Here is a 113,025-nt window from a genome sequence, read left to right on the forward strand (position 1 = left end):
ACACTCGACTCCATCGATCCGGCACAGCGCGATCATGAGCTGCTCGACCAGCGACTCGGCGAACGGATAGCGGTCGCGCGCCTGCGTCAACCGGTCCACCACCGCCTCGGCCCGCCCCAGGTCGATCGCGGTGCGCGCCCATTCCGCCAGCACCCCGACATGTTTCAGGTCCAGGCCGTCCCGCGCGCGCCGCGCCCACGGGCCGGGCACTCCTGACAGCGGCTCGCCCCGCCACAACGCCAGCGCTTGATCGAACGCCGCCAGCCGGTCCCGCGCCGAGGCCGCGGTGCGCGCGATGCGTACCAAGCGCTGGTAACGGGCCAGATCCACGCGATCGGGATCCACTTCCAGCCGGTATCCCTGGGAGTTTCGCGTCAGCGACCCGCCCGGTGTCGTGCCGTTCATCAGGGAGCGAAGCCGGGCTATGTAGGAGTACAGGGAATTGTGGGCCTGCGCCGGCGGCTCGTCACCCCACACCCGATCGATCAGCGTCTCGACGGGCACCGGCGCCCCGGGCGTCCACAGCAACGCCGCCAGCACGCACCGCTGCTTGGCCGACCCCGCATCGACCACCTCCCGGCCCACCACGAAATCGACCGGCCCCAGCAGCCGGAACCGCGCACCGCCCGCTCTCGACACCGGTCGCGCCGCGAACGTGTCCGACCGGGCACTGGTGGCACCGGCGTCCGGCCGCCATTGGATCAGGTCAGGTGGGCTGTCGATGTCGGTCACGGCAGACCTCTCTCCGTCTCGATGCTTCATGGCCGCGGGAGGCTGGGGCCTAAGGGCGTCAGAAGGGGACGAAGGTGTCCAGGAGTCCCTCGGCGCGGGCGGTGTCGCGGCCGCACAGGACACGGCAGAACTCGATGGCGTCCATCTCGATGGCAGGACCCCCGTGGCCACTCTCAAATGTTCCGCCCGCGGGACCGGTCAGGCGCAGCGTGTAGGGCTGTCCGTGCCGGTCCGCCCATTCGGCGACGACGTCGGCGACGAGCACGCCGTCGTGGTCGGCCGTGAGCACGTGCTCCGCGCCGGTGGCGCGGACGACGTCGACACGATGCATCCAGGGGTCGCGGGTCAGGATCACGTCGAACAGGTAGCCGATCGTCCACGGCTCGTCGCGGTCACCGACCCGCTGGGGCGGGTCCAGCCGGCGTCCGCGCACGAACCCGGGCGTCAGGCGCCGCCGGCGCGCGGCCTTGGGGGCGCGGGCGGCCAATCCCTCGACGATCTGCCCCGGCGCCATGCCGGCGCGCTCCTCGACCTGAAGCGCGGTGAGCTCGTCGATGAACACCCCGCCGCGTCCCCGCGCCAGCTTGATCTGCCGTCGCTGCTCCCGGTACGAGGCAGCGATGTCGACCATGCCCAGCACGTGCGAGGCCACCGCGCGCACATCCCAGCCGGGGCATTCGGTCGGTCTCGTCCAGTCCTCGGCGCGCAGCGACCGGAGCAGATCCACCCATCGCCGGTACTCCGTCGCGGCCATCCGCATCGCCGTGCCGTGCGGCAGTGCCGCCGCACGCGGTGCCTCCCGTGTGCTCGTGGTCATCGGTCGCTCCTCAGGGGCGGGCCGGGCACGCCGACCTCATCGCAGTACATCTCCACCACGCGGAGTAGCTGGCGGCGCCACCGCGTGCCACCGGGATCGTTGGCGAGTTGCTGATCGACGAACCCGCTGAGGATCCCCGTCCAAAGGTCGAGGTCGTCCTGGCCGCCCACGCCCGCCGCGCGCATCACCGCGGCCATCTCCTCGAAGCCGTCCCGTGAGATGGCGAAGGACTCCTCCGCAGGTGTGAAGCCGGGAATCGTCCGCTGGTTCATCAGCTGGTAGCGGGGCAGATCGGCCACCGCGAAGTCGAAGAACAGCTCGGCCACCATCAGCAGGGACCGGCGGCCGGGCTCGGCCGGCAGCTCCAATGCGTTGAACGCCCTGCGCAGGTCGCTGTAGGCCTGCGCGAACATCGCGTCGTAGATGGCGTTCTTGGAATCGAAGTGCGAATACAAGGACGGCGAACGCATCCCTACCCGGCGCGCGATCTCACGCAGAGTGATCTGGGACAGCCCGCTCTCGCGAGCGACCTCCCAGGCCGCATCGACGATCTCACGGCGAGTCGCCTCACGACGTTCGGCACGCCTATCGCGATTAGGAATAGCGCTCACGGTTAGGCAGACTGCTGACGGATGAGCACCAGGTCAAGGCGAATGGCCGGATGCGGCCACAGAAAGCTGGGCTCGACGTTCGTGGACAGCGAAACGCAGCCGGTCCAGGACGTGACCGACCTGCGATCCAGCCACCGAAAGCCGGCATCGCGGGCTGGACTGCCGCCGCCGCGGGCCGCTGGTCTTGCTCAGCGGGTTCCAGGCTCCCTCCGCGTTGCGGAGGATCGGCTCCGGCCGGCTGGCCTCCTGGCTGGCCGAGCGTCACGTCTACAAGGCTGCGGCCCTGGCCGACAAAGCGGTCACCGCCGCCCGCTCTGCCCGGTGAGCAACGCGCCGCCGCCCTGGTCGGGCAGACCGCCACTCAACCGCTGGAACTCAACGAGCGCATCAAAGAACTCGATCGGCAGATCAGCGAGTTGTTCCGTGCCGACCACCGGGCGGCCGTCATCGAGTCCCTGCCCGGCATGGGGCCGCTGCTGGGCGCCGAGCTGCTGGCGGTGGTCGGCGACCTGCAGGTGCGTCTCGTCCTCGGCCCACACCACCGCGCGGCGCGGCTACGCCAGCAGCCTCGCCACGATCTGAGCGACCGCCTGGTCGCGGCCAGGGTCTCCGCGGGCAGCCAGCTTGGGCCGCCGCCACACCGCCACCTGCCACACCCGCCGGTACAGCGTGCGCCGGGTTTTAGAACCCAACAGGTGACGGCCTGAACGTGTTCGTGGAACCGGGTGGGCACGCCCGGACTCAGGAAGCACTGGGGGTCGCGTGACCTTCGGCGAAGGCCGAGGTGAAGGCATCGTCGCCGAGGGCGGATCGCACCGTGGCCGTGATGCGGTCAACGTCCCCGTGCTCCTCGGGTGGCAGCGGCGCGCCTGCGGACTCGCGTAGGGCGGCGGCTTCGCCGAGGAGTCGTGCCGCTTCCGCGGGGGTGCCCGTCAGGGCCGCCGCGCCGGCCCGCCCTTCGAGGGCGAGCGCGATCGCTCTGGGGTCGCCGGTGCCCTGTGCGACGGCGAGGGCCTCCCGATGGAGTTCTCCGGCCGCCGCGGTGTCCCCTCGCTGCTCGGCGGTGAAGCCGAGTTCGGCCAGGGCGAGGGTGATGCCCGGCGCGTACCGCACCTCGCGTTCCCAGGTGAGAGCGGTGCGCATGTGGGCCTCGGCGTCGTCGAGGCGGCCCGCGCGGCGGGCGGTGAGGGCCAGGCCGGTGAGGGCGAAGGCCTCGCCGGGGCGGTAGCCGTGCTCGGCGGCGAGGCTCCTGCCCCGCTCGTGGCGCCGGTCCGACTCGGCGTGATCGCCCGTCAGCAGGGCGATCCGGCCGAGCCTGGACTGGAGCAGCGAGACCTGCAGCCACAGCTCGAGCTCCTCGGCCAGCCGGAGTCCCTCGTGGCCGAGATCGGCGGACCTGCGATGGTCGCCCTTGATCTCGGCGAGCCGGCCTAGCAGGTCGTTGGCCCGGACCTGCCCCCACCGGTCTCCCAGCTCCTCGAATATCGCCAGGCTCTCCTCCCCGGCCCGTTCGAGCGTGCCGAGGTCGCCGAGGAGGAGTGCGTGGTCGGCCGCGGTGGCCAGTGCCGCGGCGGTGCCCCAGCGGTCGCCGAGCCGCTGGAGCACCGGGAGCGCCCGGCTCAGCAGGTCCCGGCTGAGGGCCAGATCGCCGGAACCGAGCAGCATGTCGCTGAGGAACCACTCCGCCCTGGCGCGTTCGCTCGGGTCGGCGATGGTCTCCGCGGGCGTGCGGAAGTCCGCCGCATGCTCGCCCAGCAGTTCCAGTCCGGCCTGCCAGGCCTCGGCCCGTGCCCTCGTCGCGCCGGGGGCCTCGGCCTGGATGTCCAGCGCCATCGTGAACGTGCGCCGTCCCTCGCCGATCCTGCCGCGCAGGTACCAGTACCAAGCCAGCGCGTTGACCAGACGCAGCGCGAGGCCGGCGTCGCGCCGTCGCACGGCCTCCTCGAAGGCGCCGCGCAGGTTGCCGTGCTCGGCGTCCAGGCGCCGAAGCCAGCGCCGCTGGTCAGGGCCGTGTAGCCGCGGCTCCGCGCGTTCGGCCAGCTCGGTGTGGAAGGTCAGGTGCCGGAGGCGGACCCGCTCGGTCTCGCCGGCCTCTTCCAGGCGGTCCAGGGCGTAGGCCGTGACCGATTCCAGCAGCCGGTAGCGGGTCCCGCCCGGACCGCCGATCCTGACCACCATCGAACGGTCGACGAGGCGGGCCAGCAGGTCGAGGACGTCCTCGGGCGCCACGTCGCGGCCGTCCGCGCATACCTCTTCGGCCGCTTCCAGCGCGCAGCCCTCCGTGTGCACCGCGAGCCGCCGCAGGACGAGGCGTTCGGGCTCGGACAGCAGCTCCCAGCTCCAGTCGATCATCGCGCGAAGGGTCCGTTGCCGTGCCGGGGCGCCGCGGTGTCCCGAGGAGAGCAGCCGGAACCGGTCGTCGAGCCGTTCGGCAAGGTCGTGGACGTCCAGTGCGCGCAGGCGGGTGGCCGCCAGCTCCAGGGCCAGCGGGACGCCGTCCAGCCGGCGGCAGATCGCCGCGACCGCGCGGGCGTTGGCGGTGTCGATCGCGAACCCCGGGACGGCGGCTGCCGCGCGTGCCTCGAACAGCCGGACGGCGCTGAACCTGTGGAGGGTCGCGGGCCCGGTGTCGGCCGGGGAGTGGGGCGACTGCAACGGCGGGACCGGCCAGAGCGACTCCCCGGCGAGCCGCAGGGGCTCCTGGCTGGTGGCGAGGATCCGCACCTCCGGCGCCGCGCGCAGCAGCCGCTCGCTCAACGCGGCGACCGCGTCGATCACGTGCTCGCAGTTGTCCAGGACGAGCAGCGCCCGGCGAGTCCGCAGCGCCCCGGCGAGCCGTTCGGCCGGATCGGCGGGTACGCCGGAACGCCGCATGCCCGGGGCGGTGTCGTCGCGGATGTCGAGCACGGCGATGACGGTCTCCGCGAGCCGTTCGACCCCCGGCGCCCTGGCCGCCGGGACGAGGCCGGCCAGCTCGACGAGCCACACGCCGTCCGGATGGTCCGCGGCGGCCCGCCCGGCGGTCTCCAGGGCCAGCCGCGTCTTGCCGACACCGCCGGGGCCGGTGAGGGTGACCAGCCGGGCCGACTTCAGCAGCGTCTGAACGGCGGCCATCGCCTCGTCGCGCCCGACCAGCTCGCTGATCTGCGCGGGCAGGTTCGTCCGCGGAGGCGTCCCGGGCGCGGTGGCCAGGGCGGAGTTCTGCTCGAGGATCCGCCGGTGGAGCTCGGCGATCTCCGGGCCGGGGTCCAGCCCCAGCTCTTCGCGCAGGCGATCCCGCAGGTCGGCGTAGGTCTCCAGCGCCTCGCTCTGCCGTCCGGTGCCGTACAGGGCGCGCATGTACGCCGCACGGAGCCGTTCGCGCAGCGGATGGCGTTCCACCAGGTCGCCCAGCTCGCCCGTCGGCGCGCCCAGCTCGCCGAACTCCAGGCGCGCCTCCGCCCGCTCCTCGACGGCGGTGAGCCGCTGCTCCTCCAGGAGTGCTGTCGCCGGCCGCGCGAACTCCGCGTCGGCGAAGTCGGCGAAGGCCGGCCCGCGCCACAGCTCCAGCGCCTCGGTCAGCAGGCCCGCCCGCGACCGCGGCGTGCCGGCCCCGCGCGCCCGCGCCAGCAGGCCGGTGAACCGCATCGCGTCCACGGCCTCGGCCTCCACCCGGAGCCGGTACCCGAGGACCTCCTCGAAGGACACCAGGTCCCGGGCGCCCGGCTCGGCCTCGTCCAGGGCCCGACGCAGCTGCGAGACCTTGACCTGCAGCGCCCCGGCCGGATTGCGCGGCGGCGCGCCGCCCCACAGATCGTCGATCAGCCGGTCCACCGGCACCGGCCGCCCCTCATGCCCGATCAGGACGGCCAGCAGCGCGCGGACCTTCGCCCCGCGCACCACCACCGGGACGCCGTCCGCCGTCCAAGCCCCCAGCGGACCGAGCACCCCGAATCGCATGTCCCCACGCTATCGGGCGGTTTCTCCCAAGATCAGGCTGGCTTACCCCCACCCGTCGCCGGCGGAAAGTGCGGGGTAAGCGCCGGATAAGCGCCCGTCGGCATGCTCGAACCACCGAGCCGCACAGAGACCTTCGACAGGAGAGCGCGATGACCGTGACCGGACCGCTGAACTTCGCCATCATCGTCGGCAGCACCCGGGACCGCCGGTTCGGCCCCACGGTGGCCGAATGGTTCGCCGGGGAGGCCGGCCGGCGCACCGACATCGACCTCGACGTCGTCGACCTCGCCGAGATCGCCCTGCCCGGCGTACTCGCCGCAGACGACGCGGGGTCTTCCGAGGTGCCCGAACCGGTACGGGCGCTGGGAGAACGGCTGGCCAGGGCCGACGCGTTCGTGATCGTGACACCCGAGTACAACCGCAGTTTCCCCGCCTCGCTCAAGACGGCCATCGACTGGTACGTCGACGAATGGCAGGCCAAACCGGTCGGCTTCGTCTCCTACGGCGGAGTCTCCGGTGGCCTGCGCGCCGTCGAGCAGCTGCGGCAGGTCTTCGCCGAACTCCACGTCGTCGCCGTTCGCAACACGGTCAGCTTCCACTCCTGCCGGGACAGGTTCGACGACCGCGGCCGACCGATCGACGAGGCAGGCTGCCGCGCGGCGGCCGAGAGCCTGCTCGACCAGCTGACCTGGTGGGCCCGCACCCTGCGGGACGCCCGCACCGAACTCCCCTACGCGGCATGACCGAAGCCTTGCCCGAACCTTCTGACCTTCTGAGGAGACCGCGATGAAATCCCCCGAAAAAGCGACCACCGGCGCCAGGTCACGCTGGATCCTCGCCCTGCTGGCCTTCTCCAGCCTGATCACTTCGCTCGACTTCACCATCGTGTACGTGGCGCTGCCCGACATCGCCCGCGATGTGGGACTGTCCGGTCACGCCACCCAGTGGGTGGTCAGTGCCTACGCCATCTTCTTCGGCGGCTTCCTGCTGCTGGGCGGCCGCTCGGCCGACCTGCTGGGCCGCCGCCGCATGTTCGTCCTGGGGATGCTGCTGTTCGGCGGCGCGTCCCTGCTGGGCGGCCTGGCGACCTCGCCCGAGACCCTGATCACCGCGCGGGCCCTCCAGGGAATCGGCGCCGCCATCTTGTTCCCCACCACGCTGTCCCTGGTCACCACCAGATTCACCGAAGGCCCCGCACGCGTCCGGGCCTTGGCCGTGTGGGCCGGGGCCGGCGCGGCCGGGCTGAGCCTGGGCGCGCTGCTCGGCGGGCTCCTGACCCACGCGTTCGGCTGGGAGGCGGTGTTCCTGGTGAACGTGCCGCTGGTCGTGGCGGGCGCCGTGGGCGCGTTCGTCCTGCTCGCCTCTGACGGCCCGCGCGAACGGGGACGCGGCTTCGACATCCCTGGTGCCCTGACCGGCACGGCCGGGATGACCCTCCTCGTGTTCGTCATCGCCCAGGGCCCCGAGGCCGGCTGGACCGCGCCCTCCGTCGTCGCCTCCGCCGTCCTCGCGGTGGCGCTGCTGACCGCGTTCCTCATCATCGAGGCGCGCACCGCCAACCCGCTGATGCCGCTGCGGCTGTTCGCCAACCCCAACCTCCGCGTCGGCCTGCTGGTGATCCTCACCTTCGGCGCCACCATGCAGAACCTGATCTACTTCCTCACCCTCTACTTCCAGGACGTGCTCGGCTACTCGGCGCTGCGGGGCGGGCTGGCCTTCCTGAGCCTCTCGGTGATCATCAGCATCGCCAACCTCGTCGCCGAGCGCCTGATCAACCGCATCGGCACCCGCACCACCCTGATCATCGCCTTGCTGCTCGGCTCCGGAGGCGGCGCGCTGATGGCGCTTGGCATGCGCACCGACGGCTCGTACTGGACGATCCTCGGCGGCCTGGTCGTCTACGGGTTCGGCATGGGGATGATCTACCCGACCATGTTCGGCGCCTCCGGCACCGGCGTGGCCGACGAGGACCAGGGCGCCGCCGGCGGCATGGCCAACGCCGCCCTCCAGATCGGGGCCAGCGTGGGCCTGGCCATCCTGGTCAGCGTCTCCGCCTCCGGGCACGCCGACCTGACCGGCGAGGCCCTGCGCGCCGCCACCTCCGACGGCCTGCGCAACGCGGTCTACGTCGCGGCCGCCCTCACCCTGGCAGGCATCCTCGCCGCCCTGACCCTGCCCCGCCGCACCACGCCGACCCCCACCCTCACCACCCCCAGCACCGAGGAGCCCGTTCGCCCCCTGCACTGAACCACCGAACCAACGACCACTCCCCATCATTTCGGCTCGAAAGGCATCATCATGGCGACAACCAGGAACCCGATCGCCGCGACCAGCCAGGTCACCGTGCTGGGGCTCGGTGAGATGGGATCGGCGATCGCCAAGACGTTCGTCGACCGCGGCTACCGCACGACGGTCTGGAACCGGACCGCGAGCAAGACCGCGCCGTTGGTGAAGGCCGGTGCCACGGCGGCCTCCACGGCCGCCGAGGCGGTGGCGGCGAGCCCGCTGGTGGTGCTCTGCCTGCTCGACAACGCGGCCGTCGAGGAGGTGCTGGCGTCCGTCGAATCCGCGGTGGCGGGCCATGTGCTGGTGAACGTCACCAGTGGCTCCGCCGGCCAGGCACGGGCCAACGAGCGCTGGGCGAGCGAACACGGCGCCGGGTACATCGACGGCAAGGCCATGGGGGATCCGCCGTACGTGGGAACGCCCGACATCATGTTCCCCTTCAGCGGTTCCCGCAGCGCCTTCGACACTCACGAGCCGACGCTGCGGGAACTGGGCGGCATCGCCTACCACGGTGAGGATGCCGGCTTGGCCGCCGTGGAGTTCATGGCCCAGGTCGCGGTGGCCTACGAGTTGCTCATCGGCTACCTGCACGTGCTCCGGCTGGTCCGGGCGGAAGGGGTCGGCGTGGTGGAGTTCGCCGAGCGCGTCGCCGGTTCGGTGGCCATGTACCCGTCGTTGCTGACCTCGATGGGCAAGGCCGTCCAGAGCGGCGAGTACGCACCGGACCTCGGTTCGCTCAACGTCCAGGCCGCGCTGATGGACGGCATGATCGATCACCGCGAATCCCTCGGTGTGGAAGCCGTCCGGATGAGGGAGGTCAAGGAACTGATGGACCGCCGGATCGCCGACGGCCACGGCGACCAAGGCTTCTCAAGCCTGTTCGAGCTGCTGGCGGGGTCCAGCCGAACCTAGACCCGTACACATCCGACTTGGGCGTAGCTCGGACCCGGTGACTGTGACGGTCCACAGACACACCGCGCCAGAGCTACGCCCAAGCGGGATGCGATCGGCAGCCGGCAGCGAATGGCGGAGATGCTGCGGACGCCGCCACGGACTACCAGACCCACTTGCTCCAGGCCCTCGACCGGGACCAGGCGAATCGGCTGGCCGACACGCTGCGCACCTCTTGCAGTCACTTGGCGTCCCTCACCTGCCGTCAGCGGGCGGGTGTGTCGCCGTGGGCTTCCAGCACTGTGGCGAGTGTGGTGGCGAGGTGGTGGCGTTCGTCGGTGTCGATGCCCTCCAGCAGGCGGGCTTCGTTGGCCAGGTGGAGGGGAAGGACCCGGTCGATCACCTCAAGGCCTTGCGGGGTGAGCCGGATCTTGACGGAGCGGCGGTCGGTGGCATCGGGTACGCGGGTGACCAGGTTCTTGCCGGCCATGCGGTCGACCCGCAGGGTGATCGCCCCGGTGGTGACGAGCGATGCCTTGAGGAAGGTTCCCGCGGTCAGCTCGTAGGGCTCTCCGGAGCGCCGCAGCGTGGACAGGATGTCGAATTCCCCCGGCTCGAGGCCGTGGTCGGCGAGGAAGTCCTTGATCTGCTTGTCCCATAGCCGAGACAGCCGCATGATCCGGCCGACGACGCCGATCGGCGAGAAGTCGAGGTCGGGACACTCCCGGCGCCACTGCTCCAGCACCGCCTGCACTGCATCCGCCAAGATTCCTCCGGAACTAGATAGATGAGCACTCATTTAGTTGACACTCATGCAAACGCTCGCTAGTTTAGCACTCACTTAATCACCCTCATCCAAGGAGGGCGCCATGCCGCTCGCCACTGCCCGCGGCACCCGCGTCCACGACGAGATCGACGGCCAGGGGCCCGGCCTGACCCTGGTCCACAGCGTCGGCGGCGACGCCGAGAAGGTCTTCGGCAACGTCGTGGACCACTTCGCCGGCACCCGCACCGTCATCCGGCCCAACTTCAGCGGCAGCGGCCAAACCGAGGACGACGGCGCGGACCTGAGCGTCGACCTGATCGCCGACCAGATCACCGCGGCGATCCGCGACGGCCCGGTGGACCTGCTCGGATTCTCGCTCGGCGCGGTCGCCGCGGCCGCGGTCGCCGCCGCCCACCCCGAACTGGTGCGCCGGCTGGTCCTTGTCGGCGGCTGGGCGCACTCCATCAGCCCGCGCGACCGCTACTACTTCCAGACCTGGCGCAAGCTGCTGGTCACCGACCGCGAACTGCTCAAGCGGTTCGCCGCGCTGACCGGCTTCAGCGCCGGTGCCCTGGACCGTTTCGGCCACGACGGCCTGGCCCAGTCACTGGCCGACGCCTGGCCACCGGCCGGGATCGGCCGCCAGATCGACCTGTGCGGGCGGGCGGACATCAGGCCCCTGCTCCCCGCGATCACCGCGCCCACGCTGGTGGTCGGCTTCGCCGCCGACGCCATGAGCCCCATCGAAGGCTCCCGGCAACTGCACCGCGCGAACCACGGCAGCCGCCTGGTGGAGGTCCCAGGCGAAGGCCATATGGACTGGTTCGCCGGCCCCTCCGGACTGGTGAAACTCACCCACGATTTCCTCGATTCCTGAACTCCGCCCCCGTACGCCAAGGAGAGACCATGTCCTACCCCGACCCCCGCTACTTCGGTGAGCACGGCGAGATCAACGCCGCATTCCGGCCCGCGACCGCCGCACCCGACTTCGTCTCCACACCCGTCGCCACCGACCGAACCAACGTCTCGCAGGGCACCGCCTACCACTACCTGTCCACCACCGTCTCCACCGGCGGTGAGTACGGCCTGTACCGGGTGGACATGGGACCGGAGGTCGGCGGGCCCGGCACGCACTTCCACAAGGCCATGTCGGAGTCGTTCTTCATCCTGTCCGGCACGATGCGGCTGTTCGACGGCCGGCGCTGGATCGACGCCACCTCTGGCGACTACCTGTACGTACCGGTGGGCGGGCTGCACGCCTTCCGCAACGAATCCGGCGAACCCGCCTCCATGCTCATGCTCTTCGCACCCGGAGCGCCGCGCGAGGAGTACTTCGAAGGCGTCACCCGGCTGGGCGGCCTCTCCGAGGAAGAACGCGCGGACTTCTTCCGCCGCCACGACAGCTTCTTCGTCTGAACCCGGGTGTCTCTGCATCGCCGTCCCCTTAAGGCGATGCCTCCACACTACGAGGGGAAGCGCAGCACACGACTCGTCCGCCGATCGTGGATATCACCGAGGACATTCCCGGGTGGGCCGCTTACGCCCGCACTGCCGTCCGCCTGCATCTCCGGCAAGGCAACCCGGGGCGGGAAGACAGCAGCATCGGCGGGCCGCTGCTGTCGCCCGCCGATGAGCCCTGGCCCTTGTGCGGCAAGCCGCACGACGAGAGCAGGCGCCCTGACGGGCCGGTCGCGATGGTGCCGATCGCGCAGGTGTACGCAGCCGACGTCTCCGCGTACCCGTTCCCGCAAGACAGCGACCTGCTCCAGATCCTGTGGTGCCCCAACCACGACGGATACTGGCCGGACGGGAAGATCAGCGTGCGGTGGCGCCGCGTAGCCGACGTCACCGCCGCCCTCGCCGACCCGCCGCGCCGCACACGGTCGAAGAAGAGTGGCTGGTACCGACCCCCTGCGTGCTCGACCCCGAACCGATCACCGAAGACCTCTACGGCGAAGAACTCCCCCGCAGATCCAGCACGCGATCGGCGACTGGGAGGCCGGCTATCCCGCCTACCAGTACGGCCTGTCGATCGCGTCCGGCTGCAAGATGGGCGGCGGCATCTCCTTCAACGTCACCGACATGGGAGACCCACCCGTCTGCCGGCAATGCAGCGCCCCCGCCCATCTGATCCTGCAACTGGACAGCCGCGAACGGGGCGGTGAGTCCGACCACGACGGCGGCCCTCCCCGTTGGGTGCCCGTGGAAGACGCCGCCCTGGACGCCTCCGGTGACGCCTACCGGGCCGCCAGGGAACCGACCGCGGCCTGCGGATCGGCCGCTACAGCCACGGCGGCTTCTTCGGCTGCTCCGCCGATCACCGGCACCCGGTCACGTTCTACAGCCAATGACCGGACACTCATCGACAGCGGGTCTTCGAGACGGTTTCGGCCATCTGAAGATCAGACGGTCAGATGCCGGCCCCGGCTTCGCTCAGAACTCCTCAGGTCGCCTACCGCAGCGAGTGATCGACGCTTACGAAGCGGCGAATCGACCGACCGACCGACCTGGACGGCCGCCCCGAGGCGTGACCGGCTTCTGGTCGTCTCGGAACCGAGGTTCAAGCAGCAGCGACAGCGCGCGTGCGGTAGAAGGCTGCGGACTCGCAGCAGGGCCCAGAGGACGTTGACGCGCCGACGCGGCAAGGCAGGTACCGCATGCGCATGCGTTTTGCCTTCCGCACGTTTGCGGTCGTAGAAGCGGCGCGACTCCGGTGACAGCCGCAGGCTGACGAACGCCGAGAAGTAGAAGACGCGTTGCAGCCAGCGGTGGAGACGCTGCGGTTGGCGCAGATTGCCGCTGACGCGTCCTGAATCGCGTGGGACGGGCGCGAACCTGGCCAACCTGGCCAGCCGATCGGCGGAGCCGAACGCCGCCAGGTCACGCCTCGTGCTGAGATGCCGGGAGGCCTTGGCAGCGCCGCCGAGATCGGACGTACGTCTCACACCTAGTGCGCTGTGGGGGGTCGCTTGGGTGCATGGGTCGACATCGGCGTCCGTGAGTAGGCCCTGTCGATCGCCCTTCGGCGGCTCCACACGGCTGACCGCGCACCCCCGCTGCTGTCCAGCGTGGAGACGTTGGCGTTTTGTGGACGTGGACTCGATGCAGCTGAATCACGGCGGTTACAGCGGCGGCGCGGGAACAGTGACAGCGGCTCGACTGCTGCGCCGATCCTTGACGACCCGATCCGGAACCGGCGCCGCCGGGCCAGAGTCGAACGATCATGCTGAGAGCTGAGGACTTCATGGCGTCGGCCGAGGTGGGCACCGACGTGGCGGCCAACGTGCTCGCCTATGTGGCCGAGCTGGAGCGGCGTGGTGTCGTCGTCTCCGACGTGGAACACGAGCCGGACGCCGATGGCGCGGAGGAGTGGTCTTTCCATCTCAAGATCGGGGATCGCCGGCTGGTGCGCGTCATGATGCCGGTCTGGCCACTGGAATGGATACAGCGCCCCGGGGAGTTCGAGGATCAGATCGCAGACACCGAGTGGCACGGCGACATCTACGTCGACGGCAGCCTGGACGGCCCGACCGACTTCGACGGCGAGTACCCGACCTGGGAGGAGGCCGTCGAAGCGGGTGTCCGCATCACCCAAGGCGCTGAGCGGCCCGGGTGAACGTCTGATGGTGTTCCGTTCATTGTCTCCGTGACGCGCGGCGACGGCTCGGGAGGGAAACGCATGGACGAGAGGCTCCGCTCGGGGCTGGCAGAGATCGAGGCCAAGCTCGACCTGGTTCGGCGGGCGGAAGCCGAGCACGGCTTCGGGATCGTCCTTGAGGAACCCGATGAGCTGGAGGACATCCCGGACCTGCCGGAAGGGGTGGTCGAGGTGTTCCGGCTGTTCTCGTGTCTGGGCGGCGACTACTTCCGCTTCAGGCGGCCCGGCAAGATCCGGAGCCGCCGCGCGTGGGAGGAGCGGGAAGAGGACGGCAACTGCCCGCTCGGCCATCCCCTTGAGATCGGCTACGAGTGCTACGGCATCCCGCCCGACATCCTCAGGGACATCGACGGCGGTGCTCCCATCCGCCTGGACGTCAACGACGGGAGCATCTACTACGTCGACCCGGACGACTACATCTTCATGTACAAGAACGTCGAGGTCGAGCAGATCGACGGTGAGGAGTTCGGGAACGACATCGTCACGTTCTTCAATCACCACGTCCTCGGCGAGGGTTACCCCCAGCTCGTCAGGAGGGTGCTGGGCGACCGTGCCGTCAATGAACGCGACAGGAAGGGGCGCCACAAGGACAGCTGGACGCGGCTCCTCTTCCAAACCGGCCTCCTCCAAGACCAAGCACTGAGGTGACTCGGGGAAATCCGGTCAGCCTTCGGGACATCTCGAACGGCTCCCTGCTGTTGTTGGCCGAGAAGTCACCTCGCGGATCGGTGCCACACGAACACCGCGGCGCGACAGAGCCTGTAGCGCAGCGCGGCCTCGGTCACCACGATGTGGAACCGCTTGGTGGTGTACAGCGGTTCGCCGGAGCCGTCGAACTCCAACTCGCGGTACCGCACGATGTCCGGAAGTGCTGGTGTCTGTCTGTTTGGAGGTCCAGCCCAGGGCCGGGCTTCGTCCGGCCTTGGGCGGAACCCGGGGCGTCCCGTACCGGGGGGTGCCCCGGGTGTTACCGGACAGGTGCTGGAGTCCGACCGGGGCGCTCATCCATCGGCTTGGCGGTCGGAATCTTGTAGGTCAGCGACGCACGCCCGCGACGGCCAGCACGGTGGTCGGCACGTTGGTCGGCCGCTCGGGCCTCCCCTTACGCCGTCGGCGGTTTCCCAACGGTGGCTTGGCCAGCTGAGCAACAGGACGAGCCGCCCCCATCTGCGACTTACACTGCATGTATCTGCGCCTTGCAGTGCTCGACGATGGCGTGGATCTCCTTCTCGCGCACGTAGGCGTTCTGGATCCGCATCGGCTTGCTGGCGCCCATCGGCAGGAACAGCGCGTCGCCCTGCCCGACCAGCTTCTCCGCGCCGGGCTGGTCGAGGATGACCCGGCTGTCGGACAGCGAGGACGTCGCGAACGCCAGCCGGGACGGCACGTTCGCCTTGATCAGCCCGGTCACCACGTCCACGCTGGGCCGCTGGGTGGCCAACACCAGATGGATGCCGGCCGCACGGGCCAGCTGCGTGATCCGCACGACCGAGTCCTCCACGTCGCGCGGCGCCACCATCATCAGGTCGGCCAGCTCGTCCACGATCACCAGCAGGTACGGGTACGGCTGGTACACCCGCTCACTGCCCGGCGGCGGCGTCAGCTTGCCCGCCCGCACCGCCTTGTTGAAGTCGTCGATGTGCCGGAACCCCGACGCCGCCAGATCGTCGTAGCGCCGGTCCATCTCCCCCACCACCCACTCCAGCGCCTCGGCGGCCTTCTTGGGGTTGGTGATGATCGGCGTGATCAGGTGCGGGATCCCCTGGTACATGGTCAGCTCGACCCGCTTGGGGTCGACCAGGATCATCCGGACCTCGTCCGGCGTGGACCGCATCAGCACCGAGGTGATCAGCCCGTTGATGCAGGTCGACTTGCCCGCGCCGGTCGCGCCCGCGATCAGGATGTGCGGCATCTTGGCCAGGTTGGCCACCACCGTGCGGCCCTCGACGTCCTTGCCCAGCCCCACGATCATCGGATGGTGCTCGTTGGTCGCGGCCGGCGACCGCAGCACGTCCCCGAGGCTGACGATGTCCTTGTCGACGTTCGGGATCTCCACGCCGATCGCGGACTTGCCCGGGATCGGCGAGAGGATCCGCACGTCGGCGCTCTTCACCGCGTAGGCGATGTTCTTGGTCAGCGCGGTGACCTGCTCCACCTTCACCGCCGGCCCCAGCTCGATCTCGTACCGCGAGACCGTCGGCCCCCGGGTGAACCCGGTGACCCGCGCGTCGATATCGAACTGCTCCAGCACCCCGCTGAGCGCCTTGACCACCGAATAGTTGTGCTTAGTGCTCGGCTCAACGGGTGCACCACGACGCAGCAACGCGAGCTTGGGCAGCGCATATTCAACGCGGCTAGGCAACAACCGGTCAGCGATACGGCGGAGTTCACCAGCCACAGCCGTGGCATCGGCAGGCCGATCCTCAGGATCCTTGGCGAGCAGGGCCAAGACAAGCGCATCAAGGTGGGCGGGGGTGTCAGCGCGCAGCGTACGCGGAGACGGAGCAGGTCTGGCTAGGTGCTGGGCAACCACGGCCTGGAGATCGTCACCGGGAAAGACGTACCGGCCGGTGAGCATGTGAAACAGGGTGCACCCGAGGGCGTACAGATCGGCTCGCCCGTCCAAGGGCTTACCGCCGACCTGTTCGGGCGGCATGTAAGCGATGGTTCCGATCCGCACGCCCACCGCCGACAGTCCCGCAGTGGCGCCCTGCAGCCTTGCAATGCCGAAGTCGCAGATCTTCACCTGCCCAGTGGGCAGCAGCATCAGGTTGGCCGGTTTGATGTCGCGATGCACCACCCCGGCCGCGTGCGCGGCGCTGAGCCCTTCGGCCACCTGGGCGCCGTAATCCAGCACCTGCTCTATGGGCAGACCACCGGGATGCAGGGAGAGGACCTTACGCAGGTCCTGCCCATTCAGCAGTTCCAGCACCAAGAACGCGTGCCCATCGTCCTCACCGACATCGAAAACCGTCGCGATGGCCGGATGCAAGAGCCGAGCTGCTGCGCGGCCCTCGCGGCGGAACCGTGCCATGGCCTGCTCCATCCCGGTCACATCAGGCCAGTTGGTGAGCAGCACCTTCAACGCAACGGGACGTTCCAGGTGCAGATCGAACCCCCGCCACACCTCTCCCATACCGCCGCGGCCCAGCAATTCCTCCATGCGATATCGGCCCGCCAGCTCCAGTCCCCGCTGCACACCGCCCCCTCACACCCCTCGCCGACCACCGGCCCGACTCCCGCTCTCTAGGACATTTCAACAGACCGGCCCGCCCAAGACCCAATAATCCAGCACACACTGACGGAGTCGGCGCGAAAGGGTTCCGCTTTCAATCCGTAGGTTGTGGGTTCGAGTCCCACGCGACCCATCACGTCCGACCAGGGCAAACACGCTCATGTCGAGCGCTCGGCAAGCATGCCTGGGCCCGACCTGAGGCCACCCTGGGCCAGCGACATCGCGCAATGCGAACCCAACACCCGACCTCTGCCCGGCCCCCACGTGGGCAAGGCCGAACTTCTGCGCCAGCTTCCACGCAGCCGCCGCGGCTCCGGTATTCGGTTAGTCCTTTCGCAGATCGATGGGCAAGGGCAGGGATGGAGTCCACCGGGTTCGGTGAAGTCCTGGAAGCCAGCGTGATCTTGGCTGGCAGGAGGGAGAATCACCGCGATGGCAGCATCACGCAAATACCCCCAGGAACTCCGGGACCGGGCCGTGCGGCTGGCGCTGGAGTCCGATCGTCCGATCGCTCAGATCGCGGCCGATCTGGGCATCCACCGCGAGGCACTGCGTACCTGGGTCCGGCAGGCCCAGGCCGACGCCGGCCGGCGGCCCGAGCAGCTGGCCTCCGCCGAGCGCGAGGAGCTCAAGCGGCTGCGCAAGGAGAACAGCGAGCTGAAGCGGGCCAACGAGATCTTGAAGGCCGCCAGCGCGCTTTTCGCCGCCGAGCTCGGCCAGCCCCGGACGAGGTAGTCATGCTGGTCGACCACCTGCGTGACCGCTTCGGGTCGAGCCGGTGTGCCGGGTCCTGAACCTGTGCCCGGGCACCTACTACGGCCGTGAACGCCGCCCGCCCCCGGCCCGCGCGCAGCGGGATGCGGTGCTGCTCGAGCAGATCACAGACGTCCATCAGGCCAGCTACGACACCTACGGCGCCTACCGCGTACACAAACAACATCGCCGCCAGGGCGTGCAGGTCGCCCGCTGCACGGTGGAACGGCTGATGCGCTCTCATGGCCTGCACGCCCTGGCGGCGCCGGGACCGGCAGCGCACCACCACACCGGACCAGACGGCGCCGCGGCCGCCGGACCCGGTCAACCGGAAGTTCACTCGGCCGGGTCCGGTTCAAGACCGAGCTGATCCACCGCCGCACCCGGCGCACCCGTGACCAGGCCGAATACGCCATCGTCGAGTGGGTCGGCTGGTACAACCACCGCCGGCTGCACACCGCGATCGGCGACGTCCCACCGGTCGAGTACGAGACCACCTACTACCGTTCACTCAACACACCAGCGCCAACCGGCGCCAGGTAGAACAGACTTCACCAAACCCGGTGGACTCCATGGCGTTGGTGGAGCACACGACCTTGCGGACCTCGGGGTCGAACTGCAGGAACGGGACGAACTCGGCCCAGGCCCCTGCGGAGCGGGTATCCGCCGAGGTGATCGAGGTGGATCTGCGGGAGGAGCGGGTTTGGCTCTCCCGGTCCGCGACGGAGCACTCGCGACTGTGGGCCTATCTCAAGGCGCTGCACCCAGGACAGCGGCTGTCCGGCACTGTGGTAGCCATCGAACGCTTCGGCGTCTTCGTGGGGCTGGACGACGGCCCCGACCACCCTGTCTTGCCCGGCGTCGGTTTCGTCACCATGCCCGAACTGTCCTGGCGCGGGTTCGAGGACCCTTCCGAGATCGTCTCGGTGGGGCAGCACGTCACCTGCGAAGTCCTTGCCTTCGACACGACGAACGGTGAAGCGCGGTTGTCGTTGCGCGCGCCCCAGCCCGACCCGTTCCAGCAGTTCGCGCACCATGCGCAGGTGGGGCAGATTTTTGCGCGGCTCAGTCATCAAGCTGGTGCCGTTCGGCGCTTTTGTCCGTGTCGCAGAGGGCGTCGTAGGCCTGGTCCACCTCAGCGACCTCGCAAGCCCGCCTGTCACGGCACCGGACGAGGCGGTCCAGACCGGCCAGGAAGTCCCGGTCATCATCACCGGCATCGACCCGCTGCGGCGTCGGCTGACTCTGTCGCCGTCTCCAAGCCGCGTAGGCGAATCTCGGCCATGGCTCCGCCAGGGAAGAGGCTCCCGTCCCGACGCCGAAAACGACATCGTCCAGCAGCGCGAACGCAGCGGTGTCACGATGCCGTCATGGCCGGTCCGAGCAGGAAGCGGTCGGCCTCGTCGAGCGTTCGCGGCTGCTCGGGTGTGACCTTCAGGACGTCGCGCCGGTAGTTGCGGATCTCCAGCACGCTGCCGGGGTCGGCCTCGGTTATGAGCCGCAGCCCCCGTTCCGCCATGGCCCGCGGATAGACCTTGAACTTCTTCTCCCGCTCCGATGTGCGGCCGCCCAGTTCCTCAAAACCCTCTGCCCGCCGCAGGTCGAACCTCAGGTCGATGACGGGGAACGGCTCACGATCCCAGGTGGTGGAAGGCATCGAGTTCCGCCCCTGGATCCGTGCCTCGACGAACGTCTCGGTGTCCTCGTCGCCGATCTCGCAATCGCGGATCGGGAAGACCTTGCCGAGCCTGCCCCCATAATTCGCGCCCGTCAGCGACGGCCCGCAGAACAGCACGTGGTCGAACGGGCCGATCGGCGCGGGCAACGGCACCTTGTAGTGAGAGCGGTCCTCGAAGGCCAGCCCGACGCGCGGCCGGACGAAGTCCAGGAAGGCCGACACCATCGCCTCATCGTGACCAGGCTTCTTCACCACCAGGGACAGCCCCCGGCCCGCATCCTCGCCCACGATGTAGTACTCGTAGAACGGCCCAGGCCCGGCCTTGAAGTCGTGGAACGTCACGACCACGCCCGCGTGCCCGGCGACCGGCTCGTACTCGTCGCCGTGTCTGACCACATCGAGCAACCGAACGTCCGCCTCGGTATCGGGCTCCGCCTTCGCCCGCAGCGCCTGCGTTTCGGGCCCGGGTGCGACCTCGACGTACCCGGCCCGCTCCTTCTCGCCGATCTTCTTGGTGAAGTGGCGGAGCGCATGCGCCTCATCGTCGAGCGTCATGCTCAGCCCGCGCATGACACCGCCGGCCACGCCCCAGGCCATCCGGCATCGGATACCGTCCAGGGTGATATCCCAGCGTCGGACGACGCCCTTGTCGGTCTTCTCGAAATACCGTTTCTCCGCCATGCCCCGCACCCTCTCTGCCATCCGGAAGCCGCATGATCCCACGCACATCCGACACCAGGGGCAGATACGGAACCGACCAAGCCCCGACCGCACCACCAGAAACTCCACGCGGACGCGAGGTCCCGCCGTCTTTCTGCCAGGGTGAGCCGGAGCCTATGGAAGCAGAAAGGCCATCATCGCGAGCGTGGCCGGCGACGGTTTCGCATCCGGGTTGCTCAGCCACTCAACCTGCTGCCTTGGCGTTGGCGTGGCCCTGCCGAGATGCAGTCTGGCCGTACGGGCCGCGGCCTCCTGTGCGTGTCTCCCCTGGACGCGGTGCAGTTGGACAATGCACTCCACAAGCAGGACGAGGTTGGTCACCAGGAAGAGCACGGCCGAACTCGAGGCGCCGATCGGGTGGGTCAGCGCGAGCAGGCGCGCTGCCGTGCGCAGGCTGTTGCCGGCCGCAGTGGGGCTGGGAATCCTGCCGTATGGAGGGCGGGCCGCGCGATCGTAGGCGTCGGCGGCTCGGCGAAGGTGCTTGTTGCCGGTGGCCTTGGCGGCCACGTGCAAAGCGTCGGAGGCCGCCCAGCCAGCGTCCCGTGCAGAATGAGGGTTCGTGGCGAAATGACGGCGGATCTGGGCGGTCGCGGAGGCGGCGGCCTTGGCTGCGTCCTCGTAGATCGCCTGGCGCTCTTCTTCCGTGAGGTCCGGAGCCTGTGCCTCGGATTCTTGCGATGCCTTGCGGGGTCTCCACCTTTGCTTGAGGCGAGGCAAGGTGAGGTCCTCAGCAAGACGGCCTCCGCTGTACCAAGTCGGGCCGTCATCGTCCGCCTGGTCAGGAAGGGCGACAGCGTAGCCGGTCATCTCATCCCGGTCGGTACGACTGAATCGCCGCTTGACCAGGAGGCCTGCTAACTCCAGGAGGTCCAGGAACTCGTCGGCGTGCCGAGCTTGGTCCGCGGCTCGACGGGTTGCCTTTACCCAGTAAGGTGAGCGGTTGCCGCATCACCCCGTCCAACCGGCGGAAGTCTCGCCCGCCATCCGCTCGGAGGGACGGTTCCAGAGCGCTGGCTTCATCGAAGCCTGCGACGAGGTGAGAGTCGTGGTGCTCATTGAACCTGCCCGGCCCATAAAGGCTCGCCTCTTCGCCGAGCGCGCCGATGCCCCTGACTCGTTCCCGCCCCGCGCCGCCCCCAACGCTGCACTGACCTCCCTATCGATGACGCCCGTCCCCCTGGATGACCGTCATCGATCGGATAGCAGCTCTGGAACGGGCCCGGTCCAGAGGCTGTAAGTGTCATTTACACCACTTCTTGTTCCGCGCCAGCTGGCGTGGTCGTGCCCGCACCAGGCCACCGCCTCCGCAGCGGCTCCGCCGTCTTGCCCGCGATCGCTACAGACCCGGCTGTTCGATTCCCTGGAGCATGTCAATCAGGCCGTTGTGATGGACGACGATGACGCGCCCAGGCACCGGGGACACCACGATGGTGTCGCCGTTCACGAGTGAGGAGCCGATCGTCTCCGTGTACGTCGCAGCAAACTCGGCGAGGTCCTCACCAGCCACAAAGAAGGGCCCCGTTCCAGCAGCGTAGCTCTCGTCATTGACGATGACCAAAGGGCCGGCTACACGGGGAAGGCAATACTCCAGAAAGGCAATCGTCACGTCCCCGGGATGACGATCATCGATCTCAAAGCTCTCCCAACGACCGACTCCCAAGCCTGGAATCTTGTCGGGGTCAAAGCCGGTCGCCCCGGGAATGACACGTGATAGCACTGCCTCCGCGTAGGCCCAGTTTGGATGACGTCGCACTGACCGATCATCGTGGGCCCGCTCAAAAATCTCCAGCCGGACCGCTCCCCGCGCACGCGGGGATGGCCCCCTCCTGGCCGCCGGGAGTCGGCGTGAACGGTCTGCTCCCCGCGCACGCGGGGATGGCCCTTTGCTCGGCGCGCTGGCCCCGGCCTCCGTGCCCTGCTGGCCCTGTCATTGAAAACCGGCACCACATGTCGATGGGTTCGGACACCACTTGGTGACCAACAGGGCGGAAATGTCGATGAGATCTGGCACCAGTTCGGCCCCGGGGCTGCTCGTCCGTGGGCAGGGTGGCCGCAGGAAGGACAGAGGTTCGTCCCTGCCCCTCCCCCCTGCTCACCACACCACCGTTAGTCCCCCGTCCCTCCGATGCGGGGCAGCGCCAGGTCGCCGCGCACCTTGCCCCGCGAGTCGGCGGTGAGGCCCGAGGTGATAAGCAAGGGGCGCTCGCGGTCGCGCCGTTGCGGCGAGGGAGCCGGGAAGCACCTGTTTCCAGCGGGGCGCAGCGCCTGGCAGAAGGCGGCTCAAGGCCTCCCGGCAGCTCGGTATCCACGCTCGTGAGATCGGCAGCCTGCTCCTCAGCGAGACCACAGCCCGGTGCTGTGGGGGTAGACGTTGCCTTCATCGGTCATCACCAGGGTGAGGGCGGCCGCCATCGCCTCGGCTTGAAGTACCTTCGACCGGTACTCCTCGGCGTTCAGTGGTCGCAGGCCCAGCGCCTCCGCGGCTTCGATGTCCTCCTCTTCGGGCTCGCCCCCGTCCGGATCGGCGCTGACCATGAATCTCAGAGCTTCGGCGAGGTCGCGGCCCAGCACCTGGTAGCGGCCTTCGGAGTCGGCGTACAGCATGGGGCGCCGGGGGCCGTCACCGCAGAGGAAGTAGGTTCCGCCGGTGCTGTGCCCGCCTATCGAGTACAGCGGTGCGCCGCTGGCGAGGTGGACGCTTTCGACATGCTCGAAGTGGGAGATGTGAGTCATGTGCCAGTCGAGCCCGGCCACCACGTCCTGCAGGTGCTCGCTCTGGAGGATGCGTGTCAGCAATTCCGGTTCAGAGGCCGGCTCGCTGACACCGTCGCCGAGCCAGTCCGCGGCTGCCACCGGATCGGTGGCATCGGCCGGCACCAGCACCTCGGTCCCGTGGCGCGCATCGCCGGACCGCAGCACCACACGGGCTGTCCGGCCGAACACCGTGGCGGGAACCTCGTAGAGCGTCAGCTCGCTCCCGGGGTCGTCGGGGTCGGCCTCTGGTCCGGCGACCCGTTCCAGCGGTGTCTCGGCGGCGAAGCGATGCCAGCCCAGGCGTTCCAGTGCGCAGCGGCGCAGGTTCGAAACGACCCGCTCGGCCGGAAGAGTGGCCGCGTATGAGGCGGAGCCGAGCTGCCGTGCCGCGCGTGCCTGCAACTCATCGTCGGACGCATCGGCGATGTCGGCGGCACTCCATCCGGGTTCGATGAGGTCGGGCGGCACCAAGTGGCCATGCCAGCAATGGTGAGCGAAACCGTCTTGGAACCGTACGGCCGGGCCGTCCTCCCGGTGCAACCGGCCCCAGGAGTTGGTGTGGACCTCGGCAGGGGGAGGGGTCACCAGCGCGATGTCGTTCAGCGCCCACCACCATCCGATGGCCGGGGCCATACGCATCCGGGCTTGCAACTCGCCCGTCTCCGGGAGGCCGCCGGCACGCAGCGCCGCCAGGATCAGGACCGCGTGGTTGTCCGGAGCGCGTACCGCCGCCCACACGTCTCGCCACTGCTTCCAGTGGTCGGGCCGCGGAGCCTCGGCACACGATCGCAGTGCCGCGCGCGCCGCCTCCCAGTGCGCAGCGGGGAAGACCGCTCGTAGCCCTTGTGTCAGCCGCTCGTGCGCCTGGACGGCGGCATCGGCGAAGGACGCGGGATCGGCCGGCGACAATGCCTCCTGCTGGAACCGGGCGTTGACAGCGGTGTTGAGCGCCCAGACGGGCTCGCCGGCGCGCTGCAGAACCGCCAGCACGTCCGGGTCGTCCATGTCGTAGGAGAGCTTGTAGAGCGACAGCACCTGCGGCAGCCGCCACCTCGGAGCGAAGGGCTCATCTTCCTCGAACGAGGAGTGCTCGTGCCGGTCGAAGGTCCCGAACGTCCCTTCCAGGCGCGCTCTGGCGGCACCGATCCAAAGCTCGTGCGCTTCGGGACGCCGCGTGCGGTCGAGATGCTCATGGCCGTACAGAAGGGTTCGCGCCGCTATCGCTCCCGCAAGTGGGGAGTCCAACCACACCACGGCCTTGGGCCGTTCCCATCCCCGGGACTCGTACAACTCCACGAGCGCCCGCTCGGCCTTCTCGCGGTCCGGCTCGGCCGCCCACGCCCTCCACCGATCACACAGTTCATCGATGAGATGGTCGGCACCGGATTCCTCTGCGGTCATGGATGCCTCTCGTAGTAGGTCGTTGAGGGGCATTCTTAGAGTCCGGCCACGCCGACCGGGTTCCCTATGAGATGGGAATTTGCTCATGCCTGGTGAGCGCCCGACACTGAGTCTTTTTCAGTGTGATGGGGTCTCGCGGAGTTGAAGGACATGGGTGGCCTTGGCGATCCGTCCGGCCCGGAACGGGCAGCATCTGAGCTTGCGCAGGATCCGCCATGCCTTGAGCTGCGCGTTCGCGCGTTCACCTGGCCCGCGCAGGCGGGCGTGGGCCCGGTTGGCCTCCTTCTGCGACTCGGGCTTTTCGCGTCCCTTGTAAGGCGTCAGGACATGCTCGCCGGCTCCTTGGTAGGCCTTATAGGCCCGCGAGGGTAAGTGTCAGGGTGATGCACGACAAAGTGAGCACGCCGGTAATCGTCTGCTCCCGCTCAACCCCGGCGTCGTAGGCCGGGTGACGCAGGTAGTGGGCGGCTGGCCCGGGCTTTTCGGGCGTCGCCTGCGGAAGCGAAGGCGTCCGCGAGTTCCTGGTCGCGTGCCCGCAGGGTGAGGTCCCGACGGGGTGGCGTCGTGCTCGGGACGTTGTGGACCTCGCCGCAGACGAAGGAGCCGCGCAGCACCGGCGCGTGGAATCGGCCACGCGAGAATTCAGGCGCAAGTAAGATCTTCCCGAAGTTTCCGACGATGGTGAGGGCGCTCGCGTATGCCGACGGACGAGTTGCCTCCCGAGTGGGTCATCGATCCGCACCGGCCGAGCGTCGCCCGGATGTACGACTATTACCTGGGCGGGAAGGACAACTTCGAGGCCGACCGCGCCGCCGCGGAACGCGCGATCGCGGCGGTGCCGAGCACGCTGGCCTTCACCCGCGCCAACCGGTGCTTCCTGGCCAAGGCGGTCACGATGCTGGCCGAACGGGGGGTACGGCAGTTCCTCGACATCGGTTCGGGGCTGCCGACCCAGGAGAACGTCCATCAGGTCGCTCAGCGAGCGGCCCCGGACGCGAAGGTCGCCTACGTCGACAACGACCCGATCGTGCTGGTGCACGCGCGTGCCCTGCTCGCCGACTCGGAGCGGACGAAGGTCATCGAGGCGGACCTGCGCGAACCGGAGAGCATCCTGCACGACGAGACCGTCCAGAGTCACTTCGACTTCGACGAGCCGATCGCCCTGCTGATGCTGGCCGTCCTGCATTTCGTCCCGGAGGAGGCCGACCCCTACGGCATCGTGGAGAAGCTGAAGGCGCCGCTGGCCGCGGGCAGCCACGTGGTGATCTCCCATGGCCACGCCGGGGAGATACCGGAGGCTCTGGAGGAGCAGGTCCGCGGCGCGTACGGCAGGACCGAGGCCGGTGACATCGTTCCGCGCGGCCCCGAACGGGTGATGCGCTTCTTCGACGGATGCGACCTGCTTCCGCCCGGCCTGGTCCCGGTGGAGGACTGGCAGCCGGGCGTCGACTTCTTCGAACCCGACCTGTCCAGGGCCGGCTTCATCGGCGGTGTCGGCGCACTCCGCCGACGACCCGCCGCACCACCGTGACCGACCCACGCAGAACCAGCGGAAGAGGAACGCCGGATGGCCGATGAGCGAGTGCTGCCCCTGTCGTTACTGTTCGATGACGACTTCTCCGAAAACCCCTATGCGACCTACGCGGAACTGCGGGCCGAGGGTCCGGTGCACCGCATCGACTTCCCGCCCGGCGCCGAGGCGTTCCTGGTCGTCGACTACGAGCACGCCCGTACCGCGATGAATGATCCGCGGCTGTCGAAGGACCCCGTCCACAGTTCGATCCCGGTCGACGCCGCGCAGTACTTCGCCGGGACGATGCTGAGCATGGACCCGCCCGACCACACGCGGCTACGCGGCCTGGTCGTCAAGGCGTTCACGTCCCGCCGGATGGAGGCGCTGCGCCCGCACATCCAGCAGATCACCGACCGGTTGCTGGACGAGATGGCCGACCGCGCCAAGGCCGAGGGCTCGGTGGACCTGATGGAGGCACTGGCGGTGCCGCTGCCCATCCAGGTGATCTGCGAGCTGCTGGGCGTCCCGCCGGGTGATCGCAAGAGGTTCCGCGAGTGGACGGCCGTCCTCACCGTCCCGGCCCTGACCCCCGAGGCCCAGGAGCGGCGCCGCGAAACGGCCCGCGCGTTCGGCGGCTACCTGCTGGGCATCGTGGCCGAACGCCGCGCCGAACCGCGCGACGACCTGGTCACCGCCCTCGTGCAGGCCCGCGACGGAGACGCCGCCCTGGACGACACCGAGATGCTCAACACCATCCGGCTGCTGCTGATCGCCGGGCACGAGACCACGGTCAACCTGATCGGCAACGGTACCCTGGCCCTGCTGACCGACCCGGCCCAGGCCGCGCTCCTGCGCGAACGTCCCGACCTGCTGCCGTCGGCGATCGAGGAACTGCTCCGCTACGACCCGCCGATCGAGCGCGCGACCCAGCGGATCGCCATCCAGGACATGGAGATCGCGGGGACGCGCATCCCGCGCGGCGCCTGGGTGCACATCGTCCTGGCCTCGGCCGGCCGCGACTCCACCGCCTTCGACGACTCCGGCACGCTCGACATCACCCGCGACTCCAACCGCCACCTCGCCTTCGGTCACGGCATGCATTTCTGCCTGGGAGCGCCACTGGCCCGCCTCGAAGGCCAGATAGCGATCGGCTCTCTGCTGAACCGCTTCCCCGGCCTGACCCTGGCGGTCCCTCCCGAAGAGCTCCGCCACCACAACAACGGCTCGATCCTCCGCGGCCTGACGTCCCTCCCGGTCATGCCGTAGCGGAGACCGTACGAACCGTTCTGGCCGGCCTCCCGCGGGACGGGTGTCGGTGCCGAGATCTCTGTCACTGACCCCGGCCTGCGGGTGCGTCACGAGACGCTTGTTCTTCGAGTGGGCAGACCGGGCGCCATTAGTTGCCCAGGCCCGCCTCGCGGGCGCGGAGGATGGCCTGGGAGCGGTCGGCGACCTGGAGTTTGCCGAAGATGTTGGAGACGTTGTTGCGGACGGTCTTGGGTGAGAGGACGAGCCGTTCGGCGATCTGGCGGTCGGCGAGGCCGGTGGCGATGAGGTCCAGGACCTGAAATCCGGTCTGACACTCCGATCGCTCACAAGGCCACTTGTGCTGCACCGCGGGTGGAGGCGAATCGTACGGTGATGGACAGGCCGCCTTCGGGGCGCGCGCTGGTGGTGAGGGTGGCGTGGTGCGCTTGGGTGACGGCGTTGACGATGGCGAGGCCGAGACCGTAGCCGTCGTGGCGGCTGTGACGGTCGGTCGCGAGTCTCTGGAAGGGGTGGAAGAGGCGCTGGATCTGGTCGTCGGGGATGACCGGCCCGCTGTTGGTGATCGTCAGGGTCGCCCGCGTGCCTGTGGTCTGCGTGGTGATCCGCACGTGCCCGTTCGGGTGGTTGTGGCGGATGGCGTTGTCGATGAGGTTGGCGACGAGGCTTTCGATCAGTCTCGGATCTCCGGCCGTCACCGCGGGCGCTAGATGCTCGGCGAGGTCGATGCCTTGTTCTGCTGCCCGGTCGCGGCGGGAGACGAGCGCTCCCTGGACGACTGGGGCGAGGTCGAGGGCCTCCCTGCGGGTGACGCCGCGCTCGCTGGTGGCCAGGGCGAGCAGTGCTTGGACGAGCCGTTCCTGGTGTTCGCCGAGGGCGAGGGCCTCCTGGCAGGCCGAGCGCAGAGTGTCGGGGTCGGCGTCGGGGTCGGTGAGGGTGACCTCGAGGAGGGTTCGCAGGCCGGCGAGGGGGGTGCGCAGCTCGTGGGAGGCATTGGCGACGAAGTTCCGCTGGGCGTCGAAGGAGGCGTGGAGGCGGGCGAACAGGTCGTCGAGAATGGAGCCCAGTTCGGTCAGCTCGTCGGTGGGTTCGCCGAGGTCGAGGCGCTGGTGGAGGTTTCCGGCGGAGATGGCGGTGGCGGTGGCGGTGATGGCCCGCAGGGGCCGCAGGAAACGGCCGGCGACGAACCAGCCGGCGGCCAGGGCGATGGGGACCAGGAGGGCGAGCGCGGCGGCGGAGCCGGCGAGGAGCCGGTGCGGGCCGATCCCCTCCCCGGTGCCGGTGAGCGTGCCTGGCGCTGAACTGTGGGCGGGAGCGGTCGACTGGATGCCGACGAGGGGGACGGTGGCGACGGCGAGGACCACGATCCCGGCGACGTAGATACCCGCGGCGTAGAAGAACGCGAGCCGGGCCTGCAGGGACCGTCTGGGGAGCGGCCGGTTGCCGGTCATGGCGGCCCGATCCGGTAGCCGCCTTCGCGGATGGTCTCGATCACCGGCGGGTCGCCGAGTTTGGCGCGCAGCCGGTGCATGGTGTGCTTGACCGCGGACGTGAAGGGGTCGGCCGCTTCGTCCCAGACTCGTTCGAGCAGTTCCTCGGCGGGCAGGACCAGGCCCGCCGAGGCGAGCAGGCATTCAAGGAGCGCGAACTCCTTCGGGCTGAGGTCAAGGCGCCGGCCGGCGCGGAACGCCACCCGGCGAGCCGGATCCAGGGTGATGTCGCCGCAGGAGAGCGTGGGCGGTAGCGGCGGGGTGGCCCGGCGGGCCAGAGCCCGGACTCGGGCGACCAGTTCGGCGAAGGCGAACGGCTTGGGCAGGTAGTCGTCCGCGCCGAGACCGAGCCCGTCGACACGGTCCTCGATCGTGCCGGCCGCGGTCAGCATCAGAACGCGGGTGGTGGAACGGTCGTCGGCGAGTCGCCGGCAGATGTCGTCCCCGTGGACGCCGGGCAGGTCGCGGTCCAGGACCACCACCTCGTAGCGGGTGACGGCCAGGCGTTCGAGGGCGTCGGTCCCGTCCAGCACGACGTCGACGGCCATGCCCTCGCGGCGCAGCCCGGTGCCGATCGAGCGGGCCAGTACCTCGAAGTCCTCGACCACCAGAACCCTCACCACGGATCACCCCCGGTCGCAGGGGAGGAACGGAGGAACGTGCCGCCGGTTCGAGGTGCCATGTGCCCAACGATGCCAGGTCGCGGGTTCCAGCCAGGTCGCAGCGGCTGCGACCGGGCTGGAACCGGGTGCCGCGTACAACCGTCGGCATGAGTCCATTTCGAACCGTGAGCCTGCCGCGGTGAGCGCCGCAGAGATCGTCGTCACCGGGCTGCGCAAGCGCTACGGGGCGACCCGGGCCCTCGACGGCATGTCCTTCACCGTCCGTCCGGGGCTGGTGACCGGCTTCGTGGGGCCGAACGGAGCCGGGAAGTCCACCACGATGCGGGTGATCCTCGGCCTGGACGCGGTCGATGCGGGCACCGCGCTCATCGAAGGGAAGCCGTACCGCAGCCTCCGGCATCCGCTGAGCCATGTCGGTGCACTGCTGGACGCGGCGGCTCTGCACCCCGGCCGGAGCGCTCGTCACCACCTGCTGTGGCTGGCGCATTCGCAAGGCCTGGGCGTACGGCGGGTGGACGAGGTGATCGAGCAGGTCGGCCTGACCCCGGCGGCCCGGCGCAAGGCCGGCGGCTACTCGCTCGGCATGCGGCAGCGGCTCGGGATCGCCGCGGCCCTGCTGGGCGACCCGCCGATCATCATGCTCGATGAGCCGTTCAACGGCATGGACCCCGAAGGCATCATCTGGATGCGCGGCTTCCTGCGGTCCCTTGCCGCTGAGGGCCGCGCCGTCCTGGTGTCCAGCCACCTGATGAGCGAAATGCAGGACATCACCGACCACCTCGTCGTGGTCGGGCGCGGCAGGGCCATCGCCGATGCCGGCGTGGTCGACCTGATCGCGGCCGCGTCCGGGAATCGGGTGGCTCTGCGGACCACGGCCGGCACGCACGCGATGACGGTGCTCGGGCGTGCGGGCGGCGCCGTGGCGGCCGGCGGCCGGGACGCCATCACCGTCTCCGGCCTGCCTGCGGAACGCATCGTGGCGTTGCTCAACCAGAGCGCGGTCCCGTTCTCGGAGGTATCGGCGCATCGCGCCACGCTGGAGGAGGTCTACCTGGAGCTCACCCGCGACGCGGTCGAGTTCCACGCCGTGACACCCACGGAGGTATCACGGTGAACGCCCCTACCGTTACGCCGTACCGGCCCGCCGAACGGGTCGGGCGGTACAGCTTCCTGCAGTTGCTGCACGCGGAGTGGACCAAGTTCCGGACGGTCCGGGGCTGGGTGACCGGCATGGTCGCGGCGGCACTGATGGTGGTGCTGGTCGCCCTGCTCGCCGGAGCCGGTAGTGATCAGAAGGGCTCGCCGCCCGTTCCGATCGGACCGGGCGGCGAGCCGGTCACCGACAGCTTCTATTTCGTGCACCGGCCGCTGGCCGGAAACGGCAGCATCACCGTCTCCGTCTCCGCGCTCGAGAGCAGCATCCCCAAGGGCCCCGGGGACCTGCGGCCGGGGGCCGTGCCGTGGGCGAAGGCCGGGCTCGTCATCAAGGAGAGCACCCGCCAAGGATCGCCCTACGCGGCGATCATGGTCACCGGCGGCCACGGCGTGCGGATGCAGGACGGCTACGTCAACGACACGGCCGGCCTCCCCGGTCCCGCCTCCGCCGAGTCCCCCCGCCGGCTGCGGCTGGACCGCTCGGGCGACACGATCACCGGCTATGCCTCCACCGACGGCACGACATGGTCCGAGGTGGGCACCACGCAGGTGAGCGGGCTCGGATCGACCGCGCAGGCCGGGCTGTTCGTCGCGTCTCCGCCTGCCGTGGGCGGCGGAGGCACGGCGGGCAGCGTGTCCACGGCCACCTTCGGAGATCTTCGCACCCAGGGCGGCTGGGCCGGTGGCGACTGGACAGGCGGCCAGGTCGGAGCCGGATCCCCCACCTTCGCCGGCTACCCGGAGAACGGGTCGGGTTCGTTCACCCGGTCCGGCGGCCGGTTCACGGTGACCGGCGCCGGCGACATAGCACCCGCCGTCCGCGACAGCCTGCCGACCGGCGGCCACCTCCGGGACATCCTCACCGGCACGTTCGCCGCGCTGATCGCGGTGATCGTCGTGGGCACGCTGTTCATCACCACGGAGTACCGGAACAAGATGGTCCACCTCACCTTGGCCGCGAGTCCGAGGCGGAGCCGTGTGCTGGCGGCGAAGGCGATCGTGGTGTGGGCCGTCACGTTCGTCGCCGGGGCGGTGGGGACGGTCTTCGCGACCTCGCTCGGTGAGCGGCTCGCCCGGGGCAACGGCGTCTTCATCTTCCCGGTGTCGTCCTCGACCGAACTGCGGGTGGCGCTCGGGACCGCGGCGCTGCTCGCGACCGCCTCGGTCCTGGCTCTGTCCGTCGGCGCCATCTTCCGGCACAGCGCGGGCGCGGTCACCACCGCCGGCATGGCCATCGTGCTGCCCTACGTCCTGACCGCCATCCCGTTCATGCCCGCGAGCCTGGCGGACTGGCTGACCCGGGTGACGCCGGGGGCGGCCTTCGCCGTCCAGCAGACGCTTGTGGAGTACGACCAGGTCGCGAGCAATTACACGCCGTACTACGGCTACTACCCGCTGCCGCCATGGGTGGGACTCGCCGTCCTGGCCGGCTACACGGTGGCAAGTCTGGTCGTGGCCGCCGTCCTGCTCGACAGGAGGGACGCATGAGACCGGCATTGCACGCGGAATGGACGAAGATGCGGACCGTCGCCGGCCCGCTGTGGCTGCTGCTCGGCACCGTCGCGGCGACAGTGGCCCTGAGCACCGTGGCGACCTCGGTGGTGAACTGCACGGCCGGTGTCTGCGGCGGCGACACGACCAGGCTCAGCCTCACGGGCGTCTACATCGGACAGGCGCTGGTCGCCATCCTGGCCGTGCTGATCATCAGCGGGGAGTACGGCTCCGGCATGATCCGCACCACCCTGACGGCGGTGCCGCGGCGAGCCACCGCCTTCGCGGCCAAGGCCATCACCCTCACCGGCGCCGTGGCCCTCGGCGGAACGCTCGCCGTCCTCGGGTCGGTGCTCGCCGGGCGGCTCGTCCTTCCCGACCTCGGCGACCAGGCCCTGTCCCTGGCCGACGGGGCGACGCTGCGCGCGGTCTTCGGAACGGTCCTCTACCTGATTCTGATCGGCCTTCTGAGCCTCGGTATCGCGACCGCCGTGCGGGACTCCGCCACCAGCATCGGGATCGTCCTCGGCCTGCTCTACATCGTCCCCATCCTCGCCCGGACCATCAGCGATCCGGACTGGCAGCGCCTGCTCGAGAGGATCGCGCCGATGAGCGCCGGGCTCGCCGTCCAAGCCACCACCGATCTCGGCGGCCTGCCCATCAGCCCCTGGGCAGGCCTCGCCGTGACCGCCGGGTGGGCCGCCGCCGCGCTCATGGCCGGAGGCCTCCTCCTCCACATACGCGACGTCTAGAACACCGCCGGCTGCAGCGGCTGGCGCAGAGGGTGGCGTGCCATGGCACTCACGGTCGACGACGTCGCCCGCTTCCAGCGGACCCTGTTCACCGGCCGGCTGCTCCCCGCGGCTGGCCTATGCGCTGGCCACCGCAGGGAACTTATCGCGGCGCAACCGGCCCGCTGGATGGACGCCGATCCGGACCATCGAAGCGACGCCTTCAGCGCCCACGGGGAGTGGATCCGGCGGGAGCCCAGCCGAGCCGGCCGCCTCGCTCGCCGCGACCGGCTTCCAGCGATATCTTTCGCCAAAACCTACGCGTTGTGCGACGGGGTCCTGATAGCTGCCGCCATGGATCTCACGCCCGGTCAGGCCGCATCGGCGCTAGAGCGTCACGACTGCCCGAACTGTGATGCGCCTGCCGGCAGTGCCTGCCGTACCCGGGGTGGGAAGACCGCCGCGAAGTACCACACCCCGCGCTTCGTTCTCGTCCCCGCGCTCCGCGAGAAATTGGAGATCCCCGTCCCCGCCGACCGCGGCCCCGGTCGGGCGTGGAAGCAGGACCCCGCGCTCGCTGTCGTGCCCACGCCCGTAGGGGGCGGCCGATCCGGATCGGGTACGCCCGCACATCGACCGCCCGGCAGGAGCCGGCGAGCCAGCTCGAAGCCCTCCACCGAGCGAAGTGTCACAAGGTCTTCTCCGAACAGATCAGCACCCGGGTCACGGTGCGGCCCGAGTTGGAGAAGGCGCTCGCCTTGGCCGGCCTGCACGGGAACGGGCTGCGGCGCGCCGAGGAGATCCCTAGCCGCAGCGCCGGGGCCAGATCACCGGCGGTCCGTGTCGTCGGGTGCGGCCAGCTCGCCCAGCCGCCGTTCTACGGCGGCGAGCCGGTCGGCGATCGGCTGGTCGTGCAGGAGCTGGGAGAGCTGGTCGGCCTCCTCATGGTCCAGTTCGATGCTGCGGGCGGGGCTGTCGGGATCGGCGCGGTGGTGCTGGACGGGTCGCGGATCGGAGTCGTAGACCAACAGCGTGCGGGTGCCGCGGTGATGGGCCAGGACGCCGATACTGTCGCCGCGGCGGGTCCGGGCGTGGTGCAGGGTGCCGATGCCCGGGACGGTGACCGGGGTGATCTGCATGCTGGGTGTCCTCTCGTGCAGGCGGTCAGGGAGGGGTGGTGTGGTCGGTGTCGGGGTCGCCGCGCTCGCCGTGCCAGTAGGCCAGGCGGCCGCGGCGGCCCACGGCGCGCAGCCGGCGCTCGGTGGCGCCACGGACGGCGCCGGTGGTGACGATGAGGACCTCGTCGTCCTCTGCCAGGGTGGTGGTGGGGGCAGGGACCAGGGTGGTGCCCGCGCGGATGATCAGAGTGATCACGGCCGGAGCGGGCAGCCGCAGATCGGAGATCTCCACGCCGTGCAGCCGAGAGCCCGGCGGGACGGTGAGGGTGAGCAGCTCGGCACCGAGGACCTCCAAGGGGGCGGCCTCGACCTGCAGTTCGCGGGCCTGGCCGGGCCGGGACAGGCCCAGCAGCCGCGCCGCCCGCGGCAGGCTCGGCCCCTGCACCAGGGTGAACACCACCACCAGCACGAACACGATGTTCAGCAGGTCCCAGGCCCCCTCGACTCCGGCGACGATGGGGAAGGTGGCCAGCACGATCGGCACCGCGCCGCGCAACCCGGCCCAGGACAGGAAGGCCTGCTCGCGCCAGGGGACCCGGAATGCAAGCAGGCACACCAGCACCGAGATCGGCCGCGCGACCAACAGCAGCACCAGCCCCACCACCAGCGCCGCCCCGACCGCGGCCGGCAACCGGCTGGGATCGACCAGCAGGCCCAGCATCACGAACAGGCCGATCTGGGCCAGCCAGCCGACGCCTTCGGCGAACGACAGGGTCGCGGCGCGGTGCGGCAGCCGGGAATTGCCCATCACGAGCCCGGACAGGTAGGCGGCGATGATGCCGCTGGCGCCCACGGCCCCGGCCGCGGCGAACGCCACGACGCCGAACCCCACCGCGGCCAGCGGATACAGACCGGTCGCCGGTAGCGCGATCCGCCGCAACGCGGCCACACCGAAACGCCCGGTGATCAGGCCTAGGGCGGCGCCGGCGGCCAGTTGGTAGAGCAGGTTGCCCGCGACGTATCCGGGACCGGGCAGGTCGACGGCGGTGCTGCTGAACACCAGCACCAGAATGATGGTGGGTGCGTCGTTGAGCCCGGACTCGGCCTCCAGCAGCCCGCTGAGCTTGGACGGCAGCGGCAGCGCCCGCAGCACGGCGAACACCGCGGCGGCGTCGGTGGAGGACACGATCGCGCCCAGCAGCAGCGCCAGGCGCCACTCCATCCCCAGCAGCAGATGCGCCCCGGCGGCGGTGATGATCACCGATACGGCCACTCCGGCGGTGGCCAGCACCCCGGCCGGCAGCAGCAGCCGCCGCACACTGGCCCAGGTCGTGGTCAGACCGCCTTCGATGAGGATCAGGGCCAGCGCGGCAGTGCCCAGGGCCTGGGCCAGCTGGGCGTCGTCGAAGTGCAGCCCCAGCCCGTCCTCACCCATGATCACGCCGACGGCCAAGAAGAACAGCAGGCTGGGCAACCCCACCCTGTACGCCGCCCGCGCCGCGGTGATGCTGGCCAGCAGCACCGAACCACCGACCAGCAGCGCCAGGTACAACTGCTGCAGGGTCATCGCCTCAACCCCCCGCCGTCCCAGCACCCCGCACGCGCGCCCGCCCCCGCCAGATCAACAGCCATCGGTACCCGGGGCCGGGGCGCCCGAGGCCGGCCCAGGCCCGTTCTGGACGGCCCACCGATGCAGGCTGTGCAGGGCGACCTCGGCCCGGGAGATCTCCAGCACCGACACCGCCAGCCCCCACTCCCCGACGGCCTCACCGACCTGGGCGGCCAACGCCGCCGCGCCGCAGGCCGGCCCGGCCAGCTGGATCAGGTCCCGCTCGGCGATGTAGCGGCGCACCTGGCTCTCCACGATGACGCTGACCGCCGCCGACGGCGGCGGAACCGTCCGCTGCGCGTACCGGACCGGGTCCGACACCGACACCAACGCGACGGCCTTCAACCGCAGCACCACCCCGTCCCGGGTCGGCGCCTCCAGCCACACATCCAGCGGATCCCACCGCAACGGAATCCGGAACCACCGGTCCACACCCGGCACCACCAGCACCCGGCCGGGACCCCGCACCCGAGGGGCACCGCCCAGCCGACACACCACCAGCCGCTCGCCCTCAGGGACCACCCGCAGTACCGCGGCCACCAGCAGCGGAGCCACAACGATCAGGACCAGGACAGCCGGTGGCGTCCAGGGCACGGAATCGGACAGCGGCTCGGCGGCCTGCCTCAGGCCGGTGGCCACCAGGCCGCCCGCCGTGATCCCCCCGACCATGCACCTCTCCCTCCCCGGCCAAGCACAAAGGCCGACGGGACGTCCTCGGCGCCGGCCGCATCCGGTCGTCCCAGCGTGACCGGCCCGCAACGCGCGCGCCATCAGGTGTGCCTACCAGATCGGTGGGAGCCGATCGTGTAGAACGGTCGCGACCCGATGGGGTGTGTCACCCATGGACAGACTCCTGCCCATGGGCCGAGGCTGGTCGCATGGCCTGGGGGAACGGCGGCGCAGCGCTTCGACGGACGTTCCGCCTGCCGAGGGGCGCAGACGAGCCCGGGGCCGCGCGTTCCCCGACGGCCAGGCCGTTCTGGCGGATCTTCGTCGGCAACGGCGTGATCTTCGCAGTCGGACTGACCGTGCCGGCCCTGTCACCGGCGACGGTGTCCTCACCCGTGCTGCCGGCCGAGCTGCCGGTACTGTCCGGTGGCCTGGCCCTGATGCTGGGCAGCGCTCCGGATTACCATTGGCTCTTCGATTCGATGCCGGACTTTCATCTGCGGTTGGGCTTTGTGGTCCTGGTATGGCTCGTACCGCAGGGCTCCGTCCTGTTGGGAGAATCCCGTGCCCTTCTCAGTGAGGCCGTGACCGTGGGCTTTCGTCGCGTCGTGGCCTACCTGCCGGAGAACATGAGCACCTGGGGACTGGGCATGATCGGCAGGGTGTTCGCCGACCGCACCCATCTGGGACTGCCGCCCTTCGAGGTGACGGCGGCCGCCGAGACACCGGGCCCGGTACGCACCGATCTGGGGCTGACCCAGCACATCGAGCATGGCCTGGACCGGTTGGCCCAGGCCGATCTGATCGTGCTGCTTCCCGGCGACGAACGCACGTCCGATCCTTCACCGGAGGTGGTCGCAGCGCTCTGGGCCGCTCATCACCGCGGCACGATCATCGCCGCCTTCTGCGCCGGGACCTACCTGCTGGCCGCCGCGGGCCTGCTGGACGGCCTGCGCGCCACCACGCACTGGAGCCTGGCGGCCGACCTGGCCGCCCGCTTCCCGAAGGTCACGGTCACCCCCGAGCCTCTCTACGTCGACGAGGGCCTGCTCCTGACCGGCGCGGGCGGCATCTCCGGCCTTGACATGATCTTGCACTTGCTGCGCCGCGAGCACGGCTCAGCGGTCGCCAACGCGATCGCACGCGAGGTGGTCGCATCGGCGCATCGCGTCGGCGGCCAGGCCCAGTACATCCCCTCCCCCGTACCGGTCCGCTCCGACGACGAGGGCATCGCCGCGGTGATCGACTGGGCGGAGCAGAACCTGCGCCGGCCGCTGTCGGTGAACGAACTGGCCGCGCGGGCGCTGATGAGCCCCCGCACCTTCGCCCGGCGCTTCAAAGAGGCCACCGGCACCACTCCGCACGCCTGGCTGCTCACCCAGCGACTCAACCGCGCCGAGGAATTGCTGGAGACCACCCTCCTGGGCATCGAGGAGATCGCTCAGCAGGTCGGCTACCGCAACGCGACCGTCCTACGCGAGCAGTTCGTCAAGCGCCGCGGCATACCACCCCGCACCTACCGCAGCATCTTCAACGGCCACTACGCGCAGCCGGATGCCCAGTGATCATCCGGCTGCGCCAGGACTTCGCGCTCGACCTCAGAACAGTGGAGTCAGGGACGAGCCCCAGGTGATGTTTCCACCCTTCGTCAGCCAGATCTTGCGGTTGGTGTGCACCTGTTCCCAGCTGGGGTTTTCAGGAGTCAGCCAAGTGGTGTGGTAGTAGATGCCGGTCCCGGGGTCGAAACAGTCCTTCAAGTTGTACCAACCCTCACCCAGTTGGAATCCGCTTCGTATGAGTTTTGCATAGTCCTGCAAATGCTGATGCCAGTCATATGAACCTTCGGCCAGGAAGAGCCTTCGTTCCACACATGACATGGGCATGTGATCTTCCGGTGCCGATGTCAGATACTGGGTCTTGGTGTTATAGGCGGTCGGATACGCGGCCGCAGCGGCGGGCGTGGCCGGCGTCGCCACCAAGGCGACCGCCATTCCGCCTATGGCGGCGAGGACTTTCCAACGGCTCATCATCATTCCTTCGAAGCTCGGGAGTCGCGTGGCCAGACCAGACCTTACGGACGCCGACCAAGGGTCGGAAAGTAGAAGGCCTGCCAGCCTTCATAGGTTTTCTGCCAATACCGCATTCAACATCGAACCGGAACGGCCGCGACGTCAGGAGACGGTCTTCACCGGATGGCGCGGGGTCTCGCCCAGCTCCGTCGTGCACGTGATGTGCCTGTCGCCGCCGGGCTGGAGGAGGCCCCGCTGCTCGGCGTCGTACAGGCCGGCGAATCCCTCGGCGAGCCGAGGCGGGAGTCCCGCCTGCACCATCAGGCCGGCCCATTCCTGCTGCGGGACGGTGACGACTTCCAGCGACCGGCCAAGAACGTCCCCCAGTTCGAAGTCGCGGTCGACCAGATCGGCTGCGGTCGGGGTCTGGTGGTGAGCTGCCCCTGCACGCCCTGGCGGCGCAGCTGCCGGTGCACCCGTCGGGCGCCGTAATAGGCCTGGTGGACGTCTCTGATCTGCTCGATCAGCACGGCGTCGCGCTGGGCGCAGGGCGAGGGCGGGCGGCGTTTGCGGCCGTAGTAGGTGCCCGGGCACAGGTCCAGGACCCTGCACACCGGCTCGACCCCGAAGCGGTCACGCAGGTGGTCGACCACCATGACTACATCGTCCGGGGCTGGCCGAGCTCGGCGGCGAAAAGCGCAATGGCGGCCTTGAGGATCTCATTGGCCCGCTTCAGCTCGGAGTTCTCCTTGCGCAGCCGCTTGAGCTCCTCGCACTCGGCGCTGCTCAACTGCTCGGGACGCCGCTTGCACCGGTAGCAGAGCGGCTTGATCGGATACCAGGCCTTTATCGCGTTGGCCGCGACCCGGCTCGTCGCCCCGACCAGCACCGCCACACCTGCCACATGGGCTTCCACCTGCATGAATAACATTCTCGACACCGCCGCCCCTCACGATCTTGAACGGGCTGCGCCATCCAATGCGTACGGTCCTGTTCGACTGAAAGGATCACCTGGCAGGTACAGCAAACGCGACCCAGCGGTCTCGGCGGCCGGGCATACTGATGTTCGTGAGGCAGCCCTGAGGAGCCATCTACCCATTGACTCCCTTGCGTTCGAGTTTCTGAACTTCCGTCAAGGAGACCGAAGCGATGACCGCATGGCGGGAAGGGCGCACCGTCTGCACACTAGGAGCCTTCCGGACATGAAACAGCCCACTGGCCAAGACGATCACACTTTTCCTCGCGGTAAGTTTCCCCTCGCCAGCTACGCCCGGCTCACCGACGGCAACCTCCATGACCTGGTCGACATCATAGAAGACGAATTCACGCGGCTGAATATGCGGATTCTGGCCGACGGTCCCCACCCCAAGCGCATCAACATGGGGCCTCCAAGCACCGTGACGTTGGCCGCATTCGGTTATGGGGTGGAGGTACAGATTCGCCCCGAGGCGTCCGACGATTTCTATGGCGTGTGCCTACCACTGAGCGGGCGCGCCTGGCTGACCGTCGAGGGCCAACGCATGGTGATGGATCATGAGACCGGCTATGTCTCCTCTCCTGGGCAGGAGCAGTCTGGACGGTTCAGCGGCGATCGAACGAGCCTCCTCACCCGCGTCTCTCGGCGGGCGGTCGATCGAGCGGTGTGCGACTATCTGGGAGACGAGCCTGCAGGTCCGATCCGTTTTGATCTGGCCCTGCCCCTGTCCCGACCTGAGGTCCGGCGGTGGAGCAGGCTCGTGCATCTGCTGGCCGAGGAAATCGACTGCGGCGCCGTCTTGAACTCGCCGCTGGCGGTCCGGCATTTCGAGCAACTTCTGATCCACGGGCTCCTATCCACTCAACCCCACAGCCTGTCCGATGCGCTGCATGGTCGCTGGCACCCGGCCTCCCCGCATGCGGTGCGCCGTGCCGTGCGGTTCTGTGAGGAGCACGCCTCCGAGCCGATTTCGGTGGCCCAGATCGCCGCCGCCGCGCGCACCAGCGTCCGCACTCTGCAAGAGCAGTTCCGCGAGCACCTGGGGAAGTCCCCGATGGCATATGTGCGGCAGATCCGGCTACACCATGCCCGCGCCGATCTGCTGGCAATCGCCCACGGCCAGTCCCTCGGCACCGTCACAGAAGTCGCCCACCGGTGGGGCTTTGCACACTTGAGCCGTTTTGCCGCCGTCTACCAGAAGGCTTACGGCGAGCAGCCTTCCCAGACCTTGCGCGAGCGGTGACACCCCTGCCCGCCTGGCCTTAGTCGACCTTGATTCGACCATTGTGCGGGGAGGAAGGGTAGGCGTAGCCGGGCTCCAGGTCGTCACTCGGTGCGGCAGGCGCGGCGGGAGAAGCTCGACACGCCCTAGCGGCAGGTCCTTATCGCTCATGGCGCTCTCCGGAATAGATATAGACCCGCACCCGGCAAGAGAATGGCACCGGTACTGCCGGACCCGCGGACGAAGTTGAGCATCGACGTCCTTATTACGCTTGCTATCAGGTCGAGCATGACGTCACTGCCGATAAACTCCAGCATTACAGACGAGCCGAACCTAATGGTGAGCTCTGCGCGTCGTCGCCGGCGAGGGTTCGAGCACCCGTACCAGTGAGCCTTTTTCAGTATGTGGTGGTTTCGCGTAGGTGGAGGGTGTGGACGGCTTTGGCGATGCGGCCGGCGCGCCATGGGCAGCAGCGCAGCTTGCGCAGGATCCGCCATGCTTTGAGTTGGGCGTTTGCGCGCTCGCCTGGCCCGCGCAGCCGCGCGTGAGCGCGGTTGGCGTCCTTCTGTGACTCGGGCTTGTCTCGCCCTTTGTACGGCGTGGCGATGTGATCGTCGGCGCCCTGGTAGGCCTTGTCGGCCGGCACGCGGTGCCGGCGCACGACGCCGGTGGCGTAGGCCAGCGTCTGGCGCGACAACGGCAGCGAAGCACGATAGAAAAGCATGCGGAGCCTCTGGTTCGGACGATGGGTTGTGAGAGATCAACCGTCCTACCAGGGGCTTCTTACATCCGGGCCTGGCCATACCGGCCGCGACCATGCTGTGATCAGCAGCCCTCACACCGCTGCTGAAAACGGCTCAGTGTGCAAGTTCAAGGGCAGTCGCCCGCAATTCTTTCCTGTGAGCTGAACTTGCCTTCCACCTTGACGAGACATGGTTGGCCCTCGGTGGCCCGCAGTATCAAGATCGCCTTGTGCTTCGGCGTCCGCGGCGCATCGGATTCCGAGTAGTCCAGGTCGCCGCTCACGCCGCTGACCCGCCCTGCGCCGCGGATGTCGGGGAGCCCGGTGATGACGCCCCCGGTTCTCAGCACGTCCGGATCCTTGGCACGCACGTTCGCCGCCGCCTGCCGGATCACCGCGAGCGCGTCGTAGGTCAGCAGCGCCCGGCCGTCGCGGTTCTCCTCGCAGGCGCTCTTGAACAGATCGTTGTAACGGATGTAAAAACTGCCTTGTTTCTGGGCCGCCGCGCAGTTGGTACCCCACAGTGCGCTGCTGGCCAGCGCCAGGTACTCCAGCCGCAGTTTCGGGTACTTGCGATTGGTCCCCGCCAGGACGAAACGGGAGACGTCATCGGTCGCCAGAATGCGCGGGTAGCGGTTCTGACATGCGAGCTTCATGCCGTTCAGGAACGGTTCGAAGTGTTCGGCGCGCCCCGCGTAGACGACGATCTCGTCCGGGCGTTCCGCAGCCTGACAGGCCCGTCTGCCCAGTTGGGCAACGCTTGCACCCGGTCCCTCATCGGCCACTCTGTAGCCCGCATGATCGCTGACCTCCACCCCGGCCGCCCGCAGCTGATCGCGCATGGCGGTGGCGATCTCGGCGCTGTAGATGTCGTCCGGGTCCGCCGAGTGGTACACACGGGCCCGTCGGGCATCCAGCTCGGCCGAGGCGTATCGAGCGGCAAGAACGGCCTGGCGCTGGTTGCCCGGACTTACTTGGTAGTAGTAGGGCGAGGCGTCGATCAGCTCGTCGGCCGTGGTCGCCGAACCCACGGACGGTAGGCGCGCACGCCCCAGTCGTCGGACCGTATCGATCGTCTGCCGTGTACTCAGCCCCAGCCCGACGACGCCGACGATCCGACGGTCCCGGCGCGCAGCCTCTGTGATCTTCTGTGCGGCGCGGTCCGCATACTCCATGTTCGCACCCGCGTTGGCCAGCAGCAGCCGGATCGGCGTCTCATCGTTCAGCGACTCCTGCTGCGCGATCGCCAGCCCGCGCAACTCCTCGCGGGTGGCCTGCACGCCCTGCTCGTTGCCCGGGGACAGCATCGTGAGGTGGACCACGGTGATGTGGTCGGGATCGCGCACCACCCGCGCGTTGCTCCTATTGATCAGATTGACGGGTTCGGCCAGCTCGCCGGAAACCCGCGGCGGATTGCCGCCGGCCAGCCCCACACACTGCTCACCGCCGTTCCCCAGATCTTCCAGGGTCATGGCATTGAGCACACCCGGCGGCCAGGGCCGCACCGACAGCGACCACCACGGCCGGCAGAACTCGTGGCTGGAAACCGGCACCGCGACAACGCCCGCGACCAGCACCGCCAGCCCCACGAACGACATCCATGGCACCCGCCGAGGCGGCCGTGTCTTCATGACCCGGTCGCGAAACCTCGGCAGCGGATTCGTGGGGATCATGAACGGCAGCAGCCAAACGCGGCCCTGCCTCGACCCGTCCCTCAGTTTCTTGCGCCACTCCATGTGGGCGCTCTCCGGGCTGCCGGGATGCGTCGCTCCCTGAACCTGCGAGGCGACCTCGGTCGCCGGGTGCGAGCCTGCGGCAACGACGAGCAGGGGATCCCTCTTGAACTCTCCGTGGCGGGGCCGCATGTTCCGCGCAGACGTGATCGCCCGGAGCAAGGCGATCGGCGCTTCTCCGTACTCGCACCCCAGCAGAAGAACCGGATAGGTGCGGCGACGCCGTCCCCGACCGAACACGCCTGCTCTGCTGTATGCCCGCCGCAGGTCCTCCAGGAGCGCATCGGCCAGCAGTGCGTCCACTTGCTCCTGCGTTGGCGCTTGGCCATCGATCCCGGCGAACCTCTTGGCCAAGGCGAACAGGCTTCCCTTGAGCGCCTGCGGGTCCCCTATCCGGCTTTCACCTCGGTGCTCGAACCACCGTTGCGGTCCGAACAGGGCGTCAGCGATGTGCAGCGCCACGCGGGGCAGCACGTACGCAGGCAGCTTGATCCACCAGGGCAGGTCGCTGATGGTAGCCAGCGGCACGCTGGCCCCCGTCCCGTCCGCTGCCCCTCCCCCCTCCTCCACGACGAGCTGGTAGTCGGAGAAGTGGGCGGCGAGCTGAGCGAAGACCTCGTCTTCCGACGGCCTTGGGCCGTCCTCCCGGCGGAGGGTCGCCAGCCAGGAGGCAAGCGCGAAATGCGGTGCCCCCCGCCCTCTGCCCAGGCGTTTCCTCTGAAAGAACTGCGCCGCCGCGGAGGCAAGCAGCCTTTCCACACCGTCCTCATCCATTGCGCCGGAGGGGGCGAGGAGCGCGCACTGGCGGGCCCCTCGTAGCCGATACGCCTGCCAGTGGCTACGCAACGCCGCCAGCAGCTTCCTCGACTCGTCCGGAGGACGGTTTGCAAGGTGAAGGTGGACGATGGGGAGCAACTTCTCGCTGGTGAGCAGCCACGGGCGCCGGTCGAGAGCGTAGAGCCACTCCAGGAACTCCGCCGCCCCATCGAAATCCAGCTCACGAACATCTATGGGCATGACACTCCACAATCTGGCGGGACTTCCGCCTTGTCGCCTTTACGCATGACGACGATTGTGGGCAGGCCGCGCAAGATCCCTCCCGGATTCGCGCAACGTTGATACCCGTTCGCGCAAATCGGTCCATCACACCGAGCGGGCGCGTCGCCGTACTATGGCCGACAACACCCCGCACGCCGTCGCCTACCTGGTCTAAGCGGCGTTCCAGAAGTTGTGTTCGTAACCGTGTGGGACATCGCTGAGCTCGCCACAGAGGTCAGGAAGCTCGTCGAAATTTCTCGTCGGCGACTCCATGAACAAGCCGGAGAATCACCTCGCGCGGACTCGGACTCACCAGACCTCCTCGACAACACGCGCCAGCGAGTCGCATCAGCCGGCCGGCCAGCCCTCGGCATGGCGTTCGCGTCGTAGGCCAATCCTGACATCCCGCCCGGGCACTCGCGTGCCGACGCGCGTCTCCGCTGGTCAAGCCGGTTCAACCTGGCGCACCCGAGATCCATTGGATGAGATAACGGGGACCTGGGGCACCTGTGGCTCACCTCGATGCTGCGCAGCATCGTCGCGACCGTCCTCCTCTGCCAGCCGAGGCCGGACTGGTGGCGTTCAGCGGGCTCTCGGCACGGTCGTGAGGCAGCGGCGCGAATCGGTCACGTCGGGTAGGGGCCCCATGCGTCTCGCCCGGAGGTGGAGGGTTTGCGGCCCAGCTTTCCTGAGCGCACCTGGACGGCGAGGCTGTCCATGACGATGCGGCCGCTCATCAGGCAGGTCGTCTCGGCCCAGTCGTACGGCGGTGAGCATTCGACGATCTCGATTCCGGCCAGGCCCGGTTCGGAGACCATCCGCACCAGGTTGAGCGCCTCACGGGGCAGCAGTCCGCCGGGCTCCGGCCAGCCGGTTCCCGGGACGAAACCGGCGTCGATCACATCGATGTCGAAGGAGAGATAGACGGCTTCGGCGCCCTTCCAAGCGATCTCCAGGGCCGTCTCGGCGACCTTTTCCACCCCGACGCGTTCCACGTCGCCCACCGTGATGATCGTGGTCCCCCGCTCCCGTCCCACCTTGACCCCCGCGCGCGGCGACTGCCAGCCGCCGATGCCGATCTGGACCAGATTGGTGGCCGGAGCATTCTTGATATTGGTGGCGTGAAACCAGGGCGTGGTGTTCATGCGCTCGTCCAGGTCGGTCTCCTGGGTGTCCACATGCCGGTCGAAGTGGATGATGCCGACATTGCCGTCAACGTGCGGCGTCAGGCCGCGGACGGTGGGGAAGCCGATCGAGTGGTCGCCGCCCAGCACGACCGGGAACACCCCCTGCGAGGCCACGTGCGACATCGCCTGGCTGATCTGATCGAAAGACTTCTCCAGGTTGCCGGGGATGGTGAACACATCGCCGATGTCGACCATGTTGAGCTGCTCGCGCAGATCCACACCGAGCTCGTAGCTGTAGGTCCCGAACAGGCCGGTGCAGCGCCGGATACCGCGCGGGCCGAACCGGGTGCCCGGCCGGTAGGTCGCGCCGGCGTCCAGCGGCACACCGAACACCGCCACCTCCGCGTCTCCCACATCGTGGACGTCCTCCACGAAGGGGCACTTCAGGAAGGTGCCGGTCTCACCGGCGAAGTGCGGAATCTCGCCCCGGGCGAACGTCGAGATGGTCCGGTCCTTGACCGTCGGAGCCGCCTCCAACCCGTGGGCCAGGCACCGGTCGATCTCCTGTTCATGCCTGCGCGTGGGCAGTTCCGCCTCGGCCCGCTGGGCCCAGGCCCCCTCCCGCTCCGTACTGTCGGCCACCCACGCCTCCTCCGCTACGTCGGAAGGGGGGCATCGAAGGCATTACCCATGGGGCCGCCGAACGCTCGGAGAGCGGAGTAAAAGTCCAGGAACGACGCCGTCGCGGTCGGCCATGTCCAGGTAGCGGGACGGCCGCGTCAACGTTGGTCGGCATTGCCGCGCCGCGGGAACGCCCTCGGAGGCCGAGCGGCGCGACCTGACCAGCCTTCGGACCCGCCGCAGTGCGCCGCACACGCTCAGCGGCGCTTGAACAAGCCCGGACCGAGGACTTCCCCCCGCCGACGTCAGCGCGTCATCATGTGGTTGCGGAATTACGCCGCGCCCAGGCAGAGGAAAGGGTAACGCAGTGGGGCAGGGCTGGAGGGAGGTCGAGATCATCGTGCAGCCACAGACATCGGGTCGCCAGGAACTCATCATCGAGACCGGCCCCCAAGCGACTGTATGCACCCTGACGAATCGCAGTGACCGGGTCGCATCAGGATGGGCTGAGCCCTATCTCGTCGTGTACATCACGCCCAACACGCGTGCTGAGATCGACGGGTTGAAGGCCGGCACCTACGACTTCTCATGCGAAACCGGGTTTGGTTGGGATCGCGACTCCCTGGCCTTTCGCGAAACATGTACCTCACAACGATCACTACGCCCACTGCGGCTCTTTGGTGGACCGGTCGTCATCACGGCCTACGCGGTCAATGGCGGAAACCTGCCCCTGGCGGATCTGTAACCGTATCGGAGGTCTCATCCTGGCCCGGCGGCGACCGAACAAGTGAGGTCATGCCGGGGCGGGGGCCCGCAGGGCGATGGTGGCGATGTCGTCGGTGCCGGTGCTGGGGAGGTCGTCGAGGAGGGCGTCGCAGAAGCGGTCCAGGGGGTGGTGTGCGAGTGTGGCGGCGTGTTGGCGGAGCCGGTCCAGGCTGGTGTCGAGGTGTTCGCCGGGCCGTTCGATCAGACCGTCGGTGTACAGCAGCAGCGTGGAACCGGGTGGTAGCGGTTCGGTCGCACTGTGAAAGGGCCGGGTGCACGGAAGGCCCAGCAGCGGGTTGGCGGCGCCGTCCAGGTAACGGCCGCCGCCGTCGGCGGTGACCAGCAGCGGCGGCGGGTGCCCGGCCACGGCGTAGTGCAAGTGCCGGCGGCCGGGTTCGGGCTCCTGGACGCGGGCCAGAATGCAGGTCGCGGTGGCGTCGGGGGCCACCGTTTCCATGGCGGTGTTGAGCCGGCGCAGGATGTCGCCGGGTGGGGCGACGCTGTCGGCGATCAGGGCCCGCAGCATGTTGCGCAGCTGGCTCATCATGACCGCCGCGGCCAGGTCGTGACCGGCCACGTCGCCGATGGCCAGCACGAGGGCGCCGTCGGGCAGGACGAAGGAGTCGTACCAGTCGCCGCCGACCTCGGCGGCCACCGGGCTGGGCCGGTACCGGGCAACGATCTTCACCTCGGGCAGGACGGGCGGGTCGGCGAGCAGGCTGTGCTGCAGGGCTTGGGCCACGCGCTGGGCGCGGTGGAAGTGGACGGCGCTGTTCAGCGCGTCGTGGGTGTGGTCGAAGATCTGCCGCATCAGGGCGATGTCGCCGGGGCCCATCGGGGCGCGGTCTGCGCATCGGGCGGCGGTGACCGCCGCCGCCACGGCACCGTCGACGACGACCGGCATCAGCACGACGCTGTTGGCTCGGGCCTTGGTGAGCCAGGCGGTGGTGCTGGTGGGGAGAAGGCCGCCCGGCGGCCGGCCCGGCGCGAAGGTGCGGTGCAGCGGTCGCCGCCGCTCCAGCGTGCGGGCGAACCCGCTGTCGGGAGCGAACCGCTCCTGGCCGGCCGGTGGCTGCCGGGGCAGGCCGCCGCGCGCGGCGGTGGCGACCCGGTAGGCGATCACGGGGGCGCCGAAGGGCCGGTCGCTGAACTCGGGCACCAGGTGCACGCCGCAGCCGTCGGCGACCGCCGGAACCAGCACGTCGGCCAGCGCGCCGAGCATCTCCTCCAGGCCGGTCTGCTCGGTGGCCGCCGCGGCGGCGCGGTCCAGCAGTTCCCGGCGCCGCTGCTCCTGCCACTGCTGCTCGATGTCGGTGCAGGTTCCGACCCACTCCACCACGACGCCGTCCTGGTACACCGGCGCGGACCGGATCTCCAGATGCCGGTACTCACCATCGCGGGTCCGCACCCGGTATATGTGCTGCAACGGCCGGACCAGCCGGCGCGCCTGGTCCCACACCCAGGCCGTCGGCTCGAGGTCGTCGGGGTGCAGCGCCTGCTTCCAGCCCTCGCCGCGGTACTCCTCCCAGCGCTGCCCGGTGAACCGCTCCCAGCCCGGGCTCGGCTCGACCACCCCACCCGCCAGATCGGTCACCCACACCGTCTGCGCGGTCGCCCAGACCAGGCTCTCGAACCGGCGCCGGGCCCGCTTCTCCTCCTCGGCAGCCCGGCCCGCCCGCCGGACCGCGGCGACCTGCTCGGTGACGTCCACCGCGACCACCAGCACCCCGGGCCGCTCATGGGCGAACTGCGACAGGCCGAAGGAAAAGCACCGCTCCTCAGCGTCGTCGGCCGAGGCCATCTTCACCGGTGCCTCAACGAGGCTGACCGACTCCCCGGTGGCCAGCACCCGGTCGAACAGTTCACCGTATTCGCGCTGCACCCGCTCGCTGAAGGCGTCCCCGATCGGCTCCCCGAGGCGATGATCCCCGACGTAGGCCCGGTATGCGCGGTTGGCGTACACCAGCCGATGCTCGGGCCCGACCGTCAACGCGACCGCGACCGGCGCCAGATCGAACGCCTCCAGCGCCAGCCACCCCATCCCCCGCCCACCGGCATCGCCCATCCCGCGCCCCCTGTCATCGGCGTCGTGTGCACCAGAAGCCGACCCGGCCTCACCTCCCAGGGCAGCCGGACGGTGAACGCCGCCGGGACGCGCCGGCAGCGCTCCCCGTCCGACACGTCGCGGCGGTAACGGCCGCACAGATGCCGTGGTGTTCTACGACCACCGGGCCGCGCAAGGCCGCCGGCGATGTGCCCGCTGGCCTCGTTCCCTGAACGGGTGCCGGCAGACCGGCCCACAGCCACGGCGATTCCACCAGTGGCAGGCCCGCGGACACCTCTCTTGCGCACTGTGAACCGGCATCCCCCATTCGCGATATCCGCCAGGCCTTCTCCCACGGCACCTGACACCGGGGCGTTCGTCAACAAAATGGCCGCAAACCGGCGACCACGATGACTTCACGTGGCCCGCAGTGTCGGCACTACTGGGCGTGGTCCTCGACCTCGCCCTGGAGTTCATCCCCGGCGGCCCCAGCGGCTGGTCGGCGCCGGCGGCCGGGGCGCGGATCAGGGCTGGTCGATGCGCCGTTGGAGTTGGGTGTTGATGCGCTCGGCTTCGGCGAGTTGGTCTTGCAGGATGATGATGCGGCAGGCCGCTTCCAGGGCGGTGCCCTCGTCGACCATGTCGCGGGCGCGTTGGGCCAGGCGCAGCTGGTAGCGCGAGTAGCGGCGGTGGCCGCCGGCCGAGCGTTGCGGGACGAACAGCTTGGCGGCGTCCAGGCCGCGCAGGAACCCCGGGGTGACCCCGAGCATCTCGGCGGCGCGGCCCATGCTGTAGGCCGGGTAGTCCTCGTCGTCGAGTTTGTCGTCCAGGGTGTCGTCGGGCTGGTCGTGGACCGGGACCGGTGGCGCGAGGTGCGGGTCGCGGGGTTGCGGGTCGGTGCCGGCGCGGGCCGGCTGGGGTGCTTTCACAGAACCTTCCGTACTGCCGTGTGCGTACTTGCCACGCACGTCCTGGCAGGAGGGAACGACAACGGGGCCCCGGCGCCGAGGGCGGCGCCGGGGCCATGAGGTACAACACCATCTATCCGGCACTGAGGCCGGTCCTGGTCCGCGCCGGCCGCCAGCGGCGGGGGCGCGGGGATCGCGGATGCGTGACCGTAGACCACCGTCCAATCTGTGGAGCTGCGGTACCCGCGCGGCGTGACTGGAGCCCGCGACGGGCGATCCCGATGGCGCTGAGAACCCCCTTCCTTATCTTTCCTACCTGCGTTCTTTCCTTCACCTGCGATTGCGTTGGTGCTGCCGGCGGCCCGTTGGCCGCCGGGCGCTCGGCCGGCTGCCGGAGTCCCTTGCCTTGCGTTGACCCCGGCACGCCCGGCCTGCACCATCCACTTCACCGGGCAGTTCGTTCTCTGCCGCGTCTGATGGACTTGTTCTTCGTCGATGACAGGAACACTACCCCACGTCTCCGCAAATATCTACCTCGGCCAGCACAGGTTTTCGGTGATCGCCTCAGGCGGTTCTCTTCCCAGCGGGGCCCAGAGGCACGTCAGGGCCCCGGCGGCCCAGGCGCGGCGGCCCGTACGGTGCAGCGTTTCAGCAGGTGAGATGGGTGATCGGCGATGGCCTGATCGATCTCCCCCTCGACGTGCAGCACCGACACACGGTCGTCCGTGTGTTGATCCGGCGAGGGACAACATCCGCCTGTTGCGCTGGGTCATGGGAGGGCAGCCGGCCGGTGGCGGCTTCGGCGCGGGTGAAGATGTAGCGGTCCAAGAAGTTCATGAACTCGTAGGCGATCGGTGAGAGCCGGGCGCTCATGTCGTCGGTGAACCCGTCGGCGCGGATCTGTTTGACGGCGGCGTCCAGGTAGAGGGTGTTCCACCACACGAATCGTCGAGCGCGAGGCCGAGGGCCCGATCTGGACTTCACCGAATGATCGTGAAGGCTTCTTTCGACCTGTGATCCGCTGCCGGACCCCGAACGCGGACTCCTACTCGGTGATGCCGGCGTAGGCGATGACTTTCGTGGGGCGCAGCCGGACGACGACCTCGCCGGGCACCCCGTTGCGCTTGCCGAGCTCCTCGGCCTGGTCGGGGCCCGCGTACCGGGCGCCGGCCCGGGTGGCGACATCGAGCAGCTCGTCCAGCTCCTCGCTCAAGGTCACCTCGCCGCGGGCCTCGACGTAGGCGAAGGGCGGGGCGTCGTCGTCGACGCACAGCGCCGCGCGGGGATTACGGCGCAGGTTGCGCGCCTTCGCGGCTTCGCCGTTGGTGGTGAACGCGAAAGCTTCGCCGTCGAAGACATACCAGACGGGAGTGATGTGAGGCGTGCCGTCGGGCCCGACCGTGGAGAACTTCCCCGTGCGCGCCCCGCGCGTGACGAAGTCGTGCCACTCCTGTGTCGACATGGTGTGCATATGAGTCCCTTTCCAGTACGTGCCGGGGCCGGTATCGCGGCGCGGGTCAGTGGGCGTTCACCTCGGCCCGGGGCGGTGGCGGGCAGGCACCGACGCCGCGACCAGTTCGTAGGAGTCGGCGACCAGGTCCTTGACCAGCGTGGGGGTGATCTCCTGGCCCGCGGCCAGGGAGATCCAGTGCCTCTTGTTCAGGTACCGGCCCACCGTGATCGATGCGTGCCGTTGCCGCAGCGACCGCGCGTGCTCGGGCTCGGCCTTCACGGTGATGATCTGCTCGCGCGGATCGTCGGTGACGATGAGGAAGACCTTCCCCGCCACCTTGTAGACGTCCAGCTTGTCGGTGAACGGCCGTCCATGGCTGACGCCGGGGAACTCGCCGGCCGTGCTGCGGGCCAGGCGCTGAAGCCGGTCACCGGTGAGGGCCATGGCCGCCTCACCCGGTGCCGAACCCCGCCGGGTCGACCGGCCGGCGCGACTTGGGCAGATTGCCGACCACCAGCCGGTAGGACTCGGTGACCAGGTCCTTCACCAGCATCTTGTCGATCGAGTCGCCGGGAGCAAGCGTGATCCAGTGCCGCTTGTTCATGTGATAGCCCGGGGTGATGTCCGCGTACGCCTCGCACAAGGTCCGGGCGTCGTCCGGACGCGCCTTCAAGATCACCACCGGCCGGCCGGGTACCTCGGTCAGCAGCATGAACCATTTGTCGACGACCTTGGCGGCTTCCCATCCGGGCTCGAAGGAGTACAGCGTGGTCGCCGGCAACTCCTCGGCCCGCTTCTGCGCCGTGCCCTGCAGAGTCTTCCCGTTCACCGCGCCAGCCTCCTCGGCGGTCTGAGTGCCGGCGCACGAGCGAGCCGGCCCATCACAACTCCCCCGCCCCGTCCATCGTCCCGGTTCCATCGCCTGGCGTTGCCGGAGCCCGTTCCGTGCACTTGGGCCCCGTACCCGCCTGATTGATACATCTGCACGGGAAGCGGTCATCCGGATGCAAAGGAACTACAAGCGCTCTGGTCAGCAGCGGCCGCTGACACCCGCACGCCCAGGGGTGTCACTGAGGAATCAGCCATCCGGTCTTCTTCAAGCACCTTGACGCGATATCGCGGCCTCGAGTGCAGGGCCGATTGTCGCGGGCCATCCCGGCCCTTCCGTCTCCGTTGAGCGCGAGAGCGGTGCTGAGCTCCAGTCACATGATCACAGGAACAGCCCTGGTGTCGACCTCGGGGACGCACGAGGCCGTCCGGTGAGGCGACTGCGGGTGGCCGGCCAGGTGACTTCGACGAGGAGCGCATGGTGAGCGAGAACGCGGTCAGTGACGGCGCCGCCAAGCTGGCAGTGCTCATCGACGCCATTGACCTGCTGTACACAGGCCGCCCTCCAATAGGAGCCCACCCGAAGCGGGCGAAGCAGATTCTCCTCGTCAACACCGTGGCCCCATCCCTTCGCGGAGGCAATCCACGATGCGGATCGCATGAACTACTGGCCGGATCCTTCACATGAGTCCGTACCGCACTGGCGCGAGGCTCGGAACGAGATTGAGCACATTGCACAGCAGAGGTACTGGTCAAGTCTTGTCGTTCTCCGTTCGGCGTGACATCGTCGGATGCGTCTAGAACGGACCTCTAGGTCCGCTAGATGGACCTGTTTGCTGGGCAAGGAGAGGCCATCATGACCACGCTTCGTCGCCGCGCCGTCCTCCGCGGCGCCGCCGCCACCGCGCTCGGCGCCGTCGTGGGCCAGGCCGCGATCGAGACGCCGGCCTCGGCGGCCTCCGCTGCGACCCCGTGGAGGCTCGGAACGGCCAAGCCCCTGGACGGGCGGCCGGCTCCTGGCTACGACTACAGCCGCGCCAACAAGCTGGCCCGCGAGATGACCGGCTACTGGGAGAAGACCTTCAATGTGGGCGGCGTGAGGCGCACCGCCAAGGCCTACATCTCTGCCGAGACCCCGATCCGCTCCTACTACACGGTGCTGGCCGTCCCTGACGACGTGGACACCGGCGAGTTCCTGCATCAGACCGGGTGGCGGGACATCGCCGATCAACGCGGCGAGGGCCTGTTCATCCTGGAGCCGGGCGTGGAGGGCTGGGGTGCCGCGGCCGCCGAGCGGGCGTACGTGGACGCCGCGATGGCCTTCTACCAGGCCAACATCTACTTCTCGATCTTCGGCCTGCACTACCTGGTGGGGTACGGGACCGGGGCTCCGGCTCTGGAGGCGTGGGCGGCGGCCTTCCCGCTTCGGGTCATCGGCCAGGTGTACCTGGACTCCCCCGGCCTCCCCGCCGACTATCTCCGCGGCATCGGGCCCCGGGAGTTCGACGGCACCACCGAAGGCGGCTACATCGACGTGGTCCTGCCTGAAGGCTTCGACCTGATCCGGTACGACGAGGTGGTGCTGCCGACCTGGTATCTCGGCCCCGAACAGGGCGCCTCCTCCAGCCTGGCCTACTGGCGTCACGCCAACGACACCGACCACGCCGGCGTTCGTGACCGGCTCCTCGGCACGGTGTACCGGCAGCGCCGGCACTCACGGCGCTGGATGACGTCGTTCTCGGGCCCGATCTCCCAGGTGGCGGTGCGGGACCGGCCGGTCGACCACAGAAGCCGGCGTACCACCCGGGAGGTGCTGAGCTTCCTGACCTCCTACTCGCGGTACGAGAGCTCCTTCGCCTACGGCAACCAGCTCGTGCGGCGCGCCGACTACGACCGCCTCGGCGTCGAGATCAGGACGATGACCGTCGAGGGCCGGCTCCGCGAGTTCATCGTCTACGTGCCGGAGTCCGCACGCCGCATCTGGGGCCGCCGGGCACCGGTGGTGTTCGTGTGGCCGGGAAACACCCAGACCGACAAGGTGTTCTTCGACTCCGCCCAGTGGTGGCAGGTCGCCCGGAGGGAAGGCTGCATCCTGGCGGTGATCTGCGAGCAGTACAGCGCCTCTGCGATCTCGGTGAGCCACACGGACTCCGACGCGTTCTTCCACCGGTTGCGCGACCTCCTGACCAGGGAGTACGACGTCGACCCCACGCGGTTCTACTCCACCGGGCAGTCCGCCGGCAGCCGGGTCACCCAGTTCTTCGCGGCCGCCAGGCCGCACTACTTCGCCGCCGTCGCCTCGACCTCGTTCGCCCCCGCCCCCGACAACTCGGGGACCATCACCTTCGAGGGGGTCACCTACCAGGCGGCGCGGCAGCCGATCCCGGCCTACCTGGCGTACGGCTACGGCGACCTGGCCTTCCTCCAGGGAGACCTCTGGGACGACATCGAGAACGACATCGACGCCTGGACCGCCTACCACCTCGAGGTCAACGGGCGCACACTGGGAGACGTCGACCGGCGCCAGGGCCGGCCCAGCGGCTGGTACGACCGCTTCCGGACCTGGACCTGGCGGGATCGCGCGTCCTCGGCGCCGTTGGTCAAGGTGACCAGGAACCTTTACCGGTCACACAACAACATCCCCGAGGAGACGCCCATGCTCTGGGAGTTCATGCGCCATTACCGCCACGAAGTAGATGAGTCCGGCCGCGTCACGCGGTATTACAGCCCGTCCGGATTCCGCCGGCGCGGTGACGAAACAATGATCCCCTCATAATCGGCGGGTCTGCATTCAAGTCTCTGACGGAGCACCTCGACGTCGACAGGGCCGAACTCGGTGAGCACGGTCGTGTCCCGTTTCCCGATGCCATTGCCGCAACGCCCTCAGGAGCGGCCGACGCTTACCGGCGGCAGGGACCCGTCAAGGCGCGCGGGCCAGGTGCTGTCAGGGGTGGGCGCAGCGTTCCTCGCGGGCCCGGCTCAGCTCTTCCAGCACCAAGGTGGCGCCGATCCCGAACAGCCAGGAGTCCTTGGCCAATGGGATGCCCTGCTGGGTCGGCCGCAGCCCCTCACGCATGCCGGGAAGCCGCAGGTAGAGGCCGGTCAGCCCGCCCGCGAACGCAGTGAGCGCCGCGCCGGCCAGCAGCGTCGGCACCAGCGGGATGACCAGGGCGGTACCGAGCGCGACCTCGGCCGTGCCGAGGTTGCGGGTGAACTTGCCCTTGTCCTGCGACTCCAGGAACGGGTAGGCGGTCTTGGCGGTGCCGTGGATGTAGTCGGCCGTCCCCTCGTCGCCCTTGAGCTTCGACAGGCCTGAGTTCATGATGAACGCGCCCACGATCAGCCGGACGGGCATTTGGTGCGGGCGAGCAAGAAGACGCATCGTTCCCCATAGCGATCGGGAGATTCAGGGCACGGGGATCATTCCCGCCCGCCGCCAGCTACACCTGAAGCCCCGGTCAAGTCCTGGCATCGGCCCGGATCGAGGGTGAGTGGCGGCGACTGGGCGGCTACGGACCGGTGCGGCGCGGTACCAGCCACGGCACGCACGGCCGCAGCCTGGCGATGGCATTCCTCCGCCGGCATCTCGCCGACTTCCTTGCCGGGAAGGACTGCACGCCGTTGGGACCTCACGCTAGCGCGGCCCGAGCCGCGGGGTCCCTTGCCGTTGACCAGGAAACGGCCCTATTGGCCCAGTGCGGGTCCCTGTGATCGTCGTGCCGCAGTGTTCGCCGCCACGGACCGCGGAGAGGTAGGTGAGCTTGCCCATCACATCGTCGCGGCGGGCGAATCGAACGGCTCCGGGGGGCGCTGCACCGGAGCCAACAGGCCGCACATCAAAGCTGTGGCTGCCGCCGGGCAAGCCGGGTCTCGGTGGCCGCGCGAGCTCTACACTTCCGTAGGTGACCACCTACGATGACCTTGAAGGGTTCGAGGGCCTGGACGCCTCGGCTCTGCCTCCACGCCAGCAGCGGATCCTGGTCACGATCCGAGACTGGGTGATCAGATACGGATACCCCCCGAGCACCCGCCAGATCGGCGACGCCGTCGGCCTGCGATCACCATCGTCGGTCTCCCGGCACCTCGCGAGCCTGGAGGACAAGGGGTTCCTGCGCCGGGGGTCCTCGATGTCCCGGCCGATCGACGTGCGGGCGTTCCTGAACGAGCCGCCGGCACCAGGAACCGCCGCCGACTCGGTGAGCGTGCCCGTGGTCGGCCACATCGCTGCGGGCGTTCCCATCTCCGCCGAACAGCATGTCGACGACACCCTGTCGCTCCCCCGCGAGCTCGCCGGGCGGGGCACCGTCTTCGGTCTGCGCGTTCGCGGTGATTCGATGACCGGAGCCGCGATCTGCGACGGCGACATCGTCGTGGTCCGGCAGCAGTCCGAGGCCCATTCGGGCCAGATCGTCGTGGCGATGATCGATGGCGAGGCCACCATCAAGGTGTACCGCCGCCGCGACGGCCACGTTCATCTCGAACCCCGTAACCCCGATTACGACGTCATCGACGGCGACAGCGCCGTTGTCCTGGGCATCGTCGTCTCGGTGCTGCGCAGCATCTGAAGCCCGTGCATGCCCAGCAGCTGACGGGGACACCGAGGTCGTGTAAGGGAACCGTTCCTCAACAGTGTCCAGGAGTGGGTTCTGCGTTCATCGCTCCGGTGCTCACCGGGGCAATCGCGCTGGACCTGTTGATCACGCCGTTCCGGCGCCGCAGTAACCGTCATTCCCCCGCCGGGACGGGGAAGTTCTCCAACCGCGCCGCCAGCCAGACACCGTCGCGCTCCTCCCAGATGGAGCGGAGCCCGATGTCGCCGTCGGCCGTTGTGTAGACGGTCTCGCCGACCCAGGTGTCACCGTCCTTGCGGACGTCGACGATCCGCAAGGACCGCACGTCGCTCCCCGGGACGGTCACCCCATCGAACACCTGCGGGATGTTCTCCTGGACCATCTCCGCGAGGGCGGACTTGAAATCCCCGTCCAGGACGTACTGGACGTGCCGCTCGTAGCGGGTGCGGAAGTCGGTCATGCGGAACTCCTTCGCTGCCGGAAAGCCGGACCCCGGATTGCCGGACGTTCAGCGGACATGGCCGTCGCCGCCTGAACGGTGATGTCGATGCCCTGGGGACGCGATCGGTGACGTGGACGAGCGACCACAAGAATAAGTCATCGCTTACAGCATCGTACGGGCGGAGTCGGACAGCCCCCCGAACACAACCTTCACGCCGGCAGCCAGTAGGAACGTGGCGGCCCGTGGCGGAGATCGTGAAGGCGAATCGGGGAGCAGCCCGGCCCCATCGACAACTGCTCGAACGACTCGGTGACCTGTTGAGGTTCAGCCAGGACCGGAAGGTCAGTGCTCGACCAGCTGGGGACTCATCCGGTCGGCGTCACCGTCGCTGTTGTGGCCGGCCATGTAGTGCCGCTCCAGGCTCTCGCCCTCGACATCGACATTCGGGAGGATCCTGTCGAGCCACTTGGGCAGGTACCAGGCCTTTTCTCCCATCAGGTACATCAGCGCCGGGATCAGCAGCATCCGGACTACGAAGGCATCGAAGATGATCGCCACGGCGAGCGCGAATCCGATCGACTTGATCATCACGTCGTCCATCATGATGAAGCCCGCGAAGACCGAGGTCATGATCAGTGCGGCGGCGGTGACGACGCGGGCACTGTTGCGGAACCCGTCGACGACGGCCTCGCGGTACGACGCCCCGTGGATGTGCGCCTCGCGGATCCGGGTGACCAGGAAGACCTGGTAGTCCATCGCCAGCCCGAAGACCACACCGATCAGGAAGATCGGCATGAAGCTGATGATCGGCTGCTCGGGGAAGAGTCCGAAGGTGCCCTCCTGGAAGACCGCCACCGTGGCACCCAGGGTCGCCATCATCGAGAACAGGAAGCCCAGGGTGGCCGTGAGCGGAATGAGCAGCGAGCGGAACACCAGCATCAGCAGGATGAACGCCAGCCCGATCACGATCGCGAGATACGGGATCAGTGCGTCGTTCAGCTTCTCGGAGATGTCGGCCATGATCGGCTGGGTACCGGTGATGGCCAGATCGGCGCCGGTCGCCTTCTGGATGGCGCCCTCACCGTCGCGCAGCTCGTGCATCAGGTCTTCGGTGGCCTGGTCCCCGGGTCCGGTCTCCGGCTCGATCAAGATGATGGCGCCCTTGTCGTTGCCCGGCTGGGCGACGACACGCGCGACACCGTCGAGACCCTGGGCCCACTGGGCCGCTCGGGCGTACGCCGCCTGCTTCTGCCGGGGGTCGTCGATGCCGCGAGCGTCGACCATCAGCATCATCGGGTCCAGGCGGCCCGGGCCGAAGCCCTCCTCGATCAGCTGGACGGCCTGGTAGCGCGAGCTGTCCTTCGGTGCGGTGGCGTCGCTCGGCATGCCCAGCCGCAGGTCCTTGAACGGGATCGCCAGCGCGCCGAGGGCGACGATCGCCAGCAGCGACCAGACCAGCGGCTTCTTTCCGACCAGACGGGCCCAGCGGACACCGTTGTTCAGGACGCGCCCGTTCTTCTCCCGCTTCGGCCGGTACTTGCGGAAGGTGCCGCCGAACGCCCGGGACTTCAGCATCCCGAACACGGCCGGCAGCAGCGTGAGGGCCACCAGCACGGCGACGGCGACGGTGATCGCCGCACCGATACCCATCCAGCCCAGGAACGGGATGCCGACCACGGTGAGCGCGGCCAGCGCGATGATCACGGTCAGCCCGGCGAAGACCACCGCCGAGCCGGCGGTGCCGACCGCGATGCCGACCGCTTCCTCGCGGTCATCGGTGTGCTGAAGCTCGTCCCGGTAGCGGGAGACGATGAACAGCGCGTAGTCGATCCCGACCGCGAGCCCGATCATGGTGCCGAGCATCGGCGTACTCGACGGCAGGTCGGTGAAGGCGGTCAGCGCGGTGATCCCGATGGTGCCGAGCGCGACACCGATGATGGCGGTGACGATCGGGAGGCCGGCGGCGATCGCGGAGCCGAAGGTGAGCGCCAGGATGAGCAGTGCGAGCGCGATACCGACGAGCTCGCCGGCGGCGCCGCCCATCGCCTGGGTCTGCATGCCCTGCCCGCGTACCTCGATCTGCAGGCCGGTGTCCCCGGCCACCGTCTCGACGGTGGCCAGCGCTTCCTCCTGCATCTGCGGCGTCACGTCCTGGACGGTGTCGACGTCGAAGGCCGTGGAGAAGGTGCCGATGCGACCGTCCTCCGAGAGCGGCGGCTGAGCCTTGATCTGCCCTAGCAGCATCTGCTCGGCCTGCTTCGGGGTGACCGGCCGCTGCTCGGTGGACAGCGCCTTGGCCATCCCTGGCGCGGCCGCCTTCGCCTGCTCCGGTGTCCAGATCACCGCGATCTGGTCCGGCACGTCCTTCAGCGCGCCCAGCTCCTGGGTGAGCTTCATGACCGCGCCGGCATGCTTCTCATCGGTCAGGCTCTCGCCCTCTGGAGCCGCCAGGACCACCTCGATGGTGGGTGCCTCGAGCGGAGAGCTGTCCCCCATCAGCTCGGGGATCGTCTCAGCGGCCTCGACCGACTCCAGGCCGGGAATCGTGAAGGCGTCGGAGTACGGCTGCGCCTTGGTGGCGGCGACCCCGCCGACGCCGGCGATGACGATGAGCCAGCCGACCAGGAAGAGCGGCCATCGGCGATACGCCGTCTTGCCGAGCCGGTAGAGCAGCGATGCCATGGACGAACTCCCGTTGTGCTAGGTACTGGGCGGTTTGACCGGAGAAGCGGTGGGTGCAGCGGAACGGCCCGGCCCGACGGGCGTGACCACCTCGGTACAGGGCTGGGCCGAACGAGTCAGCGGAAGAGGTCGGCGAGGGCGTCGAGCATCGCCTCGAAATGTTCGACGAAGCTCACCTCGGGCTCGGCCAGGTAGGCGTCGAATGCCATTTCGCACGCCCCGCTCATCGCCCGGATGGCGAGCCTGGCCTTGCGCTCGTCGAAGGCGTCGCGCTCACGCTCACGGATCACGTCCATGAGATGGCCCGTCACCTGCTCGAAGCGGTCATGAGTGGCTTTCATGATCTTGGGCTCGGTCTTCGCGAGCCGTCGGAACCGGGCGATGTCCCCGGCCTCGGTGTCCCCGCCGCTCTGCAGGAGAGTGACGGCCAGCGCCCGAAGGTCGGTGATGAAGTGCCCGGTCGGACCACCCGCCACGAAGGCGGCGAACAACTCCGGGTCAGGCTCCCGCGCTGGACCGAGAACAGCGTCCATCTTGCCGGGGACGTGGTTGAACAGGGTGCGCCGGGAGACGCCGACGGATTCGGCGAGCTCGTCCATCGTGAAACCGTCGAAGCCCCGCTCGTCGGCGAGGCGCATGGCAGCGCGCATGATCGAAAGGATCATCCGCTCACGCCGCACCCCGACTGCACTTTTAACCACAAAGTGCATGTTATGCACTCTGTGCCATAGAGTGCAAAACCAGGACCAAGGGATCGCGGCGGGCGCTCCATGGCGGCGACACTCACGCTGGCTCTGCTGCCACCAACTGTGTTACCCACATTGCAGAGCGGCACGAGTACGGGAGGCCATGTGTCCGGGCGCAGCGATTCCTACCACTCAGGTGCCTTATCCGAAGGCTCGTCCGGGACAGGATGTGTGCTCATTGGCTTGGCGATCACCGCCCTGCTCACCTACCTCAACGTCAGCGCGGACCCGACCGAGGGGCTGGACTACGCATCTGACGACACACCTGAGGAGATGAGCAGGTCGATCTGCTACAGCGACTCCGGTCCCTGCCCGCCGACCGGCTTCACCTGGAAGATTCCCCCGTCAGGCGTCGTGCAGACGCTGTTCCGGCGGGAGGACATCGACGAGCGCACACAGCTTCGAGGCTGGTTTCGCCTCAAGGCGTCGACGTACAGCCAGGAAAAGGCGCGAGACTGCCCGGCTGTGGTCGACTGGTCGCTGTTGGTGGACGGCAAGCCCATCGGGCAGGGCACGATCACGGCGGGCAGCAAAGACCAGGAAGTCACCGGCACTCCCCCACGCCAGGCCCGGTTCATCTCGTTCAGCGCGCGGCGCACCGACTCCCTGGCCTGTCACTCCACCCTCCAATGGATCTACGCCGGTCTGGACTGACGGCACCGCAGACTTCATGCTCCGACCGTGCCCTTGCGGCCTTCTATGAAGCAGATCGACTGGGCGGTGCCGAGCGCGGACGAGAAGTTCCGGCGCGCCCAGGCCACTCCCAAGGAGGCCGGGCTCATCTGCAGCGACACCGGTCCCCACCGCACGCCACCGACGGCCCCGCACACTGACAACTGCTCCGCGCCGGTGGCCTAATCGACCCCGCCTATCCCGCCCCAGCGGCGACTCCCGCCGGTGACCTCTGGGTGCGGTACCGAGCGCCCATCGGATCAGGACGGGTCGGTCATCCGGCCGCCGGGGCGGGCGAGGCCGCGGATGGCCAGACCGCTGTCGGCCTCGATCATGGTGCCGGTGAGGTGCCCGGAGTCGGCGGGGTCGGCCAGGAGCGTGTAGAGCCCGCCGTACGCGTCCACGGACGGGATGCTTCGGAGCGGGAGGACCTCGCGTGTTCCGTCGAGGACGGAGTCGGCGGGCTCCTGCCCCAGAGCGCTGATGCCCCGCAGCCGGGTGGGGGCGATGCCCGGCGCCACGCCGTTCACCCGCACGTCGGGTGCGAACTCGTAGGCGAGTTGCCGGACGGTGCCCAGCACGGCGTGCTTGGAGGCGGTGTAGAGGGCGCCGCCTCCCGCCGCGTGGGAACTCGCGTACGAACCAGTGACGATCACGCAGCCGCGGGAGCGGACCAGATCTCCGACGGCGGCGCGGGCGCCGAGCATCACCGCAAGGACGTTGACGCCGAAGATCTCGTCGAACGCGCCGCTCAGCTCCTCTCCCGGTATGTCCTCCAGGGGTCGGGCTCCGTCGGTGATGCCGGCGTTGGCCACGAAGACGTCCAGCCCGCCGAACTCGGATACGGCCGTGCGGACCGCGCGGACGTTGTCCTCCCAGGACCGCACGTCGGCCACCAGCGGCACGACCGCGTCGCCGAGTTCGGCGGCGAGCCGGTCCACGCCCGCGGCCTCGATGTCGACGGCCACCACCCGGGCGCCCTCCGCGATGTACCGGGTCGCGACCGCGCGGCCGATGCCCGAGCCCGCCCCGGTCAGGACGGCGGACTTGCCTTCCAGAGCACCCATCGGTTCTCTCCTCGTCATGTCGTGCCGGTCTAGGCTCGGCGGGCTGCGAAGAAGCCCTCGTGCAGGGCGTCCAAGACGCGGTGCGTCCGGCCGTTGCCGAGCGTAACCACCTCGGCCTCGGCTTCCCGCAGCGCGTCGGACAGTGTGGTGTCGGTGTCGTAGCCGATGGCGGCGATCACCGTGGCGGCGGGGATGACGGAACCACCGGCGGTACGGGCGCCGTCCGGGGCCACGGCGATGATCTCCGTGCCGGTGACGATCGAGACGCCCTTGGCGGCCAGGACCTCCGGCAGCGCCATCGCGTCGGTGAACACCTCGCCGCGGCTCAGGATGGCGGGGGCCGCCTCGACGAGCGTCACCTCGTGTCCGGCGTCGGCGAGCCAGAGGGCGGTGTCGGCACCGGTCAGTCCGCCGCCGACGACCACGACGGGTGAGGTGACCTCGGACGGGGCGCGCAGGTCGCGCGCGATCGCGGCGCCCTCCAGCTTCCTGGCGGCCGTGCCGGTGGCGACGAGGACCAGGTCGAAGGCGGCCAGGGCGGCCGGATCCGCCTCCGCGGCGATGATCGTTATGTCGCGGGTGCGGACCTGGTGGACGAGGTGGTCGCGCAGGGCCGCCAGGTCTGTCTTGTACGGGGAGCGCGTCGCGGGGATCAGTGATCCGCCGAGTTCGCCGCGCTCGTACAGGGTGACCTCGTGGCCCCGGTCGGCGAGCACGGCGGCCGCGCGCAGGCCGGCCGGACCGGCTCCCACCACGGCCGCGCGGCGGGGGGAATCGGCGGCGGCGATGGGGTACCGGTACTCCTCGCCCATCCGCGGGTTGACCGTGCAGCCGGTGCTGCGGCCCGCGTTCAGTCCCCGGTCGAGGCATCCGTCGTTGCAGCGGATGCAGGGGACGATGTCCAGGAACCGTCCTTCCTGGGCCTTGCGGGTCCAGTCGGGGTCGGCCAGCATGGCGCGCCCGAGGGAGACGAAGTCGGCGCCGCCCTCCAGTACCTCGGCCGCGACCTGGGGGCTCACCAGGGAGCCGGACGCGATCACCGGGATCGATACCGCGGCCTTGATCCGCTCCCAGCCGTGCCGGTGCGGGGCGCGGTCGACGAACCAGGGGCTGACCTCGTACTCCATTCGCGCATGGTGGCCGCCCGAGGCGTGGATGACGTCCACGCCCGCGTCCTCCAGGAGCCGCGCGAGCCGGACGGTCTCCTCGACCGGGATGCCGTCGGCCTCGTAGTCGGTGACCGACACCCGCACGCTGAACGGGACCTCGCGCGGGATGCGGGCGCGGATCGCGCGGACGACCTCCAGGGTGAGGCGGGTCCGGTTCTCGAACGAGCCGCCGTAGGCGTCGGTGCGCCTGTTGGTGTGCGGGGACAGGAAGTTGGTCAGCAGGTAGCCGTGGCCCGCGTGCACCTCCACCAGGTCGAACCGGGCCAGGACGGCGCGCTCGGCGGCGTCGGCGAACGCGGCGACGACACCCTCGATCTCGGCCGTGGTCATGACCTGCGGGCGCTGGCCGTACTGCCGTTCGACGTAGTCCCAGGAGACGTCCGAGGCCGTCTTGATGGGCGGGGTGCCGAGGAACTTCTGCCGCCCGCAGTGCTCGAGCTGGATGCCGACCTTGGCGCCCGCCGCGTGGACCTCGTCCACCAGCCAGCCCAGGCCGGGAACGTGCTCGCGGCGGGAGATGCCGATCTGGGCCTGGATGGACTTGCTGGCGTCGTCGTCGGCGAGCCGCTTGTAGTGGTCGACGGTGCGCTGGGTGACGGTGCCGTCCTGGTTGGACAGCGCGGTGGTCTGCGGTGACTTGATCACACGGTTCTTCAGGCCGAGCGTGCCGATGCGGCCCGGCCGGAAGAGGGCTTCGACGGTCATGTTCGCCTCTCAGTTGGGCAGTAGGGCTCGGGCCTGCTTCCGTACGCGGCGTTCCTCGTCCGGGAGCGTGAAGAGGGTGAGCTGCTCGTCCTCATGGCTCCGCATGCGCAGGCATCGCTGCTCCCACGGGGTGGTGACGATGCGGGCGGTGCGTTCCGCGCCGGCGGCGGCGAGGCGTTCGGCGAGGCGCTCCATCTCCGCCTCGTCGGCGACCTCCACGCGAAGAGCGTGGTCGCGGCTCTGGCGGGCGCCGGTCTCGGAGTCGTCGACCAGATCCCACTGCGCCTCGTCGAACAGCTCGATCGCGGCGGGCGCGACCGCGAACAGCACGCCGCGCTGCCCGCCGGGGTGGGTCCACTCGTCCACGACCGGCAGGCCGAGACCGTCCCGGTAGATCCGCACGGCCTCGTCCAGATCGCGGACGCGCAGGCAGATCCGCAGTTCGTCGAAGGCGCGGGAGGATCCGCCCGGGTGCCGCGTGGGCCGGCTCACCAGCACGTACACGTGGCCGTCAGGGGCGCGGAAGTGCGACCACTCCGTTGCCCAGGACGCCTCGACGCCCGCGTGCACGTCCCCGATGAACTCGACGCCGTGCCCTTGGAGTTCCGCGCGGGCCTCCCGGACGTCGTCCACCAGCAGCCCGGCGACAGGGTGGTCGAAGAAGGAGTGCTCGGTGTCGGTCGGTTTGAAGACCTCGAACGCGTCGCCGCTGGGGAAGTCGAAGACGACGGCGTCCGGCTGGTCGAGCCCGACGGGCAGGCCGACGATGTTCATGAGGAAGTCGCGCATGGAGTCGAAGTGCGGGGTACGCGATCCGATCCATCCGATTCCGTGGACTCGCATGATGCGTCCTCCTTCAGCCGGTCGGGGCCGGGGTCGTTTCGGTGGTACGGGACGAGCGTCCGATCGCGGTGCCGTCCTCGCCGCAGGCGGCGCAGACGGGCGCGCCCGCGGCGTCACGGTCCATCTCGACCGCGACGTAGGAGCGGTCGCAGCCGTGGCAGGCGACGCGCGCCGCCCAGACGTCGCCGACCTCGTCGCGCAGGTCGGCGCCTGGCTTGCTCCGGACGGTGGACGGGCCGAGTTTCAGTACGGCGGCGTACAGGACGACGCTGACGGCGAGCGCCACGCCCGGGGCCAGGGCGGACAGCGTCGGGAAGGTCGTGGGGCTCTGGGTGAGCCAGATACCGACGGCCGACGACACGATCCAGACGCCGAGGCCGGGCGTGACGGCGGGGAGCCGCCCGGGGCGGAACTCGGGGCCGTCCCGGCGGTCCCTGGGGCTGAGCGCGAAGTGGGTGACGACGATCCCCACCCAGCTCACCAGGAAGACGCCCTGCCACGACAGTGCCTTCTGCAGGTAGCTGAACACGTCCGTCAGCATCAGCAGGAACGCGAGGACCGCGACCGCCAGCACCCAGATCACGCGCGGCAGGCGCAGGCCGAAGAGCCGGCCGAACAGCCGTCCCCAGTTCATGGAGGCCAGGTAGTAGTTGAGCGTGTTGACCCGGACCTGGGTGACCGTGATGAGCAGCACGCCCCAGATGCCGAGCACCCCGACGATCGCGCGGATGACGCCGACCTCGGCCGCGGGCTCGGTCGGCAGGACGGTCCTGACCAGGAAGATCCCGGCCAGCCCGTTCACCAGGAACAGCCAGAGGAAGTACACCCAGCCGAACGTGACGTGCTGGTGGAAGCGCAGGTCGGCGGGCTTCGCCAGGCGCGCGAACTCGACCGTGGTCGGCATCAGCAGCCAGATGCCCATGTAAAGGGTGAACGCCATGAGCCAGCCGGGCACCGGGCGGGCCGCCGGCGGAACGACGCCGTCGAAGCTCAGCCAGTCGGACTGGCCGCCGTGCTGGACGGCCGCGACGATCACCGCGGCGACGACACCCACCACGTAGACGGGCAGCAGGATCCCGTTGATCCGGTCCATCCAGGTCTGGACGCTGCCGAGCATCAGCGGCATCAGCGCCACGATCACGATGAGGTACCACCAGCGGATGCCGGGGCCGCCGAAGTGGAGATGGAACGCCTCGGCGAGCACGCTGCTCTCGAACACCGCGTAGTAGGTGCTGTTGGCGGCCAGGAGGAGGGCGGTGAGGACCGCGCCGTACGTGCCGAACATGCGGCGTGACAGGAGGGTCGCGTTCAGACCCGTGCGGATGCCCCATGCCGTCATGTACCAGTTGAGCACCGCGTACACGGCGACGGTGGCGACGAGCCCGATGATCGCCTGCCGTGTCCCGACGAGGCTGGAGACCAGGGCACCGTAGAAGAGCCAGACCATGGCGCTGAGCAGCGACCAGTTGGCCATGAGGAGTTTGAACCTCGGGACGCGCGCGGTCAGCGGGACCGCGTGGCGCGCGTAGTCCTCCGCGAGTTGTTCCTTGACGACCCTGGGGTCGTCCTCGTGGGTGACGGTGATTTCCGGGTGGGTTTCCGTGTTCCGACCGGACATGTGACGTCCCTTCTCCAGGCCGGTGAGCGCGTGCGCTCGTTGGGGGGAGCCGGATTTGTGCATGCAAAAGTGCATGCACATTAGGGCCGACGAAAGAGGCCGGCTGTCAGTCCCGCTCGGCCAGCAGGGCGCCGGCGTCCGGGACGACCGCGTCCAGGCCGAGCGCGCGAAGCGATCGCCACACCGTGGCGACCGAGGCGGTCAGCACGGGGATGTCGAAGGTGTTCTGGATCCGCTGCACGACGGGCAGCGAAGGCATCTGCACGCACGCGCTCAGGACGAGCGCGTCCACTCCGGACGTGTCGACCTTGGCGGCGATGTCGACGAGTCCGGCCGGGTCGAGCCGCCCGACCTCCAGGTTGTCGGAGACCTCCAGGGCGATCGCGTCGTGCACCTCGACGCCCTCGGCCTCGATGTAGTCGCACACGGTCTTGGTGAGCGGCTTCATGTACGGCGCGATCACCGAGATCTTCTTCGCCCCGAGGTGCTCGGCCGCCTCCACCAGCGCGCCGGCCGAGGTGATCACGGGGGTACCGCCGCCCGCCGCGGCGGTCAGGCGTTCCTGGCTGGCGCGGTGGTAGCCGGGTGAGTGCGCCATGATCGCGACCAGGCAGGCGTAGGCCATGACGTCGACCTCGGCGTCGGCGAGTTGTTCGGCGCACCGGACCGACTGCGCGTCCATGTCGCGCAGTTCCTCGGGGTTCACCTGCTTCATCCGCATCCGCGAGGAGTGGAACGTGAACCGCTCGGGCCGGATCCGCTCCCGGGCCCGCAGCATCGCGGGGATCTCGGTCTCCATGGTGGTGTTCGAGCTCGGCACGATCATGCCGAACCGGAGTGCGGGGCTCGCCGGGATCGCGGGGTTCATCTGGGGGCTCCTTCGGATTCGCTGTGGCTCGTTTCGGCGCGACCCGTATCGAGGTCGCTCGATGCGACGTCGCCCGATTCGACATGGCGCAGGTTGGTGGTGGTCAGGGACAGGCCCGCCCGCACGCCCGGGCGCAGCCAGCGCAGCGCCGCCGGGCGCCGGATCCTGCCGTCCGGCGTGGTCTCGATCTCGATCCCGAGGCCGCGGGTGGCCAGGAGCAGCGCGCCGAAGACATGGTCGGGGTCCTCGTCCAGGACCAGGCCGAGCGCGGCGTCGATCAGGTGCGCCTCCAGCGCCTGCCGGCTGAGCTCGGCGTCCCGGTCGCGCATCGCCTCCATCAGGATGCGGTCGAGCCGGGTGAAGTCCTCGGGCGCCTCGGGATGCGACAGGTACAGCCGCTGATGCCGGTAGATCTTCAGGTGCAGTGACTCGGTCAGCTCGGCGAACGCCTTCGGGTAGCGGCGCAGCGCGGTCTGGTGGAAGCGCAGGTGCGCCTCCTGGAAGTCGCGGATCCGGCGGTCGCCGGACTCCATCGTCCCCAGGTCCTCGGCCATCCGGGCCAGATCGCCCTCGGTGAGCTGCCCGACGAGCCCCGCGATCGACGGCGGCTCCACCAGCAGCCGCAACGCGTAGTACTGCTCGACCAGGTCCGGGCTGGAGGGCGCGACCTCCATCCCCCGGTTGGCCTCGCCGATGACGAGGCCGTCGGCCTCCAGCCGGTGCAGGGCCTCCCGCAGCGGCGTGCGCGAGACCTCCAGCTCGGTGGCCAGCGCCCCTTGGGACAGCCGGAAGCCCGGCGTGTAGACACCGTCGATGATCCGCTCGCGCAGGGTCTGGTAGATCCCGTCGACCGTGTTGCCCGGCCTGGTCTCGGTCACGGTCGCTCGGTCCCCTCGCCATGTCCGTGGTCGCCGGTGTCGTCGCCGGCCTCCTGCGGTTCCGCTCCGAGCGAGACGGCGAACAGCTCGCTGAACCGCTCCGGATCCTGGGCGGCGATGATCTCCAGTTGCATGGCGTCCAGCAGGATGCGGTGGCCGCGCTTGGGCACGAAGATCTCCAGGCGCTCACCCTGCCGTGTCCAGACCTTGCGCACCCGCACCCCGGTGAACTCGTTGCCGATGCCGATGGGCTCGTCCCCCCGGACGATGCCCTCGCCCCGCGGCGGTTCCGCCGTCATGTCCGTCCCCCTCGATCGATGTCGATGATCTCCGCGGGGACACCGTAAGCGCCCGGCCTGACGCTCCGCAGCACGGGAAGCATTTCCCTGCGGCGCGCCACCTCCGCGAGGTCGAGCTCCACGACCTCCCATGCCGCCCTGCGCTCCCCGAGGTCGGTGACGACCTCGCCCCACGGGCCGGCGACGAGCGCGTGCCCGTAGGTCGGGAACGCGTCGTCATCGGCGCCGCGCACCGTCGCCGAGGCCACCACGTACGCCGCGTTCTCGACGGCGCGGGCGCGCAGCAGCAGCTCCCAGTGCGCCTCGCCCGTACGCTGCGTGAACGCCGACGGCACCAGCAGCACCTCGGCGCCCGCCAGTGCCAGCGCGCGGTACAGCTCGGGGAAGCGGACGTCGAAGCAGATCGTCAGTCCGACCGTCGTCCCGGCGATCTTCAGCAGCACCGGCCGCTCCCCCGCCGTCTCCACTCCGGACGCCTCGAACGAGCGGCCCTCGATCCGCGCGTCGAACAGGTGGATCTTGTCGTAGCCGCCCGCGATCGCCCCGTCCGCGTCGATGACCAGGGCGGTGTTGTGGATCGCGTCGGCGCCCCGGTGCTTGAAGCCGCCCAGGACGACGGCGGTGCCCGCGTCCTTGGCCGCCTGGCGCAGCGCGCCGAGCTCCGGTGAGTCGAGCGTGAGCGCCGCGTCCCGCATCTCGGTGTTGGTGCCGAGCATCAGCCCGTTCTCGGGCAGCAGCACCAGGTCGGCTCCGGCGGCGGCCGTGTCGCGCACCATCCGGCGGGCCGTCGCCACGTTGGCGGCGATGTCGCGGGTTGCGTGCCACTGGGTGAGGCCGACCCGCAGCGTCCGGGCGGCCGATGGCGCCGGCTCAGGCATCGGCGGGCTCCGGGAGTGGAAGATCGACGACCGTCCAGCCACCGCCGGACGCCTCCATCGGCTCGTACGCGAGCACCTCGCCGCGCACGCCGGGGCCGGTCAGCCCCAGCATGATCAGCCAGTTGAGGAACTCGTACTGGCCGTGGTCGAGCAGCGCGTACGGCTCCAGGTTGCCCAGGTCGCAACCACGTCCGGCCTGGAGCATCTCCAGGACGTAGGTGTCGAACTCGACGTCCACCCCACCGAACCTGCCCGGATCGAGCCAGTGTGAGAGCCCGCCCGTGGCGAGCATCGCGACGCGCCGTCCGCGCGTCTCCACGACCGTCCGCAGCACCTCGCCGAACGCGCGGGCACCGAACGGCGAGAACGACCGCGCGGGCTGGGTGATGATCGGGATGACCGGCAGATCCGGCCGGGGCAGCAACTGCCGCAGCGGGACGATCAATCCGTGGTCCAGATCGATCCGCGGCGCCTCCTCGACCTCCAGGCCCTCGGCGCGGACGGCGTCCACGACGGCCCGTGCGTAGCCGGGCGCGCCGGTGAGGGTGAGATCGATGTCCGGCCGCTTGAAGAACTCCATCGATCCGGTGTGCGAGGCGCCCGTACCGACGGCGAACGCGCCCGTACGGAAGCTCTGGAAGTGGCAGTCCGCCGTGACGATCATGACGTCGGGCTCGGCCGCCGCGATCCGTTCGGCCAGCCGCCGGTAACCGGCGGTCAGGCGCTCCACGGCGTCCGGCGGGTCCACCTCGGGGCGGGCCAGCAGGTCGGGTACGTGCGAGCAGCCGCCGGCGAACACCAGGTTCGGCGGCACATCGGGATCGGGCAGCGGTGTGGAGGTCTCGACGTGGAACCGGCCCTTGCTGGTCGAGTCGCCCAGGTCGTCGGCGAACCAGCGGCTGACCAGGATCGTGATCCCGTCCACGACGCCCGCCGACCGCAGCCGGTCCCGGTCGCCGCCCGCGATCACGCCCGCCCACTCGGCGTCCAGTCCGAGCTCGGCGCCGACGCCCGGCGGATCGGCGCGGAACCGTGCCACCAGCGCGGTGTCCCTGCCGAGTGCCAGAATCGCGCGTTCCAGTGTCGCGGCGTCCACCTACTCCCCCTGTCCCGTCAGCACCCCGTCGCGCACGACCGCCACGCCGTCGATCTCGACGGTGCAGCCCCGCATCGGGATGTCCAGGTGCGCCGGGGTCTCGCGGTTCGCGAACCGGTTCGAACCGGTCGACCACATGAAGTTGCCCGCGGTCGAGCGCAGTTCCTGCCCGTACAGCGAGCGCGGCTCGTAGACCTCCAGCGCCGACCAGCGCGCCACCGGGTGCACGCCCCAGCCCATGTGGGAGACGGCCCACACCTCTGGGTCGTCCCAGGCCTCGAAGTAGTCGCGCAGCACGAACGCGTCGTTCCCCGGGCCCTGCACGCCGGTGATGAAGCCCTTCTCGATCGTCAGCGTGACGGCATCGCGTACGGTGCGCTGCCACGGGATCAGCACATCACCCGGCTGGAGCACGATCGTGCCCTCGGCGCTGAGGTCGCGCGGGAAACAGGCGACGAACCCGCTCGGCCAGTGGTCCCAGCGGCCGGGCTCGTCCACGTACCCCCACTGGTGCGTGATCGGCAGGTCCGCGCCGGAGATGTCGGCGGTCAGGTCGGTGCCGGCGGCGCTGGTGACGCGCAGCGTGCCGCCCGCCTTCAGCAGCCGGCCACCCGCCTCGACGGTCCGGCGCAGTCCCTCGTCGCCCATCAGCCGTTCCAGCACGTCGGCGGGCTCGGCCACGAACAGCATCCGCTTACCGGCGCCCGTGATCCGGGTCCGGACATCGGAGTGGATCAGGCCGCCCACGGTCACGTCGATCACCAGGTCGCACTCGGCCGCGGCCGCCAGCAGCGCGGCCACCTCACGGCCGTCGGCCTCGTACGGCGGCAGCATCGGGCTCGACAGGCTCGACGCGGTGAGCACCAGCGCGCCCGCCCCGAGATCGCGCGCGGCCGCCACCGCCGCCTCGGCGTACTCGGTCTTGCGGCCCAGCTCGGCGATCACCCCGACCGTCTCGGACGAGGTGAGCCCGCACAGGCGGTACTGGTCCACGAACAGTTCGCGGAGCGTCTTCGGCATGTCTGCGTGCTCTCTTTCTTGGTGGGAGCGGACTTCTGGTGGGAGCGGAGAACTAGAGGGTGGAGCGGATCGCGCCGCCGTCGACCGCGAGGGACTCGCCGGTGACGAACGCGGCGGCCGGGGACAGCAGGTACGCCGCGGCCTGGGCGATCTCCTCGGGCTCGGCCCAGCGGCCCAGCGGGATCGCCGCGACCACCTTCGCGATCTCGTCCTCCTCGGTCGTCCCGTTGGCCTGGGACTTGGCGGCGACGATGGTCCGCATCCTGTCGGTGCCGGTCGCACCCGGCATCAGCTGGTTGACGCGGATTCCCAGCGGCGCCAGCTCCAGCGACATCTGCTTGGCCAGCGCCGACAGCAGCGAGCGCATCGACGCCGACAGCACGCCGCCCGGCGCGGGCTGCTTCACCCAGGTCGAGGTGACGAACAGGATCGAGCCGCCGCCCTGCCCGGCCATGACCCTGGCCCCGGCGGTCGCGAGCTGCACGGCCGGCCGCACGAGCTGGTCGTAGGCCTGGGCCCAGTCGCCGATCCCGGTCTCCAGGAACGCAGCGATCTTCGGTCCCGGGGTATTGATCACCAGCGCGTCGAGCCGGCCGTGCGCGGCCACGACGTCCGGGACCAGCCGTTCGACGGCCGCCGGATCGCCCTGGTCCACCGGGTAGGGCGTCTGGCCGGGAGCCGCCGCCGGAGCCCGCGAGCTCACCGCGACCGTCGCGCCCTCATCGGCCAGCCGCTTCGCGACCGCCTGGCCGATGCCCCTGCTCGCCGCGGTGACCAGCGCCACCTTGCCGTTCAGTCCGAGATCCATGCCGTCCCCCGTCAGTCCTCGATCGTGATGGCGCGTTCGGGGCATTCGGCGGCGGCCCGGCGCGCGGTCTCCGCGGCCTCGCCGGTCACCGCGCCGTCACCCGACACCGCGGCGTAGCCCCAGTCGTCCAGCCGGAACAGCTCGGGAGCGGTCTCCGCGCACGTGCCGTAGCCGCTGCACTTGGTCGCGTCGACGAACACCTTCATGACGTACCTCCTTCTCTCTCGGGAAACTCGGCACTCTCGGGAAACTCGGCGAGGACCGTGCGGGCCCAGCCCGCCGCGCCGTCGAGGAACGCGCACGCGCCCCGACCCGGCAGGGTCGTTCCCCAGCGCTCCAGGTTCGCCCGGTCCTCGCCGGTCGCCGTGCCGCCGCTCAGCGCGGCGAACGCGTCGCGGATCGCGGCGGTGCCCTTCTCGCACACACCGCACTGCTTGGCGGACTCGCCGGCGTACCAGGCGGTGATCCGCGCCGCGACCGCGACCGGGTCCTCGCCGGGCGCCAGCGCCGTGATCGCCCCGCAGCCGAGGCCGGAACCCGCCGCGCGGACGCCCTCGTACGAGCAGACGGTCGCCGCGTGGGCGGGGCCGAGAAGCCCGCCGAACCAGCCGCCCATCACGAACCCGGCGGGCTCGCCGGTGAAACCGCCCGCGACGCCGAACAGTTCCGCGACGGTCAGCCCGAACGGCACCTCGTACACGCCCGGCCGCTCGCACGCGCCGTTCAGCGTGACCAGGGTCGTACCGGGCGACTCCGCGGTGCCGTGCTCGCGGTACGCGGCCGCGCCGTTGCGCGCGATCCATGCGGCATGGGCGAGCGTCTCGACGTTCGCGACCAGGGTGGGACGGTCGTCCACGCCCGCGTCGCAGACCCGGGGAGGCCGGGCCAGCGGGAGCGCCGGGCCGCCGCTGATCGCCCGGCAGGCCGCGGTCTCCTCCCCCGCCACGTACGTCGGGGCGACGACATGGGTCTCCAGGCGGACGCCGGTGTCGGGTACCTGCGCGATCGCCGCCTCGACCGCCGTGACCGTGTCCGCATGTGAGAGGTAGACGACGGCGCGCTCGGCGCCCACGGTGCGCGCGGCCAGCAGCAGCCCATCGAGGACGAGATGCGGGCGGTGGGTGAGCAGCCATCGGTCCTTGCGGGAGGCGGGCTCGCCTTCCTCTCCGTTGGCCACGACCACACGCGGCCCCTCGGCTTCGGCGACCGCCCGCCACTTCACGTGCGCGGGAAAGCCCGCGCCGCCCCGTCCGCGCAGACCGGCCGCGGCCAGCTCCCCGATCACGTCCGCGCAGCTCACAGGCCCGTACGTGCCACGCTTGCGTTCGCCGGCGAGCCCCAGAGGTCCGGGCGTGAGGATCCGCGGCTCGACGATCTGGGCGGTCACCACGCCGCCACCACCTCGGCCGCGGCGACCACGTCCGCGTACTTGGCGTCGATGTCCAGCAGGTTGGCCTCGTGCGGACCCGGCTCCCGGTCGCCCACGCACTCGCGCGGGACGAACACCGGATAGTTCAGCGCGCACGCGTCGATCACGGTCGCCCGCACACACCCGGACGTCGTCGCCCCGCACACGATCAGCGAGTCGGCGCCCGCCGCCGCGAGCCGCTCGCCGAGATCGGTCCCGTGGAATCCGGAGGCGGCCTTCTTCACGATCACCGGCTCTCGCGCGGCCAGCCGGGAATCCACCCGCACCCACCTGGACCCGGCCTCCAGGGCCCGCAGCGCGGGCATCTTGCGTAGCCAGACGAGCCGTTCCAGGTCCTCCGGCTCGTACGCGATCGTCGTGAAGAAGATCGGCAGCTCTGCCGCGCGCGCCCGTTCCAGCAGCGCCGCCGTGGCGCCGACCACCGCGTCCAGATCCGTCCCGGGCGGGCACGCGGGGTCGGTGAAGCCGTCGATGAGGTCGATGACGACCACCGCCGGGCGGGTCCGGCCGCTCAGCCTCCCTCCGATCCCGCGGGCGGCGTACCGGTCCCGGGTCTCCTCGATCCAGTCAGTCATCGAACGCCAGCTTCGGCCAGGTCCCGGGTTCGGCCCGCATCATGTCGGCGTAGAACCGGTAGAGGTTGCGCTGGACGCCCTCCTCATAGCGGGTCCAGAACGCGATGCCGGGCCCCGGCCAGTCCTCCATCTCCTCGGCGATGCCGATGCCGGGCATGCCCATCTGGTAATTGAGCTTGAAGTCCAGCAGGTCGGCGGCGACCGAGCGTCCGGTCCGGCTCACCGTGATCCACGGCTCGGTGTCGTCCATCTCGAACGCGCCGCCCATCGAGAACGTGCCGAGCCCGGCGCGGTAGGCCCGGTCCTTCTGCTCGGGCGACATGTTCTTGTAGACGCAGAACCAGTTCCAGATCTCGACCTGCCCGACGCCGTGCGGCTGCCAGGTCCGGATCGTCATCACGCCCGTCGGCGCATGGTGGGCGCCGTCCTCGGTCATCGGCAACGCCAGGATCGAGAAGTTCGGGAAGACGTTGGCGACCATCACCCGCGACCGCCGCGCGATGTCGAGCTGGTGCTCGCTGATCCGCGAGGTGTCGAACGTCGCCGCGATGTCGTCGGGGAACCCGAAGAACTTCGGGCCCGGTTCGTCTTCGGTCGGCGCCATCGAGAACGACAGCGAATGCCCCGGCGACGCCTGGATGTGGTAGCCCATCATGTTCTCGCGGAACGGCACCGGGAACGCGCCGATCTCCCACACCGACCGGTGCAGCGTGCCCAGGTGGTAGTCGTCGCCCGCGAAGTTGTCGCTGCCCGACTTCCAGTTGGCGTCGATCACGAACCGCTGCGGCGCCCCGATGATCTCGATGCCGTGCTCGTTCAGCCCGAACAGGATGTCGAGGTACCAGCTCATCCCGCCGAGGTACTCCTCCAGCGGCGGGGCCGTCGGGTCGAGCGTCGCGAAGATCAGCCCGTGGTACGAGCGGACCTTGGCCGCCTTCGACAGCCCGTTCCCCTCCTTGGGCATCCCCTGGAACGCGTTCCGCCACAGCGGCGCGCCCACCAGGTCGCCCTTGGTGTTGTACGTCCACCCGTGGTAGGGACAGCGGAAGTGCGAGGTGTTCCCCGAGTCCGACCGGCACACCTGCACGCCCCGGTGCCGGCACGCGTCGAACAGAACGTTGACCTCGCCCCGCTCGTCCCGGATCACGATGAAGTGGTCCTCACCGATCTTGCGGAGCACGTAGTCGCCCCTGGCCTCGATCTCCGACTCGTGCGCCAGGAACACCCAGCACCGGCCGAACACCGACCGCAGCTCCCGGTCGTAGATCTCCTGGTTCCCGAAGATCCCGGCCGGGACCTCGCCCTCGGCCAGCCCGCTGTCCAGCTCATCGAGGAGTCCGTCGGCCCTCGTACGCTCGCTCATCGCCGCGCCCCTCTCAGAAGAAGATGGAAAGGTTGTGGGTGCCGATCACGGTGAGGTCCAGCAGGACCTCCCGCCGTACCAGGCGAAGCACGCCGTCCTCGCGCCGCAGCACGTCCCGGCGCTCGCCCGACAGCAGTTGCGGCTGTGTCTGGTCCTGCCGCGTCCGGAAGATCAGCAGGTTGCTGCGCACCCGTACCCCGTCGTCCTCGGTGACCCGGACGTTGGTGACGAAGTGCCGAATCCTGGAGGGCGGGTCCTCCGCCCAGGCGTACGCGGTCTCGTTGCGCGCCACCCGGCTGTGCAGGGACCCGTACGTCTCGTCCAGATGGAACGTTCCCGGGAGGAACCCGGTGCCGCGCGCCCGCTCGACCGTCTGGCGGAGCGGCACCTGGTACACCACGTCGCGGCTGACCATGCCCTCCAGCCACTCCCGTTCCCGATAGTCGTCCAGCAGTTCGGCCTCGGTGTTCAGCCATTCGACGACCTCGTTGTGGAGCGCGCCACCGACCTGCGCTCTGACCCCGGCTACCGCCACAGCGGCCTCCCTCCTGAAGGTGCACACACTTTTGCATACACTTTTCCCGCCTGACAAGACCCCAATGCCAAACGTCTCGCAAAACTCCACCCAGCCGCCGAGCAGACTTCGCATGCCTCCGCCGAGGCATGCGCGGTAGCTACGATCTCCAGGCCTTGGTCTGTGGCGCCGGGCTGAGCAGTTACAGGTGGCAGCGCCGCAGGGGGGCCGTGGGCGACGTCGTCGGGCGTATCCGGCTGCTCGTCCGGGAACCCAGCCTGCGTGGCTGGTGACCAGGATGTCCGATACCGACGGGTGGGTACGGAGTAGCAGCGGAGACGCTCACGGTCGCCGAGCCGGCCGACTGCCCTCCGCAGCGCCTCATCGGGTGGCTCAGAGGACAGGGGCCGGTGCTAGCCCGAGGACGTGTCGAACTGGAGGTGCGAGGAGATGCGGTAGCGGTCACCGCGGTAGATGCAGCGGGCGAATTCGACGGTTCGGCCCGTGGTGTCGCGGGTGGTGCGTTCGACGAGCATGGCCGGGGCGTGCAGGGGGACGGTCAGGAGCCGGGCCTCGTCCTCGTCGCAGACCGTAGGTTCGAGGGTCTGGACGGCGTCGTTGACGACGACCTCGTACCGTGGCCGCAGGAGCTGGTAGAAGTTGCCAGCAGGACTACGCCTCCTGGTACCTCTACCTACGGCCCTCCACCGAGGCATTCGTCGTGCACTCCTAGAACGCCGGTACCTGGACCACTACGCCGCCCTGAGTTAAACGGCAAGCTGAGACTGCCTCTGAACCAGTGGGGCGCTCAGTGGTCTGGGAAGATTTGCATAAGGGGTCGGCGAAAGGTCGGTGCTCGCATGCGCCAGGCGCAGGGTGATCTGGTACTTCGGAAGAACCGCTGGGTGGTTTGGCAGAAGCTGGCCGCCGCGACGGTGGGTGCCGTGGCCTTGGGTGTGGGCATCGCGCCCGTCTCCGTCCAGGCGGCGGTCCGGTTATCGCCCGCCATGTGGGCAGTGGTGATCGTCGTGCTGGTCGGGAGCGGGCTCCGCTCCAGGATCATCCTGACCGAGCACGAGATCATCGTGAAAGGCCTGCTCGTGCGGCGGCGCCGGTCTCGCGCACACGCCGCCAGGGTGGTCCGCGCGGCCATCCTTACGCCACAGGCGTCCAACGAGGCCCTGTTCGTGCTCGATGCGCACGGCAACCTGCTCATCATGGTGTACGGCGAAGGGTTCACCACCGGCGACCTCGACCGGTTGGTGGACGCGCTCGGGCTGCCCTGCAGCCGCCCCGACCATGGCCTCACCGTCTCCGAACTTGGCAGGATGCCTCCCAGCCTGGTGCCGTGGAGCTGGCGCCACGGCACCCTGATCGGGTGCGCGATCAGCTTCGTGGTCCTAGCCGCCATCATGGGCTTCCTGGTCATCGCGCTCTGAGCGGTGATCGAGGTCGGGATCGACATCGCCACAGGCGGCCCGCCGCTCGCCTACCAACTCCTCCACGTCACCGTCATGACATGACCGGTTCGGCTCAGTGGCCGCGGAGCCGGGGAAGCACTTCGCGATGGTAGAAGTCGAAGAAGCCGTCGGGCTCGGGGCCGATCTGGTTGATGTAGATCTCATCGAAGCCGGCGTCCACCAGGGGCCGGATGGCCTGCAGGTGCCGGTCGACCTGCGGTCCGCACGGGACGGCGTCGCGGACGGTGTCCTCGGGCACCAGCTGTGCGACCTGCGCGAAGTGCGCCGGCAGCGGCAACTCCTGGCCGGCCTGGCCGGGGATCTGCTCGTTCTTCCACAGCCGGTGCGCGGTCTTGACCGCCTGTGCTTCATCGGGCCCCCAGCAGGCCTTCAAGCCGGCCATCAGCGGCTTGCCCTCACCGCCGGCGTCGCGGAACGCTCGGATCAGATCGGGATCGGGCTTGCTGGTCATGAAGCCGTCGCCGATCCGCCCGGCCGCGGCGGCCGACTTGGGGCCAAAGCCCGAGACATGGATCGGCGGCGGAGTCTCGGGCAGGGTGTACAGGCGTGCGGTGTCGACGGTGTAGTACCGGCCGTGGTGGGAGATCTGGTGGCCGCCCAGCAGCGCCCGGATGACCTCGACGGCCTCGGCCAGCATGTCCAGGCGTTCGGCGGCGCTGGGCCAGCGGTCACCGAGGATGTGCTCGTTGAGGGCTTCGCCGGTACCGACACCGAGCCGGAAACGGCCGTCGAGCATCACCTGGCTGGTCGCGGCGGCCTGCGCGATGATCGCCGGATGGATCCGCACGGTGGGGCAGGTCACGGCGGTGGTGACCGGCAGCGACACCGCCTGCGACAGGGCACCGATCACCGACCAGACGAACGGGCTCTGCCCCTGCTCATCGGTCCAGGGATGAAAATGGTCCGATATCCACAGCGCCTCGAACCCGGCCTCCTCGGCCAGCCGCGCCTGCCGGATCAGCTCCTCGGGGCGGTGTTCCTCACAAGACAGGAAATACCCGAACATCGGCATCTGGCCGGTTCCTCCCTCGATCGATTCACATCGCCGGAGCCATCCCCCGACGGGACAGCGCAGACCTCCACGCGCGGCAAAGAATTTCTCCGCCGGCTCCCAGCAGCCCGTCACCAGCCACGACTCCCCCGGTCGTCCGGGACGAAGCAAACCCACAGCCCGGCACGTTCGGCTCTCCGGGGATGGCGCCAGGAAAAGGGATCTCGGTGAACCGGGGGCGGCCGGTCAGAGGCGTCGGTCCGCACCCGATGTGAGTCGCCGGGAGACACCACCCGAGAAGCGATGTGCGCCTGGGTCGGGGATCAGCTTCACCGGACTGATAACGACCTTCGGGGCCGTTCCGCGCGTTAGCTGGCCAGCCGGGGGTGAGGGCGTGCCGGAAAGGGCGACGCTGATGCGCTGGTCCGGGCCGGATAGCCCTTAAGACCCCGTTACGGAACGATCACCATCGGCATCATGTAGTGGGCGATGGGCGCGAACACGACGGACACCGTCAGCACGGCCACGACCACGACCATCTTGAGCGCCGGTGGCTTCACCAGGGCGACACCGAATCCCATGCTCGCGGCGATCAGGAACGCGATGGCGACCAGCGCGATGGCGGCATAGACGGGGCCGTGGTCCCACAGATCCGCATCGAGAAACGCGAGGGAGCTGACGTTGGTCATCTGCTCCCGCCATTCATGCAGGCGAGGTACCGCCCCGAGCCAGGCCACCGTCACGTTCACCACCGCGAGCCCGGCACCGGCCCCGACCGCCGTGAGGAGACCAGCGCGCCGCGGCTCGGGCCTGACCCGCGCGGCGAGCATGCCGGCCACCAGAGCGCACAGGTACCCGACCTCGCTGCCGGCGGTAACGCCCATGACGGCCGCACCGCGCCATGCCGCCAGCCGTTCGGTGTCGTCCTGCGGATCGTAGAACCAGTCGTCCCCGAGGTAGACGGAGAGCGGGAGCAGAACGACGGCCGCGGCACCGGTCACCGCGACCAGGCTCACATACCCAAGGACATGCCACACCGCGCTCCGCCGACGATGGACCTGGGCCTGTCCCATGCCACCCATTATGTCCGCGGCCCTTCGCGGCCCATGACTCCTCGCTGCGAACTCCGGGCAAGGTCGGGCTTTCCGCCACAGCCACAAGAGGTGACCGCGATAGGGAGCTTGTAATTCGTGAGGGATATACCCCCTCCTCGGCAAGATGAGAGCGGCGACGTCTTCGGCGGTTGCCTCTGGGATCTGGAGTAGGTGGCCCAAGGTATTGTCCCGCTGCTGGTGACGATGGCCTCCCGGAGAAGCCAGACGTCATCGGGCCGGTGGTGCTCGGTGACCAGGAGCGCGGCAGTCCCGATGCTGTGGCTGAGCCCCAGCAGTGGCGGTGGAATCGAGCCTCCTGGTCCAGGAGGAAGCAGGCGAAATCATGATCCGCCGGCCGTCGGCCGCTTCGCCGTGTCGGACCTCGGACACGAACCAATGGTCCTTGTGGGGGTCTCGCATCAGCCGGGCCTCCACGAGGCGAAGACTCCGTCGAGGGACGGTACGACCTCAGCCGGCGCGCTCGCCTCGAAGATCCGGCAGCAGGTCGCCGGGGCGCAGGCGGTATTCCTGAAGCCGCAGCCGGTGGTACTTGTCCGTGACGCCGACCCACTCCATACCGATCCGCTCGACCGTCGCGGCCGCGCGCTTGTTCGCCGGCCGAACGAGTGAGATCACTTCCTCCACCCCCTGGGCGAACGCCCACCGCGCCAGAGCCGCTCCGGCCTCAGTGGCGTAGCCGCGGCCCCACGCCCCGGGCCGGAGTTGCGACCCCATCTCGTACGCCTCGTCCGGTGGCAGCGGCAACAGCGTCGCGCCCCCGACCAGCTCCCCGGTCGCGAGGCTCTCGATCGCCCAGCGACCGCCGGGTACGATCAGCCCCTGACCTTCGGCGATCCACCGCTCCAGCACCGAGCGCATGGCCGCCAGGTCCGGCACTCGATCCATCGCCGGGGTGAGCCAGCGCGCGACCTCGGCAGTGCCGTAGACGCCCAGCGCGGCCTCGGCGTCGTCGGCCGTCCACGACCGCAGAACGAGGCGTTCGGAAGCCAACTCGTCCGCCATCTCGTCTCATCTCCTCTGGCCAGGCGGGATATCCGCAGATTGGACCTCTGTCCGTCGTCATGAGATGCGAGCTCCTGGAGCAACGGGAGTCCGATCGTGGTCGAGCGCTTCCATGGCTCCAGGTCCTCTTGATTACGGGATCTCGACGTCATCGCCGGTGGCGAGCCGGCCCTGGGGTTGTCCACGGTCGCGTGGCCGGGCCTGAGTACCGCTGGACGAAAGCCCCGTCTCGCGCGTGATCATGAGCAGGTTGGGGATCTGGCTCCACCCCACCAGATCCATGAGCTTGACCAGATGGGGCGCGACCGAGCGCAGTACCAGCCGCCGATCCTGAATCTGCAGCCGGCACGCGGCGGCGGCCAGGGCACGCAATCCGCCGACATCGATGAAGCCCAGCTTCTCCACGTCGATCCACACGTCACCGGATCCGCGTTCGAGCATGCTCGACAGCGCGGCGGTGAAAGCGTCGAGCGTGCTGATGTCGATCTCCCCGTCGACGACCAGGTACGGCGGCTCGAAAACGCCGTCCAGGCGCAGCAGGGCGCTGCGCACCCGCACGCCCTCGACCACGAAGCCCGAGTCGTCCCAGCCCCGTGAACGGCCACCGCCGCCGTTCACCGGAACGAAGGGGCACTCGACGGCCCGCTCGGTCATGTCATCTCCTTGATCGGCCAGACGAGCACGTCGCCGCCCGCCGAGCCGCGGGCGATGCGGGAGCCGCGATCCCGGACAACGATGCACAAGATCCTCTCGGCGAGGACACCGCGTACCGCATCGACGGTTTCGGGCTTGCGTTCAAGGGCGAGGGAGCAGAGCGCACACAGGTACGGAGGCAAGGTCGCGTGCTCCAGTTCGATCGCCCGCCGGAGGTGGTCGCGCAGTTCGGCGAGCGATACGGCTCCCACCGGTGCGGTGGTCATGGTGATCGCCGACGGTTCTCGGTGGTTCATGGGCCTCTCGATTCAGGCGTCGGGTGATGGGACGGTCCCGTCAGCGGATCACAGGCGACGGATTCGCGTTCGGCGCGCCTCTACTCCACGAGCTTTCGGTCGGAGGAGACATGGCGCATGAGCGAGGGGAGGGTCTGGTGGACGCGCGGCGGCCACGTCATGATCGTTTCGCGAGGTGGCTGCTACAGGTCCGGCCAGACGCCGCCGTCGGGAGTGCCGCCAGGACTCCTACGCCACGTTCGGCGAGCTCGATCGCGGCCCGCCACCCCGCTCCCCCATTTCCGATCACCAGCCCCGGTGCCGCCGGCCGTCGTTCGGAAGGTTTGTTGAGGCTTCTGTTTCGGTGCTGTGACAAGTCGTCATCACGTGGAAGGCCGGATACTCGTCGGGCCAGAGGTCGTTAAAACCCACGTTGAGTTCATCGACTTCGATGCGGGACTGGCGAACACGACGTTCCTTTCGCTTCAGAGCGCTGCAGTGTCCCCAGACTGGTGCAGCAGACGCTCGTTCGCGTCAGGGAGAATTACCTAGCCCGGTCTACCCGAACGGGTCCGGCGTCCGGATTGCACGTCGGAACGGGACCGGGCCTGGTCGGGGCCCCTCGCCACCTTTTACTTGGCGATTGTCATGCGGAGCTTCTGACCGTGGTCTTCCTGTCTGGTCAGGGAAGCGGCAGTTCTCTGAGCTGCCGGCGGGAGGTGATGTCCAGCTTGCGGAAGATGCTGCGGAGATGGGCTTCGATCGTGCGAGGGCTGAGGAACAGTTGCGCCGCGACCTCCCGGGAGGTCGCCCCGGTGGCCACCAGCCGTGCGATGTGCAGCTCTTGGGCGGTGAGGCAGTCGGTCGGATGGGCGGTCCGCTTGCGGGGATGCTCACCGGTGGCGCGCAACTCGCGGGCGGCGCGCTCGGCGAACGCCTCCATGCCCATGTCCGACAGCAGCCGATGGGCGGTGCGGAGCTCTTCACGGGCGTCCTGGCGGCGCCCCTCGCGGCGCAGCCACTCGCCGAAGACGAGGTGGGTGCGGGCGAGGAAGACGGCCCACCGGCAGTTGGTGAGCCGTACGATCGCCTCGCGGTAGTGCTCCTCGGCGGCAGGACCAGCGGTGGTCAGGGCACGCGATCGCGCGGCCAGTCCCAGCGCGAAGTCCGTCCCACTGGCGCGGGCCCGGGAGCTGAGCCGCTCCAGCGCGGCTGCCGCACGCTCCGGCTCACCGGCGCGAACTGCCGCTTCGACGAGCTCGGGAAGGGCCAGGCTGCTGTACGCCAAGTCGTCGTGCTCGCAAGGCGGTGTCGCGGCGGCGAGAGCGTCGTCGTAGTTGCCCAGGCCGTTGTGCAGCGCTGCCAGCGTGGCCTGGGCCAGGGCGACCGTTGCGCCCTCACCCCGCTCCGTCGCCTCCTTGACCATGGCTGCGTACAGTTCCAACGTTTCGGGCTGCCGGCCACTCCAGGCGGCCAGCATGAGCCGGGCGTTCGGCAGCGGCGGGGCCCCGGTCACCCGCGTGATCGCGGCCTCTTCGGCGGCCAGCTCGGTGGCACGGGCGAGCTCACCGGCGAGCACGCGTATCGAGGCGACGGCGTTGAGCGCGGCGGGCAGCGTGGACAGCGCGCCGGCTTCGCGGGCGAGCCGGACCGCGCGGTCGGCCAGTACGTAGAGTGCCTCGTCATCCCAAAGCATCGCCGCGACATGGGAGGCCAGCCACAGCCAGCGGCGGTCGTCGTCGTCGACTCGGGATTCGTGGTCAAGAAGCATCGCCAGTGACCGCTGCAGAGTGGGAACACTCGCCTCGAACCCTTGCGTGAACCTCGTGGCCAGCCCGTCCAGCAGCAGATCGACCGGCCGCGGCGGCGCCGGTGGTGAGGGCGCGCCGTGGGCGGCTTCGGCCGCCTCGGCCAACCCGCAGCCGCGGACGAGGTGACCGGCGTGGACCGCGGCATCAAGCGCGTGTAGGTAGGTCTCGCGGGCCAGCGTCGGGTCCAGTGGGGCGAGTGTCTTGGCGGCGTCGAGCAGCATCCCCGGCATGTCGCTGCCTCGCGTCAGGTGGAACGCGATCTGGGCGCGTAGCAGCTCGAGCCGGGCGTGTTGCAGGGTGTCCAGTGGCCCGGTCGCGGCGACGGCCAGCAGTTCCAGGGCGGCCTCGGACGCGCCGGCGTCGTGCTTGGCGTGCGCGGCTTGGAGTGCCCGCGTGGCACGGGCGGCGGGATCAGGGGTCAGCTCGGCCGCGTGCTGCAAGAACGCGGCCGCAGCGGCCAACCCGCCGCGTGCACGGGCCCGGCCGGCAGAGCGCTCCAGCTCCGCGGCGGCTTGCTCGTCGGTGCCCAGCACCCCCTGAGCGTGGTGCCAGGCGCGCCGGTCGGGGTCGGACACCGGGTCGGTGGCGGCGGCCAGCGCGCCGTGCACGCGGCGCCGATCCGGGGGCGTGCCGGCCAGGTAGACCGCCGAGCGCACCAGCGGATGACGAAACCGCACCAGGGTGTCGATCTGGAGAAACCCAGCCGCTTCCGCCGGCGCGGCCGCCTCGGGATCGATCCCCAGCCGTTCCGCGGCGCGCCACAGCAGCGCCGGATCGCCGGTCGGATCGGCCGCCGCGACCAGCAACAGCAGCCGCGCCTCGGCGGGCAGGCCGGCCGATCGGCGTTGGAAGCCGTCCTCGACGCGGCGAGGAACGCTCAGCGCATCCGGCAGCTCGAACCCTCCGGCCAACTTCGCCGGGGGTGCGCCTCGGGGCAGTTCCAGCAGCGCCAGCGGGTTGCCGCGCGCCTCGGCGAGGATCCGCTCGCGCACGGCGTCATCCAGCGGTGTGTGCACGCCGGCGGTCAACAACAGCCGGGCGTCGCTGTCTCCGAGCCCGTCCAGGCGCAGTTCTGGCAACCCGGCGAACTGCTCGACGTCACTCTCGTCGGAGTCGCGCACCGCGACCACCAACGCCACCCGCTCAGCCTCCACCCGCCGTGCCACGAACGCCAGGACCTGAGCGGACGCTTCGTCCAGCCACTGCGCATCGTCGACCAGGCACAGTACAGGCCCCTCCTCGGCGACCTCGGCCAGCAGGTTGAGGACGGCCAGCCCGACCAGGAAGCGATCCGGCGCGGCACCGGCCCTCAAACCGAACGCCACACCCAGGGCGGCCTGCTGAGGATCGGGCAGCACGTCCGCGCGGCCCAGCAGCGGCGCGCACAGCTGGTGCAGGCCCGCGAACACGAACTGCGCCTCGGACTCCGCTCCGACCGAGCTCTCCACCCGGAAGCCCGAGGGGGACGCGGCCTCGCGGGCGTACTCGAGCAAGGCGGTCTTGCCGATGCCGGCTTCCCCGCGCAGCACAAGCGTCCCGCTGCGCCCGGCCCGTGCCTGCGTGAGCAGTTGTTCGACCGCCTCGCGCTCCGCACGCCGGCCTAAGAGATCCGTCAGCTTCACTCCTTCGGGTTCGCACCAAATTAAGTAGATCTCACCCATGCGAACCGTAGCCCACCGGGTCCGGCTTCGGAACGTGGGTGTGCTGACCGGCGAAAGGCATCGGGTTTTCCACCGACGCGAAGGCAACGCGCCCGGCGCGAGTCTGATGACACGGCACGAACCGGCACGGCACCTTGCCACGAAAGGAAACACCATGCCCGCCACTCCCGTCATCGACGTCGAAGGTCTGAACGTGACCTACGGTGACTTCGCCGCCGTCCGTGACCTGTCCTTCCACGTGCCGCGCGGCGAGTTCTACGCGTTGCTGGGCACCAACGGAGCCGGCAAGACGTCCACCCTGGAGGTGGTCGAGGGTCACCGCCGGTCCGCCTCCGGCACGGTGCGGATCTTCGGTACGAGCCCGCAGAATCGGCGCGCGGTGCGGCCGCGGATGGGCATCATGCTGCAGGAGAGCGGCTTCTCCCCGGACCTGACGGTGCGGGAGTCGGTCGGCCTGATCGGCACGCTGAGCGGGAGACGCGACGATGTGGACCGGGTGCTCGGCATCGCGGGCCTCACCCGCAAGGCGAGCACCAGGGTCTCCCAGCTGTCCGGCGGCGAGAAGCGCCGCCTGGACTTCGCCACCGCCGTGTACGGCGGGCCCGAGCTGGTCATCCTCGACGAGCCCACCACCGGGCTGGACATCCAGTCCCGCGACGCCCTCTGGGCCGCTGTCGACAGGCTGCGCGATGAGGGGTCCACGATCGTGCTCACCACCCACTACCTGGAGGAGGCCCAGCAGCGCGCCGACCGCATCGGCCTCATGCACCAGGGCACGCTCCATCGGGAAGGCACGGTCGCGGAGCTGACACAGACCCTGCCGTCGGTGATCACGTTCGCGCTTCCACCCGGCGCTCCCGAGCCGCCGACCGTGGGTGCGCTCAACGGGGCCTTCCACATCGAGACCTTCACCCTGCAGGACGACCTCCACCGCTTGCTGGGGTGGGCGCATGACGCCGGGGTGGAGCTGCGAAACCTGCAGGCCGGCCCGACCGGCCTCGACGACGTCTTCCGCGCCATCAGCAGTGCCTGAACCCACACGGCACTCTGCCGCGAAAGGAACCACCAGCATGTTGGAGATCGCTCGCAGTGAGATGATCCAGATCTTCCGGAACCGGCTGGTCCTGGTCACCGGTCTCGTCATCCCGGTCGCCGTCAGCGGCTACTTCGTCCACCAGCACGAGGTGTTCTCCGATCTCGGCAGCCTCGGTTACATCGCGGCGATCGTGATGTTCACCGTGCTGGCCTTCGGGCTGTACATCACGGCGGTGACCACGCTGGCCTCGCGCCGGCAGACCCTCTTCCTCAAGCGGCTGCGCTCCACCGCCGCGGGCGACGCGGACATCCTCGCCGGGCTGGTCCTGCCGGTCACCGTCATCGCGCTCATCCAAGCGGTCGCGATCCTGATCGTGCTGGGTGTGGTCGCCACCGGACCGGCTCAGATCCCGCTCCTCGCGGTCGCGATCCTGGCGACGACGGCCATGCTGGTCGCCCTGGCTCTGGCCACCGTGGGACTCACGAACTCCCCAGAGCACGCCCAGGTGACCACCCTGCCGGTGAGCCTGTCCGTGATCGCGGTGGCCAGTTGGGTGGGAATCACCGGCACCGAGGACCTCGCCCTGCTCAAGCGGCTGCTTCCCGGAGGCGCGGCCACCGAACTGGTCGTCAACGCCTGGAACGGCGGCGTCCCCCTCGCCGAGTCCCTGCCCCTACTGGCGATCACCATGGCCTGGGTTCTCGTCGCCGTCGCACTGGCCGTCCGGCTCTTCCGCTGGGAGCCGCGCCGATGAGCCTGACGTCCGCCGACCATCACGGCGCCGCATGACGGCACCGCAGGGCATCCGCAGGCCCTATCACCATCCGAGAACGCATCAGCCCTGAGCCCGCACGCCGGCTGCACGATCGATCACCCGGAAGGACCCCATGACCGCCTCGCTGATCGACAAGCCCGACTTCACCGGGCTGCGCGCGATGTACATCAACTGCACCCTCATTCGCTCCCCCGGCCGCAGCCACACCCAGGGCGTGATCGACCGCAGCGTGTCGATCATGGAGGCCAACGGGGTCACCGTGGACCAGATCCGCGCCGTCGACCACGACATCGCCACCGGCGTCCGCCCGGACATGACCGAGCACGGGTGGGACACCGACGAATGGCCCGTACTGCTCCCCCGGGTCCTGGCAGCCGACATCCTGGTCATCGCGGGACCGATCTGGCTCGGCGACAACAGCTCGGTGACCCGCCGGGTGATCGAGCGGCTCTACGGCTACTCCGGCGTGCTCAACGAGCGCGGCCAGTACGCCTACTACGGGCGCGTCGGTGGCTGCCTGATCACCGGCAACGAGGACGGCCTCAAGCACTGCGCGATGAGCATCCTCTACAGCCTGCAACACATCGGGTTCACCGTCCCGCCCCAGGCCGACGCGGGCTGGATCGGCGAGGTCGGCCCCGGCCCCTCCTACCTCGACGAGGGCTCCGGCGGCCCGGACAACGACTTCACCAACCGCAACATCACGTTCATGACCTACAACCTGCTCCACAGCGCGTCGATGATCCGCCGCGCCGGTGGGATCCCGGCCTACGGAAACCAGCGCACGGCCTGGGAAGCCGGTTCCCACCCCGACGCCGCCAATCCCGAGTACCGCTGACCGCCTCCGGCGGGTTCCGGATCCGATCGTCAGAAACCCCAGGAGTCACCCGTGACCCGTTTGCGCCACTCGGCCCGCGCCGCAGTCCTCGAGGAGAAGGAAGGCCCGTTCGTCTGGCAGGACATCGAGATCGACGACCCGCGCCCGGACGAGGTGCTGGTCCGCATGGTCGCGACCGGCATCTGCGCCACCGACGCCCACGTCCGCCGGCAGCAGATGCCGGTCCCGCTCCCGGTCGTCCTCGGTCACGAGGGCGCCGGCGTCGTGGAGCGGGTCGGCTCGGCGGTCGCCGGCCTCGAACCGGGCGACCACGTGGTCCTGAGCTACCACTCCTGCGGCCGGTGCCCGTCGTGCGTCTCCGCCCACCCCGCCTACTGCGACCTGGCCTGGGAGGCGAACTTCGCCGCCGCCCGGCTGGACGGCACCCAGGGGCTGCACCGAACGGGAGCCGAGCTGCACGGCCACTTCTTCGGCCAGTCGTCGTTCGCCACGCACGCACTGACCCACCGGCGGAACACCGTGAAGATCCCGTCGGACATCCCGCTCGAGCTCGCCGCCCCACTCGGGTGCGGGCTGCAGACCGGCGCGGGCACCGTGCTCCAGGCCTTTTCGGCCTCACCCGGCGTGTCGATCGGTGTCATCGGGGTCGGCGCGGTGGGGCTCGCCGCGGTCATGGCGGGGAACGTGGTCGGGGCCCGGGCCGTGGTGGCCGTCGACGTCGACGCGACCCGCCTCGACCTCGCCCGTGACCTCGGAGCGACCCACGTGATCGACGTCCGGAACACCGTCGACCTGTCCGCGACACTGCGGGACGTCACGCCCCGTGGTCTGGACATCGTGCTGGAGACCAGCGGCAGGGCGGAGAACCTGACCGCGGCCGTCGACTCGCTCGCCCCGCGGGGACGGGTGGGGATCGTGACGTTCGAGCAGGGCGCCGGCGGCGTGGTCACCTCGCCGCAGCTCGCGCTCGGGCGTTCGGTGCACGGCATCGCCCAGGGCGACGCCGTCTCGCCGCTGTTCCTCACCACACTGGCCGACCTCTACCGGGCCGGACGCTTCCCCATCGACCGGCTCGTCACCCCCTACGACTCCGACGACATCAACCAGGCGTTCGATGACGCCGCTGCCGGACGCGTGGTCAAGGCCGTGCTCCGGTTCCCCCGCTGATCCCCTCGGAAAGGACCTCGCGACCATGTGCGACAAGACCCAACGGCCGATCGCGGCGACCGACGAAGCCGGCTTCTTCGGGATCGACAACTACGGCTTCCCGGCCAACCTCGACGACCCGCTCGACCCGCCGGAGTACTACCCGCCCTACCTCGACACCGAGCACTTCCGGACGTACCACTACCACGTCGAGGAGCTCCGGGACGGCTTCTACTGGGTCACCAGCGCGGGCTACGACGCCGCGTTCGTGGTCACCGCGGACGGCGTGATCGCGATCGACGCCCCGCCGACGATCGGCGAGAACATGGTCGCGGCGATCGAGAGCGTCACCGACAAGCCGGTGACCCACCTGATCTACAGCCACTGGCACACCGACCACATCGGAGCGACCCCGGTCTACGGGCCGGACGTGGAGATCATCGCGCACGAGATCACCAAGGAGCTCCTCGAACGGTTCCCCGACCCGAACCGCCCGCCGCCCACGGTGACCTTCCGCGACACGTACACGCTCACGGTCGGCGGCGTGACCCTGGAGCTCGCGTACAAGGGCGAGAACCACTGCCCCGGCAACATCTTCATCCACGCGCCCGCACACCGCGTACTCACCGCGATCGACATCGTCAGCCCCGGCAGCGCCACGTTCATGCACTGCGACGCCTCGCAGAACATCTGGGCCTGGTACGAGGCCCACACCCAGCTCCTCGAGTACGACTTCGACTACTACATCGGCGGCCACCACATGCACTACGGCACCTACGAGCAGGTGAAGACCTGTGTCGAGTACTTCGCCGACATCCACGAGGGCGGCGTGGCCGCAGTGGCACGGTTCAGCCGCTCGGACCGGCTCGACGAGATCCTGGCCGCGACCGGCCCCGGCCGGGCCTGGGTCGGCAGCGAGAACGCGATCAACTCGATGGTCAACTACACGGTCAAGCACGTCCTGGAGAAGGAGACGAGCGACGGCCGGCTCTGGTCCGACCGGCTCGCCGGGGTGATCAGCCAGACCAAGTACCACGCCTACACCGTCGTCGAGGCCATCCGCCTGGAGCGGCCGCGGCCGCAGTCGGGCTACCGGCTGCGCGGGACGAACCCGCCGCCGTTCATCGCCTGAGACCGCCTCCCGGCAGACGGATCACCGTGCAGCAAGACCACTGGGCGCTGGGAACCGTCCGAGGCCCATGAGACCGATGACGACGGATCGTCCAGGACGTGCAGGACACCCCGCCGGTGACACCGGACCAACGGTCCACCCAAGACCACGACCCGGCCACCGTCGTGTGGCCGCGACAAGGAGCCGAGACCCGATGACCACCCCGGAGACGACGAGTTGGCCGAGCCTGCGGGTCTCGGACTGGACCCCCACCCGCGAGACCCTGCACATGTGGACCCAGATCGTGGGCAAGATCCGGATGGCCCACACCCCGCTGCTCAACCACTGGTGGCAGGTGACCCTGTACGTCAGCCCGCGCGGGCTGACGACGTCGGCCATCCCGCACCGCGCGGGGGCCTTCGAGATCGAGTTCGACTTCCTGGGCCACCGGCTCGAGATCCGCAGCAGCGACGGCGGCACCCGGAGCCTCCCGCTCCGGCCGATGCCGGTCGCCGAGTTCTACACCCGGATCCTGGCCATGCTCGACCAGCTCGGGATCCAGGCACCGATCCGGCCGCACCCCAACGAGGTCGAGCCGGCGATCCCCTTCGCCGAGGACCACCACCACGCCTCCTACGACGGCGAGGCGGCCGCCCTGTTCTGGCGACAGCTGCTGCAGGCCAACCGGGTGATCGGCGAGTTCCGCTCGCACTTCGTCGGCAAGGCCAGCCCCGTGCACTTCTTCTGGGGAGGGATGGACCTGGCCTGCACCCGCTTCTCCGGGCGGCCGGCACCGCCGCACCCCGGCGGAGTCCCCAACTGCGGGGACTGGGTCATGGTCGAGGGCTACTCCCGGGAACTGTCCAGCTGCGGGTTCTGGCCCGGCGGCGGACAGGAAGGCGCCTTCTACTCCTACGCCTACCCCGCACCCGACGGGTTCGCCGACCAGCCGATCGGCCCCGAAGGCGCGTACTTCAGCACCGAGTTCCAGCAGTTCCTGCTGCCCTACGAGGCCGCCCGCGCGGCACCCGACCCCGACCGCGCCGTCACCGAGTTCCTCCACACCACCTACCAAGCCGCCGCCGACCTCGGACGCTGGGACCGCTCGGCGCTGGAGGACACCCCCTTGCGGTGGCACGGAACCTCCGCCCCTCGCGGAAACGACGCTGCCTGACCGCACCGAGCCGCCGGCCTCCGACCGAGGGGTTCAGCACTCCTAGGCTGGAAATGATCGTGGCGATGGATGATCGACAGGAAGATCATCCATCGAGAACGGGGATCTACCTGGACCGTTTTCTCGATCTGCCCTCACGCCGAGTAGCAGCCGCCATTTCAGAACAGCCGCGCCATCACGTCTTGAAGGGAAAGAAACCATGGGATTCATCACCGTCGGGAATGAGAACAGCACCACGGTCGAGCTCTACTACGAGGACCAGGGCGCGGGTCAGCCCGTCGTCCTCATTCACGGTTACCCGCTGAACGGTCACAGCTGGGAACTCCAGACACGTGAGCTGCTCGCCGCCGGGTACCGCGTCATCACCTATGACCGTCGCGGGTTCGGCCGGTCGTCGAAGGTCGGGTCCGGCTACGACTACGACACGTTCGCCGCCGACCTGAACATCCTGCTGGAGACCCTCGACCTCCGCGACGTCATCCTCGTCGGATTCTCGATGGGTACCGGCGAACTCGCCCGCTACGTCTCGCGGTACGGCCACCAGCGGGTCGCCAAGCTCGCGTTCCTGGCCTCGCTGGAGCCCTTCCTCGTCGCCCGCGACGACAACCCTGAGGGCGTGCCGCAGAAGGTCTTCGACGGAATCGAGGCCGCGGCCAAGGGGGACCGCTACGCCTGGTACACGCAGTTCTTCTCCGACTTCTACAACCTCGACGACAATCTCGGCGTCCGGATCAGCCAGGAGGCGGTCACCGGCAGCTGGAACGTCGCGATCTCCAGCGCTCCCGTGGCGGCCTACGCGGTCGTCTCCTCATGGCTCGAGGACTTCCGCGCCGACGTCGAGGCGGTCCGCGCCAGCGGCAAGCCGGTCCTGATCCTGCACGGCACCGCCGACAACATCCTCCCCATCGACGCCACGGCCCGCCGCTTCCGTCAGGCCCTGCCCGAGGCGCGGTACATGGAGATCGAGGACGCCCCGCACGGCCTGCTCTGGACACACGCCGACGACGTCAACGCCGCGCTGCGGTCCTTCCTCGGCTGACCGATGGCGACGCGCTCCACCGCGACGGCCTGCGGTGGCGCAAGCTCGCCGGCGGACACCGAGCCGCCGCCGACGCGCGCGCCGCCAACGGCCGTACCGCGCCAGATCGGAGAACTGCAATGAGCAAACGACTCGGCCCACTGGTGTCGATCGTGCTGCTGGTCGCCGTCGCCGTGATCATCTATGGATCCGTGCGTCGGCGAGGAAGGCAAGGGATACCGCAATGACCACCCCAGAGGCTCGCCCGGCTTCCCACGTGTGCACCGAGGGCGACCTGCCGGGGCCGTGGGCGGAACGCGAGGGCAGAGCCCCGGTCGAGATCATCAGCGCCCGTGCCGTGCCGCTGGGTGGGCCGCGCGCGATGAACGTGCACCGCACACTGCCGCAACGGCAGCGTTCGTTGATCGGAGCGTGGTGCCTCGTCGACCGTTACGGGCCGGACGACGTGGCTGCCACCGGCGGGATGGACCTGGCGCCGCATCCGCACACCGGGCTGCAGACGGTCAGTTGGTTGTTCGAAGGGGCCATCGCCCACATCGACTCCGGCGGCAACAGCGCGGACGTCCTCCCCGGAGAGATGAACCTGATGACGGCCGGGGCCGGCATCTGCCACTCCGAAACCTCTGCCCTGGCCACCGGCCGGCTCCACGGGGTCCAGCTCTGGCTCGCCCTGCCGGAGGAGGTCCGTCACAGCGGGAGGCGAGGGTTCGAGCGTTTCGTGCCCGAGCCCGTCGAATTCGCCGGAGGGTCCGCACTGGTCTTCCTCGGTTCGCTTCTGGGTTCACGGTCGCCGGTGAGCATGTACACGCCGCTGGTGGGGGCCGAACTCGGGCTCGCCCCCGGCGCTGAGATCGATCTCGAGGTCGATCCCGGGTTCGAACACGGTCTCCTGGTGGACGCGGGCGAGTCCGTCACGCTCGAAGGCGTCCACGTACCCAAGGACGCCATGGGCTACACCGGGGTGGGGTCGGAGACACTCCGCATCGCCAACGGTGGCGACGAACCGGCCAGGCTCATGCTCCTGGGAGGTGCCCCGTTCGGCGAGGAGATCGTCATGTGGTGGAACTTCCTGGGCCGCTCGACGGAGGAGATCAGGCAGTACCGGAAGGAATGGGAGAACCACGGCGAGCGGTTCGGGCATGTCGAAGGGTACGTGGGACACGGCGGCCCGGGAAGGAACCGCGACGGGATGGCGAGAATCCCGGCCCCGGAGCTGCCCCAGGTCCGGATGCGGCCGAGGAGGAACCCCCCACCCCACGTACGGTTCGACGGCTGACCGACCCGGCCGGCGCTTACCCCGCCTCGTTCACGCGAACCGCTGTGCCCGCCCCCACCGAGTTGAACACCATCCCCACAGAGAGGTACCCGAAGTGACCGAGCAACGGACCGACAGAACCGGCGCCCCCGTACATATCGCGCTCGACGAGACACGCGCCATCAGCGCCTACACCGTGAGCCTGGACGACGGGACCGTCGCCGGCCGTGCGGACTTCCTCGACCCGCCGGAGGCCGGCGGCGAGCGCATCTTCTTCCACACCGAGATCGCCGAGGAGTTCGGCGGCCGTGGCCTGGCGGGACTCCTCGTCCGCGAGGCGCTGGCCGACAGCATCCGCAAGGGCCTCACCGTCGTGCCCGTGTGCCCGCTCTTCAGCAAGCACCTGGCCAAGCACGGCGAGGACTACACGGCCGAAGGCGGAAGGTTCCGCCGGCCGAGGCCGGCCGACCTCACCACCGTCAAGCAGGCGGTCAAGGGCGGGGCATGAGCGCGCGGCGTCCCTCCATCGACAAGGACCCGCCTCATCGCCGAGGCTGCTCAGCCTCGGCCTCTCAGTTCGCCGACATCGGACCGTGACGCGCGGAGGGACGGCCGCCACGGCGGCGGCCGCTCACGCGTCGTCAGGTCCTGATCCCGAGGAGCGCGGTATGCGATCACCGATACCTGACTATCTCGCTGAGGTGTGCGGGGCCGTCGAACCCGACAGATCCGGCGCGACCGCGGACTACATCCCCGAGCTCGCGGCAGCCGACCCGGAGCGACTGGGTGTGGCCTTCGCAATGGTGGACGGCGCGGTCTACGCCGCCGGCGACGTCGATCAGGCGTTCAGCATCCAATCGATCTCCAAGCCGTTCGCCTACGCGCTCGCGCTGGCGGACCGCGGTTTCGACACCGTGCTGGACAAGATCGGGGTCGAACCATCGGGAGAGGCCTTCAACGAGATCTCCCTGGAACCGGGGACCGGCCGCCCGCTCAACCCGATGATCAACGCGGGCGCGATCGCCACGCACTCCCTCGTCGGTACCGAGCAGATGGGGACCGGCGTCCGGCTGCAACGGATGATCGAAGGGCTGTCCGCATTCGCCGGGCGCAGCCTGGAGACCGATGAGTCGGTGTACACCTCGGAGATGGCACACGCCCATCGCAACCTCGCGATCGCGCACATGCTCCGAACCCACGACATCCTCACCGAGGACCCCGCGACAGTGGTCGAGGGCTACACCCGGCAGTGCTCTGTCCTGGTCACCGTGCGCGACCTCGCCGTGATGGCGGCGACCTTGGCCAACAACGGCGTCCACCCGGTCACCGGGCAGCGAGTGGTGCCGGGCCCGGTGGTGCGACAGGTCCTGAGCGTGATGTCCACCTGCGGGATGTACGACGCCGCCGGAGACTGGGCGACCCAAGTGGGCATCCCGGCGAAGAGCGGTGTGGCCGGAGGGCTGATCGGGGCCCTTCCGGGGCAGGTCGGTATAGCCACGTTCTCCCCACGGCTCGACTCACACGGAAACAGTGTCCGCGGGGTCTCGCTCTTCGAACGCTTCTCCTCCGACATGGGGCTGCATCTGATGGAGGTTCCGGCACCGGCACGCGCGGTCGTACGCGGTACACGCGTAGTGGGTACGGGGGCAGCCGCGGGGAGGGTCGTGGAGCTCCAAGGCGCGATCCGCTTCGCCGCCGCAGAGCGGCTCGTGCGCGAAATCGTGTCCATCGCGCCCGATGAGCCCGGTGTGGCTCTGGACCTCACACACGTCCACTCCATCGACGATGTGGCCCGCAGAATGCTGCTGGAGGTCGTGCGGCGGCTCACCCTCGACGGCCATGAGGTGTATCTGGTCGACCCGGAAGCGGTGGTGCCCGATCCCGACCCCGGCGACGGTGGCCGGGTCGTCACCGTCCGCACGGTGGAGGAGTTCGTGCACTGCCGTGGAGGATGACCGGCCGCACACGCGTCCGCGTCCGCCCTACCTCGCTGCACGGTCGCCACTCCGCGCCGGCCGACCCTGTCCTGCCGGCTCCCACGCCGCCTTGGTCGTCGTGGTCATCGCCCTTGGGGGGGGAAACGATGGGAGCGGCGGCGGCAAGTGCCTTACTCGGCGTCCTTGAAGGTCCACACTGCGCGGGTGCCCGGGCCGACGATGAGGGTCGACTGGCCCAACTGCTCCTTGTGCCGGTACTGAACGGGCCGGTTGAGCGACAGGTCGACCCGCCGCAGGCCTACCTGGTCGCGTGGAACGGCGTCGAATCGCATCATGGTGCCGCCACGGAGCGCGACAACACCGCCGCCTGGAACGGGGCGGACGGCGAACCCGCCGGCCCGCAGCAACGGAACCGTGTTGGCCAGGTCGCGGTCGGTGACCGCGAGGTGGATGCCGGTCACGTCACGCATCAGGCGGTCTCGGTAGTCGTCGGACAGGTAACGCTCCCGGCCGACGTCGCCGGGGTGATCGGCCGGCTCGGTGCCGCTGCGCGGGTCGGCGAAGTATTCAGGCAGGTATTCCATGCCCCAGGCACCGAACGTGTCGTACTGGGCGGTGGTGAACACCGCGTCGAACCACGGCACCGGGACGCCATCGCCGAAATCACGCGTTTGACGGAATTCGACCGGATCGGTGATGCCCTGATCCCGCAGCCGCTGGAGCACCGTCGCCAGGTCAGCGGCACGCTCGGTGGAGATCCCCATCCCGGCGGAGCCGAAGGTGCCGTCCTTGCCGGGCAGATCACCGACTCCGAACAGTTCGAGGTAGGTCTCGCGGCCCAGCAGGTAGCGACCGGTCCAGGTCTCCCCGCCGGAGCCGGTCGTGGTGCGCACCTGGAAGTTGGCGAATTCCCGCAGGTAGCCGGAGTGTTCGATGGCATCGGCGGTCTCCCGGTCGAGCACTCCGTAGGCATGGTTGTAGAACAACAGCTGCCGACCGGACGGCGGCCGCCCTTCTTCTGCGCGAGCCGTCCTCGCGCCACCATCGGCCACTCCGGCAAGGGTGACCGTGACGGCCGCGGCCAGCAACGTGATCATCCGCAACGTCCGAGGAATCGGCATGCGAACGATCGTAGAACGGGGAACACAGGACTGTATATGTCGTCCACCCGCACATGGACCACTGCCCTGGCCGGCACCCATTCGTCTTCGTCATCGCTGCGGGGGGCGACCCAGGTCCGGTGCTGAAACCGCCGTATGTGGGCCACGGACCGAAACGGTGCACATTCCCGGGCGAAAACAGTGGGATCGGTTCCCATAGCGGCCGTGAACACGAGGTTTCTAATTTTGAACCAGCTCGGTCCCACCCCTGACCTTCCGTCCGCCCTGCCGAGCCGCATGAGTCGTTTTCCTCATGGAGGCATCGACGGATAGGAGTTTTCGATGTTGCACCCCACCCCCGCCGAGGTGCCGCAGGCACCTGGAAGGACCGGAGGCGCCCGCCGTGGCCTCCTGGCCGCCGCACTGGCGGTCATCGCGGCCACGCTGGCCGCCGTCACCGCCCTGATGGTCCCGTCCGTCCCGGCCAGCGCCGCACCCGTGCACGACCCGGTCATCATGATTCCGGGCATGACCGGCAACACCTCGTCGATGGACACGATGAAGGGTGACCTGCAGTCCAGCGGCTGGCCCGCCGATCGCCTGTTCACCTGGACCGACAGCAGCAAGATGACCCAGGACCTGGCCGCGGCCGCCAGGGAACTGTCGGCCAGGGTCGACCAGGTCCGTTCCCAGACCGGCGCCTCCCGGGTCGTGCTGGCCACCTGGTCGGCGTCCACGCTGGCAGCGCGTTACTACATCAAGAACCTGGACGGCGGCGACAAGGTGTCGCAGTACATCGGGTTCGCCGGCCCCCAGCACGGCACCACCAACAACGGCTGCCAGTTCTACGTGTCGTGCCAGCAGTTCGCCTCGGCCACCACCCCGTTCCTGCGTGAGCTCAACTCCGGTACCGAGGTGCCCCACAGCGACAAGATCGCCTACATGACCCTGCGGTCGGTCAACGACATCAACGCCGCCCCCTACGACACCGCCAAGCTGGAGGGCGCCCACCTGAACCACCTGATGTCCGGTCCCATGGCGCCCACCCACTTCTCGATCATCAGGGACGCCACCGCCCTGGCGGAGATGCGCAGGTTCATCGTCGAGCACGAGGACACCTCCCCGCCGACCACTCCGCCCACCACCCCGCCGGTCTCGGGCACCTGCTTCGTCGCCGGCAACACCAGCCATGTGCAGGCTGGTCGCGCTCATGTCTTGTGGGGACAGACCTACGCCAATGGCTCCAGCCAGTACATGGGCGTCAACTCGGCCTACATCACCACCAAGCTGCGCCAGCAGTCGGCGAACCACTACGTGATCGACAACACCTGCACGTAGCCGGGCGCGGCCGGGCCGGGTGACAGCCCTCTTCGGCCCGGCCGCAGCTCCGCCGGCCAGCGCGCCAGGAACGCGTGCAGTGGCCTTCCGGACCTTTGACCATGGGCATGACCGCCACCTGGGCGGCGAGTGTGGCGGCGCGGTGCTGATCGTCTCCGAGCTCGGCGGGGACCGGCACCGCGGGTTCTGGGCGTCCTGGCCGCAGGCCGGGGCCTACATCACCACCCACCTGCACCTGCCCCAGAGCATCGCGCTGATCGCGGTCCTGATCGGCTCGGCGGTCCACTTCGTCGCCATTCCCGCCTAGGTCGCCCTGTCGGACCGCAGCAGCCGCAAACCGGTCACCCTGATCGGCTCAGTGGGTATGACGGGATGGGCCTTCGCCTTCTTCGCCCTGCTCGACACCAGAAATCCCATCGCCATCACCACGACGGTCACCGTGGGGCTGCTGCTGCACGGCGCCATGTACGGGCCACAGGCCGCCTTCATCGCAGAGCTGTTCGACACCACCGTGCGCTACTCGGGAGCCTCGGTCGGCACGCACCTGGCATCCGTCTTCGCCGGCGCCTTGTCCGCCCGAGCTCGCTGCTCTGAAGGCTGCGCCGTAGGCGTCGCTGTGAGACTGCCATTGACGATGCGACCTCGGCGTAGGAACGGGGTGCACCGGCTTTGTGCCGTGGTCACTGCACGGTTTCCTGATGGCTGACCTTGAGCAGGCGCAGCGCGACCTGGACCTCCAGCAGGCGGTCGGCTTGCCGCCAGGTGTCGCCGAGCAGCTGGGTGATGCGGCTCAGGCGTTGGGTGACGGTGTTGGCGTGCAGGTGGAGCGCCTGGGCGGTGTTCCGGGTGTTCTGGTTGGTGGAGCAGAACACCTCCAGGGTGCGCACCAGGTCCGAGCCGTGGCGGCGGTCGTAGTCCATGACAGGGCCGATCGTGGTGCGAACGAGGGAGGCGATGTCGGGCCGGCCGTTGAACAGGGTGCCGACGAACCCCAGGTCGCGGGCGTCGGCGACCTCACCGGCGCGTCCCAGCGCCAGGAGCGTCCGCATACACCGGGCGGCCTCCTCGTAGGCGGCCGCGATCTGGGGGACGTGCGTGGCCTGCGCCGTGCCGGCGGTGACCGGATGACGGCAGGCACGGGCCAGCTCGCGCATGGCGGCGCGGGCGACGGCGGCCGCGTCGTCGCCGGGCAGCAGCAGAACCACCGCCCCTTGATGGTGGGTGGCCAGGCCGCGCTGGCGGCGCGCCAGCGTCGCGATCAGGTTGTGGAGGCCCTCGTGGAAGGTTCCGTCGGTCTGGGCGACGACCATGGTGTGGCAGGCGTCCAGGTCCACGCCCAGAAGCCGGGCGCGGTGCTGGAGCAGGTCCAGGTCGTGGGGTTCGGTGGCCAGCAGCTCGGCCAGTAGCTCACCGCCGACCCGGGCCTGCGCCTCGGCGACGCGCCGGCGCGTCACCAGCACCAGTGAGGCCGCCAGGGCGGCGCGTTCCAGGATGCGGCGGTCGGTGTCGGCGATGGGCGTCTCGCCGAGCAGGACCAGCGCGCCCAGGTCTTCGGATTCGGTGATCATCGGGACGGCGCACAGCCCGTCGTGGACCAGGGTGTGGCCCGATGCGCGGGCTCGGGCGCCGACGTCGGCCAGTTCCTGGGCGGAGGGTGCGGTGATGGCGCCGGTGGCGGTGATCACTCCGCCGTGTTCGTTGACGATGACCACCTCGCCGGGCAGCACGTCGGTGGTGGCTTGGGCGACGTCGTCGACGCCCTTGCCCTGCAGCACCAGTTTGGTGAGCCGTTCGTGGACGTCGGCGGCGCGTTCCAGGTCCTTGATATGGGAGCCGATGGTGGTGTTGGCGACCCGCAGGTCCTCGACCGCCGAGCGCATCGCGGTCAGCAGCCGCGCGTTCTCGATCGCGACCGCCGCGTGGGCGCCGAGCATCGCCAGGGCGCTGATGTCGTGGGCGGTGAAGGCCCGCGTGCCCCGGTGCGCGGCCATCAGCACACCGATGACCTCCTGCTTGATCTTCAGGGGCACTCCTACCAGGGAGTCGATGCGCTCGGCGACCACGGTGCGGTCGATCTCCGGGGTGCGGACGATCGACTCGTCCTTCAGGTAGGAGGGCACGCTGTAGGGCTCGCCGGTACGGGCGACCAGGCCGCCCACCCCGCTGCCCTGCGGGAGCCGGAGTTCGTGGAGCAGACCGGAGATGTTGCCCGAGGCCGCCTTGATGTAGCAGTCCCCCCGGTCGCGGTCGCTGAGACTGATGTAGGCCAGGTCGCAGTCCAGCAGGCGGCGGGCGCGGTCGGAGATCGCCTGCAGGATCGAGTCCAGATCGCGCATGGAGGCCAGGTCGTTGGCGGTGTCGTTGAGCAACTGGAGTTCGGCCTCGTTGCGGCGATGCCGGGCCAGGGTCTCGCGCAGCCGCATCGCCACGGCCCGCTCCCGCTCCAGGCGGGCCAGCCCCGCAGCAGGGACACCGCCTGCCCGTGCCCGCTCGACCAGCGCGTCGAACGCGTCGGCATCGGCGTTCTCGACCAGCAGCCGAAGGAAGGATTCTTCTGGGACCACCGTCGTCACCTCATCGCGAAGCCGAGTCTTTTGGTGGTGTAGCGACTTTCACTATGACGGCTGTTCGACATCGCGCACCCCCGCCGGCCCGGCTTTCCGATCGCGGGCCGGCGAACTGCACGACAGGTGGAGTCCGACGTCACCATTCTCGGTTCGGCACCGTTCTCAGGTCCGCGAGGTTGCGGCGGATGCCCGCGCCGAGACGTTCCGCGACCTCGGTCTCGCGTCCGGACGGCCAGGGCAGCAGCCCCGCTCCGGAGGCGCGCCCATGGCGGTCTTCGCTCAGCGGCTTGTCGAGGCCGGGGAACACTTCTTTCTCCGTCGACAGATGGGGCGCCAGGTTGCCGAGGATGTCGCGGGTCAAGGCCAGGCCGATGTAGTCGGCGTTCTCCATCGGCCCCACGGCCGACCAGCGCAGTCCCAGGCTTGACCGCATGACGGTGTCGATGGTCGCCGGGTCGCACACGCCCTGGTCGAGCAGGGACAGCGCCTCGCGCACCAGCGCGAACTGCAGGCGGTTGCCGACGAAACCGGGAACATCACGCCGCAGCCGCACGGTGGTCTTGCCCATCGCGCTCAACAGGTCGCAGGCCTCATCAAGGACACGCGGGTCGGTGCGGGCACCTGGGGCGACCTCGACCAGGGGAACGAGATAGGGCGGGTTCCACCAGTGCACGCCCGCCAGCCGTTCGGGGTGCGCCATCCCCTCGGCCACCTGCGTGATCGACAGGACCGAGGTGTTGGTCCAGATCGGCGTCTCGGGCGCGGCGACGGCCTCCAGCGTGGCCATCACCTGATGCTTGTCCTCCAGCCGCTCGGGCACCGCCTCCACGAGTACGTCCACGTCCCGAACGATGTCGTGGAGCGCTTGCACCGTCGTGATGCGGGCGCCGATCGGCCCGGCCTGGGAACCGGGGACCCCGCACTGAGCCAGCGCTGGACCGACGCGGTGATGGAAGGTGGCCATGGTCTGGGGATCCACGTCATAGACGGCGGCACTATGGCCGGCCTTCGCCAATGCCACGGCGATTCCGTGGCCCATGAGGCCGCCGCCTACGATGCCGAACCGAGTCATGGATCATGCCCCATTCCCATTGGCCGATACTGGAGCCCGTTCGCCGGCCCGCCGCACTTTCGCGGCCGGGACCGCAGCTTATGGCTCCCCCGGGAATCACACGTTAGGTCGGCGGCGAACCCGGTTCAATGTGGTTCGTTCACACTGCCGTTCCTGCGGAGTGTGACCTCTTCCCGCCCCACGGGGAAGGATCTGCGCTTACGGCGAGCAGGGCGACGACCTTGGACGGGAAAACTCCTTCAGCGGTGTGGACAGGCGCTGATCCAACCGTCGAATTATGGGGACACGCACCATAGATGGCTTCGAGAGAGAGGCTTTCTAATGGTCGGCGTCGTGATCGCCATTTCAGCGACACGCTCGTCCAGAGCATAGGGCTCACGCCTTGGCCCTGAATGGACGCCCAGTGCCCGCCTATCCTCCGAGCAGCCGGAACATGGAGAAACCCGTATGGACAAAGTGATCGCGAGCGCCGCTGAAGCGGTCGCCGATATCGGGAACCACGCTTCTTTGGCGGTGGGCGGGTTCGGGCTGTGCGGCATTCCCGAAACGCTCATCCGTGCCGTACACCACCAGGGCGCCGGTGAACTGCGACTGGTCTCCAACAACTGCGGCGTGGACGGACGGGGCCTGGGCATCCTGCTGGCCTCGGGCCGCGTCGCCCGCGTCACCGCCTCCTACGTGGGCGAGAACAAGGAGTTCGCCCGCCAGTATCTGGCCGGTGAGCTGGAGGTGGAGCTGATCCCCCAGGGCACGCTCGCCGAGCGGCTGCGCGCCGGCGGGATGGGGATCCCCGCCTTCTACACGCCCGCCGGTGTCGGTACTCAGATCGCCGGCGGCGGCCTGCCCTGGCGCCATGACGCCCGCGGTGGGGTCGCCGTGGCCTCCCCGCCTCGGGAGATCCGCCTTTTCAAGGGCCGCGAGCACGTCCTCGAAGAGGCGATCACCTGTGACTTCGCCCTGGTGCACGCCGCCCGCGGCGACCGGTTCGGCAACCTGGTCTTCCGCCGTACGGCCGCCAACTTCAACCCGCTGGCAGCGATGACCGGCCACCTCACCATCGCCGAGGTCGAGGAACTCTGCGAGCCGGGGGAATTGGACCCCGACCAGGTCCACCTGCCCGGCGTGTTCGTGCAACGCGTCGTCGCGCTGACCCCCGAACAGGCCGCCGGCAAGGCCGTCGAACGCCGCACGGTCACCGAGAGGACCCCGTCCTGATGCCCTGGAACCGCGACCAGATGGCCGCCCGTGCCGCCGCCGAGCTCACCGACGGCAGCTACGTCAACCTCGGCATCGGACTGCCCACGCTGGTTCCCGACCACCTCCCGGCGGACGTGCGCATCGTCCTGCATTCGGAGAACGGCATCCTGGGCACCGGCCCTTACCCGGCCGCCGACGCCGTCGACCCCGACCTGATCAACGCGGGCAAGGAGACCGTCACCGTCCTGCCGGGCGCCTGCTTCTTCGACTCGGCCCTGTCGTTCGGCATGATCCGCGGCGGCCACATCGACACCGCGATCCTCGGCGCGATGCAGGTGTCGGCGCGCGGCGACCTGGCCAACTGGGTGATCCCCGGCAAGATGGTCAAGGGCATGGGCGGCGCGATGGACCTGGTCCACGGCGCGCGCCGCGTGCTGGCCCTGACCGAGCACAACGCCCGGGACGGCAGCCCCAAGATCGTCACCGAGTGCACCCTGCCGCTCACCGGCATCGGCTGCGTGCAGCGGATCATCACCGACCTGTGCGTCCTGGACATCACGCCCGGCGGCCTGCGGCTCGTCCAGACCGCCCCTGATGTCACCTGGGACGACGTCAGGGCCGCGACCGGCGCACCGGTCCTCGTTCCCGAGCGCGCCTGACGCTCCCCGTCCCCCGAGACGCTGTGGCCCGTCGGCAACCCCTGACCACGCCGAACCCTGGCCAGGACTCGGCCGAACAGCGGTGTGCACCGAGCACCGCCTGACTGCCGAAATGTGGGATTCGTTCACGTACCCCACTGATCCACGCGGAACTTAGCGTTCCCTGTCACAGCCGCCTGTGGCGCAGGTCACCACAAAGGCGCCCTTCGGACGAGCCTCCACTCGCGCCCGCCGGCGCCATCCGACCACCTCCCGCAACCCAGAGAGCAGCGATCCCATGACCGACGCCACCGACTCCGCACCACGACCGGCCCGTTCAGGGGGCATCGGCCGCATCGTCGGCGCCTCCCTGATCGGCACCACCGTCGAGTGGTACGACTTCTTCCTCTACGGCAGCGCCGCCGCGCTGGTGTTCAACACGTTGTTCTTCCCCACCGGCGACCCGCTGGTCGGGACCCTGATCGCGTTCGTCACCTACGCGGTCGGCTTCCTGGCCCGGCCGCTGGGCGGCGTGGTGTTCGGCCACTTCGGCGACAAGATCGGCCGCAAGAAACTGCTGGTGATCAGCCTGATGATGATGGGCGGGGCGACGTTCGCCATGGGGCTGCTGCCCACTCACGCCACCATCGGGATCGCGGCCCCGGTACTGCTCACCGTCCTGCGTCTGGTCCAGGGGTTCGCGCTGGGCGGTGAGTGGGGCGGCGCGGTGCTGATCGTCTCCGAGCACGGCGGCGCCGAGCGGCGCGGCTTCTGGGCGTCCTGGCCACAGGCCGGCGCACCCGGCGGGAACCTGCTGGCCACCGGCGTGCTGGCGCTGCTGGCGGCCGTGCAGTCCGACGAGGCGTTCCTGGCCTGGGGCTGGCGCGTGCCGTTCCTGCTGTCGGGCGTCCTGGTGATCATCGGGCTGTGGATTCGGGTGTCGGTCTCGGAATCGCCGGTGTTCCTGGAGGCCAAGGCCCGCGCCGACGCCCGCGCCGAGGCCCTCGGCGAGGCCGGCAAGGAGTCGGCACCGGTCCTCCAGGTGTTCCGCACAAGCCGGCGGCAGGTTCTGGGAGCCATCGGCACCCGGTTCGGGGAGAACGTCTCCTACTACATCCTCACCTCGTTCCTGCTGGTCTATGTCACCACGCACCTGGAGTTGAGCAAGGGCACCGCGCTGAACGCCGTGCTGATCGGCTCGGCGATCCACTTCGTCACCATCCCGCTGTGGGGCGCGCTGTCGGACCGGATCGGCCGCCGCCCGGTCACCCTGATCGGCTCGACCGGCATGGCGGTCTGGGCGTTCGCGTTCTTCGCGCTGGTGGACACCAGGTCCTTCCCCATCATCACCCTGGCCGTCACGGTCGGCCTGCTGCTGCACGGCGCGATGTACGGCCCCCAGGCCGCTTTCATCTCCGAAATGTTCGACACCCGCGTGCGCTACACCGGCGCCTCCATGGGCTCCCAGCTCGCCTCCATCATCGCCGGGGCGATGGCCCCGATCATCGCCGTCCAGCTCCTCAAGGACTTCGACTCCGCCATCCCCATCGCCGTGTACGTGTGCCTGGCCGCGGCCCTCACCACCCTCACCGTCGCGGTGATCAAGGAGACGCGCGGCCGTGACCTGTCCCGTCCGGTGACCGGCGACCGAACCCCTGCGGTGCCCGCCAAGCAGCCGGTCCCCGGCTCATGACGCCCCGCCCCGCGAGCACCCCGTCCAGAAAGGCCGTCATGAACCCACACAAGGCCCTGCTCGCAACAGGTGCCATCGCGCTGGCCGGCCTGACGGCCGTCCCCGCCCAAGCGGCTCCGGCACCTGCCCAGAACTGCACCGAGCTGGCGGGAGTGACCATCCCGGCATCGGCGCTCGGTCTCGCGACCGGCGGCGGGCAGGTTCGCCAGGCGACGCTGGTCCCTGCGTCCGGGCAGGGCGCTTCGGCCGTAGGCGAGCACTGCCGGGTGGACGCGGCCCTGCGGCCGGTGGACCCGGCCGCGCCCGACATCCTGATGAGGGTCGCCCTGCCCACGGCCTGGAACGGCAAGACCATGATGTTCGGCGGCGGCGGATACGACGGCACCATCCCCAACATCGCCGGCAACGTCCCCTACGGCCCGGCCGACCAGCCCACCCCGCTGGGACGCGGCTATGCCACTTTTGCCAGCGACTCCGGGCACCAGGCGGCACCCGACTTCCAGCCGACCACCACGCTGGACGGCTCGTTCGCGACCAACGACGAGGCGCTGCGCAACTTCGCAGGCGATGCGCTCAAAAAGACACGCGACGCGGCGGCCTACCTCATCGGCAAAAGGTACGCCGGGGCCAAGCCCACCCACAGCTACTTCGCCGGCGGCTCCTCAGGAGGACGCGAGGCACTCGCGGTGGCGCAGCGCTGGCCACGCGACTTCGACGGGGTCATCGCGGTCTACCCCGCCTGGAACGCCGCTGCCCTGGACCTGTTCTTCGGGTACCAGGCTCAGATCCTGTCGCAGCCGGGAGCCTTCCCCGGACCGGCCGAGCAGGAGCTCCTGCACCAGCGCGTGGTCGACGCCTGCGACAGCCGCGACGGCCTGCGCGACGGGGTCGTCTCCAATGAGCGGGGCTGCCGCTTCGACCCCCGCGTCCTGCGCTGCGCCACCGGCCACTCCCAGGACGGCACCTGCCTGACCGACCGGCAGATCCGCGCCGTCCGAAAGCTGTCGGCACCGCTGCGGCTGCCCTACCGGATCGCCAGCGGCGAGACCGGGTATCCCGGCTTCCCGTTCCTGTCGGGCGCGGCCATGACCACGCCGCTGCTGGGCATGGGTACCACGGCCCCGGCCCACCCCATGCCCAAGGCCAGCGGCTACGGCGTCCAGTTCTGGGACCAGTGGATCCGCTACGCCGTCACCAGGGACCCCGCATACGACTCGCTGGCGATCGATCCCCGCCGGCCCGGCAAGTGGCGCGACCGCATCAGCGGGCTGTCGGCTCTGCAGGACGTCAACGACCCCGACCTGCGCCGCTTCGCCGCCGGCGGCGGCCGTCTGCTGATCGTCCACGGCCTGGCCGACGAACTGGTCAGCCACCGATCCACCGCGCAGTACTTCGCCCGGGTCCGCGCGACCATGGGAGCAGCGGCGACGGCGCGGTTCGCCCGGTTCTACACCGTGCCCGGAGCCAACCACGTCAACATCGAAGCGGCCTTCGCCGCCGGGTGGGACTCGCTCACCGCCCTGGAGGGATGGGTCGAGAACTCCGCCGCTCCGCAACGTCCCACCGTCAAGGACAACAACCCGGCCGCCGCGGGACGCACCCGACCACTGTGCGAATACCCCTACTGGCCCCGCTACAAGGGCTCGGGCGACCCCAACGACGCCGGAAGCTTCGCCTGTGCACGGTTCTGACCCACGCCGCCTGCTTCGCAGCGGGCCCGGTGGCGGTGGCGTAGCTCCGGGTCGGCCAACCGCCCGGGGCGGGCGGCCAAGGGTTGACCTGCCATTCCTCATAACATACATTCATCCATCACTTGTATGAATGAAGGGTGGCGGGTGCGGATGCGGGGCAGGACGGCCGTGGTGCTGGGCGGTAGCGTGGCGGGGCTGTGCTCGGCTGGAGTGCTCGCGGAGCACTTCGACGAGGTGGTCGTGCTGGAGCGGGACGAGCTTCCGCCTGGCGCGGAGCACCGCCGGGGGGTACCGCAGAGCAAGCACCCGCATTTCCTCCTCAATTCCGGCCGCCGCGCGATCGGCGAGATCTTCCCCGGTTTCGAGAAGGCGCTGATCGCCGGCGGCGGGATGCATCTGATGCCGTCGATGGACGCGGCCTACTGCGAGAACGACGGCTGGGCCCCGCGCAAGTCCGGCTCGATGACGATGGTCTACAGCTCCCGGGTGCTCATCGAACGGGTCCTGCGCGACAAGGTCCGCGAACTGCCCGCCATCGAGATCCGCGAGGGCGTGACCGTCACCGGGCTGCGGTCCACCGGGGGCGGCACCACGCGCGGGCGCGTCGAGGGAGTCGAGTACCGCACCTCCGCCGGCGATGAGGATTACCTGGCCGCCGACCTGGTCGTCGACGCGCTGGGGCGCGGCTCATCGGTCACCGACTGGCTCGGCGCGGACGGCTGGTCCGTGCCACCGGAGAAGACCCTCGACGCCAAGGTCACCTACATCTCGCGGTGGTACGACCTGCCCCCCGCCGGCCGGCGCCCCGAATCGTGGTGGTGGAAGCACCTGGTCATCACTCCGACCCAGGACACCGGCGACCACCCCGAAGAGCACGAGTTCCTCAGCAACTTCTTCCCGATCGAGGGCGACCGCGCCATCGTCTGCATGGGATCGTGGGGCATCCAGATGCCGCGCAGGACCGACGCGTTCGAGGCCGCGCTGAGCCGTGTGCGGGCCACGGCCTTCGGCCAGGCGGCCGATGCCTGCACCCCGACCTCCGAAGTGCACCTGACTCGTTCGACCGGCAACAGATGGCGCCGCTTCGACCTGGTCGACGTGCCCCCGATCGGGCTGGTCTGCGTCGGCGACTCGGTCTGCGCCTTCAACCCGTTCTACGCGCAGGGGATGAGCTCGGCCGCCCGCTCCGCGCTCATCCTCGGCAGGCTGCTCCGCGGCCGCGACGCTGTGGATCTGGCCTTCTCCCGCGAGTTCCTCGACCGGCAGAAGAAGTCCCTCGAGGTGCCCTGGATGCTCGCGATGGCACGTGACCAGGCCTACGACTTCGCGACCGGGACCGAGGTCGCCGCCCCCTGGCGGCGCAGGCTGGCCGCGCGGTTCAGCTGGCCGATCTTCAACGCCATCAACGCCACCAGCCGCGAGGACGCCTACGTCGAGGAGACCTTCGCCCAGGTGTTCAACCTCGACAAGTCGCTCAAGGAGATGATCACCGACCCGAGGTTCTGGTTCGGCCTCGCGCGCTACAACGTGCGCCGGCGGCTCGGCCGCACGGTGGTGCCCGGCGGGTTCGACGCCCGGCGCGACCCGCCGGGCACCGACTTCACCGGCTACCGCGGCCCGGGGCGTGCGCCGTCCAATGGAGCCCGCCGCGGTGACGACCGCGTCGGCGCCTGACCCGGAGGCCAGGAATGGACTACACCTGTGACGCGGCGGCCGAGCGTGTCGCTGAAGGACTCGGCTTCTCCTGCGACGACGCCGATCCCGTGATCGACTTCCGCAACCCGCTCGGCCTCGAGAACGGCACCATGCCGGTCCTCGAACTGCTCATCATCGGCGGCGCCGTGTTCGCGCTCGTCCACGCGTGGCGGCGGTGGCGGCGCGACGGCGACCCGGTCAACATCTCGCTGTGGTTCGCCTCGGTCGTCTACCTGGCCGTGATCGAGCCGCCGCTCTACTTCCCCGGCTGGTTCGGTCTGGAGGAGCACGTCGGGTTCATCTTCTCCCACAACGTGTTCACGGTGCAGTTCATGTACGACCGGCTGCCGCTCTATATCGTGGCCTTCTACCCCGCGCTGTCGCAGCTCGCCTACGAGCTGATCCGGGCCCTGGGCGTCTTCGCGCGGCGGGGCCCGCTGCTCGGCTCGGTGGCGGTCGCGTTCGCCTGCCAGGTCTTCTACGAGATCTTCGACCACCTGGGGCCCCAGCTGAAGTGGTGGGCCTGGAACCACGACAACGAGACGATCAACCAGCCGGCGTTCGCCTCGGTGCCGATGAACAGCATGCTCCTGTTCGCCTCGGTCTCCTTCGGCGCGATGACCTACCTCGTGGTCCGCCTGGTCGGGGAGAAGGACGGTCGCGGCACTCTCTCCGGCAGGCGGATCGGCCTGCGGACCGTCGCCGCAGGTGCCCTGACGCCGCTGGCGATGATCATCGTGAGCGCCCCCAGCGGCGCCTTCCGCGGTGAGGACCGGCTCGGAATCCAGCGGGCCATCCTCGGTACCGAACTCGCCGTGGTCTGGATCATCGGCCTCTACCTGCTGGTGGACGCCTGGCGCGCGGTACGCCTCGGCACGGTGGATCCGATGGAATCGCCGCTGTTCGTACGGATCTACCCGGCGCTGTACCTGGGTGTCCACGTCGTCCTGTGGCTGATCGCATTGCCGGCGTACGTCGCGGCCACCAACGGAGTCACCGAGCAGGGCACGCCGATCGGCAGCCTGTGGTACGCGACCGCGTGCACCGTCGCCGCGACCGGATTCATCCTGGTCGCGTTCCGTGCGACCATGCCGCGCCCGGTCGCGGAGCCTGTGCGATCCTAGGTTCATGGCGCGCCACGGCTGGGGGGGCCGGCCTCCCGCATCAGATGCCGAGGCCTGGCAGCGCATCGTCGACGCGACCGCCCGCTGCATCGACAGGCACGGCGTCGCCAAGACGACCCTGTCCGACGTCGCGAACGAGCTCGGTGTCACCCGCCAGACCGTCTACCGCCACTTCGACCGGATCAGCGACATCATCGGCGAGGTCGCGGCCCAGGGCGCGGAGTCGTTCGTCGATCGGCTGATCGCCCATCTCCAGGGAATCAGCGATCCGGCCGAGGCCGTCGTCGAGGGCATGGTCTTCTGCGTGCGGACCATCCCCACCGAGCCGCGGCTGAGCCTGCTGCTGCAACTCGGGGACTCCAACGCCTTCGGCCGCGGCGCCACCACCGCGGACACCATCGCCTACGGCGCCAAGATGCTGCAGCGCTTCCCCGTCGACTGGGCGGCCGCCGGCATCGGCGAAGATGATCTCAACGGTCTCGCCGAGATCATCATGCGACTCCTGACATCGCTGCTGCAGCACCCTGGCCGGCCGATGCAGGACGAAGCCCGGCTCCGCGCCCTCCTCAACCGCTGGCTGGCCCCCGCGTTCAACACGGCACGGTAGCCGCCGCCTGCGAAGGCGCACCGATCAATCACCGCGACTCGATCGCGACAGCGTCCATTTCCGGCCCGGGCATCAGACGGACACCTCCTGCTACCTTCCCGCCCATGACCGCGTCGGACGACCTCCTGCCCCGGATCGAGAGCGACCCCGAGATCGCGGATCTGCTGTCCCTGCCCTGGAGCATCACATCGCCCGCTCTCGGTCTCACCCGGTCACCGGCGCATGGACGGCGTCGCGCACGCTTCCCGATGGCCTGCTTCATCGGACTCGACCGGCGATCAGTCCGCCTGACCCTCCCGGAAGTCGATGGTGACCGGGTCGGCACACAACGCGCGGCTGAGCGCCAGCCCCGCCAGCTGCAACGGCCGGTGCAGTGGCCATGCGGTGTCGTCGTTCGGTACGACCAGGCCGAGCGCGGCGACCACCTCACCGTTCTGCCGTACCGGCACGGCGATGCCGGTGGCATCGGGATGGATATGGCCGGGGCAGAACGCGAATCCGCGGCGCCGGATCTCCGCCAGTTCGGTCCGCAACGCCCGCTCGTCCCCGATGGTCTGCGTAGTCAGCACCGTCAGCGGGACCCGGACGATCCGCTCCTGCACCTCGGCGGGAGCATGCGCGAGCAGGACCAAGCCCCCGGATGAGGCGTGCAGTGGCAGGCGTCCCCCGATACGCGTGATGTTGACGACCGCGCCCGGTGCGGTGAGGCGCTCGACGAACAGCACCTCGTCACCGTCCAGCACTCCGAGCTGGGTGGAGTGGCCGACGACCGCGTGCAGATCGCCCATGTACTGCAGGGCGGCCTGCCGCAGGCCCAGCACCGGCGATGCCCGCTCAGCCAGCTCCCACATGCGCGTCCCGATCCGCACCCGGCGCCGCCCGTCCCGCGCCAGCAGGCCGTGCCCGATCATCTCCCGTACCAGCCGCGCCGTCGTCGCCACGGGCAGCGCCGCCCGCCGGCTGATCGCGCTCACGGTGAGCACCGGTGTGTCGGGACCGAACGCATCCAGGATGCGCACAACCCTGGTGAGGACCGACTCTCCGCTGGGTGACCTGGCCACGCCCTCATCCTGACAGCACCGAGAGCGGGCGCCGGGTGCCCCACCGGTCCAGCCTTGTCATACCGGCGGCGGGACTTGGCCATCGCAGCCGCCGCCCCTCGTGAAATAGGTGTGGTGGATGGCAGCCATTCGATTCGGAAGACCCGTATCGCCTAGTCAGCGGCCCGGCTGCGAGCGAGCATGGGTGGCCCTGGGCTCACCGACAAGGCCGGCGAGCGCCGCCCTTGATCGACCGCGCGCCTGGTTCTCGGTGCGCAGACCCCATCACTGTTTCGAGGAGTGCGGTTCGCGATGTCCTATCGTCTCGCCGAAATCCGCCGCGGCCGCCTTGAATCGGCGGCCGTGCGGATCCGGGCACGTTCATGACCGCCGCCGGAGAACGGCCGGTCGTCCTGGTCACCGACTACGCCTGGCCCGATCTGGAGGTCGAGCGACGGATCCTGGACGCCGAACTGCTGGTGGCCGAGACCGGTGAGGAGGACGAACTCGTCGAGCTGGCTCCGCGTGCCGACGCGATCCTCACCTGCTGGAAGCCGGTGACCGCCGCCGTGCTGGACGCGGCCGGACGGTGCCGGACGGTCGCGCGGTACGGCGTCGGCTTGGACAACATCGACGTCGGCCACGCCACGAGCCTGGGCATGGTCGTCACCAATGTCCCCGACTTCTGCGCGGACGAGGTCGCCGACACCGCCCTGCTTCTGCTGCTGGCCCTGGCCCGGCGGCTGGGGCCGCTGGCGGCGGACGTGCGCGCGGGGGGCTGGGACAACCGCGCCGGAGGGGTTCCGGTACGGCTGCGCGGCAAGGTCATGGGGCTCGTCGGGTTCGGGAACATCGCCCGGCGGGTCGTCCCGCGCGTTCAGGCCCTCGGCATGGACGTGCTGGCCTATCGCCGCGACGGCGGTGGGTACCACGTGCCGGCAGGCGTGCGGGTGACCGCAGATATGGGCGAACTGCTCGCCGAGGCCGACACGGTGTCGCTGCATTGCCCGCTCACGCCGCAGACCAGAGGGCTCATCGGGAAGAAGGAACTGTCGGCGATGAAGGACACCGCTTTTCTCCTCAACACCTCGCGAGGCGGGCTCGTCGACACCGAGGCCCTGCTGTCGGCGCTGGACGGCGGTGTGATCGCGGGTGCGGGCCTGGATGTCACCGACCCCGAGCCCCTCCCGCAAGGCCATCGGCTCCGGGACCATCCGCTCGCCGTGCTCACCCCGCACGTGGGCTTCTACTCCGGCGGCTCCACCGCCGAGTTGGCCGAGAAGGCCGCCCGCAACGTCGCGGCGGTCCTGCGCGGCGAGCGTCCCGCCACGGTGGTCAATCCCGCCGTTTACCAGTCCCCCGCGCTCCGCGATCTCGGGCCCCGATGATGGCGCCGCCTTCCGCCGACGCTCGCCGGATCATCGAGCACCTCACCGGGCGGGGCCTGCTCACCGATGGGGACGAGGTGGCGGTGGCACCGCTGACCGGGGGCGTCTCCAACGACGTCTTCGCCGTCACCGGCCCCGGCATCGACCTCGTCGTCAAGCGGGCACTGCCGGTGCTGCGCGTGGAGCGCCACTGGCAGGCCGACACGGGACGGATCCGTACCGAGGCCCAGGCGCTGCGGCTGGCGCACTCGCATACGCCGGACGCGGTGCCCGCCGTCGTCGATTTCTGGGACGGCTACCTCGCCATCACCCGCGCGCCCCGGGACTGGACCAACTGGAAGGACGATCTGCTGTCGGGTGTCGTGGATCCCGGCGTCGCTCACCGGCTGGGTACGGTCCTGGGCACCTGGCAGAGCCGTACGGCCGGCGACGAGGCCTTGACGGCCGACTTCGGCGACCGCACCGTCTTCGCGCAACTGCGAGCCGATCCCTTCCACGGGGAAGTGGCGCAGCGGCATCCGGACCTGGCGCCCGTGGTCGAGGCCACCGTCACCGCGATGCTGGGCGCCCGGGACTGCCTGGTCCACGGGGATTTCAGCCCCAAGAACATGCTGGTCTCCGGACGGCGGGTGTGGGTGCTGGACTGGGAGGTCGCCCATGTCGGCGATGCCACGTTCGACCCCGCCTTCCTGCTCACCCATCTGCTGCTCAAGAGCGTTCACGACCCCGCGTCGGCCGGTGCCCACCAGGAACTGGCCGAGGTCTTCCTCGGCGCGGTGGCCGAGTCCGCCCGGGGCAGGATCGTCCACGATCCCGGGCAGCTGGTCCGGCAGGTCGGCTGCCTGCTGCTCGCCCGTGTCGACGGCAAGAGCCCGGCCGGCTACCTCACCGAGGCCGAGCGGCCGCGCGTGCGCGCCCTTGGCCGGCGCCTGCTCACCGAACCCGTCCCCGACGAACGT

The 113,025-nt window shown here is 69.6% G+C and carries 108 protein-coding genes and 4 pseudogenes (2 of these 112 running past the window's edge); 48 read left to right on the forward strand and 64 right to left on the reverse strand.

All coding sequences use genetic code 11. The annotated features are described in order from the left end of the window. The 5 genes from ACH34Q_RS05695 to ACH34Q_RS05715 form a co-directional block, all read right to left on the reverse strand. Positions 1–732 carry the 5' portion of an alpha/beta fold hydrolase gene (locus ACH34Q_RS05695; protein WP_395981683.1) on the reverse strand. 993 nt of this gene lie to the left of the window's left edge, so the window shows 732 of its 1,725 coding nt (coding positions 1–732); it begins with the start codon at positions 730–732; the stop codon falls past the left edge of the window. A gap of 58 nt (positions 733–790) precedes the next feature. Next, entirely contained in the window at positions 791–1,549 is a 759-nt protein-coding gene (locus ACH34Q_RS05700; protein WP_395981684.1) for a maleylpyruvate isomerase family mycothiol-dependent enzyme, read from the reverse strand. Beyond that, entirely contained in the window at positions 1,546–2,160 is a 615-nt protein-coding gene (locus ACH34Q_RS05705; protein ID WP_395981685.1) for a TetR/AcrR family transcriptional regulator, read from the reverse strand. Before ACH34Q_RS05705 ends, ACH34Q_RS05700 begins: the two co-directional genes overlap by 4 nt. A gap of 299 nt (positions 2,161–2,459) precedes the next feature. Next, entirely contained in the window at positions 2,460–2,702 is a 243-nt protein-coding gene (locus ACH34Q_RS05710; protein WP_395981686.1) for a hypothetical protein, read from the reverse strand. Between the two features lie 199 nt (positions 2,703–2,901). Then, the gene (locus ACH34Q_RS05715) at positions 2,902–6,099 is read right to left on the reverse strand and encodes a BTAD domain-containing putative transcriptional regulator (protein ID WP_395981687.1); all 3,198 of its coding nucleotides are present in this window, start codon (positions 6,097–6,099) and stop codon (positions 2,902–2,904) included. A 149-nt stretch (positions 6,100–6,248) separates the two neighbouring features. Between ACH34Q_RS05715 and ACH34Q_RS05720 the strand changes: the two genes are divergently transcribed. From ACH34Q_RS05720 to ACH34Q_RS05730, 3 genes are read left to right on the forward strand one after another with little or no spacing between them, the layout of a single operon-like run. Further along, on the forward strand, positions 6,249–6,842 hold the full coding sequence (locus tag ACH34Q_RS05720) for an NADPH-dependent FMN reductase (RefSeq protein WP_395981688.1): 594 nt from the start codon (positions 6,249–6,251) through the stop codon (positions 6,840–6,842). Between the two features lie 43 nt (positions 6,843–6,885). Further along, on the forward strand, positions 6,886–8,346 hold the full coding sequence (locus tag ACH34Q_RS05725; protein WP_395981689.1) for an MFS transporter: 1,461 nt from the start codon (positions 6,886–6,888) through the stop codon (positions 8,344–8,346). Positions 8,347–8,397: 51 nt separating this feature from the next. Further along, a complete protein-coding gene (locus tag ACH34Q_RS05730) occupies positions 8,398–9,297 on the forward strand; it encodes an NAD(P)-dependent oxidoreductase (protein ID WP_395981690.1) in 900 nt (299 codons plus the stop codon). A gap of 244 nt (positions 9,298–9,541) precedes the next feature. On the opposite strand, the gene ACH34Q_RS05735 is transcribed toward ACH34Q_RS05730, so the two are convergent. Continuing rightward, on the reverse strand, positions 9,542–10,042 hold the full coding sequence (locus ACH34Q_RS05735) for a MarR family winged helix-turn-helix transcriptional regulator (protein WP_395981691.1): 501 nt from the start codon (positions 10,040–10,042) through the stop codon (positions 9,542–9,544). Between the two features lie 103 nt (positions 10,043–10,145). Between ACH34Q_RS05735 and ACH34Q_RS05740 the strand changes: the two genes are divergently transcribed. Together ACH34Q_RS05740 and ACH34Q_RS05745 are read left to right on the forward strand one after the other, a co-directional pair. After that, positions 10,146–10,919 carry an alpha/beta fold hydrolase gene (locus ACH34Q_RS05740; protein ID WP_395981692.1) on the forward strand — a complete coding sequence of 258 codons (774 nt, stop codon included), beginning with the start codon at positions 10,146–10,148 and terminating at the stop codon, positions 10,917–10,919. A 29-nt stretch (positions 10,920–10,948) separates the two neighbouring features. Beyond that, on the forward strand, positions 10,949–11,458 hold the full coding sequence (locus ACH34Q_RS05745; protein WP_395981693.1) for a cupin domain-containing protein: 510 nt from the start codon (positions 10,949–10,951) through the stop codon (positions 11,456–11,458). Positions 11,459–12,645: 1,187 nt separating this feature from the next. On the opposite strand, the pseudogene ACH34Q_RS05750 reads toward ACH34Q_RS05745, so the two are convergent. Beyond that, positions 12,646–13,077 (reverse strand): annotated as a pseudogene (locus ACH34Q_RS05750) (transposase); the annotation flags it as partial. 209 nt (positions 13,078–13,286) lie between these two features. Between ACH34Q_RS05750 and ACH34Q_RS05755 the strand changes: the two are divergent. Both ACH34Q_RS05755 and ACH34Q_RS05760 read left to right on the forward strand, forming a co-directional pair. Continuing rightward, positions 13,287–13,658, forward strand: a complete 372-nt coding sequence (locus ACH34Q_RS05755) for a hypothetical protein (protein ID WP_395981694.1) — start codon at positions 13,287–13,289, stop codon at positions 13,656–13,658. A gap of 63 nt (positions 13,659–13,721) precedes the next feature. Next, on the forward strand, positions 13,722–14,348 hold the full coding sequence (locus tag ACH34Q_RS05760) for a hypothetical protein (RefSeq protein WP_395981695.1): 627 nt from the start codon (positions 13,722–13,724) through the stop codon (positions 14,346–14,348). A gap of 65 nt (positions 14,349–14,413) precedes the next feature. On the opposite strand, the gene ACH34Q_RS05765 is transcribed toward ACH34Q_RS05760, so the two are convergent. Continuing rightward, complete coding sequence (locus ACH34Q_RS05765) at positions 14,414–14,557, reverse strand: hypothetical protein (protein WP_395981696.1); 144 nt, start codon at positions 14,555–14,557, stop codon at positions 14,414–14,416. Positions 14,558–14,874: 317 nt separating this feature from the next. Next, positions 14,875–16,899: a DNA translocase FtsK gene (locus tag ACH34Q_RS05770; protein ID WP_395981697.1), complete on the reverse strand. Its 2,025-nt coding sequence runs from the start codon at positions 16,897–16,899 to the stop codon at positions 14,875–14,877. Between the two features lie 468 nt (positions 16,900–17,367). On the opposite strand from ACH34Q_RS05770, the gene ACH34Q_RS05775 reads away from it, so the two are divergent. From ACH34Q_RS05775 to ACH34Q_RS05795, 5 genes and pseudogenes are all read left to right on the forward strand, one after another. Beyond that, entirely contained in the window at positions 17,368–17,670 is a 303-nt protein-coding gene (locus ACH34Q_RS05775) for a transposase (protein WP_395981698.1), read from the forward strand. 43 nt (positions 17,671–17,713) lie between these two features. Continuing rightward, positions 17,714–18,058 carry an IS3 family transposase gene (locus tag ACH34Q_RS05780; RefSeq protein ID WP_395981699.1) on the forward strand — a complete coding sequence of 115 codons (345 nt, stop codon included), beginning with the start codon at positions 17,714–17,716 and terminating at the stop codon, positions 18,056–18,058. After that, on the forward strand, positions 18,058–18,231 hold the full coding sequence (locus tag ACH34Q_RS05785) for an integrase core domain-containing protein (protein WP_395982065.1): 174 nt from the start codon (positions 18,058–18,060) through the stop codon (positions 18,229–18,231). Before ACH34Q_RS05780 ends, ACH34Q_RS05785 begins: the two co-directional genes overlap by 1 nt. Before the next feature lie 29 nt (positions 18,232–18,260). Beyond that, positions 18,261–18,626 (forward strand): annotated as a pseudogene (locus ACH34Q_RS05790) (S1 RNA-binding domain-containing protein); the annotation flags it as partial. 97 nt (positions 18,627–18,723) lie between these two features. Then, positions 18,724–19,119 (forward strand): S1 RNA-binding domain-containing protein, encoded by a 396-nt coding sequence (locus ACH34Q_RS05795; RefSeq protein WP_395981700.1) that lies wholly within the window; start codon positions 18,724–18,726, stop codon positions 19,117–19,119. Here the strand turns inward: ACH34Q_RS05795 and ACH34Q_RS05800 are convergent. From ACH34Q_RS05800 to ACH34Q_RS05820, 5 genes and pseudogenes are all read right to left on the reverse strand, one after another. Next, complete coding sequence (locus ACH34Q_RS05800) at positions 19,046–20,047, reverse strand: WGR domain-containing protein (protein ID WP_395981701.1); 1,002 nt, start codon at positions 20,045–20,047, stop codon at positions 19,046–19,048. The genes ACH34Q_RS05795 and ACH34Q_RS05800 overlap by 74 nt on opposite strands. A gap of 153 nt (positions 20,048–20,200) precedes the next feature. Next, positions 20,201–20,893, reverse strand: a complete 693-nt coding sequence (locus ACH34Q_RS05805) for a hypothetical protein (RefSeq protein ID WP_395981702.1) — start codon at positions 20,891–20,893, stop codon at positions 20,201–20,203. 529 nt (positions 20,894–21,422) lie between these two features. Then, entirely contained in the window at positions 21,423–21,839 is a 417-nt protein-coding gene (locus ACH34Q_RS05810) for a hypothetical protein (RefSeq protein WP_395981703.1), read from the reverse strand. 581 nt (positions 21,840–22,420) lie between these two features. After that, positions 22,421–24,241 (reverse strand): DUF6745 domain-containing protein, encoded by a 1,821-nt coding sequence (locus tag ACH34Q_RS05815; RefSeq protein ID WP_395981704.1) that lies wholly within the window; start codon positions 24,239–24,241, stop codon positions 22,421–22,423. Positions 24,242–24,358: 117 nt separating this feature from the next. Next, positions 24,359–24,595: pseudogene (locus tag ACH34Q_RS05820) on the reverse strand (transposase family protein); the annotation flags it as partial. A 343-nt stretch (positions 24,596–24,938) separates the two neighbouring features. Here ACH34Q_RS05820 and ACH34Q_RS05825 point away from each other — a divergent pair. Together ACH34Q_RS05825 and ACH34Q_RS05830 are read left to right on the forward strand one after the other, a co-directional pair. After that, positions 24,939–25,772 (forward strand): SAM-dependent methyltransferase, encoded by an 834-nt coding sequence (locus ACH34Q_RS05825; protein WP_395981705.1) that lies wholly within the window; start codon positions 24,939–24,941, stop codon positions 25,770–25,772. A gap of 36 nt (positions 25,773–25,808) precedes the next feature. Then, the gene (locus ACH34Q_RS05830; protein ID WP_395981706.1) at positions 25,809–27,020 is read left to right on the forward strand and encodes a cytochrome P450; all 1,212 of its coding nucleotides are present in this window, start codon (positions 25,809–25,811) and stop codon (positions 27,018–27,020) included. 130 nt (positions 27,021–27,150) lie between these two features. Here the strand turns inward: ACH34Q_RS05830 and ACH34Q_RS05835 are convergent, their stop codons facing one another. Genes ACH34Q_RS05835 through ACH34Q_RS05845 form a run of 3 tightly spaced genes read right to left on the reverse strand, consistent with a single transcriptional unit; the run spans position 27,151 to position 29,130 of the window. Then, entirely contained in the window at positions 27,151–27,369 is a 219-nt protein-coding gene (locus tag ACH34Q_RS05835; protein ID WP_395981707.1) for a response regulator transcription factor, read from the reverse strand. Further along, complete coding sequence (locus tag ACH34Q_RS05840) at positions 27,347–28,471, reverse strand: sensor histidine kinase (protein ID WP_395981708.1); 1,125 nt, start codon at positions 28,469–28,471, stop codon at positions 27,347–27,349. Before ACH34Q_RS05840 ends, ACH34Q_RS05835 begins: the two co-directional genes overlap by 23 nt. Beyond that, positions 28,468–29,130, reverse strand: a complete 663-nt coding sequence (locus ACH34Q_RS05845; RefSeq protein ID WP_395981709.1) for a response regulator transcription factor — start codon at positions 29,128–29,130, stop codon at positions 28,468–28,470. The genes ACH34Q_RS05840 and ACH34Q_RS05845 overlap by 4 nt, the downstream gene beginning before the upstream one ends. A 250-nt stretch (positions 29,131–29,380) precedes the next feature. Between ACH34Q_RS05845 and ACH34Q_RS05850 the strand changes: the two genes are divergently transcribed. The 4 genes and pseudogenes from ACH34Q_RS05850 to ACH34Q_RS05865 form a co-directional block, all read left to right on the forward strand. Further along, positions 29,381–30,247, forward strand: a complete 867-nt coding sequence (locus ACH34Q_RS05850; protein WP_395982066.1) for an ATP-binding cassette domain-containing protein — start codon at positions 29,381–29,383, stop codon at positions 30,245–30,247. Further along, positions 30,244–31,776, forward strand: coding sequence for an ABC transporter permease subunit (locus ACH34Q_RS05855; protein ID WP_395981710.1), 1,533 nt, complete (start codon positions 30,244–30,246; stop codon positions 31,774–31,776). The genes ACH34Q_RS05850 and ACH34Q_RS05855 overlap by 4 nt, the downstream gene beginning before the upstream one ends. Next, positions 31,773–32,531: an ABC transporter permease gene (locus ACH34Q_RS05860; protein ID WP_395981711.1), complete on the forward strand. Its 759-nt coding sequence runs from the start codon at positions 31,773–31,775 to the stop codon at positions 32,529–32,531. The genes ACH34Q_RS05855 and ACH34Q_RS05860 overlap by 4 nt, the downstream gene beginning before the upstream one ends. A gap of 533 nt (positions 32,532–33,064) precedes the next feature. Continuing rightward, a pseudogene (locus ACH34Q_RS05865) lies at positions 33,065–33,214 on the forward strand (recombinase family protein); the annotation flags it as partial. A 123-nt stretch (positions 33,215–33,337) separates the two neighbouring features. Here ACH34Q_RS05865 and ACH34Q_RS05870 read toward each other — a convergent pair. From ACH34Q_RS05870 to ACH34Q_RS05880, 3 genes are read right to left on the reverse strand one after another with little or no spacing between them, the layout of a single operon-like run. Continuing rightward, on the reverse strand, positions 33,338–33,649 hold the full coding sequence (locus ACH34Q_RS05870; RefSeq protein ID WP_395981712.1) for a hypothetical protein: 312 nt from the start codon (positions 33,647–33,649) through the stop codon (positions 33,338–33,340). 25 nt (positions 33,650–33,674) lie between these two features. Continuing rightward, complete coding sequence (locus ACH34Q_RS05875) at positions 33,675–35,195, reverse strand: potassium/proton antiporter (RefSeq protein WP_395981713.1); 1,521 nt, start codon at positions 35,193–35,195, stop codon at positions 33,675–33,677. A 54-nt stretch (positions 35,196–35,249) separates the two neighbouring features. Next, complete coding sequence (locus ACH34Q_RS05880) at positions 35,250–35,906, reverse strand: SPFH domain-containing protein (protein WP_395981714.1); 657 nt, start codon at positions 35,904–35,906, stop codon at positions 35,250–35,252. A 209-nt stretch (positions 35,907–36,115) separates the two neighbouring features. Here ACH34Q_RS05880 and ACH34Q_RS05885 point away from each other — a divergent pair, with 209 nt between their 5' ends. Further along, entirely contained in the window at positions 36,116–37,471 is a 1,356-nt protein-coding gene (locus tag ACH34Q_RS05885) for a GlxA family transcriptional regulator (RefSeq protein WP_395981715.1), read from the forward strand. Positions 37,472–37,504: 33 nt separating this feature from the next. On the opposite strand, the gene ACH34Q_RS05890 is transcribed toward ACH34Q_RS05885, so the two are convergent. The 4 genes from ACH34Q_RS05890 to ACH34Q_RS05905 form a co-directional block, all read right to left on the reverse strand. Then, the gene (locus ACH34Q_RS05890; RefSeq protein ID WP_395981716.1) at positions 37,505–37,933 is read right to left on the reverse strand and encodes a hypothetical protein; all 429 of its coding nucleotides are present in this window, start codon (positions 37,931–37,933) and stop codon (positions 37,505–37,507) included. A 144-nt stretch (positions 37,934–38,077) separates the two neighbouring features. Beyond that, the gene (locus ACH34Q_RS05895) at positions 38,078–38,236 is read right to left on the reverse strand and encodes a hypothetical protein (protein WP_395981717.1); all 159 of its coding nucleotides are present in this window, start codon (positions 38,234–38,236) and stop codon (positions 38,078–38,080) included. Then, positions 38,236–38,571 (reverse strand): IS3 family transposase, encoded by a 336-nt coding sequence (locus ACH34Q_RS05900; protein WP_395981718.1) that lies wholly within the window; start codon positions 38,569–38,571, stop codon positions 38,236–38,238. The genes ACH34Q_RS05895 and ACH34Q_RS05900 overlap by 1 nt, the downstream gene beginning before the upstream one ends. A gap of 2 nt (positions 38,572–38,573) precedes the next feature. Then, the gene (locus tag ACH34Q_RS05905) at positions 38,574–38,837 is read right to left on the reverse strand and encodes a hypothetical protein (protein WP_395981719.1); all 264 of its coding nucleotides are present in this window, start codon (positions 38,835–38,837) and stop codon (positions 38,574–38,576) included. Positions 38,838–39,117: 280 nt separating this feature from the next. Between ACH34Q_RS05905 and ACH34Q_RS05910 the strand changes: the two genes are divergently transcribed. Further along, positions 39,118–40,134, forward strand: a complete 1,017-nt coding sequence (locus ACH34Q_RS05910; RefSeq protein ID WP_395981720.1) for an AraC family transcriptional regulator — start codon at positions 39,118–39,120, stop codon at positions 40,132–40,134. A 376-nt stretch (positions 40,135–40,510) separates the two neighbouring features. On the opposite strand, the gene ACH34Q_RS05915 is transcribed toward ACH34Q_RS05910, so the two are convergent. The 3 genes from ACH34Q_RS05915 to ACH34Q_RS05925 form a co-directional block, all read right to left on the reverse strand. Beyond that, positions 40,511–40,837 (reverse strand): transposase family protein, encoded by a 327-nt coding sequence (locus tag ACH34Q_RS05915; protein WP_395981721.1) that lies wholly within the window; start codon positions 40,835–40,837, stop codon positions 40,511–40,513. Positions 40,838–40,983: 146 nt separating this feature from the next. Next, on the reverse strand, positions 40,984–43,605 hold the full coding sequence (locus ACH34Q_RS05920; RefSeq protein WP_395981722.1) for an ABC transporter substrate-binding protein: 2,622 nt from the start codon (positions 43,603–43,605) through the stop codon (positions 40,984–40,986). A gap of 647 nt (positions 43,606–44,252) precedes the next feature. Next, positions 44,253–45,395, reverse strand: a complete 1,143-nt coding sequence (locus ACH34Q_RS05925; RefSeq protein WP_395981723.1) for an agmatinase family protein — start codon at positions 45,393–45,395, stop codon at positions 44,253–44,255. A 346-nt stretch (positions 45,396–45,741) separates the two neighbouring features. Between ACH34Q_RS05925 and ACH34Q_RS05930 the strand changes: the two genes are divergently transcribed. Then, positions 45,742–46,119: a hypothetical protein gene (locus tag ACH34Q_RS05930; protein WP_395981724.1), complete on the forward strand. Its 378-nt coding sequence runs from the start codon at positions 45,742–45,744 to the stop codon at positions 46,117–46,119. 48 nt (positions 46,120–46,167) lie between these two features. On the opposite strand, the gene ACH34Q_RS05935 is transcribed toward ACH34Q_RS05930, so the two are convergent. From ACH34Q_RS05935 to ACH34Q_RS05960, 6 genes are all read right to left on the reverse strand, one after another. Next, positions 46,168–48,204 carry a SpoIIE family protein phosphatase gene (locus ACH34Q_RS05935; protein WP_395981725.1) on the reverse strand — a complete coding sequence of 679 codons (2,037 nt, stop codon included), beginning with the start codon at positions 48,202–48,204 and terminating at the stop codon, positions 46,168–46,170. A 503-nt stretch (positions 48,205–48,707) separates the two neighbouring features. After that, on the reverse strand, positions 48,708–49,013 hold the full coding sequence (locus tag ACH34Q_RS05940; RefSeq protein WP_395982067.1) for a MerR family transcriptional regulator: 306 nt from the start codon (positions 49,011–49,013) through the stop codon (positions 48,708–48,710). 726 nt (positions 49,014–49,739) lie between these two features. After that, positions 49,740–50,033, reverse strand: a complete 294-nt coding sequence (locus tag ACH34Q_RS05945) for a hypothetical protein (protein WP_395981726.1) — start codon at positions 50,031–50,033, stop codon at positions 49,740–49,742. Positions 50,034–50,136: 103 nt separating this feature from the next. Then, a complete protein-coding gene (locus tag ACH34Q_RS05950; protein WP_395981727.1) occupies positions 50,137–50,553 on the reverse strand; it encodes a PPOX class F420-dependent oxidoreductase in 417 nt (138 codons plus the stop codon). A gap of 66 nt (positions 50,554–50,619) precedes the next feature. Beyond that, entirely contained in the window at positions 50,620–50,988 is a 369-nt protein-coding gene (locus ACH34Q_RS05955) for an MmcQ/YjbR family DNA-binding protein (protein ID WP_395981728.1), read from the reverse strand. A gap of 7 nt (positions 50,989–50,995) precedes the next feature. Next, positions 50,996–51,373, reverse strand: coding sequence for an MmcQ/YjbR family DNA-binding protein (locus ACH34Q_RS05960; protein ID WP_395981729.1), 378 nt, complete (start codon positions 51,371–51,373; stop codon positions 50,996–50,998). Positions 51,374–52,228: 855 nt separating this feature from the next. Here ACH34Q_RS05960 and ACH34Q_RS05965 point away from each other — a divergent pair. Next, the gene (locus ACH34Q_RS05965) at positions 52,229–54,148 is read left to right on the forward strand and encodes a hypothetical protein (protein ID WP_395981730.1); all 1,920 of its coding nucleotides are present in this window, start codon (positions 52,229–52,231) and stop codon (positions 54,146–54,148) included. A 168-nt stretch (positions 54,149–54,316) separates the two neighbouring features. On the opposite strand, the gene ACH34Q_RS05970 is transcribed toward ACH34Q_RS05965, so the two are convergent. Then, positions 54,317–54,754: a hypothetical protein gene (locus tag ACH34Q_RS05970; protein WP_395981731.1), complete on the reverse strand. Its 438-nt coding sequence runs from the start codon at positions 54,752–54,754 to the stop codon at positions 54,317–54,319. A 520-nt stretch (positions 54,755–55,274) separates the two neighbouring features. Between ACH34Q_RS05970 and lexA the strand changes: the two genes are divergently transcribed. Beyond that, positions 55,275–55,937, forward strand: coding sequence for a transcriptional repressor LexA (gene lexA / locus ACH34Q_RS05975; protein ID WP_395981732.1), 663 nt, complete (start codon positions 55,275–55,277; stop codon positions 55,935–55,937). Between the two features lie 160 nt (positions 55,938–56,097). Here lexA and ACH34Q_RS05980 read toward each other — a convergent pair whose 3' ends face one another. From ACH34Q_RS05980 to ACH34Q_RS05990, 3 genes are all read right to left on the reverse strand, one after another. Beyond that, on the reverse strand, positions 56,098–56,403 hold the full coding sequence (locus ACH34Q_RS05980) for a hypothetical protein (RefSeq protein WP_395981733.1): 306 nt from the start codon (positions 56,401–56,403) through the stop codon (positions 56,098–56,100). Positions 56,404–56,727: 324 nt separating this feature from the next. Then, on the reverse strand, positions 56,728–59,067 hold the full coding sequence (locus tag ACH34Q_RS05985) for an MMPL family transporter (protein WP_395981734.1): 2,340 nt from the start codon (positions 59,065–59,067) through the stop codon (positions 56,728–56,730). Between the two features lie 116 nt (positions 59,068–59,183). Further along, positions 59,184–59,777 (reverse strand): TetR/AcrR family transcriptional regulator, encoded by a 594-nt coding sequence (locus ACH34Q_RS05990; protein ID WP_395982068.1) that lies wholly within the window; start codon positions 59,775–59,777, stop codon positions 59,184–59,186. 219 nt (positions 59,778–59,996) lie between these two features. Here ACH34Q_RS05990 and ACH34Q_RS05995 point away from each other — a divergent pair, with 219 nt between their 5' ends. Further along, positions 59,997–60,467 carry a hypothetical protein gene (locus ACH34Q_RS05995; protein WP_395981735.1) on the forward strand — a complete coding sequence of 157 codons (471 nt, stop codon included), beginning with the start codon at positions 59,997–59,999 and terminating at the stop codon, positions 60,465–60,467. A gap of 45 nt (positions 60,468–60,512) precedes the next feature. Beyond that, on the forward strand, positions 60,513–60,671 hold the full coding sequence (locus ACH34Q_RS06000; protein WP_395981736.1) for a hypothetical protein: 159 nt from the start codon (positions 60,513–60,515) through the stop codon (positions 60,669–60,671). Positions 60,672–60,745: 74 nt separating this feature from the next. Here ACH34Q_RS06000 and ACH34Q_RS06005 read toward each other — a convergent pair whose 3' ends face one another. The 17 genes from ACH34Q_RS06005 to ACH34Q_RS06085 form a co-directional block, all read right to left on the reverse strand. Then, positions 60,746–61,552, reverse strand: coding sequence for an SDR family oxidoreductase (locus tag ACH34Q_RS06005; protein ID WP_395981737.1), 807 nt, complete (start codon positions 61,550–61,552; stop codon positions 60,746–60,748). A gap of 29 nt (positions 61,553–61,581) precedes the next feature. After that, entirely contained in the window at positions 61,582–63,426 is a 1,845-nt protein-coding gene (locus tag ACH34Q_RS06010) for an FAD-dependent oxidoreductase (protein WP_395981738.1), read from the reverse strand. Between the two features lie 9 nt (positions 63,427–63,435). Then, on the reverse strand, positions 63,436–64,269 hold the full coding sequence (locus ACH34Q_RS06015; RefSeq protein WP_395981739.1) for a VOC family protein: 834 nt from the start codon (positions 64,267–64,269) through the stop codon (positions 63,436–63,438). 13 nt (positions 64,270–64,282) lie between these two features. Beyond that, positions 64,283–65,887: a purine-cytosine permease family protein gene (locus ACH34Q_RS06020; RefSeq protein ID WP_395981740.1), complete on the reverse strand. Its 1,605-nt coding sequence runs from the start codon at positions 65,885–65,887 to the stop codon at positions 64,283–64,285. 106 nt (positions 65,888–65,993) lie between these two features. Continuing rightward, complete coding sequence (locus ACH34Q_RS06025) at positions 65,994–66,755, reverse strand: aspartate/glutamate racemase family protein (RefSeq protein ID WP_395981741.1); 762 nt, start codon at positions 66,753–66,755, stop codon at positions 65,994–65,996. Further along, positions 66,752–67,633 carry a GntR family transcriptional regulator gene (locus ACH34Q_RS06030; protein WP_395981742.1) on the reverse strand — a complete coding sequence of 294 codons (882 nt, stop codon included), beginning with the start codon at positions 67,631–67,633 and terminating at the stop codon, positions 66,752–66,754. The genes ACH34Q_RS06025 and ACH34Q_RS06030 overlap by 4 nt, the downstream gene beginning before the upstream one ends. Then, positions 67,630–67,932, reverse strand: coding sequence for a hypothetical protein (locus ACH34Q_RS06035; RefSeq protein ID WP_395981743.1), 303 nt, complete (start codon positions 67,930–67,932; stop codon positions 67,630–67,632). Before ACH34Q_RS06035 ends, ACH34Q_RS06030 begins: the two co-directional genes overlap by 4 nt. Continuing rightward, positions 67,929–68,810, reverse strand: a complete 882-nt coding sequence (locus ACH34Q_RS06040; protein WP_395981744.1) for a nitrilase-related carbon-nitrogen hydrolase — start codon at positions 68,808–68,810, stop codon at positions 67,929–67,931. Before ACH34Q_RS06040 ends, ACH34Q_RS06035 begins: the two co-directional genes overlap by 4 nt. After that, the gene (locus tag ACH34Q_RS06045) at positions 68,803–69,906 is read right to left on the reverse strand and encodes a hypothetical protein (protein ID WP_395981745.1); all 1,104 of its coding nucleotides are present in this window, start codon (positions 69,904–69,906) and stop codon (positions 68,803–68,805) included. The genes ACH34Q_RS06040 and ACH34Q_RS06045 overlap by 8 nt, the downstream gene beginning before the upstream one ends. Next, the gene (locus ACH34Q_RS06050; RefSeq protein ID WP_395981746.1) at positions 69,907–70,926 is read right to left on the reverse strand and encodes a leucyl aminopeptidase; all 1,020 of its coding nucleotides are present in this window, start codon (positions 70,924–70,926) and stop codon (positions 69,907–69,909) included. Positions 70,927–70,978: 52 nt separating this feature from the next. After that, positions 70,979–71,734 (reverse strand): SDR family oxidoreductase, encoded by a 756-nt coding sequence (locus ACH34Q_RS06055; protein ID WP_395981747.1) that lies wholly within the window; start codon positions 71,732–71,734, stop codon positions 70,979–70,981. Between the two features lie 11 nt (positions 71,735–71,745). Continuing rightward, positions 71,746–71,940, reverse strand: a complete 195-nt coding sequence (locus ACH34Q_RS06060) for a ferredoxin (RefSeq protein ID WP_395981748.1) — start codon at positions 71,938–71,940, stop codon at positions 71,746–71,748. Then, positions 71,937–73,124: an NADH-ubiquinone oxidoreductase-F iron-sulfur binding region domain-containing protein gene (locus tag ACH34Q_RS06065; RefSeq protein WP_395981749.1), complete on the reverse strand. Its 1,188-nt coding sequence runs from the start codon at positions 73,122–73,124 to the stop codon at positions 71,937–71,939. Before ACH34Q_RS06065 ends, ACH34Q_RS06060 begins: the two co-directional genes overlap by 4 nt. Then, a complete protein-coding gene (locus ACH34Q_RS06070; protein WP_395981750.1) occupies positions 73,118–73,738 on the reverse strand; it encodes an isochorismatase family protein in 621 nt (206 codons plus the stop codon). The genes ACH34Q_RS06065 and ACH34Q_RS06070 overlap by 7 nt, the downstream gene beginning before the upstream one ends. Further along, entirely contained in the window at positions 73,731–75,101 is a 1,371-nt protein-coding gene (locus tag ACH34Q_RS06075) for a Rieske 2Fe-2S domain-containing protein (RefSeq protein WP_395981751.1), read from the reverse strand. Before ACH34Q_RS06075 ends, ACH34Q_RS06070 begins: the two co-directional genes overlap by 8 nt. Positions 75,102–75,114: 13 nt before the next feature. Beyond that, entirely contained in the window at positions 75,115–75,636 is a 522-nt protein-coding gene (locus tag ACH34Q_RS06080; protein WP_395981752.1) for an aromatic-ring-hydroxylating dioxygenase subunit beta, read from the reverse strand. Between the two features lie 392 nt (positions 75,637–76,028). Next, the gene (locus ACH34Q_RS06085; RefSeq protein ID WP_395981753.1) at positions 76,029–76,331 is read right to left on the reverse strand and encodes a UTRA domain-containing protein; all 303 of its coding nucleotides are present in this window, start codon (positions 76,329–76,331) and stop codon (positions 76,029–76,031) included. A 144-nt stretch (positions 76,332–76,475) separates the two neighbouring features. Here ACH34Q_RS06085 and ACH34Q_RS06090 point away from each other — a divergent pair, with 144 nt between their 5' ends. Next, on the forward strand, positions 76,476–77,054 hold the full coding sequence (locus tag ACH34Q_RS06090; protein WP_395981754.1) for a hypothetical protein: 579 nt from the start codon (positions 76,476–76,478) through the stop codon (positions 77,052–77,054). 94 nt (positions 77,055–77,148) lie between these two features. Here ACH34Q_RS06090 and ACH34Q_RS06095 read toward each other — a convergent pair whose 3' ends face one another. The 6 genes from ACH34Q_RS06095 to ACH34Q_RS06120 form a co-directional block, all read right to left on the reverse strand. Further along, complete coding sequence (locus ACH34Q_RS06095; protein ID WP_395981755.1) at positions 77,149–78,108, reverse strand: LLM class F420-dependent oxidoreductase; 960 nt, start codon at positions 78,106–78,108, stop codon at positions 77,149–77,151. Positions 78,109–78,539: 431 nt separating this feature from the next. Next, positions 78,540–79,160, reverse strand: coding sequence for a hypothetical protein (locus ACH34Q_RS06100; RefSeq protein ID WP_395981756.1), 621 nt, complete (start codon positions 79,158–79,160; stop codon positions 78,540–78,542). 489 nt (positions 79,161–79,649) lie between these two features. Beyond that, positions 79,650–80,204, reverse strand: coding sequence for a GNAT family N-acetyltransferase (locus tag ACH34Q_RS06105; protein WP_395981757.1), 555 nt, complete (start codon positions 80,202–80,204; stop codon positions 79,650–79,652). Positions 80,205–80,336: 132 nt separating this feature from the next. Beyond that, positions 80,337–80,858, reverse strand: coding sequence for an STAS domain-containing protein (locus ACH34Q_RS06110; protein WP_395981758.1), 522 nt, complete (start codon positions 80,856–80,858; stop codon positions 80,337–80,339). Beyond that, on the reverse strand, positions 80,855–81,124 hold the full coding sequence (locus tag ACH34Q_RS06115; RefSeq protein ID WP_395981759.1) for a ferritin-like domain-containing protein: 270 nt from the start codon (positions 81,122–81,124) through the stop codon (positions 80,855–80,857). Before ACH34Q_RS06115 ends, ACH34Q_RS06110 begins: the two co-directional genes overlap by 4 nt. A 691-nt stretch (positions 81,125–81,815) precedes the next feature. Further along, the gene (locus ACH34Q_RS06120; RefSeq protein ID WP_395981760.1) at positions 81,816–84,566 is read right to left on the reverse strand and encodes an ATP-binding protein; all 2,751 of its coding nucleotides are present in this window, start codon (positions 84,564–84,566) and stop codon (positions 81,816–81,818) included. Positions 84,567–84,759: 193 nt separating this feature from the next. Between ACH34Q_RS06120 and ACH34Q_RS06125 the strand changes: the two genes are divergently transcribed. From ACH34Q_RS06125 to ACH34Q_RS06170, 10 genes are all read left to right on the forward strand, one after another. Continuing rightward, positions 84,760–85,638, forward strand: coding sequence for an ABC transporter ATP-binding protein (locus ACH34Q_RS06125; protein WP_395981761.1), 879 nt, complete (start codon positions 84,760–84,762; stop codon positions 85,636–85,638). Positions 85,639–85,675: 37 nt separating this feature from the next. Further along, on the forward strand, positions 85,676–86,395 hold the full coding sequence (locus ACH34Q_RS06130) for an ABC transporter permease (RefSeq protein WP_395981762.1): 720 nt from the start codon (positions 85,676–85,678) through the stop codon (positions 86,393–86,395). 133 nt (positions 86,396–86,528) lie between these two features. Beyond that, positions 86,529–87,254 (forward strand): flavodoxin family protein, encoded by a 726-nt coding sequence (locus tag ACH34Q_RS06135; protein WP_395981763.1) that lies wholly within the window; start codon positions 86,529–86,531, stop codon positions 87,252–87,254. A 51-nt stretch (positions 87,255–87,305) separates the two neighbouring features. Beyond that, entirely contained in the window at positions 87,306–88,421 is a 1,116-nt protein-coding gene (locus ACH34Q_RS06140; RefSeq protein ID WP_395981764.1) for an NAD(P)-dependent alcohol dehydrogenase, read from the forward strand. Between the two features lie 25 nt (positions 88,422–88,446). Continuing rightward, positions 88,447–89,532: an MBL fold metallo-hydrolase gene (locus tag ACH34Q_RS06145; RefSeq protein ID WP_395981765.1), complete on the forward strand. Its 1,086-nt coding sequence runs from the start codon at positions 88,447–88,449 to the stop codon at positions 89,530–89,532. 193 nt (positions 89,533–89,725) lie between these two features. Continuing rightward, positions 89,726–90,685 (forward strand): DUF5996 family protein, encoded by a 960-nt coding sequence (locus tag ACH34Q_RS06150; protein WP_395981766.1) that lies wholly within the window; start codon positions 89,726–89,728, stop codon positions 90,683–90,685. Positions 90,686–90,884: 199 nt separating this feature from the next. Then, positions 90,885–91,724, forward strand: coding sequence for an alpha/beta fold hydrolase (locus ACH34Q_RS06155; protein WP_395981767.1), 840 nt, complete (start codon positions 90,885–90,887; stop codon positions 91,722–91,724). 223 nt (positions 91,725–91,947) lie between these two features. Beyond that, the gene (locus tag ACH34Q_RS06160; protein ID WP_395981768.1) at positions 91,948–93,000 is read left to right on the forward strand and encodes a pirin family protein; all 1,053 of its coding nucleotides are present in this window, start codon (positions 91,948–91,950) and stop codon (positions 92,998–93,000) included. Between the two features lie 94 nt (positions 93,001–93,094). Continuing rightward, entirely contained in the window at positions 93,095–93,487 is a 393-nt protein-coding gene (locus ACH34Q_RS06165) for a GNAT family N-acetyltransferase (protein ID WP_395981769.1), read from the forward strand. 160 nt (positions 93,488–93,647) lie between these two features. Further along, a complete protein-coding gene (locus ACH34Q_RS06170; protein WP_395981770.1) occupies positions 93,648–94,934 on the forward strand; it encodes a glutaminase in 1,287 nt (428 codons plus the stop codon). 152 nt (positions 94,935–95,086) lie between these two features. On the opposite strand, the gene ACH34Q_RS06175 is transcribed toward ACH34Q_RS06170, so the two are convergent. Beyond that, positions 95,087–96,037 carry a DUF5829 family protein gene (locus ACH34Q_RS06175; protein WP_395981771.1) on the reverse strand — a complete coding sequence of 317 codons (951 nt, stop codon included), beginning with the start codon at positions 96,035–96,037 and terminating at the stop codon, positions 95,087–95,089. Positions 96,038–96,358: 321 nt separating this feature from the next. Here ACH34Q_RS06175 and ACH34Q_RS06180 point away from each other — a divergent pair, with 321 nt between their 5' ends. The 3 genes from ACH34Q_RS06180 (at position 96,359) to ACH34Q_RS06190 (ending at position 98,060) form a co-directional block, all read left to right on the forward strand. Further along, on the forward strand, positions 96,359–97,354 hold the full coding sequence (locus ACH34Q_RS06180; protein WP_395981772.1) for an esterase/lipase family protein: 996 nt from the start codon (positions 96,359–96,361) through the stop codon (positions 97,352–97,354). Positions 97,355–97,433: 79 nt separating this feature from the next. Continuing rightward, entirely contained in the window at positions 97,434–97,661 is a 228-nt protein-coding gene (locus ACH34Q_RS06185) for a hypothetical protein (protein ID WP_395981773.1), read from the forward strand. 6 nt (positions 97,662–97,667) lie between these two features. Further along, positions 97,668–98,060, forward strand: coding sequence for an MFS transporter (locus ACH34Q_RS06190; protein ID WP_395982069.1), 393 nt, complete (start codon positions 97,668–97,670; stop codon positions 98,058–98,060). Here ACH34Q_RS06190 and ACH34Q_RS06195 read toward each other — a convergent pair. Together ACH34Q_RS06195 and ACH34Q_RS06200 are read right to left on the reverse strand one after the other, a co-directional pair. Next, a complete protein-coding gene (locus tag ACH34Q_RS06195) occupies positions 98,035–99,918 on the reverse strand; it encodes a helix-turn-helix domain-containing protein (protein ID WP_395981774.1) in 1,884 nt (627 codons plus the stop codon). The two genes, ACH34Q_RS06190 and ACH34Q_RS06195, sit on opposite strands and share 26 nt — an antisense overlap. Positions 99,919–100,057: 139 nt before the next feature. Beyond that, the gene (locus ACH34Q_RS06200) at positions 100,058–100,993 is read right to left on the reverse strand and encodes a 3-hydroxyacyl-CoA dehydrogenase family protein (protein ID WP_395981775.1); all 936 of its coding nucleotides are present in this window, start codon (positions 100,991–100,993) and stop codon (positions 100,058–100,060) included. 447 nt (positions 100,994–101,440) lie between these two features. Between ACH34Q_RS06200 and ACH34Q_RS06205 the strand changes: the two genes are divergently transcribed. The 7 genes from ACH34Q_RS06205 to ACH34Q_RS06235 all read left to right on the forward strand — a co-directional run bounded on the left by ACH34Q_RS06205 (position 101,441) and on the right by ACH34Q_RS06235 (position 109,638). Continuing rightward, positions 101,441–102,208, forward strand: a complete 768-nt coding sequence (locus ACH34Q_RS06205) for a CoA transferase subunit A (protein ID WP_395981776.1) — start codon at positions 101,441–101,443, stop codon at positions 102,206–102,208. Continuing rightward, positions 102,208–102,849: a 3-oxoacid CoA-transferase subunit B gene (locus tag ACH34Q_RS06210; RefSeq protein ID WP_395981777.1), complete on the forward strand. Its 642-nt coding sequence runs from the start codon at positions 102,208–102,210 to the stop codon at positions 102,847–102,849. Before ACH34Q_RS06205 ends, ACH34Q_RS06210 begins: the two co-directional genes overlap by 1 nt. Positions 102,850–103,126: 277 nt before the next feature. Then, positions 103,127–104,521 (forward strand): MFS transporter, encoded by a 1,395-nt coding sequence (locus tag ACH34Q_RS06215; RefSeq protein ID WP_395981778.1) that lies wholly within the window; start codon positions 103,127–103,129, stop codon positions 104,519–104,521. A gap of 38 nt (positions 104,522–104,559) precedes the next feature. After that, complete coding sequence (locus ACH34Q_RS06220; RefSeq protein ID WP_395981779.1) at positions 104,560–106,212, forward strand: tannase/feruloyl esterase family alpha/beta hydrolase; 1,653 nt, start codon at positions 104,560–104,562, stop codon at positions 106,210–106,212. Positions 106,213–106,362: 150 nt separating this feature from the next. After that, on the forward strand, positions 106,363–107,886 hold the full coding sequence (locus ACH34Q_RS06225; RefSeq protein ID WP_395981780.1) for an FAD-dependent oxidoreductase: 1,524 nt from the start codon (positions 106,363–106,365) through the stop codon (positions 107,884–107,886). Positions 107,887–107,900: 14 nt separating this feature from the next. Then, positions 107,901–109,031 (forward strand): hypothetical protein, encoded by a 1,131-nt coding sequence (locus tag ACH34Q_RS06230; protein ID WP_395981781.1) that lies wholly within the window; start codon positions 107,901–107,903, stop codon positions 109,029–109,031. 4 nt (positions 109,032–109,035) lie between these two features. Next, entirely contained in the window at positions 109,036–109,638 is a 603-nt protein-coding gene (locus ACH34Q_RS06235; protein WP_395981782.1) for a TetR/AcrR family transcriptional regulator, read from the forward strand. Between the two features lie 278 nt (positions 109,639–109,916). Here the strand turns inward: ACH34Q_RS06235 and ACH34Q_RS06240 are convergent, their stop codons facing one another. Next, the gene (locus tag ACH34Q_RS06240) at positions 109,917–110,699 is read right to left on the reverse strand and encodes an IclR family transcriptional regulator (RefSeq protein ID WP_395981783.1); all 783 of its coding nucleotides are present in this window, start codon (positions 110,697–110,699) and stop codon (positions 109,917–109,919) included. Between the two features lie 362 nt (positions 110,700–111,061). Here ACH34Q_RS06240 and ACH34Q_RS06245 point away from each other — a divergent pair, with 362 nt between their 5' ends. Both ACH34Q_RS06245 and ACH34Q_RS06250 read left to right on the forward strand, forming a co-directional pair. Beyond that, positions 111,062–112,066: a C-terminal binding protein gene (locus tag ACH34Q_RS06245; RefSeq protein WP_395981784.1), complete on the forward strand. Its 1,005-nt coding sequence runs from the start codon at positions 111,062–111,064 to the stop codon at positions 112,064–112,066. Then, on the forward strand, positions 112,063–113,025 hold the 5' portion of the coding sequence (locus tag ACH34Q_RS06250) for a phosphotransferase family protein (protein ID WP_395981785.1). The gene runs 39 nt beyond the window's last position; 963 of the gene's 1,002 nt are visible here — the first part of the coding sequence; it begins with the start codon at positions 112,063–112,065; its stop codon lies off the right edge, out of view. Before ACH34Q_RS06245 ends, ACH34Q_RS06250 begins: the two co-directional genes overlap by 4 nt.

It is taken from the genome of Actinomadura sp. 9N407, from assembly GCF_044326315.1.
Lineage (GTDB): Bacteria > Actinomycetota > Actinomycetes > Streptosporangiales > Streptosporangiaceae > Spirillospora.

Excerpts from the sequence above, each read along its gene's own strand:
- ACH34Q_RS05860 (WP_395981711.1), top strand. The coding sequence starts at position 31,773 with ATGAGACCGGCATTGCACGCGGAATGGACGAAGATGCGGACCGTCGCC.
- ACH34Q_RS05965 (WP_395981730.1), top strand. The coding sequence starts at position 52,229 with ATGACCACGCTTCGTCGCCGCGCCGTCCTCCGCGGCGCCGCCGCCACC.
- ACH34Q_RS06235 (WP_395981782.1), top strand. The coding sequence starts at position 109,036 with ATGGCGCGCCACGGCTGGGGGGGCCGGCCTCCCGCATCAGATGCCGAG.
- ACH34Q_RS05795 (WP_395981700.1), top strand. The coding sequence starts at position 18,724 with ATGCGCAGGTGGGGCAGATTTTTGCGCGGCTCAGTCATCAAGCTGGTG.
- ACH34Q_RS05720 (WP_395981688.1), top strand. The coding sequence starts at position 6,249 with ATGACCGTGACCGGACCGCTGAACTTCGCCATCATCGTCGGCAGCACC.
- ACH34Q_RS06220 (WP_395981779.1), top strand. The coding sequence starts at position 104,560 with ATGAACCCACACAAGGCCCTGCTCGCAACAGGTGCCATCGCGCTGGCC.
- ACH34Q_RS06160 (WP_395981768.1), top strand. The coding sequence starts at position 91,948 with ATGACCACCCCAGAGGCTCGCCCGGCTTCCCACGTGTGCACCGAGGGC.
- ACH34Q_RS05715 (WP_395981687.1), bottom strand. The coding sequence starts at position 6,099 with ATGCGATTCGGGGTGCTCGGTCCGCTGGGGGCTTGGACGGCGGACGGC.
- ACH34Q_RS05755 (WP_395981694.1), top strand. The coding sequence starts at position 13,287 with ATGGCGTCGGCCGAGGTGGGCACCGACGTGGCGGCCAACGTGCTCGCC.
- ACH34Q_RS05895 (WP_395981717.1), bottom strand. The coding sequence starts at position 38,236 with ATGGTGCAGGCGGGACTCCCGCCTCGGCTCGCCGAGGGATTCGCCGGC.
- ACH34Q_RS06175 (WP_395981771.1), bottom strand. The coding sequence starts at position 96,037 with ATGCCGATTCCTCGGACGTTGCGGATGATCACGTTGCTGGCCGCGGCC.
- ACH34Q_RS05840 (WP_395981708.1), bottom strand. The coding sequence starts at position 28,471 with ATGACCGGCAACCGGCCGCTCCCCAGACGGTCCCTGCAGGCCCGGCTC.
- ACH34Q_RS06060 (WP_395981748.1), bottom strand. The coding sequence starts at position 71,940 with ATGAAGGTGTTCGTCGACGCGACCAAGTGCAGCGGCTACGGCACGTGC.
- ACH34Q_RS05890 (WP_395981716.1), bottom strand. The coding sequence starts at position 37,933 with ATGAGCCGTTGGAAAGTCCTCGCCGCCATAGGCGGAATGGCGGTCGCC.
- ACH34Q_RS06225 (WP_395981780.1), top strand. The coding sequence starts at position 106,363 with ATGCGGGGCAGGACGGCCGTGGTGCTGGGCGGTAGCGTGGCGGGGCTG.
- ACH34Q_RS05745 (WP_395981693.1), top strand. The coding sequence starts at position 10,949 with ATGTCCTACCCCGACCCCCGCTACTTCGGTGAGCACGGCGAGATCAAC.
- ACH34Q_RS05950 (WP_395981727.1), bottom strand. The coding sequence starts at position 50,553 with ATGTCGACACAGGAGTGGCACGACTTCGTCACGCGCGGGGCGCGCACG.
- ACH34Q_RS06180 (WP_395981772.1), top strand. The coding sequence starts at position 96,359 with ATGTTGCACCCCACCCCCGCCGAGGTGCCGCAGGCACCTGGAAGGACC.
- ACH34Q_RS05935 (WP_395981725.1), bottom strand. The coding sequence starts at position 48,204 with ATGGGCGATGCCGGTGGGCGGGGGATGGGGTGGCTGGCGCTGGAGGCG.
- ACH34Q_RS06145 (WP_395981765.1), top strand. The coding sequence starts at position 88,447 with ATGTGCGACAAGACCCAACGGCCGATCGCGGCGACCGACGAAGCCGGC.
- ACH34Q_RS05725 (WP_395981689.1), top strand. The coding sequence starts at position 6,886 with ATGAAATCCCCCGAAAAAGCGACCACCGGCGCCAGGTCACGCTGGATC.
- ACH34Q_RS05970 (WP_395981731.1), bottom strand. The coding sequence starts at position 54,754 with ATGCGTCTTCTTGCTCGCCCGCACCAAATGCCCGTCCGGCTGATCGTG.
- ACH34Q_RS06200 (WP_395981775.1), bottom strand. The coding sequence starts at position 100,993 with ATGACTCGGTTCGGCATCGTAGGCGGCGGCCTCATGGGCCACGGAATC.
- ACH34Q_RS05775 (WP_395981698.1), top strand. The coding sequence starts at position 17,368 with ATGGCAGCATCACGCAAATACCCCCAGGAACTCCGGGACCGGGCCGTG.
- ACH34Q_RS05700 (WP_395981684.1), bottom strand. The coding sequence starts at position 1,549 with ATGACCACGAGCACACGGGAGGCACCGCGTGCGGCGGCACTGCCGCAC.
- ACH34Q_RS06210 (WP_395981777.1), top strand. The coding sequence starts at position 102,208 with ATGCCCTGGAACCGCGACCAGATGGCCGCCCGTGCCGCCGCCGAGCTC.
- ACH34Q_RS05880 (WP_395981714.1), bottom strand. The coding sequence starts at position 35,906 with ATGGTCGGGGGGATCACGGCGGGCGGCCTGGTGGCCACCGGCCTGAGG.
- ACH34Q_RS06070 (WP_395981750.1), bottom strand. The coding sequence starts at position 73,738 with ATGACTGACTGGATCGAGGAGACCCGGGACCGGTACGCCGCCCGCGGG.
- ACH34Q_RS05850 (WP_395982066.1), top strand. The coding sequence starts at position 29,381 with ATGTCCTTCACCGTCCGTCCGGGGCTGGTGACCGGCTTCGTGGGGCCG.
- ACH34Q_RS05730 (WP_395981690.1), top strand. The coding sequence starts at position 8,398 with ATGGCGACAACCAGGAACCCGATCGCCGCGACCAGCCAGGTCACCGTG.
- ACH34Q_RS06150 (WP_395981766.1), top strand. The coding sequence starts at position 89,726 with ATGACCACCCCGGAGACGACGAGTTGGCCGAGCCTGCGGGTCTCGGAC.
- ACH34Q_RS06085 (WP_395981753.1), bottom strand. The coding sequence starts at position 76,331 with ATGCCTCGGTGGAGGGCCGTAGGTAGAGGTACCAGGAGGCGTAGTCCT.
- ACH34Q_RS05910 (WP_395981720.1), top strand. The coding sequence starts at position 39,118 with ATGAAACAGCCCACTGGCCAAGACGATCACACTTTTCCTCGCGGTAAG.
- ACH34Q_RS05985 (WP_395981734.1), bottom strand. The coding sequence starts at position 59,067 with ATGGCATCGCTGCTCTACCGGCTCGGCAAGACGGCGTATCGCCGATGG.
- ACH34Q_RS06110 (WP_395981758.1), bottom strand. The coding sequence starts at position 80,858 with ATGACCGAGCGGGCCGTCGAGTGCCCCTTCGTTCCGGTGAACGGCGGC.
- ACH34Q_RS06035 (WP_395981743.1), bottom strand. The coding sequence starts at position 67,932 with ATGACGGCGGAACCGCCGCGGGGCGAGGGCATCGTCCGGGGGGACGAG.
- ACH34Q_RS06230 (WP_395981781.1), top strand. The coding sequence starts at position 107,901 with ATGGACTACACCTGTGACGCGGCGGCCGAGCGTGTCGCTGAAGGACTC.
- ACH34Q_RS05900 (WP_395981718.1), bottom strand. The coding sequence starts at position 38,571 with ATGGTGGTCGACCACCTGCGTGACCGCTTCGGGGTCGAGCCGGTGTGC.
- ACH34Q_RS06040 (WP_395981744.1), bottom strand. The coding sequence starts at position 68,810 with ATGCCTGAGCCGGCGCCATCGGCCGCCCGGACGCTGCGGGTCGGCCTC.
- ACH34Q_RS05760 (WP_395981695.1), top strand. The coding sequence starts at position 13,722 with ATGGACGAGAGGCTCCGCTCGGGGCTGGCAGAGATCGAGGCCAAGCTC.
- ACH34Q_RS06090 (WP_395981754.1), top strand. The coding sequence starts at position 76,476 with ATGCGCCAGGCGCAGGGTGATCTGGTACTTCGGAAGAACCGCTGGGTG.
- ACH34Q_RS05805 (WP_395981702.1), bottom strand. The coding sequence starts at position 20,893 with ATGACCGGCTACGCTGTCGCCCTTCCTGACCAGGCGGACGATGACGGC.
- ACH34Q_RS06170 (WP_395981770.1), top strand. The coding sequence starts at position 93,648 with ATGCGATCACCGATACCTGACTATCTCGCTGAGGTGTGCGGGGCCGTC.
- ACH34Q_RS06245 (WP_395981784.1), top strand. The coding sequence starts at position 111,062 with ATGACCGCCGCCGGAGAACGGCCGGTCGTCCTGGTCACCGACTACGCC.
- ACH34Q_RS06130 (WP_395981762.1), top strand. The coding sequence starts at position 85,676 with ATGTTGGAGATCGCTCGCAGTGAGATGATCCAGATCTTCCGGAACCGG.
- ACH34Q_RS06010 (WP_395981738.1), bottom strand. The coding sequence starts at position 63,426 with ATGACCGTCGAAGCCCTCTTCCGGCCGGGCCGCATCGGCACGCTCGGC.
- ACH34Q_RS06125 (WP_395981761.1), top strand. The coding sequence starts at position 84,760 with ATGCCCGCCACTCCCGTCATCGACGTCGAAGGTCTGAACGTGACCTAC.
- ACH34Q_RS06025 (WP_395981741.1), bottom strand. The coding sequence starts at position 66,755 with ATGAACCCCGCGATCCCGGCGAGCCCCGCACTCCGGTTCGGCATGATC.
- ACH34Q_RS06015 (WP_395981739.1), bottom strand. The coding sequence starts at position 64,269 with ATGCGAGTCCACGGAATCGGATGGATCGGATCGCGTACCCCGCACTTC.
- ACH34Q_RS05740 (WP_395981692.1), top strand. The coding sequence starts at position 10,146 with ATGCCGCTCGCCACTGCCCGCGGCACCCGCGTCCACGACGAGATCGAC.
- ACH34Q_RS06020 (WP_395981740.1), bottom strand. The coding sequence starts at position 65,887 with ATGTCCGGTCGGAACACGGAAACCCACCCGGAAATCACCGTCACCCAC.
- ACH34Q_RS06095 (WP_395981755.1), bottom strand. The coding sequence starts at position 78,108 with ATGCCGATGTTCGGGTATTTCCTGTCTTGTGAGGAACACCGCCCCGAG.
- ACH34Q_RS06050 (WP_395981746.1), bottom strand. The coding sequence starts at position 70,926 with ATGCCGAAGACGCTCCGCGAACTGTTCGTGGACCAGTACCGCCTGTGC.
- ACH34Q_RS06100 (WP_395981756.1), bottom strand. The coding sequence starts at position 79,160 with ATGGGACAGGCCCAGGTCCATCGTCGGCGGAGCGCGGTGTGGCATGTC.
- ACH34Q_RS05875 (WP_395981713.1), bottom strand. The coding sequence starts at position 35,195 with ATGACCCTGCAGCAGTTGTACCTGGCGCTGCTGGTCGGTGGTTCGGTG.
- ACH34Q_RS06135 (WP_395981763.1), top strand. The coding sequence starts at position 86,529 with ATGACCGCCTCGCTGATCGACAAGCCCGACTTCACCGGGCTGCGCGCG.
- ACH34Q_RS06105 (WP_395981757.1), bottom strand. The coding sequence starts at position 80,204 with ATGGCGGACGAGTTGGCTTCCGAACGCCTCGTTCTGCGGTCGTGGACG.
- ACH34Q_RS05870 (WP_395981712.1), bottom strand. The coding sequence starts at position 33,649 with ATGCAGATCACCCCGGTCACCGTCCCGGGCATCGGCACCCTGCACCAC.
- ACH34Q_RS05915 (WP_395981721.1), bottom strand. The coding sequence starts at position 40,837 with ATGCTTTTCTATCGTGCTTCGCTGCCGTTGTCGCGCCAGACGCTGGCC.
- ACH34Q_RS05905 (WP_395981719.1), bottom strand. The coding sequence starts at position 38,837 with ATGCAGGTGGAAGCCCATGTGGCAGGTGTGGCGGTGCTGGTCGGGGCG.
- ACH34Q_RS05825 (WP_395981705.1), top strand. The coding sequence starts at position 24,939 with ATGCCGACGGACGAGTTGCCTCCCGAGTGGGTCATCGATCCGCACCGG.
- ACH34Q_RS06055 (WP_395981747.1), bottom strand. The coding sequence starts at position 71,734 with ATGGATCTCGGACTGAACGGCAAGGTGGCGCTGGTCACCGCGGCGAGC.
- ACH34Q_RS06115 (WP_395981759.1), bottom strand. The coding sequence starts at position 81,124 with ATGACCACCGCACCGGTGGGAGCCGTATCGCTCGCCGAACTGCGCGAC.
- ACH34Q_RS05815 (WP_395981704.1), bottom strand. The coding sequence starts at position 24,241 with ATGACCGCAGAGGAATCCGGTGCCGACCATCTCATCGATGAACTGTGT.
- ACH34Q_RS06215 (WP_395981778.1), top strand. The coding sequence starts at position 103,127 with ATGACCGACGCCACCGACTCCGCACCACGACCGGCCCGTTCAGGGGGC.
- ACH34Q_RS06155 (WP_395981767.1), top strand. The coding sequence starts at position 90,885 with ATGGGATTCATCACCGTCGGGAATGAGAACAGCACCACGGTCGAGCTC.
- ACH34Q_RS06205 (WP_395981776.1), top strand. The coding sequence starts at position 101,441 with ATGGACAAAGTGATCGCGAGCGCCGCTGAAGCGGTCGCCGATATCGGG.
- ACH34Q_RS05800 (WP_395981701.1), bottom strand. The coding sequence starts at position 20,047 with ATGGCGGAGAAACGGTATTTCGAGAAGACCGACAAGGGCGTCGTCCGA.
- ACH34Q_RS05955 (WP_395981728.1), bottom strand. The coding sequence starts at position 50,988 with ATGGCCCTCACCGGTGACCGGCTTCAGCGCCTGGCCCGCAGCACGGCC.
- ACH34Q_RS05990 (WP_395982068.1), bottom strand. The coding sequence starts at position 59,777 with ATGCACTTTGTGGTTAAAAGTGCAGTCGGGGTGCGGCGTGAGCGGATG.
- ACH34Q_RS05830 (WP_395981706.1), top strand. The coding sequence starts at position 25,809 with ATGGCCGATGAGCGAGTGCTGCCCCTGTCGTTACTGTTCGATGACGAC.
- ACH34Q_RS06000 (WP_395981736.1), top strand. The coding sequence starts at position 60,513 with ATGAAGCAGATCGACTGGGCGGTGCCGAGCGCGGACGAGAAGTTCCGG.
- ACH34Q_RS05885 (WP_395981715.1), top strand. The coding sequence starts at position 36,116 with ATGGCCTGGGGGAACGGCGGCGCAGCGCTTCGACGGACGTTCCGCCTG.
- ACH34Q_RS06005 (WP_395981737.1), bottom strand. The coding sequence starts at position 61,552 with ATGGGTGCTCTGGAAGGCAAGTCCGCCGTCCTGACCGGGGCGGGCTCG.
- ACH34Q_RS05920 (WP_395981722.1), bottom strand. The coding sequence starts at position 43,605 with ATGCCCATAGATGTTCGTGAGCTGGATTTCGATGGGGCGGCGGAGTTC.
- ACH34Q_RS05980 (WP_395981733.1), bottom strand. The coding sequence starts at position 56,403 with ATGACCGACTTCCGCACCCGCTACGAGCGGCACGTCCAGTACGTCCTG.
- ACH34Q_RS06075 (WP_395981751.1), bottom strand. The coding sequence starts at position 75,101 with ATGAGCGAGCGTACGAGGGCCGACGGACTCCTCGATGAGCTGGACAGC.